This is a genomic window from Pseudomonas salomonii, from assembly GCF_900107155.1.
In the GTDB taxonomy this organism is placed as follows: domain Bacteria; phylum Pseudomonadota; class Gammaproteobacteria; order Pseudomonadales; family Pseudomonadaceae; genus Aquipseudomonas; species Aquipseudomonas salomonii.
On record NZ_FNOX01000005.1, the window covers coordinates 229031 to 344373 of the forward strand.

The following is a 115343-nucleotide window of genomic DNA, read 5'->3' on the forward strand; positions in this document are numbered from 1 at the left end:
ACCATGGACAAGGTCAAGGTCACCGAGCAGGCCAGGATTCCGATGATGATCCAGGGCCAGAGGTGCTTGTACCAAGGGCTTGCGGCAGTAGCTGCGGGCATTGTTGTGCTCTCTTTTAATTAGCGGACTTGTGGGCCGATGAATCGGCTCTTGGCTTCAATGTGGACGCTGTCGTCATCGGCATCCTTGAGGATGAATTTCACCTCGTTGGTGCTCGACGGCAGTTGCTCAGGGGCGCTGGACAGCTCTACCGGCATGCTGAAAATTTCCCCGGCGGCGACCTTGATCTCGCGGCGGCCTTGCAGCTTGAGGTCAGGCAGGCCCGAGGCGTCGAGCACGTAGGTGTGATCGCGCTGGTCCTTGTTCATGATCTTCAGGCTGTAGACGTTTTCGATGCGGCCTTCGGCGTTTTCGCGGTACAGCACGCGGTCCTTGCTGACGTCGAAGCCCACCAGCGAGCGCATGAAAAATGCACCGGCCAACAGGCCGATCATCGCCAGCAACACCAAGGCATAACCGATCAGGCGCGGGCGCAGCTTATGGGTTTTCTGCCCGGACAGGTTGTGCTCGGTGGTGTAGCTGATCAGGCCGCGTGGGTAGTCCATTTTGTCCATGATGTTGTCGCAGGCATCGATACAGGCGGCGCAACCGATGCACTCGATTTGCAGGCCGTCGCGAATGTCGATGCCGGTGGGGCACACCTGCACGCACATCGTGCAGTCGATGCAATCGCCCAGGCCCTGGGCTTTGTAGTCGACCCCTTTTTTACGTGGGCCACGTACTTCGCCACGGCGCGGGTCGTAGGACACGATCAGGGTGTCTTTGTCGAACATCACACTCTGGAAGCGCGCGTACGGGCACATGTAGATGCACACCTGTTCGCGCAACCAGCCGGCGTTTCCGTAGGTGGCCAGGGTGAAGAAACCGACCCAGAAATACGACCAGCCATCGGCCTGGCCGGTGAAGAAGTCGAACACCAGTTCGCGAATGGGCGAGAAGTAGCCGACGAAGGTCATGCCGGTGGCGAAGCCGATCAACAGCCACAGCGTGTGCTTGCTGAACTTGCGCAGGAATTTGCTGGCGCCCATCGGCGCTTTGTCGAGCTTGATGCGCTGGTTGCGGTCGCCTTCGGTGACCTTTTCGCACCACATGAAGATCCACGTCCACACACTTTGCGGGCAGGTATAACCGCACCACACGCGCCCGGCGTACACGGTGATAAAGAACAGGCCGAACGCGGCAACGATCAGGATGCCTGACAGCAGGATGAAATCCTGAGGCCAGAAGGTCGCGCCGAAAATGAAGAATTTGCGTTCCGGCAGGTTCCACCACACGGCCTGGTGGCCACCCCAGTTCAGCCACACGGTGCCGAAGTAGAGCAGGAACAAACCGGCGCCACCGAGCATACGCAAGTTGCGGAACAGGCCGGTGAAGGCGCGGGTGTAGATTTTCTCGCGCGAGGCGTAGAGGTCGACAGTGCTGCTGGCGTTTTTGGCAGGCGGGGTAACGTCATGTACCGGTATCTGGTTGCTCATCATTGCATCCCACGGCGGTGGAGATTTGCCTCGGCCAGTACGTGCCAACCGGGGTCAAAAATAGGCTGTTGCAGTGGCGTAATGATACGCCTGCGATGCTGCTCAACGGGTGCGACCTTTGGTCGCGTTGGGGGAAATCAATTGATGGTATATGTGATCTGGATCAATTGACTTGGCAAGTATGGACGTTTTTTGCCGGTAGGCAGGTCATTCGTCCCATGGGTTAAGCAATGGAACCCCGCTGGACATGAAGTCACTGACGTTGCGCGTCACCACGGTGAGCCCGTGCACCAGAGCCGTTGCGGCAATCAACGCGTCACTCTCGTTGGCCTGGTCCGGCACATGCAGATGGGCGCAACGCAGCGCAACGGCGGCATCAACCGGCAATATTCTGGCATCGAACGCCGGCATCACATGGCGTTTGAGCCATGTCCGTAACACTTTCCCCTGAACCGGGTCTCGGCGTTCCATGCGCAGTACACCGGTTTCCAATTCCTTCAGCGTAATGGCCGAGATGAACATGCGCGCAGCAATAACACTTTTTGCCCAAGCCACTACTCTGGCGTCGGCGTGGGGTTTACGCAGTTCGGAGATAACATTGGTGTCGAGTAGATACATCAAGAGAGGTCCACGGGTCGGTGAGTGATCACGGCACGTTCGGTTTCGAAGTCGATTTCGGCCGCTTCCGGCATCACCAACAGGTCAACGATGTCGACATTCAGACCTGTCAGTTTCTGGTAGTCCTCAATGCTTAGCAGTACATGGGCAGGCTTGCCGCGATCGGTGATAAAAACCGGGCCTTTACTGGCGGCTTTTTTGGCACCACTTGTGTCTTGATTGAATTCACGGCTGGAAATGGTAGTGATGGTCATGGGGCATTCCCTTCGGCAAATTTAATGTAGTAACGTTACTACTTTGCATTGGCGCGCAGCAAGTGCGAGGTGCCGAATGGTCATGCGCTGCAATCGCCTCAGCCCGGCGGGAAACCAGCCCGGCAGAAAAAAAGCCCCGCACTGCGGGGCTTTTTCGTTGCCGGGAGCTTACTGCTCCTCAGCCTGCTTATCCCCATGGGACAGGCTGTAAACATAGGCCGCCAGCAAATGCACCTTGTCATTGCCTTGCAGCAATTCCTGCGCTGGCATCTGGCCTTGACGGCCATAACGAATGGTCTGCTGCAATTGCGCGAAGCTCGAACCGTAGATGAATGCACCCGGGTGGGTCAGGTCCGGCGCGCCCATTGCTGGCGTGCCTTTACCGGCCGGGCCGTGGCAGGCCACGCAGTTGGCGGCGAAGAGTTTCGCGCCGTTGGCCACGTCGGCCTTGGCGCCTTCCGGCAGTTTGCGGCCATCGAGGTTGGTCACCACAAAGCCCGCCACGTCGGCCACGCCTTGCTCGCCAATGACCTCGGCCCAGGCCGGCATCACCGCGTGGCGGCCTTTCATGATGGTTTCCTTGATGGTGGCCGGCTCGCCGCCCCAGCGCCAATCGGCGTCGGTCAGGTTGGGAAAGCCGTAGGCGCCCTTGGCGTCGGAGCCGTGGCACACCGAGCAGTTGGAGGCGAACAAACGGCCGCCCATCTTCAAGGCTTGCGGGTCTTTGGCGACTTCTTCAATCGGCATCGCGGCGAATTTGGCGAAGATCGGACCGAACTTGGCGTCCGACTTGGCCATCTCCTTTTCCCATTCGTGCACGCCGGTCCAGCCGGTCTGGCCGTTGGCGAAGGGGGTTTGCTTGTCATTGTCGAGGTAGTTGTAGCCCGGCAGCAGGCCTTTCCAGTTGCCCAGGCCGGGGTACAGCGCCAGGTAGCCAAGGGCAAAGATGATGGTGCCGACAAACAGCATGAACCACCATTTTGGCAGCGGGTTGTCGTACTCCTCGATGCCGTCGAACGAGTGGCCGACGGTCTCGTCCGTCTGCTCGGTGCGCTGGCCCTTGCGGGTCGACAGCAGCAGCCAGGTCAGGGCGAAAATGGTACCCAGACTGAGGACTGTGACGTACAGACTCCAGAACGTAGTCATTCTTTGTTACTCCTAGAAGCTTGCTCGACGTGCTTGATGGCCTCGGGATCATCTGCAAAGGGCAGCATGGTCGCGTCGTCAAACTCCGACTTGCGGCGCGGGCTGAACACCCACAGCGCCAGGCCGACAAAGGCCACCATCACCACAACGGTGCCCAGGCCACGAATCATCCCGATATCCATGAAGATCACCGTTTGCTTTTGATGATGGTGCCAAGGCCTTGCAGGTAGGCCACCAATGCGTCCATTTCGGTCTTGCCCTTCACGGCAGCGGCGGCACCGGCGATGTCTTCATCGGTGTAGGGCACGCCCAGGGTGCGCAGGACTTCGAGCTTCTTGGCTGTGTCCTTGCCGTCGAGCTTGTTTTCCACCAGGAAGGGGTACGCCGGCATTTTCGACTCAGGCACCACGTTGCGCGGGTTGTACAAGTGCGCGCGCTGCCAGTCATCGGAGTAACGCCCGCCGACACGGGCCAGGTCCGGGCCGGTACGTTTGGAGCCCCACAGGAACGGGTGGTCCCACACGCTTTCACCGGCTACCGAGTAGTGGCCGTAGCGTTCGGTTTCGGCACGGAACGGGCGGATCATCTGCGAGTGGCAGCCTACGCAGCCGTTGGCGATGTAGACGTCGCGGCCTTCGACTTCAAGGGCGGTGCGCGGCTTCATGCCTTCGACCGGCTTGTTGGTCACGTCCTGGAAAAACAGCGGAACGATCTGGGTCAGGCCGCCGATACTCACGGCGATGACCATGAAGAAGGCCAGCAGGCCGATATTCTTCTCGACTACTTCATGCTTCATCAGTGAGCTCCCACAACGGCGATCTTGGCGGCGGCTTCGGCTTCTACCGGGTCGGCGGCACGCACGGTGCGCCAGACGTTGTAGGCCATCAGGAACATGCCGGAGGCAAAGAATGCACCGCCCAGGGCGCGCACGATGTAACCCGGATGGCTGGCTTGCAGCGCTTCGACGAAGGAGTAGGTGAGGGTGCCGTCATCGTTGATGGCACGCCACATCAGGCCCTGGGTGATGCCGTTGACCCACATCGAGGCGATGTAGAGCACGGTACCGATAGTCGCCAGCCAGAAGTGCGCGTTGATCAGGCCAACGCTGTGCATCTGTGGGCGGCCGAACAGTTTGGGGATCATGTGGTACAGCGCGCCGATGGAAATCATCGCCACCCAGCCGAGGGCACCGGCGTGTACGTGGCCGATGGTCCAGTCGGTGTAGTGGGACAGCGAGTTGACCGTCTTGATGGCCATCATCGGGCCTTCGAAGGTCGACATGCCGTAGAACGCCAGCGATACCACCAGAAAGCGCAGGATCGGGTCGGTGCGCAATTTATGCCAGGCGCCCGACAGCGTCATCATGCCGTTGATCATGCCGCCCCAACTTGGCGCCAGCAGGATGATCGACATGGCCATGCCCAACGATTGCGCCCAGTCCGGCAGTGCGGTGTAGTGCAGGTGGTGAGGACCGGCCCAGATGTACAGGGTGATCAGCGCCCAGAAGTGCACGATGGACAGGCGATAGGAGTAGATCGGGCGTTCGGCCTGCTTGGGCACGAAGTAGTACATCATCCCCAGGAAACCGGTGGTGAGGAAGAACCCCACGGCGTTGTGGCCGTACCACCACTGGATCATTGCGTCGGTTGCCCCTGCATAGGCCGAGTAGGACTTGAACCAGCTCACCGGCAAGGAGGCGTGGTTGACGATGTGCAGCATCGCCGTCACCAGGATGAAGGCACCGTAGAACCAGTTGCCCACATAGATGTGCTTGGTCTTGCGCTTGACGATGGTGCCGAAGAACACCACGGCGTAGGTCACCCAGACGATGGCGAGCAAAATCGCGATCGGCCATTCCAGCTCGGCGTATTCCTTGGTGGTGGTGTAGCCCAGCGGCAGGGTGATGATGGCGCCGAGGATCACGGCTTGCCAGCCCCAGAAGGTGAAGGCGGCGAGGCCATCGGAGATCAGTCGCGTCTGGCAGGTTCGCTGCACGACATAGTAGGAAGTGGCAAATAACGCACAACCACCGAAGGCGAAAATCACCAGGTTGGTGTGCAGCGGGCGCAGGCGGCCGAAGGTCGTCCATGGCAAACCGAAATTCAATTCCGGCCACACCAGTTGCGAGGCGATAAACACCCCGAGCCCCATGCCAAGGATCCCCCAGACCACCGTCATGATGGCGAACTGGCGGACGACCTTATAGTTATAAGCAGTCGGACTGATTGCTGTGCTCATTCTAAGGTTCCACGGTTTAGGTTTTTTTATAGGTAAAATCGGCCGCAAGTATGTAGAAAGCGAGGGGCCATTGCAACGCAATGACTGACCTGTATCAATGCGTTCCGAGCCAGATTCTGCGCCCTTTCCATGTTTTGCGTAGGGACAAAATCGGAAATGGAAAGCTGATCGAGTGGACAGGAATTTTCAGGGGCGCAACGAATACCGTCGCGTAGGCCGGGATTGGTCCACTGTGGGAACAAGCGTAGACCCGAAAGTGAGGAGGGGAAAGTTGGACTTGGGAAGGGTGCGACACTTGGCCGCGTAATGTCGAGAACGAACGCTGAACCTATGGCGAGGGAGCAGGCTCCCTCGCCACAGGTCAGTTACTCAGGTTGGCTTTCTGGCGTTGCGCCATCAGCGGTATGGGACAGGCTGTACACATAGGCTGCCAGCAGGTGCACCTTGTCATTGCCTTGCAGTACCTCCTGCGCCGGCATCTGGCCTTGGCGACCGTGGCGGATGGTCTGCTGCAACTGGGCCAGGCTGGTGCCGTAGATGAAACCGGCAGGCTCGGTCAGGTTCGGCGCACCCATGGCTTCCATGCCGTGGCCTTGTGGGCCGTGGCACGCCACGCAGGTGGTGTTGAACGCGGCTTGACCGGCCACCAGGTCGGCGCTGTTGTCGGCCGGCAACGGCAGCTTGGCCAGGTCATGACGCACATAAGCGGCGACATTCTTCACGCCGTCCTCACCGAGGATTTCACCCCAGGCCGGCATCGCCGCATGGCGCCCGCTCATGATCGTCGCCTTGATTGCTTCAGCCGAGCCGCCCCAGCGCCAGAGGTTGTCCGCCAGGTTCGGGAAACCATACGCGCCCTTGGCATCCGAGCCGTGACACACCGCGCAGTTGGAGGCGAACAGGCGCCCACCCATTTTCAGCGCTTGCGGGTCTTTGGCCACTTCTTCCACCGGCATGGCCGAGAATTTGGCGAAGATCGGCCCGAACCTGGCATCAGCCTTGGCCATTTCCTTGTCCCATTCCTTGGTCTGGGTCCAGCCGTCTTCATAGCCCGGCAACACGCCTTTCCAGTTGCCCAGGCCCGGGTAGAGGATCAGGTAGCCGACCGCAAACACCAGGGTGCCGGCGAACAACATGAACCACCACTGGGGCAGCGGGTTGTCGTATTCCTCGATGCCGTCGAAGGCATGGCCCATGGTCTGGTCAACGCTGCCTTTGGTTTCGCCCTTGCGGGTGCCGACCAACAGCCAGGTCAGCCCGATCAGGCTGCCGAGGGTCAATACGCAGATCCATGTACTCCAAAAGGTAGTCATGGCTGGGTGCTCCTTGTTGCAGGCTCTTCTTGAGCGTCGGACGGGGAAGGTTCATCGGCAAACGGCAGCAGGCGGGCCTGCTCGAAGTCCGCGTTGCGCCGGTTGTTGAACACCCACAGCGACAGGCCGATAAAGGCGATGGCGACCACCAGCGTGCCAAGGCCGCGGATGGTGCCCGCATCGAATTCAAATCCCATGGCTCACCTCTTGCTCTTGATGGCAGTGCCGAGCACTTGCAGGTACGAAACCAGCGCGTCCATCTCGGTCTTGCCCTTGAGGCTGGCGACGGCGCCACTGATGTCGTCGTCGGTGTACGGCACGCCGAGGGTGCGCATCACTTTCAACTTGGTCTCGGTGTGGCTGCTGTCGACTTGGGCTGTAACCAGCCACGGGTAGGCCGGCATTTTTGACTCCGGTACCACGTTGCGCGGGTTGTACAAGTGCGCGCGGTGCCAGTCGTCCGAGTAGCGTGCGCCGACGCGTGCCAGGTCCGGCCCGGTGCGCTTGGAGCCCCACAGGAACGGGTGGTCCCACACGCTTTCACCGGCTACCGAGTAGTGGCCGTAGCGCTCGGTTTCGGCGCGGAACGGGCGGATCATCTGCGAGTGGCACTGCACACAGCCTTCGCGGATGTAGATATCGCGACCTTCCAGTTGCAGTGCGGTGTAGGGCTTCATGCCTTCCACCGGTTTGTTGGTGACGTCCTGGAAGAACAGCGGGACGATCTGGGTCAGGCCGCCGATGCTCACGGCAAGCACCATGAGCAGCATCAACAGGCCGACGTTCTTTTCAATCGTTTCGTGTTTCATCATCGACTCCTCAGGCCATCTGCGCCGCAGCGGTGACTTCGGCAGGTTGCGCCGAGCGCACGGTGCGCCAGGTGTTGTAAGCCATCAGCAACATGCCGCTGAGGAAGATCGCACCGCCCACCAACCGCACGATGAAGCCAGGGTGGCTGGCCACCAGGGTTTCGACGAAGGAGTAGGTCAAGGTGCCGTCTTCGTTGACCGCACGCCACATCAGGCCCTGGGCAATGCCGTTGACCCACATCGAAGCGATGTAGAGCACGGTGCCGATGGTGGCCAGCCAGAAGTGCGCGTTGATCAGGCCAAGGCTGTACATCTGCTCGCGGCCGAAGATTTTCGGAATCATGTGGTACAGCGCGCCGATGGAAATCATCGCCACCCAGCCGAGGGCGCCGGCGTGTACGTGGCCGATGGTCCAGTCGGTGTAGTGGGAGAGGGCGTTGACCGTCTTGATGGCCATCATCGGCCCTTCGAAGGTCGACATGCCGTAGAAGGCCAGAGAGACCACGAGGAAGCGCAGAATCGGGTCGCTGCGCAACTTATGCCAGGCGCCCGAGAGGGTCATCATGCCGTTGATCATGCCGCCCCAGCTGGGTGCCAGCAGTACCAGCGACATCACCATGCCCAGCGACTGTGCCCAGTCCGGCAGCGCGGTGTAGTGCAAGTGGTGGGGGCCGGCCCAGATGTACAGGGTGATCAGCGCCCAGAAGTGCACGATGGACAAACGATAGGAATACACCGGACGCTCGGCCTGCTTGGGCACGAAGTAATACATCATCCCCAGGAAGCCTGCGGTGAGGAAAAAGCCCACGGCGTTATGCCCATACCACCACTGCACCATGGCATCCGTCGCACCGCCGTAGAGGGAGTAGGACTTGGTCAGGCTGACCGGGATTTCCAGGTTGTTGACGATATGCAGGATGGCCACGGTGATGATGAACGCACCGAAGAACCAGTTGCCCACGTAGATGTGCTTGGTGTTGCGCTTCATCACCGTGCCGAAGAACACGATGGCGTAGGCCACCCAGACAATGGTGATGAGGATGTCGATCGGCCATTCCAGCTCGGCGTATTCCTTGGAGCTGGTGTAACCCAGCGGCAAGGTGATCGCCGCCAGGAGGATGACCAACTGCCAGCCCCAGAAGCAGAACGCGGCGATTTTCGGCGCGAACAGTTGGGTTTGGCAGGTGCGTTGCACCGAGTAAAACGAGCTGGCGAACAGCGCGCAGCCACCGAAAGCAAAGATCACTGCGTTGGTGTGCAGCGGGCGCAAACGGCCGAAGCTGGTCCAGGGTAAATCGAAGTTGAGCGCAGGCCATACCAATTGGGCGGCGAGAAAAACCCCGAGCCCCATGCCGACGATGCCCCACACCACCGTCATAATGGCGAATTGGCGGACCACCTTGTAGTTATAGGCGGTACTTAAAGTAGTGTTCATGGTTCCCCATCCACGGTTCAACCCAAGCAAGTGCGGCACTTGGGCTGGAGTTATAGGCAGACTAAAAAGCGAGGCAAGCATGGGCAAAGAGCACAAGGCCAGTATTGACGGGGATCAATGGGCGCAGTGTGTGCGCGAGCGCGGCTGGTTGTGGGATGCAGCGACCGTGGCTGGCGCACGCACACCTGTGACGCTGATCCTGGCCCACGGCGCTGGCGCCCCGATGGACTCATCCTTCATGAACGACATGGCTGCACGCCTTGCCGGGCATGGTGTGAACGTGTTGCGCTTCGAGTTCCCCTACATGGCTCAACGCCGCGTCGACGGCGGCAAACGCCCGCCGAACCCGGCGCCGAAACTGCTCGAATGCTGGCGTGAGGTGTATGCCGAGGTGCGACGTCATGTCGCTGGGAAGCTGGCGGTTGGCGGCAAGTCCATGGGCGGGCGCATGGCCAGTTTGTTGGCAGATGAGCTGGGGGCTGAGGGGCTGGTGTGTTTGGGTTATCCGTTTTATGCGGTGGGCAAGCCGGAAAAACCTCGGGTCGAACATCTGGCCGGGTTGAAGGTGCCGACGTTGATTGTGCAGGGCGAGCGCGATGCGCTGGGCAATCGGGCGACGGTGGAAGGGTATGACTTATCGCCGAGTATCGAGGTGATGTGGCTGGTGGCGGGGGATCATGATTTGAAGCCGTTGAAGGCCTCAGGGTTTAGTCATGAGCAGCATCTGGAGGCTGCGGCGGTGAAGGTGGCTGAGTTTTTGGGCGGCTGTTAGGGCCCCATTTGATCGTTCCCACGCTCCGCGTGGGAATGCAGCCCTGGACGCTCTGCGTCCGCTTTTAAAGCCGTGACGCAGAGCGTCACAGGAGGCGTTCCCACGCAGAGCGTGGGAACGATCTGTATAGCGAATTACCGGTTAAAACGCGCTACCAGCGAATACTGGGTATTGGCCGTATGCGTGAGCTCTTCACTCAATTGCGCCGAGTTCATGGCCTGCTCCGAGGTCTGGTCCGCCAACAGCGCAATCGTGCTGATGTTGCGGCTGATCTCTTCGGCCACTGCGCTTTGCTCTTCGGTCGCGGCGGCAATCTGCGTGGTCATGTCAGTGATATTGGCCACCGCCTCACTGATGCCCACCAACGCCTGATCCGCCTCCATCACCCGCGCCACACCTTCTTCAGCCTGGCGATGCCCGGCGTCCATGGTTTGCACGGCCGCCGCTGCGGTGTGTTGCAGCTTGGCGATCAGCGTATGGATCTGCCCGGTGGACTCGGCGGTGCGCTGCGCCAGTTGGCGAACTTCGTCAGCCACCACCGCAAAACCTCGGCCCATCTCACCGGCGCGCGCCGCTTCGATGGCCGCGTTCAGTGCCAGCAGGTTGGTCTGGTCGGCAATGCCTTTGATCACATCGACCACGCCGCCGATTTCATCGCTGTCCTTGGCCAGTTGGGTGACGGTCACACCTGTCTCGCCCACGGCCACCGACAGGCGCTGGATCGCCTCGCGGGTTTCCCCGGCGATGTCGCGGCCGCGACCGGTCAGGCGATTGGCTTCCTGGGTGGCGTCCGCCGTGCGCTGTACATGGCTGGCGACTTCCTGAGTGGTCGCTGCCATCTGGTTGACCGCCGTGGCCACCTGCTCGGTTTCCACGCGCTGGCGTTCCAGGCCGCTGGAGCTGTTATGTGCCAGGGTGTTGGACCGCGCCGCTTGGTCGTTGAGGTGCTCGGCCGTGTCCTGCAAACGTGTCAGACAGGTCTTCAAGCGCGCTTCCTGGCTGAGAATCGACATCTCCAGCCGCGCCTGGGCGCCCCGGCTGTCGGTGTACATCTGCGCGATCAGCGGGTCAGACGTGGTCTGTTCGGCCAAACGCAGCAAGCGCTTGAGGCCGCGCTGCTGCCAACTCAGCCCCAACAGACCCAGTGGCACCGACAGGCCCGCCGCCAGGGCAAAGCCCCAGTGGGAGTTGAGCGATGCACCGATCATGAAGCTCAGCTGGCTGACCAGGATAAACGGCAGCCAGTCCTGCAACACCGGCAGCCACTTGTCGCGCTGCGGCACGGCCGACTTGCCCTGGTTGATGCGTTGATAGAGCGCTTCGGCCCGGCGGATCTGCTCGGCGGTGGGCTTGATGCGCACCGATTCGTAGCCAATCACCTGGTTGCCATCGAAGACCGGTGTCACATAGGCGTTAACCCAGTAGTGATCGCCGGTCTTGCAGCGGTTCTTGACGATGCCCATCCATGGCAAGCCTTGTTTGAGCGTGGACCACATGTGTGCGAACACCGCAGGCGGAACATCCGGGTGACGCACCAGGTTGTGCGGCGCTCGGACCAGTTCGTCGCGGGTGAACCCACTGATTTCGACAAAAGCGTCGTTGCAGTAGGTAATGACCCCTTTGGCATCCGTGGTGGAGATCAACCGTTGCTGAGCGGGGAAGGTACGTTCGCGCTGGGTAACGGGTTGGTTATTACGCATGGTTGTTCAATCCGCAAGGCTTTCAGGGGTTATCGGCGCTTGCGGGCTTTTATTTAACTTATTTTTGCAATAATCAGCCGGCCAGCATCGGGTAGGTAAACAGCCCGAAGTGAAGCAGGTTCAGCCCGAAGTGCGTGGCAATTGCCGCGCCCAACCCGCCAAAGCGATACGCCAGGCCATAACCGACCCCGGCGATGCTGGCCAGCAATACCCAGTGCCAACCTGCGCCCAGGTGCACCAAACCGAATAACAGCGAGGCCAGCAGCAGCGCCACATTCTCGCCGTAAGGCAGATGTTTGAAGCGCTCGCTCAGGCCGCCCTGGATATAGCCACGAAACAGCGCCTCTTCAACCAGGGTCACCAGCAGCAGGTTGTTCAATACCCACAACCACGCCTGTTCCGGCCATTTGGGCGCCCAACTGATCATCCCCAGCAACATTGCGCCGCCCAATGCTGCGACTGCCGTCAGGGTCAAGGCCAGCGCCGTGACGCAGATCGACAGGCGCAATGACCTGCGTGCCACGATCCAGGGGCAGGCCAGCAGCAGCCAGAAGCCGATCAACGGTTTGTCCTGGTTGAGGTACATCGAGAAGGGCACTGAATCAGGCGTAAAGCGTTGAGGCGCGATGCCACGGCCGTTGTAGAAGCCTGGCAGCCAATGCATCGCCAGGCCCAGCGCCAGCACGATAAACAGGCCGTGCCCGACGTAACGCGCCCACGGGTTGCGTTGCTGGCGCACGGCGTAACCTGCGATCAGCAGCATGACCACGGAGACCGCCGCCAGCATGCCCAGTTGCCCGTAGGTCAGGGCCAGTACATAGCCAATGGAAAGCAGCACGAGGTACAGCCAGGGCAGAGCAAACATGTGAAATCCTTGAAAAAAACCGGCCAGCATTATAACGACCGGTTTTCGTTGCCGGCATGAAAACTCTGCCACGCAAAACGCTTGGGTGAAGTGATTGCAAAACCGGTTGGCGGCTGGTTATAGTTCCCGGGTCTTTATCCCTTCAAAAAGATCAGCACATGCCAGCTTCCCAGCGCATAGCGGTAGTCGATTCAGCGGTCAACGCTGTGGTCGTGCCGTGTGGGAACAAGCAGCCTGCGCAGATCAGTCACTATCCCCCGCCTGTCAGTAGCACGCCGGTGTACGCAGTCGTATCACCGCCGGGTGTTGGCATTTCGGGCTGATCAGCGAATCGCTGTTCCCGTCTGCCCGCCTGAAAAAAACCATTGAATCTCAGCGTCTGCTGAATCGGCTTTTTTGCCTGATGACAGGTGGTAACCATGTCTGTTTTTTCGAAACAATCCGTGGCCGCGGCGGCCTCGACGAGCCTGTTTGTCCTGCTGTGGAGCAGCGGGGCGATTTTCTCCAAGTGGGGCCTGGCCCATGCTTCACCCTTTGCCTTCTTATTGATCCGTTTTGCCATCGCCCTGGCGGGCCTGGTGATCCTGGTGCCGATCCTCAAGCTGAAACTGCCGCGCCCCGGCAAACCCATGCTGTACGCGGCGGCGACCGGCCTGGTGTTGTTGGGGGCGTATCAGATTTTCTACCTGCTGGCGCTGGACCTCAAAGTCACGCCAGGGATGATGGCCACCATCATGGGCGTGCAGCCGATCCTTACGGTGGTACTGATGGAGCGTCAGCGCTCGCTAAGCCGGTTGTTCGGCCTGGGGCTGGGGTTGGCGGGGTTGATCATGGTGGTCTATCAGGGCATCGGGCTGTCGCGTATGTCCCTGGCCGGGATGCTGTTCGGCTTGCTGGCGCTGGCCAGCATGACGCTCGGTTCGATCATGCAAAAACGTATCACCGACAACCCGTTGGGCACGCTGCCGGTGCAGTACGTGGCGGGGCTGCTGCTGTGCGCGGTGTTTGTGCCGTTCCAGCCGTTCCACTTTGAGCAAAGCGCCAGCTTTTATCTGCCGGTGCTGTGGATGGGCCTGGTGGTGTCTTTGCTGGCGACGCTGCTGCTGTATCGACTGATCGCGCGTGGCAATCTGGTGAATGTCACCAGCCTGTTTTACCTGGTACCGGCGGTAACGGCAGTGATGGATTACCTGATTTTTGGCAATCGGCTGGCGTTGTTGAGCGTGTTGGGGATGGGGTTGATCGTTGTCGGGTTGGGGTTTGTGTTTCGTAGAAGCTGAACTATACACTGAGCACTGAATGACGAGTTGACTGCAACCGGCCAAGGTGAATGCTCCATCGGAGTACGGCTAATAGAGGTGTTGCACCTAACAGGTGCAACACCTCGTTGTAGAGGGTTTGAGGAGCGCTGAGTGGTCGACCATCGGTCACAAGTAAGATTGCTCTTACAGACCAATGCTGTAATAATTCCGACCTTATTGTGGCCTATATCCTACCTCCCTACAGGATATGTAGTACGCTCGCAAAGGGATATTGTGTCTATATTCGCATCGCGTAGTCTTTCTAATACTCTCCCTAGTGACGTTAGCTTGGCGAACGTTGCGGTGCTGATGTGCTCGTACAATGGTGAGACGTTTCTTGCGGAACAGCTCGACTCCATTGAGCGACAGAGTCATCAGGGCTGGAGGTTATTCATCTCCGATGATGGTTCCAAAGATGGCTCACCAGCGATTTTTCAGCACTACTGTAATCGTTGGGGCAGCGACCGTTTAAGCGTGGTGTCTGGCCCTCAGAAAGGCTTCGTGGCAAATTTCCTCTCGTTGACTTGTCGTTCTGAGATTCAGGCGGATTATTTTGCCTGGTGTGATCAGGACGATATCTGGAACGAGGACAAACTGCAGGTGGCTGTCGACTGGTTGCAAAGCCAGCCTTCGAATGTGCCAGCACTTTATTGCGGCCGGACTAAGTTGGTCGGCGATTCGGGCGCTGCGCTTGGTTTTTCTCCTCTTTTCGCGCTACCTCCACATTTCTCGAATGCATTGGTCCAGAGCATTGCGGGCGGCAATACCATGGTTTTCAACCAGGCCGCGCGCGACCTGATCATCGAGGCAGGTGCGGATGTCATTGTGCCCTCCCATGATTGGTGGGCGTATCAACTCGTTACAGGCGCGGGAGGTGTCGTTCACTACGATGCTGTGCCTAGAATGCAGTACCGCCAGCATGATGAAAATCTGATTGGCAGCAACTCTAGCTGGGCAGCACGTCTGGTTCGGCTACGGATGATCTTTCAAGGACGTTTTTACGAGTGGAACGAACAGAATATTCGAGCACTCGAAGCCATGGAGCATCGTCTTTGCGAAGAGCATCGAACGACCCTCGCACGCTTTAAAATTGCACGCAGTCAAACGTTATTTAGACGAGTGCTGGGGTTCTGGTCCGCCGGTTTATATCGGCAGACGTTCATGGGGAACCTCGGGCTAATTTTTGCAACATTACTGAAAAAGATCTGACTCAATGACTATCTTAGTAACCGGCGGTGCTGGCTTTATCGGTGCAAACTTTGTATTGGACTGGGTAGCTCAGACAGATGAGCCGGTCATTAACCTGGATAAGCTGACGTACGCCGGCAACCTGGAGAACCTCAGCTCGCTCGAGGGTGACAAGCGCCATGTATTCGTACAGGGCGATATCGCCGATAACCAACTGGTCCAGCGCTTGCTCGCAGAGCACCAGCCGCGCGCTATCCTGAACTTCGCTGCCGAGTCGCACGTCGACCGCTCTATTCATGGCCCCGAAGACTTTATCGAGACTAACGTCGTCGGTACCTTCCGTTTGCTGGAAGCAGTGCGTACCTACTGGAAAGGTTTGGACGCCGATGCACAGCAATCCTTCCGCTTCCTGCATGTTTCGACCGACGAAGTCTACGGCTCCCTGGCCAAGGACGATCCGGCGTTCACCGAAACTCACCAGTACGAACCAAACAGCCCTTACTCGGCGAGCAAGGCTGCGAGCGACCATTTGGTCCGCGCCTATCACCATACCTATGGCCTGCCGGTGCTGACGACCAATTGCTCGAACAACTATGGTCCTTACCATTTCCCGGAAAAACTGATTCCGCTGATGATCGTCAACGCACTGGCCGGTAAAGCACTGCCGGTGTACGGCGACGGTCAGCAAATTCGTGACTGGCTGTACGTAAAAGACCACTGCAGCGCTATCCGTCGCGTGCTGGAAGCCGGCACTGTGGGCGAGGTCTATAACGTAGGTGGCTGGAACGAAAAGCCGAACCTGGACATCGTCCACACTGTTTGCGCCTTGCTCGACGAGCTGCGCCCGCAAGTGGACGGCAAGCCTTATAGCGATCAGATCGCTTACGTGACCGACCGCCCAGGCCACGACCGCCGTTATGCCATCGACGCGCGCAAACTGGAGCGTGAGTTGGGCTGGAAGCCGGCTGAAACATTCGAAACCGGTATTCGCAAAACCGTCGAGTGGTACTTGGATAACCAGGATTGGGTCAGCAATATCCAATCCGGCTCGTACCGCGAGTGGGTTGAAAAGAACTACGCCGAGCGCACGGCATGAAGATCCTGCTGCTTGGCAAAAATGGCCAAGTGGGATGGGAACTCCAACGCAGCTTGGCCCCTTTGGGCCAAGTGCTTGCGCTCGACTCCAAAAGCCAGGACTACTGCGGCGACCTCAACGACTTGCAAGGCCTGGCCGCGACCGTGCAGCGCTTTGCGCCTGACGTTATCGTCAACGCCGCCGCCTACACCGCCGTCGACAAAGCCGAAAGCGAGCCTGCCCAAGCCATGCGTGTGAACGCAGAAGCCCCGGCAGTGCTGGCCGCCGAAGCGCTGAAGCTGAATGCGTTGCTGGTGCACTATTCCACCGACTACGTGTTCGCCGGCACTGGCGACACGCCCTGGTTGGAAAGCGACTCGGTCGGCCCGTTGAGCGTCTACGGTTCGACCAAGCTGCAGGGCGAGCAGGCCATCCAGGCCAGCGGCTGTGCGCACCTGATCTTGCGTACCAGCTGGGTCTACGCCGCTCGCGGTAACAACTTCGCCAAGACCATGCTGCGCCTGGCCAGCGAACGCGACAGCCTGAACGTGATCGACGACCAGTTTGGCACGCCGACCGGCGCCGACCTGCTGGCCGACATCACCGCCCACGCTATCCGCACGCTCGGTGTCAACCCGCAATTGAGCGGGGTTTATCACCTTGCAGCAGCGGGCGAGACCACCTGGCACCGTTATGCCCGCTTCGTGCTTGAACAGGCACAAGCGGCCGGCGTGCAGCTCAAGGTCGCCCCGGCAAACGTGGGTGCGATTGCTACGGCGGCTTACCCCACACCCGCCCAGCGCCCCGGCAATTCCCGACTCAACACTCAAAAACTGCAGAATGCCTTCTCACTGCGCTTGCCTCAATGGCAGGACGGCGTGGCACGGATGCTCGTAGAAATTCTAGAGAAATGAACATGCTTAAACGTAAAGGAATTATTTTGGCCGGCGGTTCAGGCACCCGCCTGCACCCAGCAACCCTGGCAATTTCCAAGCAATTGCTGCCGGTCTACGACAAGCCGATGATCTACTACCCGCTGACTACGCTGATGCTGGCGGGTATTCGCGACATCCTCATCATCTCCACGCCGCAGGACACCCCGCGCTTCGAGCAACTGCTGGGTGACGGCAGCAAGTGGGGCTTGAATATTTCGTATGCCGTGCAGGCTTCACCGGATGGCTTGGCGCAGGCGTTCATCATTGGCGAAGATTTCATCGGTAATGATTTGTCTGCCCTGGTGCTGGGTGACAATATTTATCACGGCCATCATTTTGATCAGTTGCTCAAAAGCGCAATGGTCCGCGAGGAAGGCGCGAGCGTCTTTGCTTATCACGTGAACGATCCGGAGCGCTATGGCGTGGTGGAGTTCGATAAGCAGGGCAAGGCAATGAGCCTGGAAGAGAAACCACTCAAGCCGAAATCGAACTACGCGGTCACCGGGCTGTATTTCTATGATCAGCAAGTAGTTGATATTGCCAAAAGCATCAAGCCTTCGCCTCGTGGCGAGTTGGAGATCACAGACCTCAATCGCGTTTACATGGAACGAGGCAGTCTTTCTGTCGAGATCATGGGGCGGGGTTATGCCTGGTTGGACACTGGTACTCACGAGTCTCTTCTTGAAGCAAGTCACTTTATCGCCACTCTGGAGCATCGGCAGGGTCTTAAAGTTGCCTGCCCTGAAGAAATTGCGTTCCGTCAAAAGTGGATCGATGCTGAGCAACTGGAACGTCTGGCGGCACCACTGGCCAAAAACGGTTACGGGCAATACCTCAAGCGGCTGTTGAGCGAGACCATTTACTAATGAAAGCAACACCGTTAGCTATTGCTGAAGTAGTGCTATTCGAACCCAAGGTATTCGGCGACGATCGGGGTTTTTTCTTCGAAAGCTTCAACCACCAACAGTTCGAAAGCGCTATCGGTCGTCCTGTGCAATTTGTCCAGGACAACCATTCGCGATCGGCAAAGGGTGTGTTACGCGGGCTGCATTATCAAATCCAACAGGCCCAAGGGAAGTTGGTACGTGTGGTCCAAGGCGAAGTATTTGATGTGGCTGTGGACCTCCGTCGTAGCTCCGCGACTTTCGGCAAATGGGTAGGGACCTATTTGTCTGCCGAGAACAAACACCAGCTATGGGTGCCGGAAGGCTTCGCGCATGGCTTTGTTGTGCTCTCTGAGACGGCGGAGTTTCTCTATAAAACCACGGATTACTACGCTCCTGAGTATGAGCGTAGTATTCGTTGGAATGATCCCGCGCTGGCTATTGATTGGCCATTTGAGGGAGATGTTATATTGGCTGCAAAGGATGCAAGTGCCAAGTTCATCGCAGATGCTGAGGTGTTTGAATAAGCATAGGAAATTGTCAAAGGAGAGGCGGGTGGGCGTAAACTGCAGTTTTTTAATTCTGTTTTAGAATGAAAAATTAGGTTTTTCCATTCCTCTTTCCGTTCCGACGCTGCACGCCGATTTGCAGTAATCGAGAATTCCGCAGGCCCTTCGTTCTCCCTCCCTAAAGTTTAAAATTATGCTGTCTGGTTATAATTAAGTAGGTGGGATGGCTTTTAAATACGCCTAGAATAAATCTGATACAACATTACTCAGGTTGTTATCCAGGGGTTGCCGCTTTTTGATAGCCTGCCTTGTTACGCAGTAGAGGGGCGGGATGCATACGGTGAAATACTCTTTGTAGGGCTTAGAGGCGGAGTGTACTTGAGTTTAAGTACACCCTCTTTCTTAGCGGAGGTCTGGTCAGCGACCAAGCAGAAGTTAAAAAGCGAAGCCAGGTGCTCGGACTGGATTTTACCGAAGAGACGCTGTTGATATTACTAGCCTTTTCCCTCCCCAATCCGATGGTCCTTCAGCGATCTCATTCAATTTATTTACATCTTGAAAGTTGGCAATGCCAATTGAAGCTGCGTTTTTCAAATCAGCTTCCTTAACAGTTATCGTGTTCATCCATGAAAAACCCTTCGCGTGCGATGTACTAGACCTATCAATCACAATATCCCCTGCCACGGTGATAATGTTTCCCCCTGCATCGTTAAGGTGGATACCCAAGTGACGATTGAGAGAGATATCGTCATGGGTCGTAAAGTAAAACTTAAGAGTGATCAAGCCGTCTTTAGGCGCGGACGAAGTAATGTCGGTCAAGCTAATACCGTTTGCGAAACGGTTAGCAGGAATTACGCTCCCTGCGCCCTCAATGGTATTTTGAGGGCGACTAACGCCGACCACCGTGCTTGGTTGGTAATTAGAGGCCACGGCAGACCCTGCAACGAGAACAATCAGGCTTAGCCACTGCGGGACACGATAAAGTTTTTTGATAGTAATACGTGGCTTTTTGTCCCACCAGTTGACGATCAGGCGTCTGCACGGATCTTCTACAGTCAAGTGTAAGGCGGCAGCGCTTGTAATACAGATAAGCCAGAAGATGGGCATCCCTAGGTTGCCCAGTTCCTTGAATAAGGGGGCGTTCAAGCTTGCCAGGTTAAAGACGATCATGTGTGCGAGATAGAGTGCAAAGCTGATCTCACCCAGAAACACTAGCGGTCGGGTTGATAAAATCCTCGCCACAGGGCCTCGGCTAGAAGCAAAGACGAGAATCAAGGCGCCCCACAGTAGCCAGATACCTTCCTTGTAAATGTAGTAGCCGAGTCCTGCGCCTGTGTATTGAGATATGACGGCTGGTCTGGCGACCACGTAGAGTGCGTAGCCAATAGCGGCGAGAGCAGACAACTCTATTAACAGCCAAGTCCAAGGCGAAATATTATTTGTCGCAGGCGATTTTAATTTATACAGTTTTGCGCAATAAACTCCAAATAAAAACTCCAGCAAACGGGCGAGCGGGTTAGTGTAAAGGGCACCAAACATGCTCACGCCCGGGGCGCCGTCATCTGATGATAACGGGATTGTGGTCGCAGCAAGAATCAGCGCCGCTGTACAAATGGCGCTAAGGGCAAGGCTTATCGGTAGCCGCTTGCTCGGGCTCAGGGCGACAAAGACAAAAATCACATAGAAGAATGCTTCGGTGGAAATGCTCCAGGCCACGCCGTTAAATGAGAGCACGTAAGGCGCGGTGAAGGTCCAAGACTGCAACAATGTCACGTTGGCCAACAGTTTAAGCATTGCCCCCGGGGCAGAAAACTCCATGGAAATTCTAGGCGTTATGAGCAGTATCCATAGCAACAACGCTGCAATATGCAGCGGCCAAATACGAGCAAACCTCGAGACTATGAACCGCTTTGCCGAATTCCAATCCGGCAGGCTCTCGTAGTTGTAGGCTAAGATAAAGCCACTCAACGTGAAAAAAAACGAGACACCTTGAGAAAGGGAGAAGTTATTGGCAATGCCAAAGGAGCCGAATAGCGGATGGCTATGGCCCAATACGATCATCGCCGCCGCGAAAAATCGTAAGGAGGTTAAGGCGTCGAGCTTTTTCATTGTGTTCAATCACATGGCCTATCAATAAAAATGACGAAAATAACTTGGTGCTAGCGCACCGCCCGCTTTTACGTTCTACGAAGCCATTCTTTTAAGAGTCTGCCTGTAGGCGGCTGAAAATTGTATACCATCACCCCGCCCAATTCTGGCCGCATCGCTGATGCCGCGCATTTCCCGCGAGAGTTTTGGCTGACTCAGCAGAGGGCACATTTTTCAGCCGGTTTTAGGTTTATTTTCCATTTGCTTTAGGTACCACTCAATAGTATTGGTCAGGCCGTCTGCCAAATTGTGTTGAGCAGACCAGCCCAATTCCTGTTCGGCTAGGCTGCAGTCCAACACGTTCACGGGTACGTCGAAGGGGCGACCGGGTTTGTACGTGCGCTCAATCGGTTTGTTGACGATTTTCTCAATAACATTAATAAGCTCATTCAACGAAGTGCCTGTGCCGGAACCCAAATTGAAAACTTGATGTTTGCCGGTATAGCGCAATGCTTTGACGAAAGCGTCGGCGAGATCTTTGATATAGATATAATCACGGGTCACGCTGCCGTCACCCCATATCTCGATGGGGTTGTTGGCTACCGCCCGATTGATAAAGGCTGCTACTGCGCCTTGCGCGGTCTCGATACGCTGACGCTCTCCATATGGATTGGCAACCCGTAAGGTAATAGGCTCGATGCCATGAAGTTGGCTATAGAGATATAAATATTTTTCGATAGTCAGCTTGCTGATACCGTAAGACACTTCCGGTTCAGTGGGGTGGGTCTCAGGAATCGGCATCTGATGTGGGCGACCGTAAACAGTTCCGCCCGACGAAATAAACACAATTTTCTTGATGTTTAGCTCAACCATGGAGTCGAGCATATTCAAGGTGCTGACGACGTTGGTTTGAATATCGTAGATGGTATCTTCGTTGGAAGACTTGGGCAGGGTGGTGGATACCAGATGAAGTATCCCGTCGGTACCTTCCATGGCACTGTGAAGATTGTGCTTGCTCTGGAAGTCACCGGTGATCCACTCAACCGATTCGTCGTCCGTAAATTTGCGGTAAGGCTCCACACGGGGGCGCTCAAAAATACGCAGGCTGTGCCCTTCTTTCAGCAGTTGATCCGCGATTGTGGAACCAATAAAACCGCCGCCACCAAAAATTACATATTTCATAAAATCTCCGTTTTTTCATGAGGCCTTTTAATCAGCCCTATATACGCTCTGTCCAGAGCATTGGCGTATATTTTTAAGGTAGAGCCTGCAACTCTTGGCGTTCGATGTAGGCCAGTGGTTCCAGGCTTGAATGCGTTGAGGTGGTTTTTCAATACCTGAGCGAGTGCATGACTGTTACCTGCTGGGAACAATTCAACAGCGTCTTCGCTATTGAGGTACTCCGTGATGCCGGTGACGTCACTGGCGATCACAGGAAGGCCGCTTGCTAAGGCATTCAGGAGTACCAAGGGTGCGTTTTCTCGCCAAATTGATGGGATGACAAGAGCGTCGAGATCGGCCATGACGTCACCGATCAAATCGGGGGCGAAGGTGCCGACAAAATGAACCCGCTCGTCTTCTGCGCACTGTGCCCGTAGTGAAGCTACATAGTCTGGATAATGTTCGGTATCGCCGTAGATTCGGATGTCGATATTTTTGTTGTCGATCATCTTGATGGCGTCCAGCAACACATGGCAACCTTTATGGGTTATTAGCGTGCCTATAAAGCCAATGGTATAGCTGCCTGACTTCGAGTGCTCCCTGAGTATCAGTTCCTGCGTAATGACAGGAGGTTCGACCGCGTACTTGAGCGGTTGTATTTTTCTTCCTGAAATTTGATTGGCTTCGAGTAAGGATTCAATTGACTGCGTCGGCGGCAGGATCAAATCTGTTTTTGATAGATAGTCAGTAATAATTGACTTGCGACTTTTTAGATCGATATACATTCTTCGATATCGAGCCAGCCTTGAAAGCGGGAGATGTGAGAGGATCTGGAAGAGTAAAGCAATCATCTTTGCGGGTACTATTTTTACCGAGTCCACCAATACTCTCTTATTGGTATTCATCAGAAGATGCTTCAGGCAATTTCCCGCGTGGCTGGCCGGGCCATTGCACTCCGGAGTTCCCCAAGGTTTCAGCAGCTGACAGGTCCTGCACGTCAGCCAATAATCGGTAGGCGTAAATACAGTGGGTATATTGCGCTTAAGGCAGGATTGCAAACACGACAAGGTCAGATTTTTAAAATGAAAAAAATGTACCAGGTCTGGTTCAAATGATTCAAGTATCGCCTCAAACTCGGGCACAATATTTTGATTGTCATACTCCTCCACGACCGTCTCGGCTGTGAATTGCCCTTGTCTATAGGGCGTCCAAATGCGATGGACGGTAAAACCTTGAAACTCATAGCTATCGCTGGAATAGAGCTGAGCTTGCGTCAGGGCGCCCGTCACCACATGCACGTCATAGCCAAGGCTACGCAGCGCCTTAGCGGTAGATAGAGTGAGCACTTCGGTGCCAGCACTGAACGTCGGAAAAAACTGATGCACGCAAAGCAGAATGCGTGGGGCGCTGGAGGGCAAGGATAAGCTGCTCATATGGCCTCAGAGGAAATCGCCATTTACGGCCCTTGCCTTGAATACGGGGTCGACGGAAGGAAAAGCATGCTGCGTGATAACGTACTTCATTTTGGCCACAGCCTGCCATCAAACCTTGCGCGGTGTTGATGGCAGTCGTCGGTTCAATAATCAGACGCCATACATGGCAAAGGTTTCCTTGGCCATCGTTTCCGGGGTCCGGTCATAATTTGTGGTAGAGGACATGCCATAGAGCGTGGCCGGCGCCAACACCAGGCTGGACAGTTTTTTATACAAGTCGTCGGCACTTCCTCTGGCAAACGCTAATCCGTTGACGCCTGGTTCGAGGAACTCGGTCATGCCTTGTACATCGGAAACGAGCACAGGGGTGTGCGTCGCCAATGCATTTAGCAATACCAGCGGGCTGTTTTCGTACCATTTTGACGGCACGACGAGCAGGTCAAGATCCTTCAGGATGTCGACCATGTCACCTTTGTCAAAGGTGCCTAGGAATGCGATGTCGCCACCCGCTGCCTTCGCTTTGAGGTCAGCCATGTAGGCAGGGTCCTGATCCGCCGGACCGTATATCTTCAAGCGCGCAGAATTTTTCGGCAGCCGTTGGAAGGCGTCTACCAACAGGTCCGTGCCCTTGTGGGGAGCGATCTGACCGATAAAGCCTATGGTCGGGACATGATCGGACGAACGCGTAGGCTTGGCCGTACGATCAATATCAATGCCGAACCAGAGTGCGTGCATAGGCACTTTTACTTCGTTGGCCAGGTAGGCTTTTTTCAGAAACGCCGTAGGCGCGACGGCCCCTTTGTAGCCCTGGTTATAAAGCGAAATCAGTGTATCGGGGCGGCGTGCAATGTCTTCAATAGTGCCGTCAATTTCACCATTTTTGAGCCCTGGCATTTTGCGCAAGAACGTAGCTGACGTTGCAATGACCTTTGCTGCCATGGCTGATTTGGCATACCCCATCCAGCCCCCAACCTTGCCGCGGGCAGCTTCTTTTATGTAGCAGGCGACACAGTTGGATCGGCTCCGGGACGGACCCGCGCAGAGCGCGCCATCTGCGGCTTCCAGTTTGTTGTTGAGACAAAAGCCAAAGAAGTCGGTGAATGTGGCGTAGGTAGGAATACCCAGCGCCGTTGTCGCTTCGAGCAGCACAGAGGTGTGATTGATCAAGTGCGTGACATGTACGATATCTGGTTGCAACTCAGACAGCAGCGACTTAAGAATTTCGCGCATTTCCGGCTGATAGTACGTCTCTTTGATACGGCTGTGCGGAACCTTGTTCTTGTCCAGGCAGATAACCTTAATGCCCTCATACTCAAAATGAGAGAGAAGATTTTCTGTTGCGGGCTCGCCCTGAAAAATCGCGCTCACGACAGTTACGTCATGGCCCCAGGCAGCATAATTTTTCGCCAGCTCCAGGGTATAAGTTTCCGTCCCATAGAAATGGTCGGGGAAGAAACAATGTACAAAAAAGACGATTTTCATTTTTTCTTTTCAACCATGATGTCGCTGTAAATATTTTGATAACCCTTAATCATTGCTTGAATAGAGAAATTATTCTGGGCTCGTTTTCTGTGGAGTTCAGCGATTTTCAAGCGACGAGTGTCATCTTCAAGTAACGACACGATGATATCGGACAGCGCATCAGAGTTGCCTGGCGGTGCGAGCAGAGAATCGTCTTCAACGATTTCTCCAATAGCGCCGATATCGAAGCCCACCACCGGCACACGCATGTTCATCGCGAATGGGCTGACCTGGCCGAAGCTTTCCTTCCAGACAGGGGCCACGAAAATCTTCATGCGGTCGTAAATGGCAGGCAGGGTGTCGTAAGGCACGTAACCGGTGAACTCAAAGTTTTCCGCAACACCGGCCTCTTCGGTAGCCTTCATAAAAGGCTCCATCAGGCTGCCTCCACCCACTATCAATACTTTGATCGATGGCTTTTTCTGGGCGGCGAGAATGAAAGGCATAATGGATTCGGAGTTGAGTTTGTCGCCCTCAAGGCGGTAAACCATACCGATACAGTCTTCCTTAGGCTTGCGGCTATTACGCGACTGGAACATGGCGAAGTCAGAGCCGGGGTAAACCGTGACGTGGTCGGATTGCTCTTTCCCGAATACACGTCTTACGTAATCGCTGACGTACACGTAGCGTTTGATCGCTTCCGAATAGTAAGGTGCAACTGGGGTGTTGATGTTTTGAATGACAGGGATGCCCATCACCTCGGCTGCCTTTACCGCCTTCGCATACCATGGCTCATCACAGTCACCCCAATAGTGCATGTGTATAAAGTCGGGTTGAATGTCTTTAAAGAGATTTACGAACGGTGTTTCATCGTCGGGGAAGCGAACTTCTTCAACGGGGATTCCAACATATGCCGCTGGTTGAGGAGCGTAGCTGGTGACTATCCTCTGGTCGTACTTTCCGCCCAGATATTCATAAATATCGACTACTAATCGTGATGAGCCGCCGGTCATAAAGTTAGCAATGACATGCACCACAACCGGCCGGGCCGCGGCCAGTTTCTTCGGCTGTTTTACCAGGTAGCCGGTCTCAGGAGTCGTACTGATGGCGGTACCCACTCGTTGATTACGCAACCGTTGTACCGCTGGGAGCAGTGCAACACGCAGTCGGTTTCTCAGTGCGGACGGCATGACCAGACTACCACTCAGGTAGATGATTTTAGCTATACCTCGTAGTGATACGGGGCGTGCCGCGATCGCATCCCGCCAGCGCAGCAATCGAGTTTGGCGCAATTGGTTAAAGCGAGATTTTTCTTGCTCGATCGCATGAGACCAATTTTTTTGTTCTTCCGATAATTGCACCGCGGATCGTTCCAGCTGTTCCTTCAGTGAGTTGATGACATTATCCTTTTCGTTAATCGCCGCGTTGAGACGATTAACTTCCGTGCTCAGCTCATCTAGCTGAGAGTCATTCTGGCGGATTTGCAAATTGGCCTCGAAAATTTCCTGGTGAGTGTTGGCAAGCAATGAGTCTTTTTCCAAGAGCATGAGGTTGAGCTGTTCAACCTCCAGCGCTTGTTCGCTCAATTGGTGTTCCTTATCCTCGCAATGAGCGTTGAGCCGGGATATTTCCCGACCGGTCTCATTAAGTAGCAAGTCTTTTTCGACAATCACCTCATTCAAGCGGTTTAGCTCAAGCGCTAATTCGCTGAGGTGATTGTCTTTTTGCTCATACTGTTCGTTAAGGTGGGAAAGGGTGTCGCCCAGCTCGCTGAGACGCGAATCTTTCTCTGTCATCATCAGTTGCAGACGGTGTACCTCTGCGCCGAGTTCGCCTAGCTGAGTACTTTTTAATTCACTCTGTTCACTGAAACCAACGATTTCGCTGCCCAATTCACTAAGGCGTAAGTCTTTCTCTGTAATCATCAGTTGCAGGCGGTGCACCTCGGTCCCGAGTTCGCCTAGTTGGGTGCTCTTTAATTCATACTGTTCACTGAAGCTGGCAATTTCGTTGCCGAGTTCGTTGAGACGAGAGTCTTTCTCTGTAATCATCAGTTGCAGGCGGTGCACCTCAGTGCCGAGTTCGCCTAGCTGGGTGCTTTTTAATTCATTCTGTTCACTGAAAAGAGCAATCTCACTGCCCAGCTCATTGAGGTAAGCGTCTTTTTCGGTCAACAGCAGGTTCAGTCGATGGATCTCGACGCCCAGCTCATGGAGCTTGGATTCCTTGTGACTGGTTGTTGAGCTTAGCGAGGCAATTTCCTGACCAACTTCATTCAGGCGCAGGTCTTTTTCAACAATTACATGATCCAGGTGGTTGAGTTTTTGACCGATCTCATTCAGCAGGCTGTTTTTAGACTCGATCAATAAATTCAATCTTTGTAGTTCCAGGCCAGACTGGTTGAGTTTCTGGTCTTTTTCTACGGTGTGGCTATAAAACGCATTTACTTCGCGCTTCGCCATTTCAGACACTTCACCGATTAAAATGTCTTTGTTAATCAGAAGTTTATTCAGACGATCAATTTCAACGCGCATCTTATCGAGCTGGCGCAGCTGCGAAATCCTATCGCGTTGTAGTTGGTGCCACCATTGTGGAGTTTTCTGCTCGGCATTTTCTACGTACCTCAAGGCATACGAACAGGAGGTAGCATACTCAACGATAGCGCCTAGTTCATACAGGCCAAAGTCGCTTGGGTTTTCCAGCGATCCGTAGGCCGCTTTCCAATCGAGTTTCAATGCCGCTTCGGCTGCGATTAAGCCTTGTTGCCAGTAGTCTATAGCGGCCTGAGTGTGAGAGCGGCCGGACTCTATCAGCCCGAGATTCAAGAATGCATGAATCTGTTTGGTGATGAGCGTTGGGCTGTAATCGGCACAGTCGAAGGCAGTGCAGGCTACGTAATAAGAGATAGCTTTTTGGCTCTCACCGTATTTTTGCCAGAGCTGCGCAAGCAGATAGCAGAGGGAGACCTGCCATCTTAGTTGCTGAGGCGTTGAAGCGGTCTCATTCAGATAAGGCTGGCACTGCTCTTCAAAGAGCTCAACATCAAGCCAGCCACATTCAGCGCTGTCGTACAGCTGATAACCCGACACGCATAGCGCCGCGCCCTGGTCTGGTGTGGTCGCTGGGGCCTCCAGTGCTACCTGCTTGCTGAGGGCGCTGAGCAGTTGGGCATTACTGATGCGATGCCCGATCGTGACCATACCTTTGACCAACCAAGGGTTGTCGTATTCTTCGAATCGCGTTACGTGCCATTCCGGGTTCTCCGGATAATGGTCATAGGTTGTTTCCGTGTAAGGCACGTCAGCGCCTTCACTCGGTGCCTTCATTCCGACCAGCAAGCACCACTCGCATTCTGGGTCGTCTGTGGCGAGTGTGTCGACGCTGGTTTGGAAAAGTTGGCGTGTGCCCACCGCCCATTGTTTGTTTTTCTTATATTGATCGGCTGTTTGCCCGAACGCAGCCTCCACCAAAAAGTGCTGTTGTGTTTCCTGGAGGATTTTTTCCCATGTGTAGACATGAAAGTGAAAGGGGTTGGGGTCTTCTCCGGTCTCATCGGACCAGTCCCTGGGAACGGACAACACGATGCGCCCAGCGGGCGTAAGCACCCTATGGAACTCTGCCATCAAGGCTTTCGGATCCTGTACGTGCTCCAAGGTCTCAAAAGACGTGACCAGGTCGATCGAGTTGTCAGGGATATCAAAGAGTGCTTCTGGAAGCCACCCTTCTTTGAAACTCAGGTGGGTCGACTGTGCGGCGAAGTTTAGCTTGGCGTATTCAATAGCGTATTCGCTGCCGTCAATACCCAACACGCTAGCGGCATCAGAGCACTTGCGTAAAAGGTAGGAGCCGTAACCCAGCCCACATGCAGCGTCGAGCACGCGATCGCCCGGACGTATATAGCGGCTGGCTAAAACGTAGCGAATGATATGAGCATCAGAGCGACTACCTGGCTCACGGGTCATATCCATGTGCAAGTCGCGTTCTTCGACCAGCGCAGTCAATGGGTACTTAAGTGCGGCCTCGTTGGGGATTTTCTCCAGCGGGATCGCGACCTTGCCTTGTTCCTCTTGAAGCGCCTGGTAGTCGTTTACTCTGTAGTAAGCCGCGTGCTTACGCATCCCAGCTTGAAAAAACTGAGCTTCACAGTCTTTGCGAAACGCTGAAGCCTGCGAGGGTTCCGGATGGTCCAGATACAAAAACACGTTAGCATTGGAGACGCGAATAATCTCTTCTATAAAACGCGTCTCCAGAACGCCCGGTTGAGGGAGTTCGGTGACCAAAACAGTGTTGAACTGGTCGTTGGCGAACGGAAACTGATCACCTTCAAGCTGTTGAAAACGACCGTTTAGCCGGTGTGCACAATAGTCAGTTCGGGCGGGATCCAGTCCCAGGCTGATGACTTGAATACCGCTGGCTAAAAAATACTGAATAAGGGGCAGGTCAGAAAGACCTATATGCAAAAGCGGGCCGTTACCGCAACTTCCAAGCAGCTGCTCGGCAACTTTGGACATTTCATCGGACGACATGAAAATGGGTGCGCGGGTTGAGCTGTATTCAATAAGATCAGCAGAATTCAAAGTCATCTGTTCAACCCTTAATCGAAATGGCTTTCATGCGGAGGTCCATTACACCGCCAAAATGGTATTCACGAGGCTTGGTCGCAATCGAGAAAAAAGCAGCCTCATCGCGCCAGTGAATGATGCGCTGTTCTGCGTAATAAGGTTTACCTTCGTGCGAAATGGCCGCCTGCACCTCATAAAGGTTTACACCAAGGCTGCAGACAAATTCGAAATCTACGGTGAATGTTTCGCCTGCGGAGAAACTCTTACCCCAAAAGTACTCGCCCTCGCAGAGGTTCGCATCAATAGCCATGTCCTGATTCAACGTGCCCCAGGAGTAAATTTTCACGCCTTCTTTGTTGCGCAACCGAATACCGACGTTGAGGTTGCTAAGGTCTGAGTGACTGACGCACTCTACGCGCAGTACTGCGGTCTCGGTAGGGTAGAAAACTTGTTTCTCCGCGCCGTCCGTGTCGAGTACTTTGACCGAAATGACTTCTGCGTCAAAATTGCCGAATGAGAACTTGTCAGGGGCTTTGCCTTTGACGGATGGCGCTGCCTGAGTCTTGTTGGAAACAACTTTCGTCAGGTGCGCAAGGTAGGCACTTTCTTGGGCGTGCAGATCTCTCCGGTAATCCAGAATGACTTCTGCCGAAGGCCCAGCGCTTTGAATTCTGCCATTGGACAGGAAAATTGCGCGCTGGGTGAGTGTGCGTACCGACTCCTCATCATGGGATACAAAAAGCAGAGTAGTGCCACTGCTGGTCAGCATTTCGATGCGTTCGTAACAACGCTTCTGAAAGAGGGCGTCACCGACAGCGAGCGCCTCATCGACGATCAGGATGTCCGGTTTCAGGTTAGCCTGTACGGAGAACGCCAGCCTAACGAACATGCCACTGGAGTACGTTTTTACGGGCTGATCGATAAACGTACCGATATCGGCGAAAGAAAGAATGTCATCCATCAATTCATCGGTTTGTTGGCGGTTCAAACCGTGAATAGCACAATTCAGGTAGACGTTTTCACGACCGCTGAAGTCTGGATTGAAGCCAGACCCGAGTTCCAGCAAGGCGGCAATCCTTCCGTTCACATTTACTGTGCCAGAGGTGGGGGTTAACGTTCCGCAAATAATTTGTAGCAGCGTTGATTTGCCTGAACCGTTCTTGCCAATGATGCCGACCGATTCGCCGCGTGCGATTTCAAAGTTAATATCGTTAAGCGCCCAAAATTCTTTGTGCGTCTTCAACGAGGGTAGAAACATTTGCAACAGACGATCTTGAGCTTTTTCATACATGTTGAAACGCTTGGACAGACCGCTGACACTGATAGCAACATCGTTAGAGTACATCTGCGAAACCTGCACGAGTTTTTTGAAAGAAGGCGTAGCCCAAGGCGCAAGTGATAACTCCAATCCCGAAGCTTATTGCCAAGCTGTGCCAGTCTGGTAGTTGTCCAAATAGCAAGGTCGCTCTTCCGTTTTCAATAATGGCTGTCAGTGGGTTCAGATACAGCCAGCCTTGATACTGTTCAGGCAGTGCCGATATAGGGTAAAAAACCGGCGATAAAAAGAGTAGCGCCGTCACAGCCATGCCGGTAATTTGCCCGATGTCTCTGATATAAGTACCGAGTGCAGCCAATAACCATGAAATGCCCATCATCATAAATACCAGTGGTACTATAATTATCGGGAAGTATAAGGCCGTCAGCGGGACTGTATGATTGAAAAATAGCTGAGTGGCGAGCAGTACGCTTAGGCTAACGGTAAAGTGAAACAAGGCATTCAGTACTGAGGTCATAGTCAGCACTTCAATAGGGAATACTACTTTTTTGACGTAGTTGACGTTGCTCAGAATCAGCTTGGGTGCCGAGTTGATGCATTCTGCACAGAAGCCATGGATGATCAGTCCGGCGAATAGCACGAGCGCGAAGTCGACTTTTGACTCAGAACCCAAGCCAGCGCCCCAGCGTGCCTTGAAGACTGTCGAAAATACAAATGTATAAATGGTGAGTAGCAGAAGCGGGTTGATAAATGACCACGCCACGCCCATGACGGAGCCACGATAGCGCGAGGAAATTTCTCGTTGGGTCAATTGGAATATCAACTGACGATGTCTAAAACCACTTTTCAGCATCTGCCAAGGGGAAAGTGGTTGAGCGGTATGCATTTCCATTAGTTGATTCTAACCTGATGTAAATTTAGAGCGTATTGCTGAATACGGTCATTGATAGAATAGGATTGACCATCGTCCACTACTACTTGTTCAATAAAAACGGTATCGGGTATTTGAATGGACGGTGCTTTCATAGCAGATGCTTTCTCTTCATCCGGGAAAATTGGGTTTGGGCAGGTATTCAGCAATTAAGAATGAAAAGCGGGTGCAGAGCAGCGTGCGTCCCATAAACGGACCTTTGTCGAGTGCCAAAGGGAGGGACGATGATTTCTGCAGGCGTCTGATTGGGCCTTTTGACGCTGCCTCTCCAGATCTTGACGTTATGGTGTTCATCGAGATTTTTTTGCTTTGGCGGACTCATTCAGACGTTGCTCGGTCGTGTCAAAAAGCGGTACCGATGTCGGCTAAAGCTTCAAAGCGTAGAGTTTAGCTTTATTGGCATTTTGGGACTAGCGATAATTTCTTGTGGCCATTCGTCTGGTCCATGGGCCAGTAAGCAGAAGCGCTCGTGCTGAATTTTGCAACGCTAAGCATCGCGGCACACGCAAATCTCAGTCGAGATGAGGCTCTGCACCCTCCGATCGATTTCATCCGCAGGCAGTCTTTAGGTCGCTCCTTCCTTGAATCGACTTGCAGCAGTGATCCGACAAATGGCTGTCCTGGCGAAGGATAAACTGAGGCTGTTGTGTGTCAAAGGCCGGTAATAAAGCTTCCCAGGTCTCGAGATCAACGGGGCGGTGGAAATTTAATCCGACGAAGGGTGGGCAAGGAGATGCAGGCGAGAGTGTGTGGCCTTGGGGATGAGCGCGCAGGCGTTTTCGTTGCTCACTTGCTCTACCAAAGCTGGTTGTACGAAGTTATGATACCGGCCCGTCAAAATGCCGGCCTATAGAGTGTAGAAAAGGCTTTGCAAATGATGCTTTCGAATTCATAGGGCCTCTGTCCTTCAAGCGGCCGATAGTGACTTCGGTGTTCATGCTCGGGTCAGGCTGTTGATAGGCGGTAATAGCCGCGTCAGTTGTCCGTATGGTAGGTCGTAAAGTCATCAAGCAATGGTAGCCAACTCGGTCAAATCTTTTTATTTAAGACCCGTATTTGTTGCTATCACACTGCCTTTCCTCGGGGGGCTGTAATGCCCCGCTGGGTTAGTCGCAGCGTGTCTCCTCTATAACGTGTGTTTGTGTCTACTGAATTGTTGTACCCAACTGAATTGAAAAGGAACGTAGCATGAGCAAATTTTGGATTATTCCTGCGGTAGCGGTTGCTGCAATCGTAGCTGGCATCATTTACACGTCGACCGCTACGCAAAGTCCGGTGGCGTCCAAAACAACTGTATTCGCCGATGGTACGACCATCTCGGATCTGCGTTTCGACTCAACCGATTCGTTGGATAAGCATAAGCTTGCTGTGATGAAGGTGGCCCGCGGCAAGGAGAGCGGTCTGTCGTTTGCGGTTCACTTGAATGATGACAAGCAAGCTATCGCGGAAAATGTGGGTGATTTTGAGTTGGCTAAATTTTGTACGGGTACCGACGTATTGACCTGTTCCATTCCGCTCTCCCTGAGTGGTTTCGAGCACTCCAAATCGCTGGGCATTGTCGCCTACAGTACGCCAGGCGTTCAATTGGTAGTGAAGGAAGGCCGTTCGGACTGGGATGGTCACCGCGCAATCTTCCCAACGAACTGAGATATGGCTTGCTCGGGATACCAAGCCTGAGCATTCTACATTAGCTCAAAAGCATCTATTTTGAAGCCTTGGTCCAGTTTCGTTGCTGCTTAGGCCGCGATTAAAGGTGATTAGGCGGATACTCATCCGCCTCTGAACTGTTCGCGGGTAGCGATTCATTACCGCCACCTTGATTCATTGGGTAGACGTTTCAGATCTAAAGCAAGCGGCAATCGCTGTATTGATTCGCCCGAACCTTTACCCGAACCGTTATAGGTCAGCTGCGATTAAATGTGTGGAGGCTAGCTTTTTTCTCCCTTGCGTTTTCCAGTTTCCCCACCCGTAACACCAACCACAACGCCCCCCCAATCAACACCCCGCCATACAGATGTGCCATCGACAACGGTTCATCGAGCAACAACGCCCCCCACAACACCCCAAACGGCGGAATCATAAACGTCACCGTCATCGACTTCACCGGCCCAATCGACGACAGCAAGCGGAAGTACAGGATGTAGGCAAACGCTGTACACACCAGCCCCAACCCCAGCAACGAAGACCATACCTGCCAGCCACCCCAGCTCGCCGGTGGATGGCTGATGGCGCTGTAGGCAAAGAACGGCAGCAAGAACAGGGTAGCGCCGAGCATGCTGCCCAATGCCGCAAGTCGGCTGTCCAGGCCGCCACGTTGATCGAGCCAGCGCCGCGCAAGAAACCCGGCAAAGCCGTAGCACGTGGTGGCCAGCAGACAGGCCAGTGCGCCCATCAACAAGTCCCTATCAAAGGCTACCGGCCCGGCACGGGTCAGGATTCCTACGCCGAACAGGCCCAAGCACACACCTGCGATTTTCGAAGGCGTCAGGCGCTCGCTGAAGAACAACCCGCCGATCAACACGCCCATCAACGGCGTGGTGGCGTTGAAGATCGCCGAGTAACCCGCCGGCAGCACCTGAGCGGCCACGGAATACATAGTCGCGGGTATCCCGGAGTTGATCACGCCGAGCAGCAGCACGGTCTTGAACTTGCCCTGGAAGTCCCAGTTCACGCGCATCACCGTGAGGATCACCAGCAAGCCGGCGGCGGCGATCGACACGCGAAAAAACGCAGTCGGTACCGTGCCGATTTCCGGCGCGATAATGCGCATGAACAGGAAACTGGCGCCCCAAATGGCAGCCAGCCCCAACAGGTACAGGGTGTCGACAGGTCTCACGGAACACTCCTACATCAATAAGGCGGCGAGTGTTGCCCAGTGGCCTGCGCGACACAATCGCTAATTACAGGACAAACCGCGTCACCATACCGTTGAGGTCCACCGCCAGGCGTGACAGTTCCTGGCTGGCCGCCGAGGTCTGGGTGGCGCCGGCGGCGGTCTGGGTCGACAGGTCGCGGATGTTCACCAGGCTGCGGTCGACGTCACGGGCTACCAGGGCCTGTTGCTCGGCGGCGCTGGCGATCACCAGGTTGCGTTCGCTGATCTGCGAGATGGCCGCAGTGATTTTTTCCAGGGCGCTGCCGGCGCTGTTGGCCCGCTGCAAGGTCTGGCCGGCGTGCTCGGCGCTGCTGTTGAGCGCTTCGACAGTGCCTTGGGTGCCTTGCTGAATGCCGTTGATCATCTGCTCGATTTCTTCGGTGGAGTCCTGGGTGCGTTGCGCCAGTGAGCGCACCTCGTCGGCCACCACGGCAAACCCGCGCCCAGCCTCGCCTGCGCGGGCGGCTTCGATGGCGGCATTCAGCGCCAGCAGGTTGGTTTGCCCGGCGATGCCGCGGATCACTTCCAGCACTTTACTGATGTCCTGGGCCTGCACCGCCAGGCCTTCGGCCTTGTTGGACGCACCGAGTACTTCGTCCACCAGGCTCTGGATCGCGCTGATGGTTGCGCTGATCTGGTAATGACCGTGCTTGCTGTCTTCGTCGGAGGCCGTGGACGCCTCGGCGCTGGACACTGCATTGGCCGCGACTTCGTCCACCGCCGCGCTCATCTCGTTGACGGCGGTGGCGGCCTGTTCGATCTCATCGTTCTGCGCTTGCAGGCCACGGGTGCTCTGCTCCATCACCGAACTCATCTCTTCGGCTGCGGAGGCCAGTTGCTGCGCCGACTCGCTGATGCCATGAATGGTGGTGCGCAACTGATCCTGCATGGTGGCCAGGGCCGTCAGCAATTGCGCCGGTTCGTCGCTGCCTTTGACCACGATGGGCTGGCTCAAATCGCCACCGGCAATGGTGCGCGCCACGGCCAGCGCCTGGCCCAGCGGGGCGGTGATGCTGCGGGTCAGCAGCCAGGCGAGCAACAAGGTCGTGATCAGTGCGCACAGGATGATCAGGCCGACCACCCACTGCGCGCGGGTGTACATCTGCGCCGCCGCGTCCGCGGCGGCTTCCACGCCTTGCTGATTGAAGGTAATCATGTCCTCCAGGCTTTTATTCAAGACCGTGCCCTGTGGGCCGATGCGTGTGTTGAGCAGGTCGATGGCGTCTTGCTGCTGGTCCTTGTCGACCAGCTCCATCATCTGGCTGACGATGCTGTTGTAGGTGTTCACATCGCTGTTGAGTTGCTTGAGCATGGCGCGCTCTTCGTCGCTGCTGAGCAGGTCGGTGTGGTGCTCGAGCAGGGTGTTGAGTTCGTTGCGCTGGCGGGCGATCAGGCTTTTGCTGTTGTCGCGGATCCTTGATTCGTCGGTGGTCACCATGCGCATCGACTCCAGGCGGATGTTGGCGATGCAGGCTGCAGCGTCGTGGATATTCTCGATGCTCGGCATCCACGACTCTTCCATCACCAGCGCGCTTTCGCGCAGCTTGGCCATCTGCCCCAGGCCAAACATTCCGACGATCACCAGCATGCTGGCCAACACCCCAAAACTCAGGCTGGCGCGCAGACCGATCGGCATATTCCTCAATGACATCTTATTGCTCCTTAGGCGATTTGAACCGGTTCCCGGGTCGGTCTTCAGACCTTGTAAGGGTGGGAAAGGGCGCGCTGTATATCAAAGTGCCATTAAGGTAGTAATCGGGGTTTCCCCTAAGCGGTGCCGAGGTCGTTACATCAGTTATGAACTCACCGGTGGGTACGTTTTGCGCTCGACGAGGGCAGGGCCACGCAGTTCAAAGCCTGTAGCGGTGAGTCGGGTGACTTTTTGGTGCTTTTATTGACCGAGTGGTCTACTTATTAAAACTGAAACTAAATGTACAAAATGCATGATGTTGTACAGTCAGGCCGTGCAAATCATCCTTCTCCTGCCTCGATTCACTGGCTAAGCTCAGGCATCCAGATACCCGTTCGAGGTTTCCCGCATGTCGCCATCCGCCCCTGCCATTGCCCGCATGATCCTCGATGGCTTCGACGATTACCGTGAGCACTTTCGCCAGATCACCGACGGTGCCCGCGAGCGTTTCGAAACGGCTCAGTGGCAACAAGGGCAGGCGGCATCGGCGGCGCGGATCAATTTGTATGAAGAGAAGGTCGCTGAAGTCACGGCACGTCTGCGTGCCCACTTCGATGAGGCGGCGTTGCTGGCGGTGGACGAGTGGCCATTGGTCAAAAACGCGTACATCGGCCTGATCGATCTGCGTTTTGACGATGAGCTGTCCGAGACCTGGTACAACTCGATCTTCTGCGGGTTGTTCAGCCATGACCTGATCAGTGACGGCTGTATGTTCATCCACACCACGCGGCCGAGCCTGCGCCGGGCGCGTGCGGCGCAAACCCGCACCTATCAACCTGCGGGCGACCTGGCGGCGACGCTGGCGCAGATCTTCGCCGATTACCGCTTCAGCGAAGCCTATGCCGACCTCGACGGCGACCTGCGCCGCCTCCAGGCGCAGCTGCGCGAAAATCTGCCGGATTGGGTGTGCAAAGACCCTGAGCTGAGTATCGAGCTGTTTTCGTCGGTGCTTTACCGTAATAAAGGTGCCTACCTCGTGGGCCGCATTTACACCCGCGACGAGCAGTGGCCACTGGTGATCCCGTTGCTGCACCGCGAAGGGCGCGGCATCCAGATCGATGCGCTGATCACCGACGAAGCCGATGTGTCGATCATCTTTTCCTTCACACGCTCTTACTTCATGGTCGATGTGCCGGTGCCGGCGGAGTTTATCGGCTTTCTCAAGCGCATCCTGCCCGGCAAGCATATTGCCGAGGTGTACACCTCGATCGGTTTCTACAAGCACGGTAAATCGGAGTTCTACCGCGCGTTGATCAACCACCTGGCCACCACCGATGATCAATTCATCATGGCGCCCGGCGTGCGCGGCATGGTCATGAGTGTGTTCACGCTGCCGGGTTTCAACACCGTATTCAAGATCATCAAGGACCGCTTTTCGCCGTCGAAAAACGTCAACCGTGCCACGGTGATCGAGAAGTACCGGCTGGTTAAAAGCGTTGATCGGGTGGGGCGCATGGCCGACACCCAGGAGTTTGCCGACTTCCGTTTTCCCCTAAGCAAATTCGAGCCCGAATGCCTGGCCGAGTTACTGGAAGTCGCCGCCGGCACGGTGCAGGTGGAGGGCGATACGGTGCTGATTCGCCACTGCTGGACCGAGCGGCGCATGACCCCGCTCAACCTCTACCTGGACAACGCCAACCCCGCCCAGGTGCGCGAAGCCCTGGAAGACTATGGCCTGGCGATCAAGCAACTGGCGGCGGCGAACATCTTCCCCGGCGACATGCTGCTCAAGAACTTCGGCGTCACCCGCCACGGTCGTGTGGTGTTCTATGACTATGATGAAATCTGCTTTCTCACCGAAGCCAACTTCCGCCACATCCCCGCACCGCGCACGCCCGAAGATGAAATGGCCTCGGAGCCCTGGTACTCCATCGGCCCGCTGGACGTGTTCCCGGAAGAGTTCCCGCCGTTCCTGTTCGCCGATGCCGGCCAGCGCAAACTGTTCGACGAGTTGCATGGCGAGTTGTACAACGCCGACTACTGGAAAGGCCTGCAGGAAGCGATTCGCGCCGGCAAGGTGATTGATGTGTTTCCGTATCGGCGCAAAGACCCGCTGTAAACGCATACTCCTGTGGGAGCGGGCTTGCTCGCGAATGCGGTGTGCCAGTCACCTTAATGGTCAACTGATGCACCGCTTTCGCGAGCAAGCCCGCTCCCACATTTAGAGAGGCGTCTGCCAGATCAGCCGCTTTTCTGCCACACTTGCCGGCCGTGCATAAATAGACGACCTGCAAAGTACCTGATGACTGACCAAGCGCCCGCTATCGACCAACTGCTCAAGAACCTCGATCACGCCATGCTCGCCGACCGCCACCGCTTGCGGCGCCAGTTGCTTGAGCTGCGCAAGAAGCCTGACGAGGAGAAGCTGGCGCAGTGGGTCACGCGTATGCAAGCGTCCTGCGCCCAGGTCACCGCGCGGCGCGCCAGCCTGCCGGTGATTCGCTATGACGACAGCCTGCCGATTGCCGCCAAGCGCGACGAGATCAAAGAAGCGTTGCTCAAGCATCAGGTGCTGATCATTGCCGGCGAAACCGGCTCGGGTAAAACCACCCAGTTGCCGAAGATCTGCCTGGAAATCGGTCGCGGCCAATACGGCCTGATCGGCCACACCCAGCCGCGCCGGATTGCTGCGCGCAGCGTCGCCAGCCGGGTTGCCGAAGAGCTTGCTACGCCCTTGGGCGCGCTGGTCGGCTATCAGGTGCGTTTCGAAGATCAGAGTGACTCCAACACCCTGATCAAGCTGATGACCGACGGTATTTTGCTGGCGGAAACCCAGAACGACCGTTATCTGGAGCGCTACGACACCATCATCGTCGACGAAGCCCACGAACGCAGCCTGAACATCGACTTCCTGCTCGGTTACCTGAAAACCCTGTTGCCGCGTCGCCCGGACCTCAAGGTCATCATTACTTCGGCGACCATCGACCTGGAGCGCTTTTCCAAGCACTTCGACGATGCGCCGATTGTCGAGGTCTCGGGCCGCACCTTCCCGGTCGACACCTGGTACCGCCCGCTGACGCTGGAGCAGGACGAGGAGGGCAACCGCGTCGAGGACGACTTGACCGTCGACCAGGCGATTCTCGCCACCCTCGACGAAATTGCCGCCTATGAGCGCAGCGAACGCCGCAGCCCCGGCGATGTGCTGGTGTTTTTGCCCGGCGAACGCGAGATTCGCGACGCCGCCGACATGCTGCGCAAGGCCCAGCTCAAACACACTGAAATTCTGCCGTTGTATGCGCGCCTGTCACCGGCCGAACAGCAGCGGATTTTCCAGTCTCACCCAGGCCGCCGCGTGGTGCTGGCGACCAACGTTGCGGAAACCTCGCTGACCGTACCGGGCATCCGTTATGTGATCGACAGCGGCACTGCGCGCATCAGCCGTTACAGCTACCGCGCCAAGGTGCAGCGGTTGCCGATCGAAGCGATTTCCCAGGCCAGTGCCAACCAGCGCAAAGGCCGCTGCGGCCGGGTCGAGCCGGGCATTTGCATTCGCTTGTACAGCGAAGAAGATTTTATCGGCCGCCCGGAATTTACCGACCCGGAGATCCTGCGCACCAACCTCGCCGCGGTGATCCTGCAGATGCTGCACCTGCGTCTGGGCGAAATCACCGACTTCCCGTTTATCGAGCCGCCGGATGGTAAGGCGATCAGCGACGGTTTCAACCTGCTGCAAGAACTCTCGGCGGTGGACCGCAACAGCCAGCTCACGCCGCTGGGCCGCCAGTTGGCGCGCCTGCCGGTGGACCCGCGCATGGGCCGCATGTTGCTCGAAGCGGCCAGGCTCGGCAGTTTGCAGGAAGTGTTGATTGTGGCCAGCGCCATGTCGATCCAGGACCCACGCGAGCGTCCGCCGGAGCGCCAGCAAGCTGCCGACCAGGCCCACGCGCAGTGGAAGGATGCCGATTCGGACTTCGCCGGGCTGGTCAATCTGTGGCGTGGCTTTGAAGAACAGCGCCAGGCACTGACCGCCAGCCCGTTGCGTAACTGGTGCCGCAAGAACTTCCTGAATTACCTGCGCCTGCGCGAGTGGCGTGACTCCCATCGCCAGTTGAGCCTGATCTGCCGCGATATGCAGCTGACGGTCAACAAGGAACCGGCCGACTTTGCGAAACTGCACAAGGCGGTGCTGTCCGGCCTGCTCAGCCAGATCGGGCAGAAGACCGAAGACGGCGATTACCTCGGCGCACGGCAGCGGCGCTTCTGGATTCACCCGTCTTCGGGTATCGGCAAAAAGCGTCCGCAATGGCTGATGGCCGCCGAACTGGTGGAAACCACCAAACTGTATGCGCGCATGGTCGCCAAGATCGATGCCGACTGGATCGAGCCGCTGGCCGGGCACCTGATCAAGAAAAACCACTTCGAACCGCACTGGGAAAAGAAGCGCGGCCAAGTGGTGGCGTTTGAGCAGATCACCCTGTTCGGGCTGATTGTGGTCGGGCGTCGGCCGGTGCATTACGGGCCGATTGACCCGGTGGTGTCCCGCGAGTTGTTTATTCGTGAAGGGTTGGTACGCGGCGAGATTCAATCCCGCGCCAAGTGCCTCACGGCCAACCAGCAACTGCTGGAACAGCTCGATGAGCTGGAGGCCAAGGCCCGTCGTCGTGACATTCTGGCGGATGAAGAAACCCTGTACGCCTTCTATGACGCGCGCTTGCCGGCAGAGATCCACCAGACCGCCACGTTCGACAGCTGGTACAAGGTCAACAGCCAGAAAGACCCGCAACTGCTGATCATGCGTGAAGAAGACGTGCTGGCCCGCGAGGCCAGTGAAGTCACCGCCGCGCATTACCCGGACACGCTGCATTTGGGCGACCTGGAACTGGCCCTGAGTTACCACTTTGAACCCAACCACCCCCGCGACGGCGTAACCCTGCGCGTACCGGCGCCATTGTTGCCGGCATTGCCGCCCGAGCGTCTGGAGTGGCTGGTGCCGGGTGTGATCGAAGCCAAGTGCATTGCGCTGGTGCGCAACCTGCCCAAGGCGCTGCGCAAGAACTTTGTGCCGGTGCCGGACTTCGTCAAGGCCGCCCTGCAACGTATCGAATTTGGTCAGGGCTCGCTGCCTCAGGCACTGGGCCGCGAATTGCTGCGCATGACCGGCGCGCGGGTCAGTGATGAGGCCTGGGCCGAGGCGGCGCAGCAGGTGGAAAGCCACCTGAAGATGAACCTTGAAGTGGTTGACGGCCAGGGCAAGTTCCTGGGCGAAGGCCGCGATCTGGCCGAGCTGACCGCACGTTTCGCCGAGGCCAGCCAGGCCGCATTGGCGGTGCCGCAGACTGCGAAAAGCCAGCAGCCGGTGGAAGCCAAGGTGTTTGCCGCCGTGGCGGAAAAGACCCAGCAAAAGATTGCCGGCCTGTCGATGACGGTGTATCCGGCCCTGGTCGAAGAAAACGGCACGGTCAAGGAAGGGCGTTTTTCCACCGCCGCCGAAGCCGAGTTCCAGCACCGTCGCGCCTTGCAGCGCCTCCTTATGCAGCAACTGGCGGAACCGGCAAAATTCCTGCGGGGCAAACTGCCCGGTTTGACCGAACTGGGCCTGATGTACCGCGAGCTGGGGCGCATTGATGCACTGGTGGAAGACATTCTATTGGCCAGCCTCGACACCTGCGTGCTCGAAGGCGAAGCCAGCCTGCCGCGTGACGGTGCCGGTCTGGCTGCGTTGGCCGAACGCAAGCGCGGCAGTTGGGCCGAGCACGCCGAGCGCCTGGCGCGTTTGACCCTGGACGTGCTGAAACTCTGGCATGGTTTGCAGAAGCGCTTCAAAGGCAAAATCGACCTGGCCCAGGCCGTGGCGTTGAACGACATCAAACAGCAACTCGGCAACCTGGTGTATCAGGGTTTTGTGCGCGAAACCCCGGCGCACTGGTTCAAGGAATTGCCGCGCTTTCTCAAAGCCATCGAACTGCGCCTGGAGAAACTGCCGAGCCAGGTGCAAAAAGATCGCGTGTGGAGCACTGAGCTGGGCGGCTTGTGGGCGCAGTACCAGAACCGCCTGAACAAACACGCCCAGGAAGGCAAACGCGACCCGCAGCTGGAGCTGTACCGCTGGTGGCTGGAGGAATACCGGGTGTCGCTGTTTGCTCAGCAGTTGGGCACCAAGGTGCCGATTTCCGATAAGCGTTTGAGCAAACAATGGAGCCAGGTCGAAGCCTGAGTTCTTCCTCGATCCTCCAGCCAGCTCCCAGTGAATTGCGGGGGGTTAATCCCGGGGATGGCGCCAAATCCGCGAGGTTGTGGCAAACTTCGCAGTCATAAAGACCGGTAACGCCGCGAGACGCTGTGGCGCGATGGGATAAAGCGTTGCCAGTTTGATGCCCGCTGGAGGGCATTGAACGACTTAAAGTTTGGTACGACGGTACCAATTTCTTCTCTGCCTGACAGATTTAGAGGAACGACCGTGCATAACGTCGTCATCAGCGGCACTGGCCTGTACACCCCGGCCAACAGCATCTCCAACGAAGAGCTGGTGCAGTCTTTCAATGCTTACGTGCAACAGTTCAACAGCGATAACGCCGCGGCCATCGAGCGCGGTGAGGTGCAGGCGCTGACCGAGTCCAGCGCGGCCTTTATCGAGAAGGCATCGGGCATCAAGAGCCGCTTTGTGATGGACAAGGACGGCATCCTTGACCCGCAACGCATGGCTCCGCGCTTGCCCGAGCGCAGCAACGACGAGTGGTCGGTACTCTGCCAGATGGCCATCGGCGCCGCCGAACAAGCCCTGCAGCGCGCCGGCAAGACCGCCGCCGACATTGATGGCGTGATCGTCGCCTGCTCCAACCTGCAGCGCGCCTACCCGGCCATCGCCATTGAAGTCCAGGAAGCCCTGGGCATCCAGGGTTTCGGCTTCGACATGAACGTGGCGTGTTCCTCGGCGACCTTCGGCATCCAGAACGCCGCCAACAGCATTCAGTTGGGCCAGGCCCGGGCGATCCTGATGGTCAACCCGGAAGTCTGCACCGGCCACTTGAATTTCCGCGATCGCGACAGCCATTTCATCTTCGGTGATGCGGCCACGGCGGTGATCCTCGAGCGCGCTGATCTGGCGACCTCCGAGCACCAGTTCGACGTGGTCAGCACCAAGCTGCTGACCAAGTTCTCCAATAACATCCGCAACAACTTCGGTTTCCTCAACCGTACCGCCGAAGAAGGCATCGGCGCGCCGGACAAACTGTTCGTGCAGGAAGGCCGCAAAGTCTTCCGGGATGTCTGCCCGATGGTTGCCGAGTTGATCGGTGTACATCTTGAAGAAAACCAGCTGAACGTGACCGACGTGAAGCGTTTCTGGCTGCACCAGGCCAACCTGAGCATGAACCACCTGATTGTGAAGAAACTGCTGGGCCGCGAGGCCTCGGTGGAGGAAGCGCCGGTGATCCTTGATACTTACGCCAATACCAGCTCGGCAGGTTCGGTGATTGCGTTTCACACCTACCAGGACGATCTGCCCAAGGGCTCGGTTGCGGTGCTCAGCTCGTTCGGCGCGGGTTACTCGATTGGCAGCGTGATCCTGCGCAAGCGCTGATCCTGTGGGCGCAGGCTTGCCTGCGATGGCATCACTGTGGTGTGACTGATCCACCGGGGTGCCTGCATCGCAGGCAAGCCAGCTCCCACACCGACCGTATTCCAAGGTAATTTGAGGTAAACAATGGCAGCAGCGGACGACGCGCACCTGCTTGAACGGCTGCTCAAGGGCGAGCAGCGGGCCTACAAGGAACTGGTCACCACCTACCAGAGCGCCATGCGCGCGGTCGCCTATGCCATTGTCGGCCAGCGCCACGCCGATGAGGTGGTGCAAGACGCCTGGCTGTCGGTGGTGCGTAACCTGGCCAAGTTCGAAGGGCGCTCCAGCCTCAAGACCTGGCTGTTGACCATCACCGCCAACTCCGCCAAGGGCCGCTACAAACAGAACCGTCGGGAAGTATTGCTCGATGATTTGCCTTCGCCCCACGGCACCCTTGGTGATGACCGCTTCGTCCCCGACGACGGCCACTGGGCTGTTGCGCCTTACGCCTGGCACCAGGACACCCCGGAAGCCTTGCTGACCGAGGATGAGCTGCGCAAGTGCCTGGAGCATACAATCCTGAGTTTGTCGGAGCTGCAAAGCAGCGTGCTGGTGCTGCGAGAACGCCAAGGCCTGGAGTTGGAGGAGATTTGTAATCTTCTGACCCTCTCGCTCTCCAATGTTCGTGTGCTGTTGCATCGAGCACGGCTTAAAGTCTTCGCCACGGTGGAGCATTTTGAGGAAACGGGTGAATGTTGACCTGTAAGGAACAAGTGGCGCGATCCAGTGACTACCTCGATGGGCAATTGACCTTTCGAGAGCGTTTGCTGGTGCGTCATCACTTGATGTTCTGCCCCAACTGCCGGAGATTTATTCGTCAGATGCGCCTGATGCAGGCGACGTTGAAGATCATGCCGCAGGAGCCGGTAAAGGATGTTGATGCACTGGCTGATCGGCTGGTGGCCGAAAGGCTCAAGGATCAGTAACGGCGGGGAAGAGCCAGGCTCGCGTGGGTGAGTCGAACGGATGATGGGGATCGGCCCACCCACGCAAGGCTGTTGAAACCCCTCGGGCCGTCCTGGCCCAAGGGTTATTGCACACTCAGTTAGAACTTGGCTTCAGCATCCAGCTGCAGGGTGTTGGTGTTGGCATCACGCTGCGTGCGGCTGGCGTAGTCAGCCTTGGTCAGGAAGTACGTGGCGCCGAGGGCGAAGTTCTTGTCGATGTCGTAGCTGACTTTGAGCTTGTGGCCGCGCGAACCGGTGGTGCCGTTGGCGAAGTCCGAATCGGTGAAGGCGCCAACCACTGCATCACGCTGAGTATCGCGGTAGTTGTAGTCCAGGTTGAAACCGAACACCTTGGATTTGGCGCCGATCAACCAGGCGGTGTCCTGGTCGGTCACCGCATCGTTGTTTTTCACGTACTGGCCGTATAACGCCAAAGGCACGGCCAGGCCGCCGATGTCGGCTTGGGCAAAGCCTTCATAAAGGCGGAATTCGTTGTTGGCCGAGTTGCCGTTGACCGCCAGCGCGCATGGCGTGGTGGTGGTTGTGCAGCGGCTGTCCTTGTCGTTCTGGTAGGCGTAGACGCTGCCGCCCAGGGTCATTTTCAGGTTGTCGGTGAGCGAGAAGCGCGTGCCCAACTGGCCGGACGTCAGGCGCAGGTCATGGCGAAATTGCACGCCGTCGCCGTCCACGTTGTCCTTGAGGTTGTAGTTACCCAGGCTGCCGAACAGCTCGGCGCTGCCGCCCAATGGGTATTTGTAGGTGACGGCCAGGCCTTCAGGGTTGATGTCGCTATCCCAGATCACGTCGCCCATGTTCACCCACGGTTGCAGCATTTTGCCGCCGATCACGTGCAGGTTCTTGATCTGGTCCGGGTGGTAGTCGATGTAGCCCAGGTCCAGCCAGATCGACTTCTTGTCGAAGTAGTTGTCCTGGTCCTGGTTGGTGGAGCGCGCATCGTCGCTGCTGCCGGTGGCCACGCGGATGCCGGTGTCGACCTGGGAGTTGATCTCGGTGTAGGCGCCCAGGCGGGCACGGATGCGCTGACGGTCTTTGTCGCGGCCGCCGTTGTTGGATTCGCCCTGGATCTTCACGGTTTCCTGACGGAAGCGCACATCACCCTTGAGCTGGGTGCGCGCGGCCCAGGCCAGCTTCTGATCGAAGACGCTGAGGTCGTTGGTTTTTTTCGCGGTGGCCGCGATCTGCTCGTTGGTCTCTTGTTGAGCTTGCTGTGCGATCTGCTTTTCTTTCTGGTCCTTGGCTAATTCCGTTTGCAGTTCGGTGTACTGCGCAGCGGTGATCTGGCCGTTGGCCTTGAGCATGTCGAGCAATTTAGCGTCGACTGCAGCGCTGGCCGGAACGCTCAGGGCCAGCAACAGGCCGCCACACAGGGCCGCCGCAGTTTTAGTGGAAGCAAGACGCATATCAATCTCCGAAAGTGAGGAGGGATGGCAAACCATCCAGGACACAACCGACCGATGACGGACGGAAAATAGCCGCCTGGTAGAACCAGGCGCTCTAAAAACAGGCGTCAGTATCGCGACCGTTTATGACGGAGTAGTGGCTAAGTGATTTCACCTAGATGACAAATTATTTAATCTGGAACTAATTGTTTCGAGGTTTGTCCCGCTCGTTTCGAGGTGTGCCTGGCGCCGCGATAGGCGATACTCGCCAGGCTTTCACGCCAAGAAACAGAGAGGATGCCGATGCCGCTGCAACGCCTGGACAAGCTGTCTGCAATCGCCCCGCACGTCTGGGATGCCCTGGTGCCGCAGGCCCAACCCTTTGTGCGGCATGCCTTTCTGAGTGCGCTGGAAGACAGCGCCAGCCTGGGCCCGCAGTCCGGTTGGCAGCCCGAGCATTTGCTGCATTGGGAAGGCGAACGGCTGGTGGCGGCCCTGCCCAGCTACCGCAAGTGGCACTCCTATGGCGAGTACGTGTTTGATCACGGCTGGGCGGACGCTTGCGCGCGCGCGGGCATCGAGTACTACCCCAAGTTGCTGACGGCGGTGCCGTTCAGTCCGGTGAGCGGCCCGCGCTTGCTGGCCAGGAATGCCGAGGACGGGGTTGAACTGCTGGGTAGCCTGCCCGGTTATCTGGAAATCGAAGGGCTCTCCAGTGCCCATATCAACTTCACCGACCCGTTGGCCGATGCCGCACTGGCTGGGCAGGCGGGTTGGTTGCAGCGCCTGGGCTGCCAGTTTCACTGGCAAAACCGCGGTTATCGCGACTTCCAGGACTTTCTCGATGCCTTGAGTTCACGCAAGCGCAAACAGATGCGCAAAGAACGCGAGCAAGTGGCCGGGCAGGGCATCGATTTTGAATGGTTGCAAGGCCATGAGTTAAGCGAGGCGCAGTGGGATTTTGTCTACGCCTGCTACGCCAACACCTACGCGGTGCGTCGCCAGGCACCCTACCTGACCCGCGCCTTTTTCAGCCTGCTGGCCGAGCGCATGCCCGAGGCAATTCGCGTGGTGCTGGCCAAACAAGGCACACGCCCGGTGGCCATGGCCTTCAGCCTGATCGGTGGCGACAGTTTCTACGGCCGCTATTGGGGCTGCCTGGCCGAGTTCGACCGCCTGCATTTTGAAACCTGCTTTTACCAGGGCATGGACTACGCCATCGCCCACGGCCTGCAACGTTTCGACGCCGGCGCCCAGGGCGAACACAAGTTGATTCGCGGGTTTGAGCCAGTGATCACACGGTCGTGGCACTACCTGCGCCATCCCGGTTTGAAGAGCGCCGTCGAAGACTTCCTGGAACGCGAGCGGGTTGGGATTTTGGCGTATGCCGAAGAAGCGAGGGCAGCCCTGCCTTATCGGCAGGGCTGAACCCGTTTGCCTCAGGCCGGCTGCTCCTTGCCCAGCCATCGATAGGTCACTCCACCGATTACAGCGCCGAGGATCGGCGCCAGCCAGAACATCCACAACTGCTGGATCGCCCACCCGCCGACGATCAATGCCGGGCCGGTACTGCGGGCCGGGTTGACCGAAGTGTTGGTCACAGGAATGGAGATCAAGTGGATCAAGGTCAAGGCCAGGCCGATGGCGATAGGTGCAAGACCCGGCGGGGCACGCCGGTCGGTGGCGCCGAGGATGATCAGCACGAACATCGCCGTCATCACCAGCTCACAGACAAACCCCGCAGCCATCGAGTAGCCCCCTGGCGAGTGCTCGCCGTAGCCGTTGGAAGCCAGGCCGCCGGCCAGCTCAAAGCCCGGTTTGCCGCTGGCAATGAAGTACAACAGTGCAGCAGCGACGGTGGCGCCGATTACCTGCGCGACGATGTAAGCCGGTAACTCCCTGGCCGGAAACCGCCCGCCCACGACCAGCCCCACTGACACTGCCGGGTTGAGGTGGCACCCGCTGATATGCCCGATGGCAAATGCCATGGTCAGCACCGTCAGCCCGAAGGCCAGGGCCACACCCAGTAACCCGATCCCGACTGCGGGAAACGCTGCGGCCAACACCGCACTCCCGCAACCGCCCAACACTAGCCAAAACGTACCTAACCCCTCTGTGACTGAACGTTTGAACAAAGACATGCGACACGTCCTTGATAGATCGCTCTACCGTGTCAGTAAATCAGTGATGCTCCCTGCAGATTTACTTCAGCGCCCCTCTGGGCACTGCACTGATTACAGCACGCTTTTGATACAAATCCAGGCCATAAAAAAGCGCCAGGGCCCCGTGAATGAGGGCCTGGCGCCGATTAAAGGTGGGAGCTGGCTTGCCTGCGATTGCGGTGCGCCAGATAACCGATTCGGTACTGACGGTGCGTTATCGCAGGCAAGCCAGCTCCCACACTGTTTCGCAGTGGACTTTTAATCGATGCCGACAAACCCGCCGGTCTGGTGCTGCCACAACCTGGCATACAAACCACCATGGGCCAGCAATTCGGCATGGCTGCCGGTCTCGGCGATCTGGCCTTTCTCCAGCACCACCAAGCGGTCCATGCGTGCAATGGTCGACAAGCGGTGCGCAATCGCGATCACGGTCTTGCCTTGCATCAGTGTTTCCAGGCTTTCCTGGATCGCCGCTTCCACTTCCGAATCCAGCGCCGACGTCGCTTCGTCCATGATCAGAATCGGCGCGTCCTTGAGCAGCACTCGCGCAATGGCAATGCGCTGGCGTTGCCCGCCCGAGAGTTTCACCCCGCGCTCGCCCACGTGTGCATCCAGCCCGGTGCGGCCTTCGGCATCCGACAGCAGCGGGATGAACTCATCGGCGCGGGCTTTGTGGATGGCGGCGTTGAGCTCTTCATCGCTGGCATCCGGCTTGCCGTACAGCAAGTTGTCACGGATCGAGCGGTGCAGCAGCGAGGTGTCCTGGGTGATCATGCCGATCTGTGCCCGCAAGGACTCCTGTGCCACTTCGGCGATGTTCTGGCCGTCGATCAGGATGCGCCCGCCTTGCAGGTCATACAGGCGCAGCAGCAGGTTGACCAGGGTAGATTTACCCGCACCGGAGGGGCCGATCAGGCCGATTTTCTCACCGGCCTTGATCTGAAGGTTCAAGCCGCCAATGATCCCGCTCTTTTTGCCATAGTGGAAATCCACCTGCTCGAAACGGACTTCGCCGTGGGGCACTTGCAGGCGCGGCGCGTTTTCGCGGTCGGTCACCGCCAGTGGCGCCGCGATGGTTTTCAGACCGTCCTGCACCATGCCGATGTTTTCGAAGATGCCATTGACCACCCACATAATCCAGCCGGACATGTTGACGATACGGATCACCAGGCCGGTGGCGAGGGCGATGGCGCCCACTGAAATCAGCGACTGCGTCCACAGCCACAAGGCCAGGCCAGTGGTGGTGACGATCAGCACGCCGTTCAAGGTGCAGATCACCACATCCATGCTGGTGAGCACGCGCGCGGCCAACTGGGTTTTTTCGGTTTGCTCGATGATCGCTTCCTTGGCGTACTCCTGCTCATTTTGGGTATGGGCGAACAGCTTCAAGGTGGTGATGTTGGTGTAGCCGTCGACAATGCGGCCCATCAGTTTGGAGCGCGCCTCGGAGGAGATCACCGAGCGTTCTTTTACGCGGGGCACGAAGTAACGTAGCGTCAGGCTGTACAGAATGATCCAGGTGATCAGCGGGATCATCAGGCGCCAGTCCGCCTCGGCAAACAGCACCAGCGCGCTGATGGCATAGATCGACACGTGCCAGATGGCCTCCGCCGTCGCCACTGCCGAATCGCGCAGGGAGTTGCCGGTTTGCATGATGCGCTGGGCGATACGCCCGGCGAAATCGTTCTGGAAAAAATTCAGGCTCTGCTTGAGTACGTAGCTATGGTTCTGCCAGCGGATCAGGCTGGTCATGCCGGGGTTGATGGTCTGGTGCACCAGCAAGTCATGCAGGCCATTGAAGACCGGACGCAGCAGCAGGGCCACCACGGCCATCCAGATCAGTTCGGCACTGTGAATCTGGAAAAAATTCGCGGGCGGTGTGCCTTGGGCCAAATCGATAATGCGGCTCAGGTAGCTGAACAGCGCCACTTCGATCAACGCACCGATCAGGCCGACCACCAGCAAGGCGGCAAAGCTTGGCCATACCTGGCGCAGGTAGTAGAGGTAGAAAGGCAGGACTTTATCAGGAGGGGCGGCGCTGGGGGCGTCGCGGAAGATGTCGATCAGTTGTTCAAAGCGACGATAGAGCATTCAGTCTGACGCCCGCGTTGCGGGCTCTCCTTTCAAATGCGCACGCGGCGTTGTGGGCTGCGTGCGGAGCTTGCTGCGGACCTCAGTCGATGCGCTTGGCCGACTTGATCACAACAGGATCGATTGGCACGTTTTGCATGCCTTGCTTGGTAGTGGTTTGCGAGTTGACGATAACGTCGACGACGTCCATGCCCTTGACCACTTTGGCGAACACGGCATACCCCGCATCGCGGCCCGGGTCGAGGAAGGCATTGTCGGCCACGTTGATGAAGAATTGGCTGGTGGCCGAATTTGGATCATTGGTGCGTGCCATCGACAAGGTGCCGCGCACGTTATGCAGGCCGTTGCTGGCTTCGTTCTTGATCGGCGCTTCGGTCGGCTTCTGCGACATCTGCGCGGTGAAACCGCCGCCCTGGACCATGAAGCCCGGGATCACACGGTGGAAAATCGTGTTGGTGTAGAAGCCTTTGTCGACATAGGCCAGGAAGTTCTTGGTGCTGATCGGCGCCTTGACCGGGTCCAGTTCGATTTCGATGTCGCCGTTGGTGGTGGTGATCAGGACGTGAGGGGCCTTGGCAGGCTCAGCAGCCATCAGGTTGGCTGCGAACAATACGGAGCCGGCAAAGAAGGCGATTTTTTTCAGCATGGGTCAGTGATCCTGGGTAGTGGTTTCGACTGTCTTTAGAAAATCGAGCAAGGTAGCGTTAAAGACTTCGGGTTGGTCCAAGGGCGTGGCATGGCGGGAATCCTTGATCACCACCAGCCGCGCATCGGGCAGCAGTTTTACATAGTTTTCTTTCTGCGCCACGGGGGTGTAGTCGTGGTCGGCGCTGATGACCAGCGTAGGACAGGTAATTCCGGAAAGTTGTTCCTGTACGCCCCAGCCGACAATCGCATCGAAGCTGGCGAGATAAGCACGTTTGTCGTTTTTTGCCCAGCGTTCGGCCATTTTGCGCCGCAGGTCGGCTTGCTCGGGCTTGGGGAACAGCCGATCGCCCAGGGCCTTGCCAATGGTGGCCAGGCTGAGCACGCGCGCCAGGCTCCAGCGCTTGGCCCATTGCCAGTAATCATCGGCGCTGCGCACCTTGACCTCCGGCGCGCTGTTGACGATGCACAGGCTCTTGACCCGCGCGGGCTCGTCCACGGCCAGCTGGAACGCGATCATGCCGCCCATGGACAAGCCGACGACATGGGCGGGCGGCAGGTTCAGGTGTTCGATCAACGCCAGCAGATCGAAGGTAAAGCCCTGGATGCTGTAGCGCTCGCGGGGTTTGTCGGAGCGACCGTGACCGCGTACATCCACCACGATCAGGCGGTAATACCGAGCCAGCACCGGAATCTGCAATTCCCAATCCTGGCTGCTGGAACCCAGGCCGTGGATCAGGAGCAGCGGGGTGCCGTGACCGTATTCCTCGTAATGCAGGCTGCAGCCTTCGTGGTCGAACCAGGCCATGGGTGAACTCCGTTTCAGGCTTGCTGGGGCGCGGCGAAAGGTGCGTCCAGGGGAGCGGTGTCAAAGGTGCGCAACAAATCGATAAGAATCTGCGTGGCCGGCCCCAGGGGTTTGTCTTTGTTCGAGTACAGGTAGAACGTCGGGTTGCGGCTGCCACCCTTTTCCAATGGCAGCTGCTTGAGCAGGCCATCCTTGAGTTCGCGCTCGATCAAGTGCCGGGGCAACCAGGCGAAGCCCAGGCCGCTGCTGACGAAGGTGGCGGCGGTGGGCAAGCTGCCGACGGTCCAGCGCTGTTCGGCGCCCAGCCAGCCGACATCGCGCGGCTGTTGGCGGCCGGAGTCACGGATCACCACTTGCATCTGGCTTTCCAGGTCCTGGAAGCTCAGCTCGCGGTTCAGGCGATGCAGCGAGTGGTCGGGGTGGGCCACAGCGATAAATTCCACGTCACTCATTTCGGTGCCCAGGTAGCCCGGAATGATGAAACTGCTGATGGCCAGGTCAGCCATGCCATCTATCAACAGCTCTTCAACCCCCGACAGCACTTCTTCACGCAGGCGCACGCGGCAGCCACGGCTTTGCGGCATAAAGGCGGTGAGGGCGCGCACCAGCCGCGCATTCGGGTAGGCGGCGTCCACCACCAGGCGTACTTCGGCTTCCCAGCCCTGTTCCATATGGTGGGCGAGGTCTTCCAGCTGGCTGGCGTTTTTGACCAGTTGCCGCGAGCGGCGCAACAGTACTTCACCGGCCTCGGTGAGCACGGCCTTGCGCCCGTCGATGCGCAGCAATGGCACGCCGAGCTGGTCTTGCATGCGGGCCACGGTATAGCTCACCGAGGACTGCGAACGGTGCAGCGCTTCAGCCGCCTGGGCGAAGCCACCGTGGTCGACCACGGCCTGCAGCGTGCGCCATTGATCGAGGGTAACGCGGGGCGCTTTCAAGATGAGCTCCTCTTGTCCTAAGCTGGCGGTCCTTATTGGAGACTGCCGAATGAGAAAATTCTGTTGTGTGTTGCTGGCGCTGCTGCCGATGAGCGCGTTTGCCTATCCCACCGACGTGACTAAAAAGATCGAGGGCGTGAGCATTGACTACACGGCGTCCGACGTCGACAACGACATCAGTTCGATACAGCTGAATAATTACGGCACCAATGACGCGGTGTGCTCGGTAACCTTCACCAACGGCCCGGAATCACCGCGTCGCCGCACGGTCACGGTGCCGGCAGGTAAAAGCACCAACACCACGGTCAAATTCACCCGCTCGATTATCAAGATGCGTATCGCCCTGGCGTGCGCTCCAAAATAACGCGGCAGCGGAGCATGCCCACAGCAGTACTCCGCTTATAAACAAATTTATAGATGGGTTATAGCAGTTTTTTACGCTTTTTTATCGAATTAGCTCTGTTTAATCTTCACTCCATCGCCTTACAGCATTTACAGATGGAGCCTACCCAGCCATGTCCAATGTTCTGATCATCGAAAGCAGCGCTCGCCAGCAGGATTCGATCTCCCGCCAGCTGACTCAACAGTTCATCAGCCAATGGCAGGCCGCCCACCCGGCGGATCAGATCACTGTGCGTGATGTGGCCCTCAACCCGGTCCCGCACCTGGACGCCAACCTGCTCGGCGGCTGGATGAAACCCGCCGACCAGCGCAGCGGCGTCGAACAGGCGTCCCTGGACCGCTCCAACGAACTGACCGACGAATTGCTCGCCGCCGATGTGCTGGTGATGGCTGCGCCGATGTACAACTTTGCCATTCCCAGCACGCTTAAAGCCTGGCTGGACCACGTGCTGCGCGCCGGTGTGACCTTCAAGTACACCGCCACCGGCCCGCAGGGTCTGCTGACCGGCAAGCGCGCCATTGTGTTGACCGCCCGCGGTGGCATCCACACCGGCGCCACCTCCGATCACCAGGAACCGTACCTGCGCCAGGTCATGGCGTTTATTGGGATTCATGACGTCACGTTCATTCATGCCGAAGGCGTGAACCTGAGCGGTGACTTCCAGGAGAAGGGCATCAACCACGCCAAAGCGCTGCTGGCACAGGTCGCATAACGCTTTAATCGTCACATAATCGCGCGGTGTTTATATCGCTCCACGCAAACCCTTCAAGTACGCGTATCGAACCTCCCTTTGCACTTGTTGCTCCTGAGTGCTCCTGCCCGACTGCCGCTATAGCGAGGTCGGGTTTTTTTTGCCTTGAGTTTCAGTAAACGCCGAAAACCTTTAATGTCCCGCCCATTCGAAACGAGGCGCGCATGGGCTATTTACTGGTTGTCACCCTGATTCAGGCATTTTCCTTCAGCTTGATCGGCGAATACCTCGCCGGTCACGTCGACAGCTACTTCGCCGTGCTGGTGCGTGTGGTATTGGCCGGGCTGATTTTCATCCCGCTGACCCGTTGGCGTTCGGTGGCACCGCCCTTCATGCGCGGCATGTTGCTGATCGGCGCGCTGCAGTTCGGCGTGACGTATGTGTGCCTGTATTTGAGCTTTCGCGTACTCACGGTGCCGGAAGTATTGCTGTTCACCATCCTCACACCGTTGCACGTGACCCTGATTGAAGACGCGCTTAACCGCCGTTTCAACCCGTGGGCATTGATTGCTGCGCTGGTGGCCGTGGGCGGCGCGGCCGTGATTCGCTTCGACCAGATCACGCCGAACTTCCTGATGGGCTTCTTGCTGCTGCAACTGGCCAACTTCACTTACGCCGCCGGGCAGGTGATGTACAAGCATTTGGTGGCGCGTTATCCGAGTGATTTGCCGCACTACCGGCGCTTTGGCTACTTCTACGTGGGCGCCTTGATCGTGGTGCTGCCGGCGTTCCTGCTGTTCGGCAAAACCAACTTCCTGCCCGAAGCGCCGCTGCAGTGGGGTGTGCTGGTGTTTCTCGGGCTGGTCAGCACGGCGCTGGGCATGTACTGGTGGAACAAAGGCGCCTGCCTGGTCAACGGCGGCACATTGGCAGTGATGAACAACCTGCATGTGCCGGTGGGGTTGCTGTTGAACCTGCTGATCTGGAATCAGCACGAGCCGCTGGGGCGCTTGGCGTTGGGTGGGTTGGTGATTCTGGGGGCGGTGTGGGTCAGTCGCTTGGGTGTGCGTACGGACGCGATCCACCGCTGAGGCTAGTGTGGGAGCGGGCAAGCCCGCTCCCACAGGGAATGGATGGCGTTAGGCAGATTCGTTTTCCAGGGCTGGCAAATGGCTGGCCCCCAACACCGCCGGCACCATCCCCGCGCGCAAATCATTGCCACTCGGCTGCTGATACAGGCTCAAGCCAAACTCCGGCAGCACCGCCAGCAAATAATCAAAGATATCGCCCTGGATGCGCTCGTAATCGGCCCACGCCGTGGTGCGCGTGAAGCAGTAGATTTCCAGTGGCACGCCTTGGGCGGTGGTTTGCATCTGGCGCACCATGCAGGTCATGTTCGGCTGAATATCCGGGTGGCTTTTCAAGTAGGCCAGGGCGTAGGCGCGGAAGGTACCGAGGTTGGTCATGCGGCGGCGGTTGGCCGACAGTTGCGCGCTATGGCCCTGGGCTTCGTTCCAGGCCTTGAGTTCGGCCTGCTTGCGGCTGATGTAGTCGGTGAGCAGGTGCACCTGGGTCATGCGCACTTCTTCGTCGTCGCGTAAAAAGCGCACGCCGCTGGCGTCGATATACAGGCTGCGCTTGATACGGCGCCCGCCGGACGCCTGCATGCCGCGCCAGTTCTTGAACGACTCCGACATCAGGCGCCAGGTCGGGATCGAGACGATGGTTTTGTCGAAGTTCTGCACCTTGACCGTGTGCAGGGTGATATCCACCACGTCACCGTCGGCGCCGACCTGGGGCATCTCGATCCAGTCGCCGACCCGCAGCATGTCGTTGCTGGTCAGCTGCACGCTGGCCACAAACGACAGCAGCGTGTCCTTGTACACCAACAAAATCACGGCCGACATGGCACCCAGGCCCGAGAGCAACAACAGCGGCGAACGGTCGATCAAGGTGGCGACGATGATGATCGCGGCAAACACGAACAGCACCATCTTCGCCAACTGCACATAGCCCTTGATCGAGCGGGTGCGGGCATGTTCGGTGCGTGCGTAGATATCCAGCAAGGCGTTGAGCAGGGCGCTTACGGCCAGCGTCATGAACAGGATGGTGAACGCCAGCGCCACATTGCCGATAAACACGGTGGCGGTCTTGCTCAGTTCGGGTACCAGGTACAGGCCGAACTGGATCACCAGGGAGGGCGTCATCTGCGCCAGGCGGTGAAAGACTTTGTTATGCCGCAGGTCATTGAGCCAGTGCAGCGCCGGTTGCCGGCCGAGCAGTTTGATGGCGTGGAGGATGAGGTAGCGCGCTACCCGTCCGACCAGTAAGGCGACTACCAGCAATATCAGCAAACCCAGGCCGGAATGCAGCAGTGGGTGTTCATCGAGGGCGCCCCAAAGGTCTTGGACGTTGAGCCAGAGCTGTTTGATATCCATGGGTAAAACCGATTCTTCTGTAAGACAACACGGGCCGATTAGAGCATTTATGTGCAACAAAGTTGGTTTTGTGGACAAATCTGCTGACAAAAAAGCAGCTGATTAGCGCCATTCGCGTAAAGAAACTCGGTTTGAGCGCCCGAAACCGTTACCCTATGCAGCTGATATTTTGTATTTCTTCGAGGTAGCACCCGTGTTTTCCCAATTCGCCCTGCACGAACGCCTGCTCAAAGCCGTGGCCGAGCTTAAATTTGTCGAGCCTACGCCTGTGCAAGCAGCGGCCATCCCGCTCGCGCTCCAAGGGCGTGACCTGCGGGTGACGGCGCAAACCGGCAGCGGTAAAACCGCCGCTTTCGTCTTGCCGGTGCTGAACCGCCTGATTGGCCCGGCCAAAGTCCGCGTGAGCATCAAGACCCTGATCCTGCTGCCGACCCGCGAGCTGGCCCAGCAGACCTTGAAGGAAGTGGAGCGCTTTTCGCAGTTCACCTTCATCAAGTCCGGCATCATCACCGGCGGTGAAGACTTCAAGGTCCAGGCCGCCATGCTGCGCAAGGTGCCCGACATCCTGATCGGCACTCCAGGCCGCATGATCGAGCAGCTCAACGCCGGCAACCTCGACCTCAAGGAAGTCGAAGTGCTGGTGCTCGACGAAGCCGACCGCATGCTCGACATGGGGTTTGCCGACGATGTGCAGCGCCTTGTGGCCGAGTGCGTCAATCGCCAGCAGACCATGCTGTTCTCCGCCACCACCGGCGGTTCGACCTTGCGCGACATGGTTGCCAAGGTGCTCAACAACCCAGAGCACCTGCAGGTCAACAACGTCAGCGACCTGAACGCGACCACGCGTCAGCAGATCGTGATGGCCGACCACAACGTACACAAAGAACAGATCCTGAACTGGCTGCTGGCCAACGAGACCTATCAGAAGGCCATCGTCTTCACCAATACCCGTGCAGCAGCCGACCGCATCTACGGTCGTCTGGTGGCTCAGGAATACAAGGCGTTCGTGCTGCACGGCGAGAAAGACCAGAAGGACCGCAAACTGGCCATCGACCGCCTCAAGGCCGGCGGCGTGAAGATCCTGGTCGCCACTGACGTTGCCGCCCGAGGCCTGGACGTGGATGGCCTGGACATGGTCATCAACTTCGACATGCCCCGCAGCGGCGACGAGTACGTACACCGTATCGGCCGTACCGGGCGTGCCGGCAACGATGGCCTGGCCATCTCGCTGATCTGCCACGGCGACTGGAACCTGATGTCGAGTATCGAGCGCTACCTCAAGCAGTCGTTCGAGCGCCGCTCCATCAAGGAAGTCAAAGGCACCTACACCGGGCCGAAGAAGGTCAAGGCGTCGGGCAAAGCCGTTGGCGTGAAGAAGAAAAAGACCGACGCCAAGGGCGATAAGAAGAAAACCGGTGCCAAGTCGCCGACCAAGCGCAAGATCGCCAACCGGCCGAAGACCGACAACCTGTCGCTCGTCAGCAAGGACGGCATGGCGCCGCTCAAGCGCCGCAAGCCAGAAGCGCCAGCTGCCGAATAAGGCCGCTGATACAAAAAAACCGGACGCTGTCCGGTTTTTTTATGACCTCAGTTAATCGTTCCTACGCTCTGCGCGTGAATGCCGCCAGGGGCGCTCCGCGTCCCTTTGTGGTGGTTAATTTTTCGCTTTGTCGGCCGCATCTTTCAGCTCCTTGAGGCGCTGGTCGATCAGTTGGCACTTGTCCGGCAGGTCCGCGCTGGCGGTTTCCAGGTTCATGTGCTGCAACTCATCGTTGATTTCCTTGGCCTTGGCCGGGTTTTGCTGGGTCAGCCGGGTCACTTCCTTGGCCAGTTGTTCGCGTTTGGCCGTGGCCTCTTCCGGCGTGCAGGCCCAGGCAGGCAGGGCGCTCAGCAGCGTGGCGGCGATGGCCAGGTTCATCAGGGTTTTCATGGTCGGACCTCCTTGGCAGTAATGTGCAGTTGAGGGGGCGAACGTCTGGAAAGTTCAGAGAAATGACGCTTGTCTATTCGGGTGAACGGCCAGAGCACGGTCGTGTCATTACTTCTAACGGGCCACCTTTTAATCTGCCCGCAGGAGGAATCAGGATGACGACTTATAACTGGGATCTGATCGAGCGACTGCTGCATGAAGTGCAGAATGGGGAAGGCAGCTTTGCGCCGCGCAAATACGCCGAGCAGGAAGCGGCCGAGAAGGCCACGGCGGGCGAATCCACCGGTAACCTGGACGCGTTGAAAAAGACCGCCGCCGATTACGAAGCGCTGTTGTTCAAGCGTGGTTTCATTGAATCGCGCCCGGAAGAAGAGGGCGGCAATGGTGAGAACTTCATTCTCACGGCGCTGGGCGCGCAGCTGCTGGCCCTGATCGACAGCTCAATTCCGGGCAACGACCACCCGCGCCAAGTGCTGGACGAGCAGGCCGACGCGCTGGACCCGGCGACGTTTGCCGAAGTGGCTTCCAAGGCGCAGATTGCCTGAAAAAGCACACTCTAACTAAACATGTGGGAGCGGGCTTGCTCGCGAATACAGTGTGTCAGTCAATAGATTCATCGACTGATTCACCGCATTCGCGAGCAAGCTCGCTCCCACATTTTAAATCGAGGCGGCCTTGAGGCATTTGAGGGCCTGAAAGTCACTGCGAACCTTGCCGATTTTTTGTGTGAGTGTCTGGCGCTGCTGCGCCGTGCTTTCGGCCATCAAGTCGATGATGAGGCCGCGGGCAGCGGCTTCGGTCTGTGCATAGGCGGTGCGGTATTGCGGGGTCCACAGGCTCTCGCGGTCGACCAGCAACTGTTGGATTTTCTGTGGGAAGTCAGCGCTGTGACGCTGCTGCAAGGCGTCGATAAATTGCGCCTGCCAATGGGCGCGATTACCGATCCACTCCCGATTCTGTTCACCCAGCGCGATTGACCATGCCGTCACTCGGTTCTGCTGGCTGGCACTCAGCGGCCCCATCCACGCATCCAGGCGTTTGCTCATGCGCTCGGCGCGCTCTTTGATCTGCTGAGCCAGCGGCGGTTTGAGGTATTCGTCCTGGCGCTTGCGCAGGTCTTTGGCCAGCGCATCACCCATGTCTTTGACTTGTTGATCATCCAGGCCCTGCAGCAACTGGACGGCTGACGGCGTGATCTCGCGGGCAACCTCGGCGATGGCTTGTTTGGCTTCGACGGTGCGCGCTTGCAGCGCGGCGTCGGTGATCTGGTTGTTGTCGACCATTTGTTGCAGGCGATCAAGCCAGTCCAGGTAGCCCGGCAGTTGAGTGGTGCAGTGCCAGGCCAGGTGTTCCTTGAGGGTGTCATTGAACCAGCTCTTTTGCCCGGCGTTCATGTCCAAGTAGTCGTTGAGGGTCCAGGGGATGATCACATCAAGGTTGCGGTAGGCCAGGCCTACGCGATTGCAGCCGGCGAGCACCAGGCTCAACGTCAGTAATACCACCAGTAATTTGAGCCGACGCAGCATGGGCGTGTCCTTGCGCAGGAAGGGTTCATGCATGTGAACCTGCGCGGGGCGCGACAGTTCAGCCCATCAATAAAACGACCGTGCGGCCTTCAAGGTCAACAGGCCGTCGCATTGCGAATTGTGTCCGGAGTAGGCCGAGCAGTCGCCGCCACTGAGGCTGGAACCGCTGTAGATCAGGTCCAGGTCCACGCCTTTCCAGGCGCGGGAGAACTGCACCGACCAGTCGCTGAAGCTGCTGATGGTGCCGCCTTCTACCACCGCCGGCGTGCCGAGTTGGTGGGTGGTGTATTTCATGCTGACGCCGATGCCGAACGGCTGCGTACCGCCGAGGTCGGCAAACAGCGTGCTGTCCTGGCGATCCGGGTCGTTGCTGAAGGACACGCCGAAGCGATTGCCCAGCAGGTTCAGGCCGCCGTAGAACTCCTGGCTGTCGAGCGGGCTGAGCTTGGGGTAGCTGTAGTGGATCATGCCCACTTCATAGCCCAGGGTCTGGTCGAAGGGGCGCTTGAAGCCCATGTAGGAGTCAAGTTCGAGGTTGTTGGCTGAGGACAGGCCCATATTGGGCGAAAACTGGCCGAAATACAGGCCGCTGTCGTGGCTCAGGTCCAGGCCGCCGTGGAAGGAATCGCTGCCCGGCGAGGTGGGCTTGACCAAGCCCTGGGCCATGCTGCGGCTGGGCGTGGTGCCCAATTTGAGGTCGAAATCACCCAGTTCACGCTGAAAAATCTGCGCGTGTGCGAGGGGGCTTGCCGCAAGGGCAGCGATGAGAAACAAGCAGGGCTTGAGCATGCTTCACTCCATGAAAAGCGAGGAGCAGTTACGAAAAAATCGGACAGATGCCCGTGCTAGACGGGTGCAAGCATACCGGCGAATGCCTCGCGGTGAGCCCCGTTCGTCGATTGGTGCATCAGGAGATGTAGCAGAAGGGTGTTTCAGACTCTAGTCCTGGCGCCTTGAAAGGCAAGGCGCTTAGGAGCTAGATGCGACGCGCGGGTATTACTTTTTGCCCAGGCTGATCTGCTTGGACGGGCCGAAAGTCTGGCCGCTCACGCCCTTGGCAATTTGCTGGATTTCGCCACCGGACTTGAGGAAAGCAGCAATTTGGCTGTTGATCGATTCGCTGGTTTCAACGGCGGGAGCTGGCTTTGCTTTGCTATTGGATGCTTTTACGCGCATGGCGGCCACTAACCTGTAGAAAATTAACTTGGCCAGGCATCGTACAGGAAATACTTGACAATTGCTTGGCAAATATCCCCTGGGAATTACGCGAGCCGCTGTAATCGGCCAAAGTTTGACCTTTAAATAAACCGCTAACTTACTGTTTTAACTCGAAACCACAGGGTTTGTTCGGCTGCTGGCCACCGGCAAAATTCGATCGATTGATCAGACGAGCGGGGCGGTGCCATTACCCGGCCACGCTGGCCCGCGATTTTTCAGGCGCACGCGCGTGGCGGCCGCAACTCGGGTAGAATGCCGCCCACGTAACGAAGGTATCTGGAAATGGCTTTAGTCGGGCGCTACAACAGCTTGCAAGTGGTTAAACACACTAACTTTGGTTTGTACCTGGATGGTGCGCAAGATGGCGAAATCCTCTTGCCTAATCGGTATATCCCCAAGGATATTCCCAGTGAAGATGAAGACTGGCTTAACGTTTTCATTTATCTGGACAGCGATGACAAACTTATCGCGACGACTGAAAAACCGAAAGTTCAAGTCGGCGAATTCGCCAGTTTGAAAGTCGTCGAAGTCAACAGCATCGGCGTCTTCCTCGACTGGGGTTTGCCAAAAGACCTGTTGCTGCCGTATTCGGAAGAGAAACGCCAGTTGACCGCCGGTGAATACTGCGTGGTGCACGTCTACCTCGACAAGCACACCAAACGCATCACCGCCACCGCGCGACTTGACCGCTACCTGGATAAGACGCCTGCCAACTACCAGGTGGGCCAGGAAGTCGACCTGCTGGTGGCCGAAGCCACCGACATGGGCTTCAAGGCGATCATCAACAACAAGCACTGGGGCCTGATCCACAAGAACGAAGTGTTCAAGTTCCTGCGCCCGGGCAAGGAAGAGAAAGGTTTTATCAAAGAGATCCGCGCCGATGGCAACATCAGCCTGAGCCTGCAGCCGGTCGGCCAGGAAGCGGCCTCCAGCCTCAACTCGAAGATCCTCGCCAAGTTGCGTGAAAACAACGGCAGCCTGCCGGTCAGCGACAAGAGCGACCCGGCGGTGATCAGTAATTTGTTCGGTGTCAGCAAAGGCAACTTCAAGAAGGCCATTGGTGCGCTCTACAAGCAGGGCCAGATTGTGATTCACGCCGATCGCATTGAACTAAGCTGATCGCGTTTTGCTCTTCTGTAGGTGCCGCTCGGCGCCTACAGAGGCTGCAACCATGACCCGCAAACTATGCTTCGCTTACCTCGGCACCTTACTCGCGTTTCTGGTGCTCGACGGCCTCTGGCTCGGCGTCTTCATGGGCCCGACCTACAAATCCCTGCTCGGCGCGCTGATGCTTGATCAGCCCCGCTGGCTGCCCGCCGTGCTGTTTTATCTGCTGTATGCCCTCGGCTGCGTGGTGTTCGTGGTCCTGCAAAGCGGCAGTTGGCAACGAGCAGCACGCCTTGGCGCTCTGCTCGGCCTGGTGGCCTACGGCACCTATGACCTGAGCAACTGGGCCACGCTGCAAGGCTGGTCAGCCGGGTTGGCGCTGATGGACATGGCCTGGGGCACCTTCCTGACGGCGGTCTGCTGCAGTGTCGGCTATCTGTGTGCACATCGGGTGCAGCGTTGATTGTGTACAGGATTGACCTGCACCGTTGCTGAGCACAACCCCCGCCTATAGGCGCTCGCAAACCTCTTTGGAACGCCGTTTTAGAGAGATTGTGTGCCATTGGCACGCATTCTGCTGACTACCTCGTATACAAACCATGCCGCCTCCCGTATGCACACCGTTACGGCAGCGCAGGCCGGTATTTCGAGGAGCCAAGCGATGACCGAACAATTGCCCAAAGGCTACAGCCCGCGCCTGTACAACCAGGACCTCGGGCCGCTGCCGCAAAAGTGGACCTGGTACAACATTCTCGCCTTCTGGATGAGCGACGTGCACAGCGTCGGCGGCTACGTGTTCGCCGCCAGCCTGTTTGCCCTTGGGCTGGCCAGTTGGCAGGTGTTGATCGCCTTGCTCGCCGGCATTTGCATCGTGCAGTTGATTGCCAACCTGGTGGCCAAGCCGAGCCAGCAAGCGGCGGTGCCATATCCGGTCATCTGCCGGCTGGCATTTGGCGTGTTTGGGGCGAATATTCCGGCGGTGATTCGTGGTTTGATCGCCGTGGCCTGGTACGGCATCCAGACGTACCTGGCGTCGAGTGCCTTGATTATCGTAGTGCTGCGCTTTTTTCCACAGATGGCGGTGTATGCAGAGCCGCACTTTGCGGGCCTGTCTTACCTGGGCTGGTTTGGTTTCCTCAGCTTATGGGCGTTGCAGGCAGCCGTATTCTGGGCGGGCATGGAGTCCATCCGCCGCTTTATCGACTGGGCGGGGCCAGTGGTCTATGCGGTGATGTTTGCCCTGGCCGGCTGGATTGTGTGGAAGGCAGGTTGGTCGAATATCAGTTTCACTCTGGCGGAAAAATCCCTGTCAGGCTGGCAGGCGTTTGGCCAAGTGATTGTGGCGACGGCGCTGGTGGTGTCGTACTTCTCCGGGCCTACGCTCAATTTCGGTGATTTCAGCCGCTACTGCCGCAGCATGCACGACGTGCGACGTGGCAATTTCTGGGGGCTGCCGGTTAACTTCCTGGCGTTCTCGCTGGTGACCGTCGTCATCGTGTCGGGCACCTTGCCGGTGTTTGGCGAAATGTTGCATGACCCCATCGCCACGGTTTCGCGCATCGACAACAGCATGGCCGTGCTGCTCGGCGCCTTTGCCTTCGTGACCGCCACAATCGGCATCAACATTGTCGCCAACTTCGTGTCACCGGCGTTTGATTTCGCCAACGTCGCGCCGAGCAAGATCAGTTGGCGCGCGGGTGGCATGATCGCGGCCGTGGCCTCGATCTTTATCACGCCGTGGAACCTGTTCAACAACCCGCTGATGATCCACTACACCCTGGATATCCTCGCCGCGTTTATCGGGCCGCTGTTCGGGATTTTGATCGTGGACTTCTACCTGATCAAGAAGCAGAAAATCGACGTGGATGCCCTGTTCGACGACAGCCCGAGCGGCCGTTATTACTTCGACGGCGGCGTGAACTGGACAGCCGTCAAAGCCTTGGTGCCGGCGACGCTGGTGGGCGTCGCGATCACCTTCACGCCCGCGTTGCAGGGCATGGCCAATTTCGCCTGGTTTACCGGGTGTTTCCTGGGAGGGCTGTTTTTCCTGGTGCTGGCACGGCGTGAACAGGTTCGTGCGCCAAGGTCGCTGGTTGCCGGTTGACCAACACCGCACCTGCCACCACCAAGCCGCAACCGGCAAAGATCAAGGCCGGTTGCAGGCCGCCGCTCACGTGGCTGCTCACCGAGGCCAGTAATGGGCCGCACAATTGGCCGATAGCAAAACTGGCGGTGAGCAGCCCGGTGCTGCGCTGGTAGCCGTGGGGCGCCACCTCGCGCAAACGCGCCATCACCAGTTGCATGCACGCCAGGAACGGCGCACCACACAGCAGCACACCCAGCGCCAGGCCCCAGCCATTGCCCAGCAGGCAGGCGAATACGCCGGCCGCTTGCAGCCACAAGGTCGTCATCAACCAGCGGCGGGTGGTGTTCGGGTCCTTGCGCCGCAGGCTCGCCACCACTACACCCAGCGCCGCCGCCAGGCCAAAGCACGGCCAGAACAGGTCGGCTTGCCAGGCGCCTTTGAACTGCGCGCTGGCCATCTGCGACAAGAAGGTCGCGGGGATGATGTAGCCCAGGCCATACAAGAAGTAGATCCAGCACAGGTGTGCAATGCTGGCGTTGCTGCCCGCGCGGGTGGCATGGGCCACCGTCACGGTCGGCTTCGGTAAAAAGGGCAGGATGGCCAGCAACATCACCAATGCCACCACGCCATAGACCAGCCACAAGGTCGCAGAGTCTTCGCCCAACAGATTGGAGCCCAGTGCCAGCAACCCGGTCAGCAGAATCCCCAAGCCCGGTCCGGCAAACACTAAGGCCCCCAAACGTGGACGCCCGGCGGCAATCGCCAGCGGCTGGCTCAGACTGGTGATCATCACCAGCGCCCAGGCGCTCGCCACGCCAGTGCCAAAGCGCAGCAGTAAATGCGGCCAGAACCCATGCGCCCAATATGACCCCAGAGTCAGCAGCACGCACAGCCACAGCCCGCCATACAAACGCGCTTTTATGTGGTGATGGCTGCGGGCGAAGATCGAGTCCACCGCGCCGACGAAATAGCCCAGGTAGTTGGCGGCCGCAATCAGGCCGGCGCCGGTCAGGTCAATCTGCCCCTCGCTGAGCAAATGTGGCATCTGCGGGGTGAGGGCGAAGCGCCCAATGCCCATGGCCATCATCAGGGCGATAAAGCTGGCCGTTAAGCGAATCAGCGGTGACATGTGCAGGTGTCCTAAGGGGTAGCGAATGACCGTAGGCTAAAGCGGATTGACTTTCTGTAAAAATGAATAATAGTGAGTAACTTGTTCAGTTGTGGAGAAAGATATGGAGTTCAGTCAATTGCGCATCTTCCAGGCCGTGGCGGAAGAGGGCTCCATCACCCGCGCGGCTGAGCGCCTGCATCGCGTGCCCTCGAATCTGTCGACACGGCTCAAGCAAATGGAGGAGCAATTGGGCGTCGAGTTGTTCGTGCGCGAACGCCAGCGCTTGCAGCTTTCTCCCGCAGGCAAAGTGTTGCTGGACTACAGCACCCGTCTGCTGGCGCTGCATGATGAAGCCCACGGCGCGGTGCAAGGAGGGCAACCGGCGGGCGATTTTGTGCTGGGCAGCATGTACAGCACGGCCGCCGTGCATTTACCCAAGTTGCTGGCGCGCTATCACAAGGCGTATCCGATGGTGAACCTCCAGGTGCAATCGGCGCCCAGCGGCGAGTTGCTAGAGGGCTTGATCACCGGGCGTCTGGACGCGGCCTTCGTGGATGGCCCGATAACGATCGCGACGCTGGACGGCGTGCCCCTGTGCGAAGAGCGCCTGGTGATCATCTGCGAGGCGGATCACCCGCCCGTGCGTGGCCCCCAGGATGTCGCCGGCCGTTCGGTGTTCACCTTCCGACGCAGCTGCGCCTACCGTGCGCGCCTGGAAACCTGGTTTTCCCACGAGCGTGTGGCCATGGGGCGTGCCATCGAGATCGAGTCTTACCAAGGCATGCTCGCCTGCGTGATCGCCGGCTCCGGCGTGGCATTGATGTCAGAATCAATGCTCGACAGCCTGCCAGGCAAGGACAGCGTGTCCGTTCATCCGTTGACCGGGCCTTTTGCCACTGCCACCACCTGGTTGATGTGGCGCAAGGGCATGCTCGGCGCTAACCTCAATGCATGGATCGATCTGCAACAAGAGGGCAAGGCCGATTTCCTGCAAGACACGCGCGCGATTGCTTGAACGATCCGTCAGGATTCGGATCAATCCTGTAATAGTTCGTTGTGGTTTCGTTCAAGCATTACGTAAGACTTAGAGCTACTATCACTGTAGGAAAAGGCGACAGAACTCCCGCCTAGCCGCATTACCCTCAAAGGGGGCAACCATGAAAGAGAAAATTCAAAACTGGCTCCACGACCTCGGCGTTGCGCTGGGCCTGATTGAACCGCCGCTGCAGCCTATTCCGATTCGCACGGATGACGAGCAGCGTCGTCCGCGTCGCCGCTAAGCTCAGGTAGCAACAGGTTTAGAATGTGGGAGTGGGCTTGCCCGCGATACTGGTGTATGAGTCGATAAAAACTTGACTGACACAGCGCTATCGCGGGCAAGCCCGCTCCCACAGTTGTTTTGTGCAAGGTAAAAAAACGGGCGCGACATGCGACGTTTCTTTCGCGACAACAGCTCTCATAACTCTAAGTGTCGGAACCGGACTACCTGTTCTTCAGAATCGGCTGGCTTATTTCAATCCAAATTATGCGCTTAGGTTGCAACCAAGCACGTAGCTTTCCTCGGATTAAAAGTAAGTCAGCGTTCCTGGAGACAAGCAATGAAGCTCTCTTGCGTTCCCCCAGTTGCCGCGTCATTGATCGCCACCACCGGAAATGTTCTGCACATCGCCCCAGTGTCCAGAGGCTGGAAGGCTGATGCGCCCGCCAACGTCGTATTTTTCCCACCTACACTGACCAAGCAAGCGCTGCTCATGCAGATAGGGCTTTTGCGGCCTTCAACCCTCATTGTCGGGGACCAGATTATCGATGCGGACGTCATCGACCAATGGCGCATATCCCACCCATTTGGAACCCTCCATTTAGTCCGCAGGGGAACGAGTCTGGATAAGGTGGCACTTGAACTGTGTGCGCTGAACGATATACGAGTGGTCAATACGCCTGGGGTCAATGCTGCGCATGTCGCAGCCTATATCGCCTATTGGTTGACACTGGCCGATGGTTCCATGCCCCGCGATGTTTGCGTGATGGGATATGGCAATGTGGGAAAAGAACTTGTCCGGTTGTTACTTGATCGAGATCCGGATGTTCGGATCAAGGTTATCAACAGACAAGGGCGAGCGCCGGATAGCAGCGGCAACACCCTGTGCCATTCCAGAGTGTCATTTGTCGCAGACTGGCGCGGGGCATTGCATGACGCTTATGCCGTGGCCATTTGCCTGTCCCTGAACGATGAATCCGCTCATCGCATTGATCGGTCTCTCATCCAGGGTTTACATAAAAACGCTCGCCTCGTCTGCGTCGCCAAGCCGGACGTCTTCAGCGATGACGCTTTGCAGAGCCTGGCAACGGCTGAAGATATGCAGCTGGTATTGGACTACGGCCCTAAGACACTGGACGCGTTTCGAATACGCACCCAAACACTCGGCTGCAATGTCTGCACGTGGCGCAAACCGGCGACGCTGACGACCCAGGCGGCAACCACCGAAGCCTGCAAATGCGACCTGGATTACGCGGTCTCTGTTCAGTTGAGCTTGATGGCCCTGCGCGGCGTGGTCAGCCGCAGATTGACGCATTCGATGACGATCCCCGCTGAGCAGGCAGATACAGGTGCGCCGCGCGTATCGATCATCGGCCGAGGAGTCAACGGCCTTTTCCAAGCCCTGATGTTCCGCCTGGCCAATTATGAAGTTATGGTTTACGGAGGAAATCAGTCTAGTGATGGCGCCAGTCATAAGCCTGTGAACATGCGTCATCTGTCAGCAACCGAGACGACGGCAAAGCCGCTGCACAACGCTTATCTGACGCCCGCTAATCAGCATTTAGCCGTTGAGTGCAATCGCGCAGGCATCGAGCTATTCGAAAAGTTCCTGGCCGACAACCCCTCGCTGGCGCAATTCGCGCGGCCAGGGATTGTGCGCGCCTACGGTGATAAGGCCAGTGATGTAGAGGCCGCAATCCGCGAGCAAAAGGCGATCGAACATAGGTGCTGGCCAAGCGGCAAGCGGGGAGGTGAAGCTGTCGAGATCAGTCAACGTCAATTTCAGACAAATTATGGAATCCCAGGGATCGGTCGAGCTATTCAGGTATCGGGCTACGAGCTGGAATTTACCCGGCTAATGGATGAGTTAGTAACGCTGTTGCAGCGCTCTGGGGTTCAGTTTCGACCCGAGTACCTAAACCCTGTCCAAATTGCTGATCTGAGCAGAGAACACTTTGTCGTCACGGCTATGGGCATAGAAGAACCGGAAGCTATCGCAATCATCGGCTGGTTTTTCAAGCTGCGTGCTGTCGGCGGTGAAGGTGCCGAAATGCATGGACTCAAGCTGCAATACGATCTGCCAATTGGCGTCATGAATTGCCGTCTGGACGAGGGCTGCATTCTTGTCTCTGGCGGGCAAGTTCCTCCCGATTCGACGCCGGAATGCAAGGCGCAGATATTGACGGCATGCCTGGACGTTGTTTCTCGGCACTTTCCAGTGTCTTATCGCAGGGCAATCGAAAGAGGCGATTTGCAAATCATCGAATGCGCCAGGCCCGGCACCGCAGACGGTCTCTCAATCGTCCACTGGTCCGCCTACAACCAAATCGTGGCCGGGGCAACGTATGCCGGGGGCACCACGCAGGGATTGTTATGGGCCTCCCTGGTCCAGGAAATCATTCAGGCGAAAGCGCCTGATAATTGAAGAATAAAAAAACGGGCGCGACATCCGACGTCGCGCCCGCTGAAGAAACCGCTTTAAATTCCGTTACCTGTCAAATGGCCCGAGCTACCGAAGCCTCTGGCCGGCGCGACAACAAGCTCACCAGCACAAAACTCACCAGCCCAATCGCCAGGCTGTAGTAGATCGGCGTGTTCGCGTCCAGGCCGTCTTTGAACATAAACACCAGCGCCGTCACAAAGCCCAAGGTCATGGAAGCAATGGCGCCGGAGGTGGTGGCGCGTTTCCAGAAAATCGCGCCCATCAGCGGGATCAGCATGCCGCCCACCAACAGGTTGTAGGCCAGGGTCAGGGCGCTGATCACGTCGTTGACCACCAGCGCGATACCCAGCACGGCGATACCGGTCAGCATCGTAAACAGACGGTTGATGTTCAGGCTCGATTGCTTGCCGCCGCGCAGGCGTGGCAGCAAGTCCTCGGTCAATACAGTGGACGCGGCGAGCAGGCCGGCGCTGGCGGTGGACATCATCGCGGCCAGTGCGGCGGCGATCACCAGGCCGCGAATACCGTCGGGCAGCGAGGCTTTGACGATGGCGGCGAAGGCGTTGTTGACGTTGTCCAGGTTCGGCAGCAGCACATGCGCGGCCATGCCGATCAGGGCGCAGGCCAGGCCGTAGAGGATGCAGTAGAAACCGGCGAACGTGCCTGCGTATTGGGCGACCTTTTCGTCACGGGCGGTGAACACACGTTGCCAGATGTCCTGGCCGATCAGGATGCCGAAGAAGTAGATCATGAAGTAGGTGATGATCGTGTCCCAGCCGATTTCGGTGAAGCTGAAGTTCGACGCTGGCAGCTTGGCCACCAGTTGATCCCAGCCGCCGACGCGGTACAGGCAGATCGGCAGCAGGATAAACATCAGGCCGACGGTCTTGATCACGAACTGCACGATATCGGTCAGGGTCAGCGACCACATGCCGCCGATGGTCGAATACACCACCACCACGCCACCGCCAAGCAGCACCGAGACCCAGAACGGCAGGCCGAACAGCACTTGCAGCACGGTGCCGATGGCCAGGATCGAGGTCACGCCGATCATCAGCGCGTAGGCCAGCATGATCACCGCACTCGCTTGGCGGGCCATGGGGTTGTAGCGTTTTTCCAGCACCTGGGTGACGGTGAAAATCTTTAACTTGAGCAGCGGCTTGGCCAGGAACAGGTTCAGCGCGATGATCCCCGCGCCCAGTGCGGCGCACAGCCAGAAGCCGGAAATGCCATGTACATAACCCAGGCGCACGGTGCCGACGGTGGACGCGCCGCCCAATACCGTAGCGGCCATGGTGCCCATGTACAGCGACGGGCCAAGGTTGCGGCCGGCCACCAGGTAGTCTTCGTGGGTCTTGGCGCGACGCATGCCGTAATAGCCGAGCACAAGCATGCCGGCGGCGTAGATGAGTACGACGAATAAATCCAAAGCCATGACGGCGAGTCTCCGATTATGGTTTTTATGGGCGATCAGGCGGCTTGTTGCAGCGCCGGGTTAACGTGCGAATCCGTGCGCCGGCTGCGAGGGTCGGCCGGGCCATAAACCGAAGCCGGTTCCGGAAACACACGAAGCAAGCTCAGGTACACCACCGACGCCAGCCCCAGGGTCACTGGCAGGCTGATATCGATGCCATCGGCCAGGTTGCCCAGCGGCCCGACAAATTGCCCCGGCAGGTTGACGAAGCACAGGCCCACCACTGCGCTCGGGATCCAGGCGCCCAGGCCGCGCCAGTTCCAGCCGTGGCTGAACCAGTAGCGCCCGCCGGTTTCACCGCGAGTGAACACTTGCAAGTCGTCCGGGCAGTAGAAGCCCCGGCGCACGATCAGGCCGATGATCATCATCACCATCCACGGCGTGGTGCAGGTGATGATCAGCACAGCGAAGGTCGACACGCTTTGCACCAGGTTGGCGGCGAAACGTCCGATAAAGATGAAGGCAATCGACATTACCCCGATCAGCAACGTGGCCTTGACCCGCGACAGCAAGCGCGGGAACACACTGGACATGTCCAGCCCGGTGCCATACAGCGAGGTGGTGCCGGTGGACATGCCGCCGATCACCGCGATCAGGCACACCGGCAGGAAGAACCAGCTCGGTGATACGGCCAGCAAACCGCCGACATAGTTGTTGGCCGCGATGTAGTCCGGCGCCTTGATCGCCACGATGGTCGCGGTGGCCAGGCCGAACAGGAATGGAATCAAGGTGGCGATCTGCGCCAGCACCACCGCCAGCATGATGCGCATTTTCGGCGTCTCACGCGGGATGTAGCGCGACCAGTCTCCCAAAAACGCCCCGAAGGAAATCGGGTTGCTCATGGCCACCAGTGCCGAGCCGATGAAGGCAGCCCAGAAGCCAGCCTGGCCCAAGGCGACGGTGCCGGCGAAGTGGCTGTCGAACGCTGGCGCGAAGGCGAAGATGCCCAGCAGGAACAGCAGGCTCGCCGCCCACACCGCAATGCGGTTGACCCACAGCATGAAGCGAAAGCCGTAGATGCACACGGTCAGTACCAGCAGGGCAAACAGGCCATAAGCCAAGCCCAGGGTCAGGTCGGTTTCCGGCAGGCCAATCAGACGTTTCGCACCACCGACCAGCGCATCACCCGAACTCCACACCGACAGTGAGAAGAAGGCAATCGCCGTCAGCAGCGACAGAAACGAGCCGACAATTCGCCCGTGCACACCAAAATGCGCACCGGAAGACACGGCGTTGTTGGTGCCGTTGATCGGCCCGAACAGGCCCATCGGCGCCAGGATCAGCGCGCCCACCAGCACCCCCAGCACAATCGCCCAGACACCGGCCTGGAACGACAAGCCGAACAGCACCGGAAACGAGCCCAGCACGGCGGTGGCAAAGGTGTTGGCACCGCCGAAGATCAGGCGAAACAGATCCTTGGGCCCGGCGCTGCGTTCGTGGTCCGGGATCTGTTCGACCCCGTTGGTTTCTATTTTGCGAATACTGTTTTCGTTGTTTTTATTATTCATGATCAGCTCCGATCACATTGGCTAAGGGGGCGGCAGCCCTTCCGGCATAGCGGACAAATGTTCGTGACAGGCCAGCCACAGGCCTTGTTGTTCTAGGTGAGACGCTTGCCGTTTGAAGACAATGGTCTCGCGCTTCTGGCTAAAAAATTGCTCCCCGTTCATGCGCAGCTCGGTGGCCACGTCATGAATAAAAATCGCCACGTCACCTTGCAGGCTGACCACGGCATTGCTTGAGCTGCAGGACAGCACCTCAAACTCCTCGTCCGCGCGCCAGCTGTCCCACAACGCCTGGTAGGCATCGCGGCTCAGCAGCGGTTGGGGCAGGGTGTAGAACACGAAGCTGGCATCGGCGCTGAACGCGCCAAAGTAAGCCTCGCGGTCATTCGCGGCGAAGGCCGCCACCAGATCGGCGGCGGCTTTCAACACCTCATGGGCGCTCATCAGCGGTGCGCCACGCCGGGCAGTACGCAGAGCATCTCGTACAACAGGTTGGCACCGAGCAGCGAGGTGTTGCCGGTGGTGTCGTAAGGCGGCGAGACTTCTACCAGGTCGCAACCAACCAGGTCGAGGCCCTGGCAACCACGGATGATCTCGATCGCCTGGATGGTGGTCAGCCCGCCGATTTCCGGGGTGCCGGTGCCAGGTGCCCAGGCCGGGTCGATGCCGTCGATATCAAAGCTCAGGTACACCGGGCCGCCACCGACTTTTTCCCGCACTTCGGCCATCAGCGGCGCGAGGGAGTGGTGCCAGCATTCTTCGGCCTGGACCACACGGAAGCCCTGTTTGCGGCTCCAGTTGAAGTCTTCGGCGGTGTAGCCCTGGGCGCGCAAGCCGATTTGCACGACGCGGTCGCAATCGAGCAGGCCTTCCTCCACGGCGCGGCGGAAGGTGGTGCCGTGGGCGATTTTCTCACCGAACATATGGTCGTTGACGTCAGCGTGGGCATCGATGTGCACCAGCCCGACCTTGCCGTGTTTTTTGTGGATAGCGCGCAGGATCGGCAGGGTGATGGTGTGGTCGCCGCCCAGGGTCATGGGGATTACGTCGTGCTCAAGGATCTCGTCGTAGGCTTCTTCGATGATGCGCACGGCGTCGAGCAGGTTGAAGGTGTTGATCGCCACGTCGCCAATGTCGGCGACCGACAGTGAGTCGAACGGTGCGGCGCCGGTGGCCATGTTGTAAGGACGGATCATCACCGATTCGGCGCGGATTTCACGCGGCCCGAAGCGGGTGCCGGCGCGCAGCGAGGTACCGATATCCAGGGGCACGCCGACAAATGCGGCGTCCAGGCCCTTGGCCGTCTGCAGGTGGGGAAGTCGCATCATGGTGGCGATGCCGGCGAAGCGCGGCATTTCGTTGCCGCCCAGTGGTTGGTGAAAAATCTTGTCCACGGGAGTGCCTCATCGTTGTTTTGTTTATTAGTGGCCGATTCTGCGAAAAGCCCGTGGCGGGAAGAATCGGCAGAGGCAAATACTTAGTTCAGATTTTTCTAAACTAATGGCTCAGGTAAACTCTGTGGCCCAGCAGGTCTTTCCTGCCGAACGCGGTTCAAAAATGTGGGAGCGGGCTTGCTCGCGAATGCGCTTTATCAGTCTCAGATGTATTAACTGAACCACCGCATTCGCGAGCAAGCCCGCTCCCACAGGTTTTTGTGTGTCCTCTGGAGACCCTATGGCCAACGCCTTGCCCGACCTGAAACTCCTGCGCATCTTCGTCAGCGTCGTGCGGCACCAGGGGTTCGCCAATGCTCAGCACGAACTCAACCTGTCGACGTCGGCCATCAGCACCTACATGAGCCAACTCGAATCGGCCCTGGGCCTGGTGCTGTGCCATCGCGGCCGGGGCGGTTTCAGCCTGACCAGCAAGGGCGAGCTGTTTCATCAGGAAACCTTGCGTCTTTTAGGTGAGCTCGAAGGCTTCGAACAATACGCCGCCGCTCTCAAGGGCGAACTGCGCGGCACCCTCAAGCTGGGCGTGCTCGACTCCACCGTCAGCGACAAGGCTTTGCCGTTCGCCGAAGTGATCGGTGCCTACAGCCTCGAACACCCGGCCGTGCACCTGCATCTGTCGGTGATGAGCCCTTACGAGCTGCAACTGGGCGTGCAGGACAACCGCCTGGATTTGGCCATCGGCGCCTTTTCCAACCGCATGAGCGGGCTGGTCTACATGCCGCTGTACCGTGAACAGCATTGGTTGTATTGCAGCACGCGTCACCCTTTGTTCAACGAACGGCGTATCCCCGAGCAGGTGATCACCCAGCAGCGCATGGTCGGCCGAGGCTATTGGAGCCAGGCCGAGCTGGCGCGGCATGGTTTCAAACACAGTGCGGCCACCGTGGAAAGTATGGAAGCTCAGTTGATTCTGGTGCTGTCCGGCGCCTACATCGGTTACCTGCCCGAGCACTACGCCCAGGCCTGGGCCGACAAGGGCGACCTGCGCGTCTTGCTGCCGGCAACCTTCGGCTACCAGGCGCCGTTCTCGATGATCATGCGCCGAGGCCGCAGCCGCGAACCGCTGATCCAGACTTTCCGCGATCTACTCAAAGCCCAGCTCAACCAGGCCTGATAAACCATGTCCAGACCCCAATGCCCTCGCTGCCTCAGGCCGGTTACTCACTGTCTGTGCGCGCTGATCCCCAGCCTCGACAGCCGCACCCGCATCTTGCTCTTGCAGCACCCGAGTGAGGTCAATCACGCGCTCAATACCGCGCGGTTGGCGGCACTGGGCTTGAACAATGCGCAGTTGGTGGTGGGCGAGGTGTTTGACGACCTGGCCACGCTACTGAGCCCGCCGGGTTATCAGGCACGTCTGCTGTTCCCGGCGGACAATGCTGAGCCGTTGCAAACCTGCACGCCGAGCGATCAACCGCTGTTACTGGTGGTGCCCGATGGCACTTGGCGCAAGGCGCGCAAACTGCTGCACCTCAACCCGCTGTTGGCGGCTTTGCCGCGCGTGACCCTGGCGGGTGAACGCGTCTCGCGTTATCGGTTGCGCAAGGCACCCGGCCCGGGCGCGTTGTCGACGGTGGAAGCGATCGTGCAAGCGTTGCAGGTACTCGAAGCCCCGGCTTCATTCGATGCATTGCTCAAGCCGTTCGATGCACTGATCGAAGGTCAGATTGCGGCGATGGGGGAGGCGGTCTACCAGCGTAATCACGTAGAGCCTACATAGCTACCGCCCGGCGTAAGCACCGTTGGATAGGCTCGTCATTTATCACACCCCCCGAGGGAAAAATGACAGAGCCTGACGTGACACCCCCAGCCCCGGATACGTTATCTGCGTATATCGAGGAACAACAAGCGCTAGGGCCGTTGATGTCTGGCGCCGAGTGGTCCATGACGCGCGTCCTGATGCCTTTGCGCAAGTCTCTCGAGCGCTTTTACGGCTGCCTCGATGTGCAGCAGCAGCAAGACTACGTCCGTTTGCAAAAGGCCTGCATCCGCGCGCAAACCGCTTTCGAAGCGGCCATTGATCAACTCGGTGCCGACCTGGAAGCCACCTCGTTGTCGACGCTGAGGGCAGCACTGAAAAAACTCGCCGGTAAAGAGGTCGATCCCAAGGTCGCCCGTATCCATACCCGCTACGTGAAACCGGCTGTTACATCGACGCCAAACAACCCGGCTCTGAGGGTTCCCCGCGTTGCGGATGACCGCGTAGACAGCCCGGGGCTGTCCAGCGTCACGCTGTGGGAGGCCGCGTGCATGAACTACGGCGGTTTGTCGGGATGGGGGTTTGCGGGGCATGTCAGCCTGGAGGAGGCCAGTTACCTGGATTCGAATGTCGGAATCAGCGCGGCGGATTTTATCAAATTGGTGCGCGACCTCAATCTTGGCACGCTGTTGCGCAAGCGCCTGGATAGCGCGCTGCAGAGCTCCACGCAATTGGGCGCGCAGGTAATGGCGCTGGCAACCGCAGAGCTTGAATTTGCGCTGATAGAGGCCTTGAGGACCAGCGACCGAAGCCGCGTTGACCGGGAAAAATACCAGGCTGTGGTGAGTGCGTTGTCAGACAAGTCGCTTTGGGGGGTTACCCAGGAAGTGAAAATGTTCATTCCCCATGGCCCGGACAATACCAATGGGACCGAACGCTATGGCCTGCTCGGCGTCTACACGGACCTGCCAAGAGGCGACTACCTGAGCATTCCCTATGTGATTTTTTCCGTCAAAGACTGCAAAGGTGTGTTCAGCTATTTTCCCGACCGGCCGGGTGGCGCCCTCAGGCACTACGACAAATTTTCGGAGGCGTCCAAAGAGTTTTACGTCGGCTTCAAGGCGTTCCATACGCGTAAAGAAATGGGGTGGTTGTATCAGTCCATGTCGCTGCCGGATTATGCGCGCTTGAGCGCCAGGTCAGCCAAAGAAAGCATGCCGGAGGGGCTAGATGCCTTTGCCCGGTTCTTGTACCGGTTGTTCGGGCGTGCACGCAAGCTTACTCAGGTCGACCACCTCGGCTACAAGCCCGAGAGCGTTTACAACGCACCAACAGTCAGCCTGTATCGTTTTTACATCGAGCGTTGCCGAGCCAACCTCAAGGTATTGGCGCATGAAACGCCGGGCATCATGGCCACCTTGCTGGAGTTTTCCCAGACACTGTTCGGTGAAATCATCAGCCTGCTGTTGATCCCGGTGCCAGGGCCTTTGAAAGGTCTGGGGCGGTTGAGAGCGTTCGCCATGTTCACTTCAATAGGGCAGGCACTTTTCCAGGGGCTGCAGAAGGATGGTCGTGGCGACTTGGTGCAAGCGGCGATGGATGTCGCTGACTTGCTCAGCAGCAGGTTCCTGCACGCACGTTTGGCCCCGACTGTCAGGCGCCGGCATCAAGCGTTGTATGAGCGGTTGGCCCAGCAAAGCAAACCGCTGACCGCCGCCGAGCGCGAGAGCCAGACTGACGGTCAACTGCTGGAAAAAATGCTGGGCGCCAGCGATGTGCCGCCACAAGAGCTGGAACGGATCGTTACCCTCAGCAACAGCTCGAGAGCCGACCTGGACCAGGTCTGGGAGGGAGCACCGCCCTCGGCATCGCTGGTTGAGGCAGTGCGTCGGTTTAACGTCGACCGGCTGATCGACTGGGCAGTCGAGGGGGCCGACGCCAGACGTCCCGAGGCAATGGGGGCGGTTGAGATTCTCGCTCCGCTGCTCACCCAGCATAAGGATTGGCCGAAAAGCACTGCCTTGAGCATTCAAAATCCGCATGGTGTGGAAGTGCGGCGCTATAGCAAACGTGCGGACCATAAGACCACGGCGGTGGTCACGGTAACCGCGTTGGAAGGCGATCTGTTTGCTCATTCAACGCCACGGCGGATTACCCTGAGTTTGCCCCAGGCCATTGTCGATTTGCTCCCCGAGGTTTTTTTATCGGGCGAGACGACGTTGGCCGAACAACTGGCCGGCAAGGCCGACGCGTTGCGATTGGATCTGTTTGAGGCGCTCACGGAATATGCCAATGCCAGTCGCTCTGCGGCCCCGACCGTGTCTGAGGCAGTGCTTCGATTACTGCCTGACAGTGTGGCCGACGATACCCCTGCGCACGCGGTGATCGAGCAGTTACACACATTGCACCCGCTGTTGAGCCGGGCACGCTTGCTGGAGGTAGTGCGCCAACACCCGTTGTCGGAACATCAGCAGACACAACTCCTGCACTCGCAATTTCAACCCGAAGCGCTTTACACCGCGCTGCGCGCTGCTCGTCAGATAGCACGCGCAGAAGCCATGGTTGACGGCGTACTCCATCCTCGGCGCTTCAATCAAGACACTCAGGGCTGGGCCACAGAGTTTGCCGCCGGGGCACTGCGTGACCTGACCGGCCAGGTACTGATCATCAGCCCTCAAGCGCAAGCGATACCTTATGTTTCGCGAGGGCCGCTGGACAAAACCATTGTCGTGATCGACCACGGGGGCGGACAGTTCTCACTGTATGACGCTCAATCGCCCACCCCACGGGCGACCGAAACCGATGATTTGTACCAAACGGTCGTGAGCCAAATCTCTGAACACGACCTGCTACGGTTGAAGTGGGACGCGCAGAGCGCCGCCTCTCAGTTCCGTTACGCAGTGGCCCGGACCTTGCTCGACAACCTTACGTCCGATGGCAGGTTTTATCCGTCACGCCGGGAGATCGGGCAGTACGCCAGCGTGGTCGAGACGTCAAATATTGTGCCCGAGCCTGACGCGCTCGGCCTCTACAGCCTGGGTGCCGATCGCTACCTGTTTATCGACGGCGAGTATTTCAAGGTCGTCCAGGGCCAAGGGCTTGAGCCCTGGCGTATTCAACACCCGTCCCTGGAGCAGGCTTATGCACCCGTGCTGACCCACAACGGTGCCGGCGCCTGGCGTCACGAATGGGAAAACCCACTGACCTGGGACGGGCAGAAACCGTTTCAGCGTCTCGGGCCTTGGGTGCGTGAATTGACGCCGGATGCCATTGTGCAGATCCAGCAGATCAGTGGCGTGACGCCGGCTATCCTGCGCCGGGTGCATGTACGTAACGAGCGCCCCCCGCTCATCTTGCGCGAGACGGTTGAGCGTTTCACGATTCATCAGCGGGTCAAATCGGGTGTGGAGGTCGGGCGGGACTTTTACGACGAGCTGCTCGGTGAGGTCGGGCCTGAGGCTGCCGACGCATTGGCCGGGGTGACGGCGGCGTCTCGCGCCGATCAAGTCGCGCTGCTGGAATCCAGGGTGGTCGAGGACAAGCCACAGATGGAGCGGCTTTTTTTCAAGGCGCTGTGTCATAAGGCAGAGCAGTCATCCGAGCCTTTGGCGCAGGTGCTGCAACGTGATTTTCCCAGCTTGTCTGCGACAGTTGCCGAGAGCCTGGCGCGTCAAGCCTCGGCTGATGAGAGGCAGAGCCTGGAGGCCGGCCGCGTTCCCTTGACCCTTACGCCTTATATCCGCTGGTACCTCAAAGCGTTGCGCAGAGCCAGGGCTGTGGAGGGGGTGTATCTGCCTGCGGCGATGAATGAAGACAGTGCGAAGTTAATCCTGCACACATTGCCGGATATATCCGGGTGGCCATCCCATTTGCGGGTTGAGGTGTGGGAGCGCGCAGTGCTGATCGACAGTATCGGCCCCACCGATGGGCCTCTCAAACGCGTACTGGAGTCAGTGGCTGGTCATTACCAGGCGTATATCCCCCACACAGATGGCAGTCGGCAATCAGTGGGAGTTCCTGGGCATCTCCTGCCTGTTCTGTTAGGCGCGCTGCCGGCCCTGGAACGTCAGGCATTTGGCTACACCCATGCGTCCGGCGTCGAAGAGCTGGTGCAGGAGATTGGTCAGCGCTTGGGACGCAAAGAGGTATTGGCGGACAACGTGCTCAACATCGGCTGGCCCACTTGGCACAACCCACCCAGGCGCGTGGCCGACGGGCGAGTGGGTTATCCGCTGAGCGGCGAGGGCAGGTCAGGCGGCGTGAACCGTGGACAAGTAGCCCGATTTCGCCAGTTGTTTCCGACAAAGTCCGATACCGAGGCCGCCGAGATACTCCAGAACGTGAGTGATTCCTTCCAGGATCGCGAGGACATAATCAATTATTTGTTCAAGGAACAAGACACCTTGAAGGCCAGCCTTGAGCGTTGGTGTTTGTTGGGCGAACCCGCGAACCTTAAGGCCCAACTTGAAGCTTCCGAGCGCATTCTGAAGTGCTGGCGCAAAGAAGACTCTCCTCGAGGTGTGCCATTCGAGTTGTACCTCGACGGCTTGTCTCTCAACGGCCTGCCGGAGTTGAGTGCGCATTTTGGCCATGTGGTGAAATTGAGTGTCAGAAACAATCAGTTGCAAGATTTGCCGGCTAAATTCCTGAGGTGTTTCCCCGCGTTGCGTGTGCTTCAGCTAGACGGTAACCGGTTGAAAAATTTGCCGCGAGGTTTGGGGCAACTGATGTATCTGCATCGACTTACGTTGTCCCATAACCGCATCAAACCCACTATTTCGGATGTCATGAGTCTTCAGGAATTGACCGGCTTGACGGTACTCGATCTGTCCTGCAATCCGATCGGGTTTGGCCAAAGGTTAAAGTTGTATCCCCTCAAACGGCTCAGACAACTGATGCTTAGAGATGCCAGGCTTGATGTGCTGCCCTTGGGGGCAGTGACGCTCGAACAACTGCGCACCTTCGACCTGCGCGATAACCGGTTCGGGGTCCTGACCGATTCTGATCTCTACATCAATGAAAACGTGCTGCGCGCAATGAACCTGCATGGCAATGCTCTTTCTCAGGCCAGCTTGCGGCTGCTCAGCCAATATCGGACGCGGCCGGGTTATCAGAATATTGATTTTGGCCTGTGGCGCGACGGTGCCTTGCCGCTCCCTTCGATTGAGCGTTGGCTGACGTCGGTCCCTTTGAACCAAGTGGCGTTGTGGCGGGCTGAGTGGGCGTTGTTGGTGGGTGAGCAGATGGCAGATCGTTTTTTTAACCTGTTGTGGAACCTGTCTTCTCATCCGCTGTTGATTTCGCCGGAGCATCAAGCCTTGCGCCAGGACGTTACGCAGCGAGTCTGGCAGGTGATTGAAGGTGCAAATCACAACCGGGACTTGCAACAGATCCTTTTTCGCACGCCCTTGAATTACATGAGCGGTGGTATTGATGGCTGGTTGTTGTGCCTCAATGACATCGAACTGGCGATGCTGCCGGTGAAGATGCTGGCTGGAAACGTTGACGTCGCAGGCGCGGATTTTGTGAATTATTTTCGGGCTCTGCGCAGGATAAGTTCCATCGCCTATCACCTGTCACGGGAATTTGCGCAGTTATCCGCTCCAGAGCTGTGCGTGCAGATCCTGGCGTATCGAATCGCATTGGCCCCCAGCCTGGACTTGCCTCTGGCATTGCCCGGGCGGTTTGACGCGGCTACGGCAGTACCCAGTGCCAGGTCCGTGAATGAACTGCGTCAACGTATTATGCGTGAGGAGCTGCACCTCAATGAGCCTGAGCGACTCGCAAGTGAGGAGTATTGGGTGGGGTTTCTGAAGCTTAAGTACCCGCAGCGTTTTGACGCAGCGCTCAAGCCATATCAGCTTGCGTTGGAGGAGGCGAACGAAAAAGTGGCAACTGGCATCATGAGCGAAGATGCGTACAACAACTACGCAAAAAGCCTGGTTGTGCCAGCGAACAACGCTGAGGCTGACGTGATTAGCGAATTGACCCTTGAGCAATGGAACGCTTTCGGGATCGGGTAACTCACTGCTTATGCCTTTAAGCCATAAGCACCACACTTTGCGTGATATGGCCCGCCGGCCTTTCCCGGTATGATGTTCGCCCCCGCAGTCTGGATTGCGAATACGCCATGACCTTGCAGTACCCTACAATCGCCGATTGCGTCGGCAACACACCCCTGGTCCGCTTGCAACGCATGGCGGGTGAAACCAGCAATACCCTGTTGCTCAAGCTCGAAGGCAACAACCCGGCCGGTTCCGTCAAGGACCGCCCGGCGTTGTCGATGATCACCCGCGCCGAGTTGCGCGGGCAGATCAAGCCCGGTGACACCCTGATCGAAGCCACCTCGGGTAACACCGGTATCGCCCTGGCCATGGCCGCGGCGATCAAGGGTTACAAGATGGTGCTGATCATGCCCGACAACGGCAGCGCCGAGCGCAAGGCAGCGATGACCGCCTACGGCGCCCAACTTATCCTGGTCACCCAGGAAGAGGGCATGGAAGGTGCGCGCGACCTCGCCGAGCGCATGGCCGCCGAAGGCCGTGGCGTGGTGCTGGACCAGTTCGCCAACGGCGATAACCCCGAGGCGCATTACACCAGTACCGGCCCGGAAATCTGGCGCCAGACCAACGGTTCCATCACCCATTTCGTCAGTTCCATGGGCACCACCGGCACCATCATGGGTAATTCGCGCTACCTCAAGGAGCAGAACCCGGCGATCCAGATCGTCGGCCTGCAACCGATGGAAGGCGCGGCCATTCCCGGTATCCGTCGTTGGCCTGAAGAGTACCTGCCGAAGATCTACAACGCGGCGCGTGTAGACCGCATCATCGACATGGCCCAGCGTGAAGCCGAAGACACCACCCGCCGCCTGGCGCGCGAAGAAGGCATCTTCTGCGGCGTGTCCTCCGGTGGCGCTGTGGCCGGTATGTTGCGCTTGTCCAAAGAAGTTGAAAACGCGGTGATCGTCGCGATCATCTGTGACCGAGGCGACCGCTACCTGTCGACCGGCATCTTCGACGAACCCAACTGATGGCCAAGCACGAGAGAGGCCTGCGCTTTCAGCCGACGGGCGGCAGTCGCGCCCCGCAGATTCCGGTGGGCAAGAAACAACGCCTGACTATCGAGCGCCTGGCCAACGATGGCCGCGGTATTGTGTTTTTCGAAGGCCGCACCTGGTTCGTCAATGGCGCGCTCGCCGGCGAAGAAGTCGAAGCGCGGGTGCTGGGCGCCCACGGCAAAATCGTCGAGGCCCGCACCGAGCGTGTGTTCAAGGCCAGCGAGTTGCGTCGCCCGGCACCGTGCGCGCACTTCGGCCGCTGCGGCGGTTGCAGCGTGCAGCACTTGCCCCATGACGAACAACTTGCCCTGAAACAGCGCATGCTCGCCGAGCAACTGTCCCGTGTGGCCGGTGTCGAACCGCAAGCGTGGGCCGCACCCTTGAGCGGGCCGGAATTCGGCTACCGTCGCCGCGCCCGTGTGGCGGTGCGCTGGGATGCCAGGGCCAAACAGCTTGAGGTGGGTTTTCGCGCCGTGGCCAGCCAGGATATCGTCGCCATTGATGATTGCCCGGTGCTGGTACAAGCCTTGCAACCGATCATGCAGCGTTTGCCGAACATGCTGCGCCGCCTGAGCAAGCCTCAGGCGTTGGGGCATGTGGAGTTGTTCAGTGGTTCGGCGATTGCCGTGTTGCTGCGGCATATGGCGCCATTGTCCGAGGCGGACCTGCAGGTATTGAACGAATTTTGCACCTTCCATCAAGCCCAGTTGTGGCTGCATGGCGAGGGCCAGCCGGAGCCGGTAGAACCGGGTCAGGCGCTGGGTTTTAGACTGGCGGCGTGGGATCTGGAACTGGCTTACCGTCCGGGAGATTTTGTCCAGGTCAACGCAGGCGTCAACGATGCGATGGTTGCCCAGGCCTTGGAATGGCTGGCGCCACAGCCCGAAGACCGGGTGTTGGACCTGTTTTGCGGGCTGGGCAACTTTGCCCTGCCGCTGGCCAAACAGGTGCGCGAAGTGGTGGCGGTGGAGGGTGTGCAGACCATGGTCGAGCGAGCGGCGCTGAACGCCCTCAGCAATAATTTGCATAATGTGCAGTTTTTTCAGGCCGATCTGTCCCAGCCTTTGAGCGACGCACAATGGGCCAAACAGGGCTTTTCTGCGGTACTCTTGGACCCACCCCGTGACGGTGCCCTGGAGGTTGTGCGCAAGCTTGCCACTCTGGGAGCCAAGCGTCTGGTGTATGTGTCCTGCAACCCGGCCACGCTGGCGCGGGACACGGTTGAGTTGGTCAAGCAAGGCTACCGGCTAAAACGTGCCGGGATCCTCGACATGTTTCCGCAGACAGCGCATGTCGAGGCCATGGCGTTATTTGAAGCGGGCTAGGATGCCCGTTTAATCCGACTGGCCTGTCGTCTCCTGGGCCGTGACCTGTCAGGGAGTGGGACCTAGCCTAATGGTTGCACCGCTAGGGTTACGCAGCAGGTCAGCGATGATTTTTGGCGCATCCAAGGTGCGTCGTAGGGAAGGTAAGCAAGATGGTACAGGTGAGAGCACACCAGCCGATCAACACCGACGGCAGTATCAATCTCGAGGCATGGCTGGATCATGCCGTCAGTGTCGACCCGGCACTGGACCGTGAAGCCTTGAAAGCAGCCTGCGAGTTCGCTCGTGAGTCTGAACAGCAAGACAATGCGGCCAAGAACCTGTGGGCCGAAGGCACTTCAAGCTTTCGCACCGGGTTGGAAATCGCCGAGATCCTCGCCGATCTCAAGCTGGACCAGGATTCGCTGATCGCCGCCGTGCTTTATCGCGGCGTGCGTGAAGGGCATATCCCGTTGCCGACGGTCAGCCAGCGTTTCGGCGCGGTGGTGGCCAAGCTGATCGACGGCGTGCTGCGCATGGCCGCCATCAGCGCCAGCCTCAGCCCGCGCCAGTCCATGGTGCTGGGTACTCAGGGCCAGGTCGAAAACCTGCGCAAAATGCTGGTGGCCATGGTCGACGACGTGCGCGTCGCGCTGATCAAGCTGGCCGAACGTACCTGCGCGATCCGTGCGGTGAAGACCGCCGACGACGAAAAGCGCAACCGCGTGGCCCGCGAGGTGTTCGACATCTATGCGCCGCTGGCGCACCGCCTGGGCATCGGCCATATCAAGTGGGAGCTGGAGGATTTGTCCTTCCGCTACCTCGAACCCGATCAATACAAACAGATTGCCACGCTGCTGCACGAGCGGCGGCTCGACCGCGAGCGCTTTATCACCGACGTGATGGGCCAGTTGCGCTCCGAGTTGCAGGCCACCGGCGTTGACGCCGACATCAGCGGCCGCGCCAAGCACATCTATTCCATCTGGCGCAAAATGCAGCGCAAGGGCCTTGCCTTCAGCCAGATCTACGACGTGCGCGCCGTGCGCGTGCTGGTGCCGGAAATGCGCGACTGCTACACCGCGCTGGGCATCGTGCACACCCTGTGGCGGCACATTCCCAAGGAGTTCGACGACTACATCGCCAACCCCAAGGAAAACGGCTATCGCTCGCTGCACACTGCGGTGATCGGCCCCGAGGGCAAGGTGCTGGAAGTGCAGATCCGCACCCATGCCATGCACGAAGAGGCCGAGCTTGGGGTTTGCGCGCACTGGCGTTACAAGGGCACCGACGTCAAGGCCGGTTCCAACCAGTACGAAGAGAAGATCTCCTGGCTGCGCCAAGTGCTGGAATGGCACGAAGAACTGGGCGATATCGGCGGCCTGGCCGAACAGCTGCGGGTGGATATCGAACCCGACCGGGTCTATATCTTCACCCCCGACGGCCACGCCATCGACTTGCCCAAGGGCGCCACGCCTTTGGACTTTGCCTACCGTGTACACACCGAAATCGGCCATAACTGCCGGGGCGCCAAGATCAACGGGCGCATCGTGCCGCTCAACTACAGTCTGCAAACCGGTGAACAGGTCGAGATCATCACCAGCAAGCACGGCACGCCGAGCCGCGACTGGCTGAACCCGAACCTGGGCTACATCACCACGTCGCGGGCGCGGGCGAAGATCGTTCACTGGTTCAAATTGCAGGCGCGCGACCAGAACGTTGCAGCCGGCAAGACCTTGCTTGAACGCGAATTGGCGCGCCTGGGCCTGCCACAGGTGGACTTCGACAAGCTGGCCGAAAAAGCCAACATGAAGATCGCCGAAGACATGTTCGCCGCCCTCGGTGCTGGCGACTTGCGCCTGGCGCAATTGGTCAATCTGGCCCAGCAACTGGTCGAGCCGGAGCGCGGCAGCGAGCAGCTGGAACTGATCCCACGCAAAGCCACCGGCTACAAGCCCGGCAAGCGCGGCGATATTCAGATCCAGGGCGTGGGCAACCTGATGACGCAAATGGCCGGCTGCTGCCAGCCATTGCCGGGCGATGCCATCGTCGGCTACATCACCCAGGGGCGTGGCGTGAGCATTCACCGCCAGGATTGCGCCTCGGTGCTGCAACTGGGCGGGCGCGAACCCGAGCGCATCATCCAGGTCAGCTGGGGCCCGGTGCCGGTGCTCACGTATCCGGTGGACATCATCATCCGTGCCTACGACCGTTCCGGTTTGCTGCGTGACGTGTCGCAAGTGCTGCTCAACGAGCGTATCAACGTGCTGGCGGTCAACACCCGCTCGAACAAAGAGGACAACACCGCGTTGATGTCCCTGACCATCGAGATCCCGGGGTTGGACGCGTTGGGGCGGTTGCTGGGGCGCATATCCCAGTTGCCGAACATCATCGAGACCCGGCGTAATCGCACGCCATGATGTATTCACTTGAAGACCTGCTGTACCTGATGAACCGCCTGCGCGACCCGCAATACGGGTGCCCGTGGGACATCAAGCAAACCTACGCGACCATCGTGCCGCACACCCTCGAGGAAGCCTACGAAGTCGCCGACGCTATCGAGCGCGGCGACTTCGATCATCTGCAAGGCGAGCTGGGCGACCTGTTGTTCCAGGTGGTGTATTACAGCCAGTTGGCGCGGGAAGAAGGGCGCTTTGAGTTTGCCGGCGTGATCGACAGCATCACGCGCAAGCTGATCCGTCGCCATCCCCACGTGTTCCCCACTGGCGACCTGTATGCGCCGCTGGATATTCCCCGGTTGAGCGAAGAACAGGTCAAGGAACGTTGGGAGCAGATCAAGGCCGAGGAGCGCGCAGAAAAATCCGACGCACCCGAGCAATTGTCGCTGCTCGATGACGTACCCACGGCCTTGCCCGCATTATCCCGCGCCGCCAAATTGCAAAAGCGTGCCGGGCAGGTCGGTTTCGACTGGCCGTCTGCCTTGCCGGTGGTCGATAACGTGCGTGAAGAGCTGGATGAAGTGCTCGAAGCCATGGCCGATAACGACTCGGTGGCCATCGCCGATGAAGTCGGTGACCTGTTGTTTGCGGCGGTCAACCTGGCCCGTCACCTCAAGGTCGACCCAGAAACCGCGCTGCGTGGTGCCAACGCCAAGTTCGAGCGACGTTTCCGATTTATCGAACAGGCATTGCGCGACACGCACAAACCCATAGAAGATTGCACCCTCGAAGAGTTGGACGCCCTGTGGGGCGAAGCCAAACGCCAGGAAAAGAATGTGTCCAGCTGCGGTTGAGCAGTTGCCTAAGTGAGTAAGCACCATGAGCCTTTCCCTTCGCGACCAGTTGCTCAAAGCAGGTCTGGTCAACCAAAAGCAGGCCAAGCAGGTCGGCAAAGACAAACAGAAACAGCAGCGTCTGGTCCACAAAGGCCAGATCGAGGCCGATGACACTCAGGCGCGTTTGGCCGCCGAAGCGCACGCCGAAAAGGTCAAGCGCGACCAGGAACTGAACCGCCAACAGCAGGAAAAAGCCGAGGCCAAGGCGCGCACGGCCCAGGTCAAACAGTTGATCGAGACCTCGCGCCTGCCCAAGTTGACCACCGAGGACTACTACAACTTCGTGGATGACAAGAAGGTCAAGCGCCTGTCGGTCAACACGCTGATGCGCAACAAGCTGAGCAACGGCTCCCTGGCGATCGTGCACCACGGTGGCGGCTACGAAGTGATTCCGCGTGAAGCGGCGCTGAAGATCCAGGAGCGCGCACCGGAGCGTATCGTGCAGCTCAATATCCTCACCGAAAGCCAGGTTCCGGATGAGGATGATCCTTACGCCGCCTACCAGATCCCGGATGATCTGATGTGGTAAGGCGTTAAAAACAACAAACCCCGCTCAAAAGGCGGGGTTTGTGTTTTTAACCTGCAGCTTCAACCGATCACCAATCCACGGCATAACTCACGCTGAAGGTACGCCCTTCAGCGTTCGGGTACGGCGCACGGGCGTTGGCCTGGGCAAACATGTTCTGGTAATTGCGGTTACTCAGGTTGTAGATCGCGCCTTCCAGGCGACCGACTGGCAACCTGACCGAACCGAGCAGATCGACCAGCGTATAACCTTTGATATCGCGGCCGTTGTTGTCTTTGGCTGCGGCGTCATAGTCGGCCAGTTGCATGCCTTGCAGGCGCAGGCTGTAGTCGCCACGGTCATAGCCGACAAAGGCGGTGGTCTTGGCAGGCGAGATACGTGTGGCGGGCAGGTCGATCCATTTGCCGTTTTGCTGGGTCTCGCCTTTGGCGTAGGCGTAAGTGCCGCCTACCGACCATTGATCGGTGACGTTGTAGGTCAGGCTGGTTTCGATGCCGCGCACGCGCTCTTTCTGGTTGATCAGGCGCAACACACGGTCATTGGCATCATAGAACTGAGTGACGTCCGAGGTGTTTTCATAGGCGGTGACGTTGGCCTGCCACTTGTCCCAGTTGCCACGCCAGCCCAGCTCGTAGCTGTCGACCTTGAGGGCTTGGGCGTTCAGGTCCTGGATGTCGTACTTGCTGTTGACGTCACGCAGGAAGCGCTGGATATCCGGCAGGGAAAACCCCTGGCTGAAATTGACGAACACATCCTGGTTTTCATTCAGGTGGTACACCGCACCCAGGTTGTAGAGCGTGTCATCGTATTTGAGGGTGCCGCCCGGCAGTGTGGCGCGGTTGCCGGTCTGCACGATCTCGCCGTAGGCAATACTGTCGGACACTTCGCTTTCGATCCACTCACGACGTATGCCGCCACGTAAGGTCCAGTCATCGATATCGTAGGACAGCTGACCAAAAATGGCTTTGGTGCTGGTTGCGATGTCCGGGCCCATCTCGAAGGTGGTGCCGGTCTTGGTATAGCTCAGGCCATTGACCCGGTATTGGTCGCCGCGTTGGCGCGAGGTTTCATGGTCATAGTCGGCGCCCCAGACCAGGTTGCCGGTCGCCGGGCCGATGTCCGGCATTTGTGTATCGATCGCCGCCCGCACACCATAGACGTCTTGCACACTGTTGTTGTCGGACACCCCGGCACGGCCGCGAGACAGGTCGGGGAAGAACAGTGCATCGGCCCGCCGCCAGTAACTTTCGACCTGCAAGCCCTGGCCATAGAAGTCCTTGTCGGCGTAATTGAGGTTGACCGCCTGGTTGTGGGTGAAGGGTTGGTCATCCAGGTCCAGGCCTTTTACCGCGACCGCAGTGCTGGTGATGCGTGGGTTCTTGGTGTAGCGGGTGTCCTGTTCATCTTTATAGTCTTGCAGCGACAGGCTGATCTTCTTGTCGTCATCCAGCTCGTAGCCGAAGCGACCTTGCAGGTCGTAGGTGTCGGTGTCCATGTTGCTGCCCTGGGACGTGTCCTGGGGAATGCGTTTGCCGTTACCGTCGAACTGGTCGTTGCGTTGCACCGTATTGCCCGACACGTACCAGTCCACCGGGCCCTTGCGGCCGGTGGCACTTTGGAAGGCTTCGTAGGAGAACCCTTTATGGCTGAAGTTGTTGCCGGCGGTCATGCCTATCTTGCTGCTGAAGGCCAGGTCTTCGCCTTTGTTGCGCTTGGTGATGATGTTGATGATGCCGCCTGACGCGCCGGCGCCGTAGACGCTGCTGGCGCCGGATATCACTTCGATGCGCTCGATGCTTTCCGGTGCCACGCTGTTGAGCTGGCGGAAGTTGTCACGCGTGGCGTTCTGGGACACGCCATCAATCAGGATCAGCGTGTTGCGCCCGCGCAGCGTCTGGCCGAAGTTGCTCATGCCACCGCTGGAGGGCGCTATGCCCGGGACCAGTTGCCCGAGGATATCGGCAACCCGGCGTCCTGCCGCTGTCTGCTGGCGGATCTGTGCTTCGTCGATAACCTGCACCGAGCCTGGGATCGCGGCAATGCTGGTTTCACTGCGAGTGGCTGAAACGACCGTCGCCTGCAATTGCAGGTTGGTAGCCGCCGCTGGCGCGTCTTCAGGTTGATCGGCCCAGACAGGCACGCTTATCGAACCGAGCAGGGGCAGCAGGACGGCCCATTGTGATTTGTTCATGATCTTGCCTTTGAGTTATTAGAAGTATTGACAGAAAAATCGGAAGTCTCAGGTGTTCGGGTGAACGAACGGATGGCGCGGATACCCAGGGCCGCCAGGGCATAGGTCAGTGCCACCAGCCAAAAGCTGTGCGCCAGGCCTACCATTGCCATGCCGACGCCACCCAACAGCGCACCGCACAACGCGCCACCTTTTGCGGCGCTATTGCCCAGGCCCAAGGCAAACCCCTGCTGGCTGGGTGCAACGGTGTTGGCGATCAACGTGTAGGCGACCGGCAGCAGCGCGCCTTGCCACACGCCCCACAGCAGCCGGCTGGCGAGGAACCCCAGCCATTCGCCGGCCATCGCCGTGAAGGCCAGCGTCAAGGCGCAAAGCCAGGTGACCCATTCGATGATGCGCAGCGTGTGCGCCGCCGGGTGTCGGTCAAACAGCCGGCCCCACAGCGGCGCGGACAGCGCGAGCGTCAGTGCGCTGGCGGCGTAGCTGGCGCCGATCAGCCAGGCAGGGGCGTTTAGAACATCGGCGACGTACAGGGCATAAAACGGTTGGGGCATCATCTTGGCGGCCTGGATCAGCACGATGATGGCGAGCATTGCGCCGAGCCAGCCTTTGGGCAGTGCCGTAGGCGTTGAGGCGCGTGCAGGTCTTGAGCGCGGCGCATCGCTGGGTAGAAACAGGCTGATCAGCGCGCACAGCAGGCAAACCGCCGTGGCGCTGTAGCACAGCAATGCAAAGCCGGAAATGTCCATCAGCCAGCCACCCAGCACCGGCCCGGCCAGCGAACCCACGGCGGTGGCCGATTGCAGCCGCGCCAGAACGTGCCCGCGTCCACCTTCGGCGCAGTACGCCAGCGCGTAGGCTTGGGCCGCTGCAATAAAGCCCGCCAGCGCACCTTGCGCCACGCGAATGACCACCAGCAGCCACGGATCGGTGGTGACGGCGGCCAGCGCCTGGCATACCGCCAGGGCCAGCAGCGCGCGAATGATCATCGGCTTGTGGCCGGTACGATCACCCAGGCGCCCCCACATCGGCGTGAGGATCATCGCCGCCATCATCGGCCCGGCATACACCAGCGATGACAGCAGGCCGGTGTACTGGGCGTCGGCAACGCCCAGCAGCTTCTGGATCTGCAACGGCCAGAAGGGGCCGCTCATTTCCATGGCGCCCATCGACACCAGCTGAATCACCACCAACAGGCGCAGTGCCGTGTTGTTAGCCGACATTGGCGGCAGTGCTCAGCGGGTTCGGCAGGCGGCCGACGATATCGGCGTGGCTTTCCATCAGGCGCATGCGCATAAACGACTTGGCCGGCCAGTCCTGCTCCAGCAGCGCGGCACGTTCGGTCTGCCAACGTTGGGGCTCGACCTGGCTGCGCAAATCATCGAAACACTCGCGGACCTGGGCCGACAGTTCGTCCCACAGCAGCCCCTCCGGAATATCGAAGTGGCGCGCACTGAGCAATACCAGTTCGCCCAAGTGGCACATGAACACCGTGTGCAGCAACTTGTCGCGCACGAAACCGGCATCGTCGTACAAGGTCATCTTCGGGTCGTGCAGTTCGATGTCCAGGCCGTGGGCGTGCAAGGTCTTGCGGTCGATGCGGATATCACCGAAATCACGCAGCAACAGACGGCTTGCTTGCCCGTCGGTGCCCATGACCATAAATGAGTTCTGCTGATGGGCCTCGAAGGCCACGCCATAACGCAGGTACATGCCCAACAGCGCCGGCACTGCGATGGATGCATAGTCTTTAAAAAACGCCTGCATGGCCTGCGCGTCGTCGGTGCCTTTGCTCAGGCGTACCCACTGCTTGAGCAGGGGCTGCCCATGCTGATCGATGGCAAACAGGCTGCCTACCGGAACGGCCATTTCGCCCGGTTCAAGCAGGCTCTGCGGGTTGTCCCGGTAGAGGACGGCCAGGTGCCGGGAGTGTTCGTCATTGGCAGGTTGTGGTTGGAAATGCACGCCGAGTCGTTCGGGCACGATGCTCAGAATTTTTTGAATGTGTGGCTCGCGTGCCAGGATGGTTTGCAGCAAATGGCTGATCCGTGGGCCCATGCGCGCGGAGCGTGGCGACACGGTGCGCTGCACGCTGGTCAAGCGCAGCGACACTGGAAGTTTAACCATTGGCGCGTCGCACCGGCCTTCGGGCAACACGGTCCTGAACGACATGGTGGGGTGGGCGGTGAACGCGACGATGTCGGTCAGCACCAGCAGCCGGTCGCCGATTTCATTGGCGAACAGTTGCGGCAGCTCTTGGCGAGCCTGCCAAGGGTGAGCGGGCATCGGCAGGTAGTCGCCGGCCTCAAGGCCCTGAGCGGTCAGCTGCGCCGTCAATTGGCGGGCGGCCTGCGGGAAGTGGTTTTGCCACCACTGCCAGTAATCTGCAGTACCGGCCAGGCTTTCGACATGGGCGAACTGGCGGTGCAGCGCGCAGAGTAATACCGGGAAGCGCGCCTCGAACTCCGGCGAGAATTCAATAACCTGCTCTGTTCCCAGGCCCAGCTTTGTCTTGTAGTTGGGGTGCCATGGATGGCCCAGCGTGCCCCACTGCTCAAGTACCGATGTCGGGTTGGAAACGCCTGGGTTGTTCCTGAGGTAGCTGAGCAAGTTGTTTTGATGCGCGGGGGCCATTGCCGCGTGCAGCTCGAGAGTCCACTGCTCGTGGAAAGCGAGGCACAGCGTATCGTTGACAACGCTGTCATCGATCTCGCTGTTGAGGCGGCTTAGCACGTCGGGGGCGGCAGGCGACTCGAGGCTGCTGTTGAGTAATGTCAGCAACTGCGAGGGGAACCGGATTTTCTGTTCTGGCTGGCCGGCGCGCAGGACACTCACCGAGCCGCGCAAATCCCAACTGGCCATGCGGCCCGGGCGCAGGTGATCAAAGCGCAGGCGGGTGTGGTCGGGTAGCTCCAGCCAGCAACGATCGTGATCGTCATAGGTGCGCGTGGCGGGGTTGAGCAGACCCTCACGGAACAAGGCCTGGATCAAGCGCTGGAAGCTGCGTTCGGCGGCGGGTGCAAGGGTATCGATCAGGGCATCAAGCGTGACGTGCTTAGCCTGGAATTGGCGAGTGGAGAGTGCTTCACCCCAGCGTTCAAGCAGTAGTTTTTCCGGTGTGGCGATGTGTCCGTGCATCAATTCGAACTCCTTATCCGTGGCGCTGAGTGAAAAGCGAACGGATACTATCGAGAATCATTACCAAATGTCTATTTGTTGTTACGCTTTTTGCAGAAACGATTATTCAGGGAGTGAAAGGAGGGCGGGTCGAAGACGGACAGAGCAACCATGCAGGTCTGCAGTCAGGGCTTGAAGCGTCTAAGTCAGGCTAGTTCAGTGTCTTTGAGAGGACTTGTAATACGCGGCCTGAGGTTTTGTAGGATGTGTCTGTTTTCATGCGGTCGTGGCAGAACACAGGAAAACGACGGAAGTGAGAAACGAAAAACCCCGCTCAAAGGCGGGGTTTTGTGTGCAGGCACACCAGCTGCTGTGTGGGGCTGGGTGGCTACCGGATTTCAGCGTTTCAGGAGCCTTGCGCCTGGCGTTTCATTTCTAGAGATTCGAGCTCGTTTTTATAATTTTGGGCTTCGTTCTCATTGTGGAACATGCCGACCAGTTGGTCTTGTTGATGTACATCCCAGATGTGAATCCCATGACCCAGTGCTTCGTGAGACATGTGTGCATCGTCGCGTTCAGTTACTTTTACAGTCATCTGCTTGCTCCAATCTCTGGTTGATCTGCGGCAAGTCGTCGCAGGCCTCTTTTATATGTTTTGTTAGCTTGCTAAGTAAACCGATTTTGCGCGCAACTATTTATTGCAGGAAACGCAACAGTGCTGCAGGCCACGCAAATCGCGACATTGCGTCGCAGGGTGCTGAGTTTTATGACAAAAGTTTCATGTTTGGGTGGGCTTAAAGTCTTGTGGTGACCGTGCTGGCCCCATCGCAGGCAAGCCAGCTCCCACCTTGAAATGCGTTTTCCTGTGGGAGCTGGCTTGCCTGCGATAGCGGTAGTGGGTTCAACACAAAACCTCCAGGCGAAAAAAAGCCCCGCATTTCAGCGAGGCTCTTTTAAATCACATCACGGTATCAGCTACCTTTGATAGCCTGGCCATCAACGGTACCGTCCAACAGCATGATGTTGTATTCCTTGCCGTCGGTTTCCACCTGGCGCAAGGCTACCAAAATACCGCCCAGGTCCTTGGCAAACCACATCTGGGTGATGCGCTTGCTTTGAGTCGGGTCGCGTACACGTTCAACCTTGATCGCATCGATGGAGCCGACCTTGGTCTGGACCTTTTCCGGGCCGATCACGCGGAAGTCGTAGGTGTCGGTGTCGGTGCCTTCAACGACGATGTAGCTCATGCTCTTCTTGCCGGCCGCCACATCGCGTTGCAACGCCAACTGATAGGTCGACTTGTCGAGCATGCCGCTTTGCAGGGGGACATTGACCGGGTCTTTGTTTTCAAAGCCGGTGACTTTCTTGGCCGTCTGGTCAAAGTCCAGGTTGATCTTCTTCGACTTGCCCAGGCCGCCACGCTCGAAGCTGTAGCTCACGGGCTGCAGGGCATCTTTGTCGAGACGGATCACACTGGTCTCGGTGAGGCTGGCGATCATCATGGACGCCTTGAAATTCAGGGTCCACGAGCCGTTGTCATTCTTGACCAGGCTGCGTTCGGCCGAACCGCTCATGGGCAACTGTTTCCAGTCGGCGGTGTAGCTGGCGGAGAAAGGGTGAAGGTCTGCTGCTTGCACGGCGGGCAAGGCGAACAGCGCAAAAGCGAAGAGCAGGGCGCGACGCATAAAATCTCCTAGGTTCGAATCAAGTGGCCGCTGGCCGCGAGTAACTGACCGTCCAATAATGCACCCTGTTCGCCGAGAATCAATCGTCCCTCGGCAAACCAGCGAACAGCCAGCGGGTAAATCCTGTGTTCCTGGGTGTGAACCCGTTGCGCAAGTGTCTGCGCCGAATCTGCAGACTCTACCGGAACCACTGCCTGTACGACCAGAGGCCCGCCATCGAGTTCCTCGGTGACAAAGTGCACGCTGCAGCCATGCTCCGTGTCGCCGGCCTCGAGAGCGCGTTGGTGCGTGTGTAACCCTTTGTATTTGGGTAGCAGGGACGGGTGGATATTGAGCAGGCGCCCTTGGTAGTGCCGCACGAAATCGGCGCTGAGGATGCGCATGAAACCGGCAAGTACCACGAGTTTGGGGTTGAAGGCGTCGATCAGTTCGATCAAGGCGCTGTCGAAGGCCTCGCGACCTTCGAACGCCTTGTGATCCAGCGAGCGGGTATCGATACCCGCGTCCCTGGCGCGTTGCAGGCCGTAGGCGTCGCTGCGGTTGGAGATCACCGCAGCGATGCGCACCGGGCTGTCGCCGGCGCGCGTGCTGTCGATCAGGGCCTGCAAGTTACTGCCGGTGCCGGAGAGCAGCACCACGACATCACAGGTCTCAGGCATCAGTGAGCCTTGAGGTTCTTCAGTTCAACCTGGGCCGCGCCTTCCGGGGCGGTCGCGATCTGGCCGATAACCCAAGGCTGCTCGCCCGCTTCGCGCAGTACGTTCAGTGCGGTTTCAACGTGCTCTTGCGCCACGCAGATGACCATGCCCACGCCGCAGTTCAGTACGCGGTGCATTTCGGTTTCGTTGACATTGCCTTGCGCTTGCAGCCAGTCGAACACGGCAGGACGGGTCCAGCTTGCCACGTCGACAATCGCCTGTGCGCCTTTTGGCAGCACGCGCGGGATGTTGTCCAGCAGGCCACCGCCGGTGATGTGGGCCATGGCTTTGACGGCGCCGGTGTCTTTGATCAGCTTGAGCAAAGGCTTCACGTAGATCCGGGTCGGGGCCATCAGCAGGTCGGTCAGCGGCTGGCCGTCGAGTTGGGTGTTCTCGATGTCGGCGCCGGACACTTCGATGATCTTGCGGATCAGCGAGTAGCCGTTGGAATGCGGGCCGGACGATGGCAGGGCGAGCAGGGCGTCACCGGCTGCGACTTTGGAACCGTCGATGATTTCAGCTTTTTCGACAACACCGACGCAGAAACCGGCCAGGTCGTAGTCTTCGCCTTCGTACATGCCCGGCATTTCAGCGGTTTCGCCGCCGACCAGGGAGCAACCCGACAGTTCGCAGCCGGCGCCGATGCCGGTGACCACTTGAGCGGCGGTGTCCACGTTCAGCTTGCCGGTGGCGTAGTAGTCGAGGAAGAACAGCGGCTCCGCGCCACACACCACCAGGTCGTTGACGCACATGGCAACCAGGTCGATACCGATGGTGTCGTGCTTGTTCAGGTTCAGTGCCAGGCGCAGCTTGGTGCCCACGCCGTCGGTGCCGGACACCAGCACAGGCTGCTTGTAGCCGGCCGGGATTTCGCAGAGGGCGCCAAAACCGCCCAGGCCGCCCATGACTTCGGGGCGCGCAGTGCGCTTGGCGACGCTCTTGATGCGTTCGACCAATGCTTCACCGGCGTCGATGTCTACACCGGCGTCCTTGTAGCTCAGGGAGGGTTGCTTGCTCATGATCCAGGCCTTTAGGGGGGATTTCTGGGTAACGACCGAGCCGGCAGGCGCTTTTGATAAAAGGCCCAGCCGCTGACGGTCTGCGAAGGCGCGCGATTTTATCAGGCTTGAGGGGCAGCGGCCATCCTCGGGCCGACGGGCAGGGCCATATAGCTTAAAAAAGCCGGTTAAAAAAATGCTAATCGAGCCGGTAATGGCGTGTATTAAGGTATAGCCTTTAACCCGCTATCGTTATGACAGTACAAAAACTGCCATGACCCTGTGAATGTTTTACCGGCTGCTGTGGTCACAGCCTTGCCAAGCCGAGTTCACGCGGTCTGTTCCAGCCGCTAAATTTGTCGTTCGGGAATCTTCCATGCGTCTGTGTAATGTCTTCTTTGTAGGCTGCTTGTCGTTGGTCAGCCTGGCGAGTCATGCCGAAACCCTCAATGGCCTTTATCAAGTACTTGAACCGGTTGCCAGCCAGTCGCCCCAAGAGCGTGACCAGGCCACCCAACGCGCCGTGCAAACCCTGGTGATCCGCCTGACCGGCGATGCCAAGGCCGCCGAAGGCCAAGGCCTGGCGGCGATCCGCAAAGACCCGCAGCAAATCATCAGCCAATACGGCTACGACGCCGGCCCGCCGGAAAGCCTGCAAGTAGACTTCGACCCCGTGAGCACCGATCGCGCCCTGCGCGAAGCGGGCCTGTCGATCTGGGGCAGCAATCGGCCGTCGATCCTCGGCTGGTGGCTCAACGATTCCACTGACGGCAGCAGCCTGGTCGGTGATGGCCAGGCGATAGCCGGTGCACTGCGCCGTGCCGCGCAACACCGCGGCTTGCCGTTGCGTTTGCCGCTGGGTGATCTGGATGAGCAAGTCGTCGCCACTGCACCGAATCTGGAAAGTGCCGACGCCACGCCCTTGCGCGCCGCCTCCGAACGCTACGGCGCCGACGCCTTGCTGGCCGTGCACGCGCGCCAGGAAGGCAGCCAGTGGCAGGCCAAATGGCGCCTGTGGTTGGGCGACAAGAGCGAGCAGGGCACCGCCCAAGGCGCTGACACTGGCGCGGTGGCCGATGCCGTGATGTTGGCGGTCAGTCAAAAACTGGCCCCACGCTTTGCCGTCAAGCCAGGTGTGAGCACTGAACAGCTGCTCGAAGTGCAGGGCATGAACCTGGAGCGCTATGCCGCTTTGGGCCATCTGCTTGAACCCTTTGGCGCTCAGCCGCAGTGGGTGGACGGCAATCGCATTGTGTATCGGGTCAACGGCAGTGCTGATCAGTTGCGCACGCAGTTGAGCCTGGCCAAGTTGCAGGAAGTGCCTGCGGGCGAAGCGCCGGTTCAACCGCCGGTCGCCGATGGCACGCAGCCGCCGGCGGCCCCGGAGCCGCAGGCGCAGTTACGTTTTCGTTGGTAGGTGATCTTCCTTCTATATAGATAGAAGGAAGCAAATGAGAGATGGAGTGGTTTATGGCGGATACGCGTCGTTGGGTGTGGCTTGGTGGGGTTGTCCTGCTGTGCGTTTTTGTGTTCTTGCTGCATTCGATCCTGACGCCGTTCCTGGTCGCGTTGCTGCTCGCCTATCTGTTCGATCCCGTCGTGGATCGCCTGGAGAAAGCCGGTTTGTCGCGAACCTTGGGCGTGGTTGCGGTGTTTGCACTGTTCACGCTGATTATCACCGCCCTGGTGCTGGTGTTGGTGCCGATGCTGGCCAAGCAGCTGTTTCGCCTCTATGAGCTGGCGCCGCAAATGCTCGACTGGTTGCAGCACACGGCCATGCCGTGGGCCCAGGCCAAGCTGGGGCTGGCGGATGGCTTCTGGAAGTTCGACAAGGTCAAGGCGGCGATCAGTGAGCATATGGGCCAGACCACCGATATTGTCGGTGTGGTGCTCAGCCAGGCCACGGCCTCCAGCCTTGCCTTGATCGGCTGGTTGACCAATCTGGTGTTGATCCCGGTGGTGGCGTTCTACCTGCTGCGGGACTGGGACATCATGATGGCCAAGATCCGCAGCCTGCTGCCACGCAACAACGAAGAGCGCATCGTTTCCCTGGCGCAAGAATGCCATGAGGTGCTCGGCGCGTTCGTACGCGGCCAGCTGCTGGTGATGCTGGCACTGGGGATCATCTATGCCGCGGGCCTGATGGCAATTGGTTTGGAGCTGGGGCTGTTGATCGGTTTGATCGCAGGCTTGGCGGCCATCGTGCCGTACATGGGCTTTGTGATTGGTATCGGTGCGGCGCTGGTGGCCGGGTTGTTCCAGTTTGGCGGCGACCTGTACCCGATGCTTGGGATTGTCGCGGTGTTCATGGTCGGCCAGGCCCTGGAAGGCATGGTGCTGACGCCGCTGCTGGTGGGTGACCGCATTGGCCTGCACCCGGTGGCGGTGATCTTTGCGATCCTCGCGGGCGGTGAGCTGTTTGGTTTTACCGGCATCTTGCTGGCACTGCCGGTGGCAGCGGTGATCATGGTGTTGGTGCGCCACGTGCATGATCTGTATAAGGATTCGGACGCGTATACCGGGGTTGAAGACCCGGATCTGTAACCGCTTCGCAACAAACCCGGCCCAAGCCGGGTTTGTTGTTTCTGGGGCGGGGTGTCAAACAATTTGCGCAAATCGCCCCAAGTTAACGCAAACCTTTGATTTTGCTTGTGGTCTGCTGCATTGTGCGCCCGGCTTCACGGGTATAAACTTTGCAAACTTTACACAGAGGCCACTAACGGTTCGTTTGGAGCCGTTCAGTCAGCATGAAACCGATTCAGCTGCCCTTGGGTGTGCGTTTGCGTGACGACGCCACCTTTATCAATTACTACCCAGGCGCCAATGCCGCTGCACTCGGCTATGTCGAGCGGCTCTGCGAAGCCGACGCCGGGTGGACTGAAAGCCTGATCTATCTGTGGGGCAAACACGGCGTGGGGCGTACCCACCTGTTGCAGGCGGCCTGCCTGCGCTTCGAGCAGATGGGCGAGCCGGCAGTTTATTTGCCGCTGGCTGAGTTGATGGACCGTGGCATCGGCATCTTCGACCACCTTGAGCAATACGAACTGGTGTGCCTGGATGACCTGCAGGCCATCGCCGGCAAGGCAGAGTGGGAAGAGGCGCTGTTTCACCTGTTCAACCGCCTGCGTGACAGCGGCCGGCGCTTGTTGATTGCTGCGTCCACCTCGCCGCGTGAGCTGCCGGTGAAGCTGGCTGACCTCAAGTCACGCCTGACCCTGGCGCTGATCTTCCAGATGCGCCCGCTCTCCGATGAAGACAAGTTGCGTGCCCTGCAACTGCGCGCATCGCGTCGCGGTCTGCACCTCACCGACGAAGTCGGGCACTTTATCCTCACCCGTGGCACCCGCAGCATGAGCGCGTTGTTCGAGTTGCTCGAACAGCTCGATCAAGCCTCCTTGCAGGCGCAACGCAAGCTGACCATTCCGTTTCTCAAGGAAACCCTCGGCTGGTAGCCAGCCCTTGTCCAGCAAGGTTTTCGGCAACTTACAGGCGCCAGAAAACCTGCGTTTGGGCCGGTTTGGCCACGCAACAGGCATAAATAGGGTGTTAAGGGCTTAGATGTCATCGTCCAAACAAGAAGTCACATAGAGCACGATTGAATTTGCAAATCGATGTGATAGAGGGCATAGTCTCGACTTCTTTACACATCAGCCACGGTCGTGCCCATGCTAAATCGCTTCGCACCCCTCGTGCCCCTCGCACTCGTTACCCTGTTGTTTGGTTGCGCCACCCACACTCAAAACGTGGCTGAGCAGCAAAAACCGGCACAACAGTCCCAGGCCAAATTTGTTGCAGCGCAGTCTTCCACTGTTTATGAGGAAGCTCTTTATAAAGAAGAGCAGGCAACCGAAAAAGAACTCGCCGCCTTTGCTGGCAGCAAGCCTTACCAGCTCCCGGTCCTGGCCGACAGCATCCTCGAGCGCGGCATGTCCCTGATCGGTACCCGTTACCGTTTCGGCGGTACCTCCGAAGCCGGTTTCGACTGCAGCGGCTTTATCGGCTACCTGTTCCGTGAAGAAGCCGGCATGAATTTGCCACGCTCGACACGCGAAATGATCAACGTGGATGCACCGTTGGTCGCACGCAACAACCTCAAGCCGGGTGATCTGCTTTTCTTTAGTACGGCAGGCCGTGGTCGTGTAAGCCACGCCGGTATCTACCTGGGCGATAACCAGTTTATCCACTCCAGCAGTCGTCGCAGTGGCGGTGTTCGAGTCGACAACCTGGGCGACAGCTACTGGAGCAAGACCTTCATCGAAGCCAAGCGCGCACTCGCCATGGCCCCGACTACGGTTACCGCTAGTAAGTAAAGTTAAAGTGATACTTGAAGTTTGACGTGTAAGCGCTAGAATCCCTGGACATTGTTGTAATCCGTTCGCGCGAGCTTTGCTTGCGCGTTCTGGTTTTCAGCGTTCGGCAGCCAAAGCCGCATCCAGATCAGGATTGTTCTGCCCATGTCGACCTCAGCACGCCTCATTCTTCTTGTTTGCGCCGCGCTCCTCAGCGCCTGCGCAAGCCGTCCACCGCCGCCTGCGCCTGTTGTGGTCAAGCCCAAGCCGGTGTTCAACTATTCCACCCAGAATTTCTCGCCGGCTGCTGAAGACGTGCTCTTCCGTGCGCTGGGCCTGGTCGGCACGCCTTATCGTTGGGGCGGCAACACGCCGGACTCCGGGTTCGATTGCAGTGGCCTGATCGGCTTTGTCTACCGTGACGCCGCCGGCATCAGCCTGCCGCGCACTACCCGCGAACTGATCGTGATGCGCGCTCAGGATGTGAGCGAAAACAACCTGCAAACCGGCGACCTGATCTTCTTCGCCACCGGCGGCGGCTCCCGAGTAAGCCACGCAGGTATCTACGTGGGTGAAGGCCGATTCGTACACGCGCCGCAAACGGGCGGTACGGTGAAGTTGGACACCTTGTCCAAGGCCTATTGGCAGAATGCCTACCTGAGCGCCAAGCGCGTGCTGCCGGCGAGCCTGGCGCGTAATCCGTAACTTGGGCAATTCCAAGTGTGAGAGCTGGTTGTGTGGGAGCTGGCTTGCCTGCGATACAGGCGACTCGGTCTGTCATTAAACCGAGGCGATACCATCGCAGGCAACCCAGCTCCCACATGAGCCCCATACAAGGCAGTTACTTAGCTGCCGACACCCGCCACACCTTATTCCCCACATCATCGGCCACCAGCAAATCCCCCTGCTGATCAATCACCACGCCCACCGGCCGGCCCATGGCTTTCTCGTCTTTATTGAGAAAACCGGTCAGCACATCCACCGGCTGCCCCTTGGGTTGCCCCCCTTCGAACGGCACGAAAATCACCTTGTAGCCACTGTGCGGCTTGCGGTTCCACGAACCATGCTGGCCGATGAATGCGCCGTTGCTGAATTGCGCCGGGAGTTTGCTACCCTCCGCAAAGGTCAGTCCCAGGGACGCGGTGTGCGGCCCCACGGCATAGTCCGGCGCAATGGCCTTGGCGACCAGGTCGAGGTTTTGCGGCGAGACGCGCACGTCCACATGCTGGCCGTAATAGCTGAAGGGCCAGCCATAAAACGCGCCATCTTTGACCGAGGTGATGTAGTCCGGCACCAGGTCGCTGCCGATCTCATCGCGCTCGTTGACTGCCGTCCACAGCTTGCCGCTCTGCGGTTCCCACGCCATGCCATTGGGGTTGCGCAGGCCGGAAGCGAAAATTCGGTGCTCGCCCGTGGCGCGGTCCACCTCCCAGATCGCCGCGCGGCCTTGTTCCGCTTCCAGGCCGTTTTCGCCGACGTTGCTGTTGGAGCCGACACTCACATACAGCTTGCTGCCGTCCTTGCTGGCCACCACGTTTTTGGTCCAGTGGTGGTTGATGCTGCCGCCGGGCAGGTCCACGACTTTGGTGCCGGCTGCCTTGATCGCGGTTTCGCCCGGCTGATAAGGGAAGCGCAGCAGCTTGTCCGAGTCGGCGACGTACAGGTCGTTACCCACCAGTGTCATGCCAAACGGCGAATTGAGGTTCTCCAGAAACACTGTGCGCGTCTCCGCCACGCCATCATGGTCGGCATCGCGCAGCAGTGTGATGCGGTTCGGGCTTGGCACGCCCGCGCCGGCGCGGCCCATGACCTTCTCCATCACCCAGCCGCGAATGCCGGTGGCGTCGTCCGGCTTGGGCGGCGAGTTCGTTTCGGCGACCAGCACATCACCATTGGGCAACACGTAGAGCCAGCGCGGGTGATCCAGGCCTTCGGCAAACGCCGCCACTTGTGTACCGGCGGCGGCTGTCGGCTTGGCGCCGTCCGGCCATCCGATCGCCGGGGCGATGTTGACGGTGGGGATCAGGGTTTTGTTCGGCTCCGGCAGTTTGGGCGATGGCCCGGTGCCGTCCGAGACCTGCAAGGTAGAGCTTTCACCGCAGGCGGCGAGGGTGCCTGCCAGCATGATCAGTAAGGCGAGTCTGGTTTTGTGCATGGTTTTCTCCTTAATACCTGTAACGGTAGAGAAGCACGGCAGTCGGATGGTTCAAGTGCAAGGCCAGCTTTAATTGACGCTCCACCCCCAACCCACTAACCTTCGCCGCTTGTTCCAGGTGCTCTGTGGCCGATGTGCCGACAGAGTGAAACAGGGAAGCCGGTGAGTGAGCGCGCTTGTACACAGCGCAGCCGCAATTCCGGCGCTGCCCCCGCAACGGTAAATGAGTCAAAACGGTGCCTTTTGCCACTGTATCCGCGTGATATGGGAAGGCGCGCCGTTGGCCTGCTCGCGCTATAAGCAGAGCGCCACTTATGAGCCCGGAGACCGGCCTGGATCATCCAACAGCATCACGGTGGGCGATGCTTGGCTGTCTGTTTTTCTTTTTTCCTGCCCGCCGTTTTTGTCCAGCCCCAACGGAGAGCTGCCATGACTGATTCCCCCGACCGCGACGAACGCCACCTGGCGCGCATGCTGCGCAAAAAAGCCGTGATCGACGAGCGTATCGCCAATTCCCCAAACGAGTGCGGCTTGCTGCTGGTGCTGACCGGTAACGGCAAAGGCAAAAGCAGCTCGGCGTTCGGCATGCTCGCCCGCGCCATGGGCCACGGCATGCAATGCGGCGTGGTGCAGTTCATCAAGGGGCGCAACAGCACCGGCGAGGAACTGTTTTTCCGGCGCTTCCCCGAGCAGGTGCGTTTCCATGTGATGGGTGAAGGCTTCACCTGGGAAACCCAGGACCGTCAGCGCGATATCGCCGCCGCCGAAGCCGCCTGGGCGGTTTCCCGCGAATTGCTGCAAGACCCGTCCATCGGCCTGGTGGTGCTGGACGAGCTGAACATTGCGCTCAAGCACGGCTACCTCGATCTGGACCAGGTACTCAGCGACCTGCAGGCCCGCCCACCCATGCAGCACGTTGTGGTGACGGGCCGTGGCGCCAAGCCCGAGCTGATTGAAATGGGCGACACCGTCACCGAAATGGGCATGCTCAAGCACGCGTTCCAGGCCGGTATCAAGGCACAGAAGGGCGTCGAACTTTGAACCAGCCCCGTCATTGCCCAGCCGTATTGATCGCCGCACCGGCGTCCGGCCAGGGCAAAACCACCGTCACCGCCGCGCTCGCCCGCTTGCACCGCAACCTGGGGCGCAAAGTGCGCGTGTTCAAATGCGGGCCGGACTTTCTCGACCCTATGATCCACGAGCGTGCCAGCGGTGCGCCGGTGTATCAGTTGGACATGTGGATGGTGGGCGAGCAGGAAAGCCGCCGGTTGTTGTGGGAAGCGGCGGGCGAGGCTGACCTGATCCTCATCGAAGGCGTAATGGGGCTGTTTGACGGCACGCCCTCGAGCGCCGACCTGGCGCGGCACTTTGGTGTGCCGGTGCTCGGTGTGATTGACGGCACCGCCATGGCCCAGACCTTCGGTGCCCTGGCGCTGGGCCTGGCGCGTTATCAGCCGGACTTGCCATTCGCCGGTGTGCTGGCCAATCGCGTCGGCACCTTGCGTCATGCGCAGTTGCTCGAAGGCAGCCTCACCGAAGGCCTGCGCTGGTATGGCGCGTTGTCCCGTGAAACGGGGATTGAATTACCGAGTCGTCACCTGGGCCTGGTGCAAGCCAGTGAACTCAATGACCTTGATGCCCGTCTGGACGCCGCAGCCCAGGCGTTGGGCAGCAGCTGCGAAGTGGCGTTGCCGCCGCCGGTGACCTTCGCCGCGCCGCAACGGATTGAAGCTGAGCCGCTGTTGGCCGGTGTGCGCATTGCCGTGGCCCGTGATGAAGCCTTCGCGTTCACCTACGGCGCCGGCCTGGATCTGTTGCGGGCAATGGGCGCAGAGCTGATGTTTTTCTCGCCGATCCACGATCGCCAATTGCCCGACGCCGACAGCCTCTACCTGCCCGGTGGCTATCCCGAATTGCATCACCAGGCACTGTCTGAAAACACCCCGATGCTTGCGGCTATCCGCGCCCATCATGCGGTTGGCAAACCGCTGCTGGCTGAATGTGGCGGCATGCTCTACCTGTTGGATTCGCTCACCGACGTGCACGGCACCCGTGCCGAACTGGTCGGCCTGTTGCAAGGCGATGCGGTGATGCAAAAGAAACTCGCGGCCCTGGCCCTGCAAAGTGTCGATTTGCCCGAAGGCGTGCTGCGCGGTCACACCTATCACCATTCCCTGACCAGCACCGAATGGCAGCCGATTGCCCGTGGCCTGAGCCCCAATGGCGGGCGCGGGGCGGAAGCGGTGTATCGGCAGGGGCGGATGACGGCTTCTTATGTGCACTTTTACTTTCCGTCCAATCCGACGGCGGTGGCCGCGCTCTTTGCGCCGAGCATTGAGACCGCTATCGCAGCGATGCGGCGACCCGACAAGCCAGCTCCCACAGGGGAATGCATTGCAAATGTGGGAGCGGGCTTGCCCGCGATAGGGCCATGACCAACAACGCCTATCCCCACGCCGACCGCCAAGCCGTCTACCGCGCCATCGCCGAACGCCGCGACATGCGCCACTTCACCGGCGGCACGGTCGCGCCCGAATTGCTGCACCGCCTGCTCCAGGCCGCACACCAGGCGCCCAGCGTGGGCTTGATGCAACCCTGGCGGTTTATCCGCATCAGCGACCGTCAACTGCGTGGGAAAATCCAGCAATTGGTGGAGGAAGAACGCGTGCGCACCGCCGAAGCCTTGGGCGAGCGCTCCGACGAATTCATGAAGCTCAAGGTCGAAGGCATCCACGACTGCGCCGAAGTCTTGGTGGCCGCGTTGATGGATGACCGCGAGCGCCATATTTTTGGCCGGCGCACCTTGCCGGAGATGGACATGGCGTCGTTGTCCTGCGCGATTCAGAATCTCTGGCTGGCCGCCCGTGTCGAGGGCCTCGGCATGGGCTGGGTCTCGCTGTTCGAGCCACAGGCGCTGGCCGACCTGCTGGGCCTGCCGCCCGGCGCCAAACCCCTGGCCGTGTTGTGCCTGGGCCCGGTCGCCGAGTTCTACCCGGCACCGATGTTGCAACTCGAAGGCTGGACCGAACCACGGCCGCTGAGTGACATGTTGTATGAAAATGTGTGGGGAGTGAGTCAATGAGTGTGGCCTTGCTGTGTGTCGCTGCGGTGGCGCTGGATGCGCTGCTGGGCGAACCCAGGCGCTGGCATCCGCTGGTGGCGTTCGGCAATTTCGCCGGGCGCATCGAGCAACGTTTCAACACCGGTGGCCGTGGCTGGCGCAGCCACGGCGTGACCGCATGGTTTATCGCCGTGGTGCCGCTGACGCTGCTGGCCACTGCGTTGTCATGGGCGCCCTATATTGGCTGGGTCCTGGAAATCCTGGCGCTGTACCTGGCGCTCGGCATGCGCAGCCTGGGTGAGCATGTGATGCCGGTTGCGCAGGCGTTGCGCAGCGGTGATCTGGATGAAGCGCGCAAACGCGTGAGTTATCTGGTCAGTCGCCAGACCAGCGAGCTGGACAGCACCGAAGTCGCCCGCGCCGCCACCGAGTCAGTGCTGGAGAACGGCAGCGACGCGGTGTTTGCCGCGTTGTTCTGGTTTGTGGTCGCCGGTGTGCCGGGCGTGGTGTTGTACCGCCTGAGCAATACCCTCGACGCCATGTGGGGCTATCGCAATGAACGCTTCGAGCGCTTCGGCTGGGCAGCGGCGAAGATCGACGATGTGCTCAACTATATTCCTGCACGGCTGGTGGCGCTGACCTACGCCGTGTTGGGCAAAACTCGCCTGGCGCTCAGATGCTGGCGCACCCAGGGCCCAACCTGGGACAGCCCCAACGCGGGTCCGGTGATGGCGGCCGGGGCGGGCGCCTTGGGCGTGGAACTGGGTGGCGCGGCGATCTATCACGGCGAGCTGCATCAACGCCCGCAATTGGGCGAAGGCCCGGCCGCCGATGCCGACGCCATCGACCGTGGCTGGCAACTGGTGCAGCGTGGCGTTTGGTTATGGCTGTTGATCCTCTGCGCGGGGGCGCAATGGTATGCTTGAGCACGGTGGGCGACTGCGTAAGGCGGTGATTGAGTACGGGATTGCCGAGGCCGATTGGCTCGACCTGTCCAGCGGCCTCGCGCCCTGGCCCTGGCCGATCCCCGAGATCCCGTTGCGCGCCTGGGCGCGTTTGCCGGAAGCCGATGACGGCCTGGAAAAGGCCGCCTGCGACTATTACGGCGCCGCCCACCTGCTGCCGGTGCCGGGCTCCCAGGCGGCGATCCAGTTGCTGCCGCGCCTGCGCCGCTCCGGCAAGGTTGGCGTGTTGTCGCCCTGTTACGCCGAACACGCCGAAGCCTGGCGCCGCGCCGGGTATGTGGTGCGCGAAGTGCAGGAGCAGGAAGTCGACTTCTTTCTCGACAGCCTCGACGTGCTGGTGGTGGTCAACCCCAACAACCCCACCGGCCTGAGCCTGAGCCCGCAACGCCTGCTGGACTGGCACGCGCGGCTGGCCCAGCGCGGCGGTTGGCTGGTGGTGGACGAGGCGTTCATGGACGTCACTCCAGAGCTGAGCCTGGCCGGCCATACCCATCATGTCGGCCTGATCGTGTTGCGCTCGTTCGGCAAATTTTTCGGCCTGGCCGGTGTGCGCCTGGGCTTCGTGCTGGCCGAGCGCAGGTTGCTGCGGCTGTTGGCCGAGCAGGTTGGGCCGTGGGCCGTCAGCGGCCCGACCCGTGTACTCGGCCAAGTGTGCCTGGGTGATACCGCCGGGCAGGTTCGTCAGCGTGAGCGCTGTATCGAAGCGGGCCGGCGCTTGTTTGACCTGCTCGAACGCCACGGTTTTCAACCCCACGGCGGCTGCGCCTTGTTCCAGTGGTTGATCACCCCACACGCCGAACGCATGCATGAATTCATGGCCCAGCGCGGCATTCTGCTGCGCCTGTTTATCCACGACAGCAGCCTGCGCTTTGGCTTGCCCGATACTGAGGCAGATTGGCTGCGACTCGACGAAGCCCTGGCCGTCTACAAGGACGCCCCATGAGTACGCTGATGGTGCAAGGCACCACCTCCGACGCGGGCAAAAGTACTCTGGTGACCGCGCTGTGCCGCTGGCTGGTGCGCCAGGGCATCGCGGTGGCGCCGTTCAAGCCGCAGAACATGGCGCTCAACAGTGCCGTGACCGCTGAAGGCGGCGAGATCGGTCGCGCCCAGGCGGTGCAAGCCCAGGCCGCCAACCTCGCACCGCACACCGACATGAACCCGGTGCTGCTCAAACCCAACAGTGACACCGGTTCCCAAGTGATCATTCACGGTCGCGCCGTGACCAGCATGAACGCCGTGGCTTATCACGACTATAAAGCCATCGCGATGCAGGCGGTGCTGGCCTCCCACACACGCCTGAGCGCGGCCTACCCGGTGGTGATGGTGGAAGGCGCGGGGTCGCCTGCGGAAATCAATCTGCGCGCCAATGACATTGCCAACATGGGGTTTGCCGAAGCGGTGGACTGCCCGGTGCTGTTGATTGCCGACATCAATCGCGGCGGCGTGTTCGCCCATCTGGTCGGCACCCTGGAATTGCTTGCGCCGACTGAACAGGCGCGGGTCAAGGGCTTTATCATCAACCGGTTTCGCGGCGATATCGCCTTGCTGCAGCCTGGCCTCGACTGGCTGGAAGCGCGCACCGGCAAGCCCGTGGTGGGCGTGCTGCCTTACGTGATGGACCTGCACCTGGAAGCCGAAGATGGCATCGACCAGCGCCAGATCGACAAGGCCGCGCAAGTGCTCAAGGTGGTGGTGCCGGTATTGCCGCGCATCAGCAACCACACCGATTTCGACCCGCTGCGCCTTCACCCGCAGGTGGATTTGCAGTTTGTCGGGCCGGGCCAGCCGATTCCGCCGGCCGACCTGATTATCCTGCCGGGCTCCAAAAGCGTGCGCAGTGACCTGGCCTATCTGCGTGCCAACGGCTGGGACACTGCTGTGGCTCGGCACTTGCGCTACGGTGGCAAGGTGCTGGGGATTTGCGGCGGTTTGCAGATGCTCGGCGAGCAGCTGCATGACCCGCTCGGGCTGGAAGGGCCGGCTGGTTCCAGTGAAGGCTTGGGGCTGCTGGCGTTCAGTACGACGCTGGAGGAGGAGAAGCAACTGCGCAATGTGCGTGGGCGTTTGTTGCTGGAAGATGCCGAGGTCAGTGGCTATGAGATTCACGCCGGCGTGACGTGCGGTGAAGCGCTGGCGAACGCCGCCGTGCAGCTGGATGATGGCCGCAGTGACGGCGCCCAGAGTGCCGACGGGCAGATCCTCGGCACCTACCTGCACGGCCTGTTCGAAAGCCCCGCCGCGTGCAGCGCCTTGTTGCGCTGGGCTGGGTTACAGGACGTGCAGGAGGTGGATTATCACGCCTTGCGCGAGCGCGATATCGAGCGTTTGGCGGACCTGGTGGAAAACCACCTGGATACCGCGTTGTTGCGCAAGCTATGCGGGCTTTAACCGTGCACACACAATCCAACTGTGGGAGCTGGCTTGCCTGCGATGGCGGTTTGTCGGTGTACATATCCGTAAGCTGGGTAACGGCCACTTATGGTTCCGCTCTTACAGCGGGTCACTTTTGTAAAGACACAAAAGTAACCAAAAAGTCTTCGCCCCACCACTCGGCACCTCGCCTGGGCTCGGTGTGCCCGAACGCAGGCTTGAATCCGTGGGCCGCCGCGATGGGCCATCCTTGGCCCAGCGCGGCTAACCCGGCGTCCTGCCGGGTTACCCACGGCTTCAAACCTGCGTTCGGCCAGCGTGGTTTAACGGGGCGACTGAGATCAACATCAAAAGCCAGATCAAAAGCAGATCTGCCTTCCTGTGGGAGCTGGCTTGCCTGCGATGGCGATGGCTCGGCTACTGCATGCCCATCTGGTTCACCCCATACGCCGCTGCACACCCCAACCTCTCCACCCGCCGAACAAGGCGCTATCCCATGCATCAACTAATCCTCGGCGGCGCCCGCTCCGGCAAAAGCCGCCTGGCCGAAAAACTTGCCAGCGACAGCACCTTGCCCGTCATCTACATCGCCACCAGCCAACCGCTGGACGGCGAGATGAGCGCACGCGTCGCGCATCACCGTGAGCGGCGTCCCGATCATTGGGGCCTGATTGAAGAGCCCATCGAACTGGCTCGCGTACTGCGCGAAAACGCCGCTGCCGGGCGTTGCCTGCTGGTGGATTGCCTGACGCTGTGGCTCACCAATCTGCTGATGCTCGAAGACCCGGCGCGCCTGGCGCTGGAGCGCGATCAATTGCTGCACGCACTGGCAGCGCTGCCGGGAGAAATCATTTTTGTCAGCAACGAGACCGGAATGGGTGTCGTGCCGCTGGGCGAATTGACTCGCCGCTATGTGGATGAAGCCGGTTGGCTGCATCAAGCCTTGGCCGAGCGGTGTCAGCGTGTTGTCCTGACGGTCGCCGGCCTGCCCCTGACTTTGAAAGGTACTGCGTTATGACTGACACCTGGTGGCTCAACCCCTGCAAGGCCGTCGACACGGCGGCGCACGAACAAGCGCTGGCGCGCCAGCAGCAGCTGACCAAACCGGCCGGTTCGCTCGGCCAGCTCGAAGCTGTAGCGGTGCAACTGGCCGGCCTGCAAGGCCAGGTCAAACCGTTGGTGGACCACGTATGGATCGCCATTTTTGCCGGTGACCATGGCGTGGTCGCCGAGGGCGTGTCGGCGTTTCCCCAGGAAGTGACCGGGCAAATGCTGCACAACTTCGTGACCGGCGGTGCGGCCATCAGTGTGTTGGCACGCCAGCTGGATGCGCAGCTGGAAGTGGTCGACCTCGGCACAGTGACGCCGTCCCTGAACCTGCCCGGTGTGCGTCACCTGAACATTGGTGCGGGCACTGCCAATTTCGTCAACGGTCCGGCCATGACCGAAGCTCAGGGGCGCCTGGCACTGCAAGCCGGTCGTGACAGCGCACGTCGCGCCTTGGAAAGCGGCGCCCAGCTGTTTATCGGTGGCGAAATGGGCATCGGTAATACCACCGCCGCCAGTGCCTTGGCGTGCGCGCTGCTCGATTGCAAGGTCAGCGACCTCACAGGCCCGGGCACCGGTTTGAACGCCCAGGGCGTCAGCCACAAGGTAGCGGTCATCGAGCGCGCACTGGCCCTGCATGCCGAACAGCGCGATGACGCATTGCATACCTTGTTCAACCTCGGTGGGTTTGAAATCGCCGCCTTGGTCGGTGCTTACCTGGCCTGCGCACAAGCAGGTATCGTCGTGCTGGTGGACGGGTTTATCTGCACCGTCGCCGCACTGGTTGCCTCGCGCCTGAACCCGGCGTGTCGCGAATGGCTGGTGTTCGGCCACGGTGGCGCCGAGCCGGGCCATCGTCATGTGCTGCAACACCTTAGCGCCGAACCCTTGCTGCAACTCGGCCTGCGCCTGGGTGAGGGCAGTGGTGCCGCGCTGGCGGTGCCGTTGTTGCGCCTGGCGTGTGCGCTGCACGGGCAAATGGCGACATTCGCCGAAGCGGCCGTGGCAGACCGCCCGGCATGACCTTGCACCTGGACCTCTTGCGCCACGGCGAAACCGAGCTGGGTGGCGGTCTGCGCGGCAGCCTCGACGACGCCCTGACCGACAAGGGGTGGGCACAGATGCGCGCCGCCGTGGCAGAGCAAGGGCCGTGGGATCGCGTGATCAGTTCGCCGTTGCAACGTTGCGCGCTGTTCGCCCAAGAGTTGGGCGCACGCCTCGATGTGCCGGTGAGCCTGGAAAAAGACCTGCAGGAATTGCACTTCGGCACCTGGGAAGGGCACAGCGCAGCGGCGCTGATGCAAACCGACGCCGAAGGGCTGGGCCTGTTCTGGGCCGACCCCTACAGCTTCACACCGCCTGAGGGCGAGCCGGTCAGCGACTTTTCCCGCCGTGTCCTGGGCGCCGTCTCACGCTTGCATCAGGCCTATGCCGGTGAGCGTGTGTTGCTGATCAGCCACGGTGGCGTGATGCGTCTGCTTTTGGCGCAGGCGCGAGGTTTGCCACGTGAGCAGTTATTGAATGTCGAGGTCGGCCACGGTGGGCTGTTCAGCCTGCAAGTCGCCGCCGATGGCGTGTTGAAGGAAGGAACCTGACGATGCTGCCGTTCTGGATCGCCCTGCAATTTCTCAGCAGCCTGCCGATTCGTTTGCCGGGCATGCCGCAGCCTCAGGAATTGGGGCGTTCGCTGCTGTTTTATCCCGTGGTCGGGCTGTTGTTCGGCGTGCTGTTATGGGCGCTGAACAGCGTATTGATGGGCGCGCCGTTGTTGCTGCATGCCGCCTTATTGCTGACGGCGTGGGTGTTGCTGAGCGGTGGCCTGCACCTGGACGGCCTGGCGGACAGCGCCGATGCCTGGCTCGGTGGCTTCGGCGACCGCGAGCGCACCCTGTCCATCATGAAAGACCCGCGCAGCGGGCCGATTGCCGTGGTCACCCTGGGTTTGGTGCTGTTGCTCAAGTTCACCGCGCTGGTGGCGCTGATCGAGCAACACAATGGCGCGGCATTGATCCTGGCGCCGTTGATCGGGCGTGCTTCGATGTTGGCGCTGTTCCTGACGACACGCTACGTGCGTGCAGGCGGTCTGGGTCAGGCGCTGTCGGACCATTTACCGCGAGTTGTCGGCCAACAGGTGCTGATCCTCAGTGGCCTGGCCTGCATCCTGATCGGCGGTTTCAGCGGTGGCCTGGCGGTTTTGCTGGCGGCGCTGTGTTTTATCGGCCTGCGCCACTTGATGGTCAACCGGTTGGGCGGCACCACTGGCGACACAGCCGGTGCGTTGCTGGAGCTGCTGGAAGTCGCGGTATTGATCGGTTTGGCCCTGTAACACTTTCTTGCATTTCCTTAATCGCGGGTATATACACGTTCCATGCTTGCCTCCCAATGTTTATGCACCAACCTGCGACGTGCCGCCCGTGGCGTCAGCAGGCATTACGACGGCGCTCTCGACGGCTTCGGGATCAACGTCGCCCAGTATTCTTTGCTGTGCAACTTGCAGCGTCTCGACCAACCGAGCATCTCCAGCCTGGCCGACGCCATGGGCCTGGATCGCAGCACCCTGGGGCGCAACTTGCGCGTGCTGGAAGGCGAAGGCCTGGTGCAGTTGGTCGAGGGTGATGACTTGCGCAACCGCCTGGTGCTGCTGACGCAAGCCGGCGAAGAGCGGCTGGCAGCGGCGTTACCGGCGTGGGAAGCGGCGCAGCAAAAATTGATTGATCAGTTAGGCGCCGAAAAGCGCGAAACCTTGTTGGCCTTGCTGGATGAACTCGCCTGAGCGCGGGTTTGTTCAAATACAAGCGGGTATATACCCGCGAGCGGAGAATAAGAACATGACCTCGATGTGGCGCACCAGTGGTTGGATCCTTGTGGGGAGTGCGCTGATCCTGGCGTTGTCCTTGGGCGTGCGGCATGGTTTTGGGCTGTTCCTGGCGCCGATGAGCAACGAGTTTGGCTGGGGGCGCGAGACGTTTGCCTTCGCCATCGCCTTGCAGAACTTGATCTGGGGCCTGGCGCAGCCGTTTACCGGCGCCCTGGCCGATCGTTTTGGCGCGACCAAAGCGGTGTTTGTCGGCGGCGTGCTGTACGCCGTGGGCCTGGTGCTGATGGGCATGTCCGATTCGGCGTGGTCATTGTCGTTGAGTGCCGGCCTGCTGATTGGTATCGGCCTGTCGGGCACCTCGTTTTCGGTGATTCTCGGCGTGGTCGGCCGCGCCGTACCGCCGGAAAAACGCAGCATGGCCATGGGCATCGCCAGCGCCGCAGGCTCGTTCGGCCAGTTCGCCATGGTGCCCGGCACCTTGGGTTTGATCGGCTGGCTGGGCTGGTCGGCCGCCCTGTTGGCACTGGGCCTGATGGTGGCGCTGATTCTGCCGCTGGTGGCGATGCTCAAGGACAAGCCGCTGCCGGTGGTGACCGGCCAGCAAACCTTGCGTGAAGCCTTGAAGGAAGCCTGTTCCCATTCCGGTTTCTGGCTGCTGGCATTCGGTTTCTTTGTTTGCGGTTTCCAGGTGGTGTTTATCGGTGTGCACCTGCCGGCGTATCTGGTCGACCAGCACTTGCCCGCCACGGTGGGCACCACGGTGCTGGCCTTGATTGGTCTGTTTAATGTGTTCGGCACCTACACTGCCGGCTGGCTCGGCGGGCGCATGTCCAAGCCGCGCTTGCTCACCGGCCTGTACCTGCTGCGTGCGGTGGTCATCGTGTTGTTCCTGTGGGCGCCGGTCACCGAAGTCTCGGCCTACCTGTTTGGCATGGCCATGGGCTTTTTGTGGCTGTCCACGGTGCCGCTGACCAACGGCACCGTCGCAACCTTGTTTGGTGTACGAAACCTCTCGATGCTCGGTGGGATTGTGTTTCTGTTCCACCAACTCGGCTCGTTCCTCGGCGGCTGGTTGGGCGGGGTGGTCTATGATCGAACCGGCAACTACGATTTGATCTGGCAGGTGGCGATTCTGCTCAGCCTGCTCGCCGCCGCGCTGAACTGGCCGGTGCGCGAGCGCCCGGTGGCGCGCTTGCGGGCGCAGATGGAGGCGGCATGAGTGTGACGGCACGGTGTTTGACGGTAGCGGCGCTGGTCGTGCTGATGCTGCTGGCCTGGTGGGGCTGGCAGCGTGGTGGGCTGGCGTTGATGCAACTGGGTATGTCGATCTGTTAAGTTCGTGGTCTGGAAATGTTAAGGACTCACGACATGCAGATGCGCTGGCTTGCAGTACCCGTCCTGATGGCCATTGGCAGTGTTGCCATGGCCGCCAATTGCCCGCCGTTGCTTGAGGGCCAATTGCCCAAGCTGCGCGCCAAGGAATCCATTGATCTGTGCCAGCGCTTTGCCGGCAAACCCCTGGTGATCGTCAACACCGCCAGCTTCTGCGGCTTCGCGCCGCAGTTCAAAGGCCTCGAAGCCTTGTACCAGCGCTACAAGGGCCAGGGCCTGGAAGTGATTGGCGTGCCGTCCGATGACTTCAAGCAGGAAGCCAAGACCGGTGAAGAGACCGCCAAAGTCTGTTACGTGAATTACGGCGTGACCTTCACCATGACCGAGCCGCAAAAAGTCAAAGGGCCGGACGCGGTGCACCTGTTCAAGGTCCTGGCACAGCAGACCAGCGCGCCAAAGTGGAATTTCTACAAGTACGTGGTCGATCGCCAGGGCAAGGTGATTGCCAACTTCTCCAGTTTGACCAAGCCGGACAGCCCGGACCTGATCAAGGCAGTGGAAGCGGCATTGGCTTCCAAGCCCTGATCGTCGGGCATTAAAAAGCCCCGCCTCCTGTGCAGGAGGGCGGGGCTGTTTATACAGCGTGAATCAGAACTTGTACGTCATGCCCAGGCCGAAGCCGTTGGCGCTGTTTTCGTACTTGGACGCGTAGGTCTGGCCCAGCGCGTTCTGCTTGTTGACCTTGACCGGCTCTTCCTTGAGGTAGGAGTACGCCAGGTCGATGGTCATATTGTCCATCACAGCGTAGCCAAGGCCGACGCTGAAGATGGTCCGGTCACCGGTCGGAATACGCGGCGAACGGTCGGTGTTGTTGGTGGGCGACTGGTCAAAGGTCAGACCGGTGCGCAGTACCACTTGTTTGGTGACCTGGTACGAAGTACCGATAGCATAGGCCCAGGTGTCGTGCCAGTTTTGCGGCTCTTTGATCTGGCCGACGATCTGAGGTGCGAGCGCACCGCCTGCACGGGTCACGCCTTCGTTGTTGACGGTAATGTCTTTCAGGCGGCTCCAGCGTGTCCAGGTTGCGCCGCCGTATAATTTCCAGTCGCTGCTCAAGTCTTGAGTGACCGAGGCGTCCCAGGATTCAGGGGTGTCAACTTTCAGCGACGCGTCGTAACGACCGGCACCCAGGTAGGCCGCTGGAACGCCGGTGCCTGGAGTGACCTCTGTATGGCCCTCAAGCTTGTACTTCACTTTCGAGTGATACGTCAGGCCCACGCGGGTGGTGTCGGTGGCTTGCACCAGGATACCGGCGTTGAAGCCCAGGGCAGTGTCGTCGCCTTTGACTTTGACTTTGCTGTCACCCGTGCCTGCGAGGCCAGGCAATGGCAGCAAACCAAGGTTTGGCTGCGACTCAAGCGTGCCGGAGATGCGGTTGATGGTCGGACCAAAACCGATCGACACTTTGTCGTTGAAGGCGTAGCTC

99 protein-coding genes and 1 riboswitch (2 of these 100 running past the window's edge) are annotated in these 115343 nt (G+C 59.0%); of the genes, 51 read left to right on the forward strand and 48 right to left on the reverse strand.

Annotated features, from left to right (window positions below; all coding sequences use genetic code 11):
• The 12 genes from BLV67_RS13500 to ccoN (BLV67_RS13555) all read right to left on the reverse strand — a co-directional run.
• On the reverse strand, positions 1-101 hold the start of the coding sequence (locus tag BLV67_RS13500) for a FixH family protein (protein ID WP_056861526.1). The gene continues 439 nt to the left of window position 1, outside the view; the window shows 101 of its 540 coding nt (coding positions 1-101); it begins with the start codon at positions 99-101; the stop codon falls past the left edge of the window.
• 18 nt (positions 102-119) lie between these two features.
• Entirely contained in the window at positions 120-1535 is a 1416-nt protein-coding gene (gene ccoG, locus BLV67_RS13505) for a cytochrome c oxidase accessory protein CcoG (protein WP_065929844.1), read from the reverse strand.
• Positions 1536-1742: 207 nt separating this feature from the next.
• The gene (locus BLV67_RS13510; RefSeq protein WP_065929843.1) at positions 1743-2153 is read right to left on the reverse strand and encodes a type II toxin-antitoxin system VapC family toxin; all 411 of its coding nucleotides are present in this window, start codon (positions 2151-2153) and stop codon (positions 1743-1745) included.
• Entirely contained in the window at positions 2153-2407 is a 255-nt protein-coding gene (locus BLV67_RS13515) for a type II toxin-antitoxin system Phd/YefM family antitoxin (RefSeq protein WP_017134811.1), read from the reverse strand. Before BLV67_RS13515 ends, BLV67_RS13510 begins: the two co-directional genes overlap by 1 nt.
• A gap of 168 nt (positions 2408-2575) precedes the next feature.
• Positions 2576-3553: a cytochrome-c oxidase, cbb3-type subunit III gene (gene ccoP / locus BLV67_RS13520; protein WP_069788030.1), complete on the reverse strand. Its 978-nt coding sequence runs from the start codon at positions 3551-3553 to the stop codon at positions 2576-2578.
• A complete protein-coding gene (locus tag BLV67_RS13525; protein WP_005790274.1) occupies positions 3550-3735 on the reverse strand; it encodes a CcoQ/FixQ family Cbb3-type cytochrome c oxidase assembly chaperone in 186 nt (61 codons plus the stop codon). The genes ccoP (BLV67_RS13520) and BLV67_RS13525 overlap by 4 nt, the downstream gene beginning before the upstream one ends.
• Before the next feature lie 5 nt (positions 3736-3740).
• Positions 3741-4349: a cytochrome-c oxidase, cbb3-type subunit II gene (gene ccoO, locus BLV67_RS13530; protein WP_056861521.1), complete on the reverse strand. Its 609-nt coding sequence runs from the start codon at positions 4347-4349 to the stop codon at positions 3741-3743.
• Entirely contained in the window at positions 4349-5791 is a 1443-nt protein-coding gene (gene ccoN, locus BLV67_RS13535) for a cytochrome-c oxidase, cbb3-type subunit I (RefSeq protein ID WP_056861520.1), read from the reverse strand. Before ccoN (BLV67_RS13535) ends, ccoO (BLV67_RS13530) begins: the two co-directional genes overlap by 1 nt.
• A gap of 365 nt (positions 5792-6156) precedes the next feature.
• Positions 6157-7104, reverse strand: a complete 948-nt coding sequence (gene ccoP / locus BLV67_RS13540; RefSeq protein WP_069788031.1) for a cytochrome-c oxidase, cbb3-type subunit III — start codon at positions 7102-7104, stop codon at positions 6157-6159.
• A complete protein-coding gene (locus BLV67_RS13545; RefSeq protein WP_056861518.1) occupies positions 7101-7301 on the reverse strand; it encodes a cbb3-type cytochrome oxidase subunit 3 in 201 nt (66 codons plus the stop codon). The genes ccoP (BLV67_RS13540) and BLV67_RS13545 overlap by 4 nt, the downstream gene beginning before the upstream one ends.
• 3 nt (positions 7302-7304) lie before the next feature.
• Positions 7305-7913: a cytochrome-c oxidase, cbb3-type subunit II gene (ccoO, locus tag BLV67_RS13550; RefSeq protein WP_034108140.1), complete on the reverse strand. Its 609-nt coding sequence runs from the start codon at positions 7911-7913 to the stop codon at positions 7305-7307.
• Positions 7914-7923: 10 nt separating this feature from the next.
• On the reverse strand, positions 7924-9348 hold the full coding sequence (gene ccoN / locus BLV67_RS13555; protein WP_065929839.1) for a cytochrome-c oxidase, cbb3-type subunit I: 1425 nt from the start codon (positions 9346-9348) through the stop codon (positions 7924-7926).
• Positions 9349-9427: 79 nt separating this feature from the next.
• Between ccoN (BLV67_RS13555) and BLV67_RS13560 the strand changes: the two genes are divergently transcribed.
• Positions 9428-10120: an alpha/beta family hydrolase gene (locus tag BLV67_RS13560; protein ID WP_069788032.1), complete on the forward strand. Its 693-nt coding sequence runs from the start codon at positions 9428-9430 to the stop codon at positions 10118-10120.
• Positions 10121-10254: 134 nt separating this feature from the next.
• Here BLV67_RS13560 and BLV67_RS13565 read toward each other — a convergent pair whose 3' ends face one another.
• Together BLV67_RS13565 and BLV67_RS13570 are read right to left on the reverse strand one after the other, a co-directional pair.
• Positions 10255-11820 (reverse strand): methyl-accepting chemotaxis protein, encoded by a 1566-nt coding sequence (locus BLV67_RS13565; RefSeq protein WP_065929837.1) that lies wholly within the window; start codon positions 11818-11820, stop codon positions 10255-10257.
• Between the two features lie 73 nt (positions 11821-11893).
• Positions 11894-12685 (reverse strand): CPBP family intramembrane glutamic endopeptidase, encoded by a 792-nt coding sequence (locus tag BLV67_RS13570; protein ID WP_069788033.1) that lies wholly within the window; start codon positions 12683-12685, stop codon positions 11894-11896.
• Between the two features lie 419 nt (positions 12686-13104).
• Between BLV67_RS13570 and BLV67_RS13575 the strand changes: the two genes are divergently transcribed.
• The 6 genes from BLV67_RS13575 to rfbC all read left to right on the forward strand — a co-directional run bounded on the left by BLV67_RS13575 (position 13105) and on the right by rfbC (position 18595).
• Positions 13105-13965 carry a DMT family transporter gene (locus tag BLV67_RS13575; RefSeq protein ID WP_065929835.1) on the forward strand — a complete coding sequence of 287 codons (861 nt, stop codon included), beginning with the start codon at positions 13105-13107 and terminating at the stop codon, positions 13963-13965.
• A gap of 255 nt (positions 13966-14220) precedes the next feature.
• Positions 14221-15195, forward strand: a complete 975-nt coding sequence (locus BLV67_RS13580) for a glycosyltransferase family 2 protein (RefSeq protein WP_083269429.1) — start codon at positions 14221-14223, stop codon at positions 15193-15195.
• A gap of 4 nt (positions 15196-15199) precedes the next feature.
• Positions 15200-16270: a dTDP-glucose 4,6-dehydratase gene (rfbB, locus tag BLV67_RS13585; RefSeq protein WP_069788035.1), complete on the forward strand. Its 1071-nt coding sequence runs from the start codon at positions 15200-15202 to the stop codon at positions 16268-16270.
• Entirely contained in the window at positions 16267-17163 is an 897-nt protein-coding gene (gene rfbD, locus BLV67_RS13590; RefSeq protein ID WP_069788036.1) for a dTDP-4-dehydrorhamnose reductase, read from the forward strand. The genes rfbB and rfbD overlap by 4 nt, the downstream gene beginning before the upstream one ends.
• Before the next feature lie 2 nt (positions 17164-17165).
• Positions 17166-18050, forward strand: a complete 885-nt coding sequence (rfbA, locus tag BLV67_RS13595) for a glucose-1-phosphate thymidylyltransferase RfbA (RefSeq protein ID WP_056861509.1) — start codon at positions 17166-17168, stop codon at positions 18048-18050.
• Positions 18050-18595, forward strand: coding sequence for a dTDP-4-dehydrorhamnose 3,5-epimerase (gene rfbC / locus BLV67_RS13600; protein ID WP_069788037.1), 546 nt, complete (start codon positions 18050-18052; stop codon positions 18593-18595). The genes rfbA and rfbC overlap by 1 nt, the downstream gene beginning before the upstream one ends.
• 450 nt (positions 18596-19045) lie before the next feature.
• Here rfbC and BLV67_RS13605 read toward each other — a convergent pair whose 3' ends face one another.
• The 7 genes from BLV67_RS13605 to BLV67_RS13635 all read right to left on the reverse strand — a co-directional run bounded on the left by BLV67_RS13605 (position 19046) and on the right by BLV67_RS13635 (position 31450).
• Positions 19046-20686 (reverse strand): acyltransferase family protein, encoded by a 1641-nt coding sequence (locus BLV67_RS13605; RefSeq protein ID WP_069788038.1) that lies wholly within the window; start codon positions 20684-20686, stop codon positions 19046-19048.
• Positions 20687-20899: 213 nt separating this feature from the next.
• Positions 20900-21847, reverse strand: coding sequence for an NAD-dependent epimerase/dehydratase family protein (locus tag BLV67_RS13610; protein ID WP_069788039.1), 948 nt, complete (start codon positions 21845-21847; stop codon positions 20900-20902).
• Positions 21844-23259 (reverse strand): glycosyltransferase, encoded by a 1416-nt coding sequence (locus tag BLV67_RS13615; protein WP_069788040.1) that lies wholly within the window; start codon positions 23257-23259, stop codon positions 21844-21846. Before BLV67_RS13615 ends, BLV67_RS13610 begins: the two co-directional genes overlap by 4 nt.
• A gap of 150 nt (positions 23260-23409) precedes the next feature.
• Positions 23410-24741, reverse strand: coding sequence for a glycosyltransferase family 4 protein (locus BLV67_RS13620; RefSeq protein WP_069788041.1), 1332 nt, complete (start codon positions 24739-24741; stop codon positions 23410-23412).
• A complete protein-coding gene (locus BLV67_RS13625; RefSeq protein WP_069788042.1) occupies positions 24738-29303 on the reverse strand; it encodes a glycosyltransferase in 4566 nt (1521 codons plus the stop codon). Before BLV67_RS13625 ends, BLV67_RS13620 begins: the two co-directional genes overlap by 4 nt.
• Positions 29304-29307: 4 nt before the next feature.
• Positions 29308-30627, reverse strand: a complete 1320-nt coding sequence (locus tag BLV67_RS13630; protein WP_056861502.1) for an ABC transporter ATP-binding protein — start codon at positions 30625-30627, stop codon at positions 29308-29310.
• Positions 30617-31450: an ABC transporter permease gene (locus tag BLV67_RS13635; RefSeq protein ID WP_056861501.1), complete on the reverse strand. Its 834-nt coding sequence runs from the start codon at positions 31448-31450 to the stop codon at positions 30617-30619. The genes BLV67_RS13630 and BLV67_RS13635 overlap by 11 nt, the downstream gene beginning before the upstream one ends.
• Before the next feature lie 1227 nt (positions 31451-32677).
• On the opposite strand from BLV67_RS13635, the gene BLV67_RS13640 reads away from it, so the two are divergent.
• On the forward strand, positions 32678-33136 hold the full coding sequence (locus BLV67_RS13640) for a hypothetical protein (protein ID WP_069788043.1): 459 nt from the start codon (positions 32678-32680) through the stop codon (positions 33134-33136).
• Between the two features lie 256 nt (positions 33137-33392).
• Here the strand turns inward: BLV67_RS13640 and BLV67_RS13645 are convergent, their stop codons facing one another.
• Together BLV67_RS13645 and BLV67_RS13650 are read right to left on the reverse strand one after the other, a co-directional pair.
• On the reverse strand, positions 33393-34325 hold the full coding sequence (locus tag BLV67_RS13645; protein ID WP_069788044.1) for a DMT family transporter: 933 nt from the start codon (positions 34323-34325) through the stop codon (positions 33393-33395).
• A gap of 64 nt (positions 34326-34389) precedes the next feature.
• Complete coding sequence (locus BLV67_RS13650) at positions 34390-36015, reverse strand: methyl-accepting chemotaxis protein (protein WP_069788045.1); 1626 nt, start codon at positions 36013-36015, stop codon at positions 34390-34392.
• Between the two features lie 388 nt (positions 36016-36403).
• On the opposite strand from BLV67_RS13650, the gene aceK reads away from it, so the two are divergent.
• From aceK to BLV67_RS13675, 5 genes are all read left to right on the forward strand, one after another.
• A complete protein-coding gene (gene aceK / locus BLV67_RS13655; protein WP_069788046.1) occupies positions 36404-38113 on the forward strand; it encodes a bifunctional isocitrate dehydrogenase kinase/phosphatase in 1710 nt (569 codons plus the stop codon).
• A gap of 183 nt (positions 38114-38296) precedes the next feature.
• Entirely contained in the window at positions 38297-42208 is a 3912-nt protein-coding gene (gene hrpA, locus BLV67_RS13660; protein ID WP_069788047.1) for an ATP-dependent RNA helicase HrpA, read from the forward strand.
• A 243-nt stretch (positions 42209-42451) separates the two neighbouring features.
• The gene (locus tag BLV67_RS13665; protein WP_056861495.1) at positions 42452-43573 is read left to right on the forward strand and encodes a beta-ketoacyl-ACP synthase III; all 1122 of its coding nucleotides are present in this window, start codon (positions 42452-42454) and stop codon (positions 43571-43573) included.
• Between the two features lie 123 nt (positions 43574-43696).
• Positions 43697-44311 carry an RNA polymerase sigma factor gene (locus BLV67_RS13670; protein WP_065929816.1) on the forward strand — a complete coding sequence of 205 codons (615 nt, stop codon included), beginning with the start codon at positions 43697-43699 and terminating at the stop codon, positions 44309-44311.
• Positions 44305-44538 carry an anti-sigma factor family protein gene (locus BLV67_RS13675; protein WP_056861494.1) on the forward strand — a complete coding sequence of 78 codons (234 nt, stop codon included), beginning with the start codon at positions 44305-44307 and terminating at the stop codon, positions 44536-44538. The genes BLV67_RS13670 and BLV67_RS13675 overlap by 7 nt, the downstream gene beginning before the upstream one ends.
• A 119-nt stretch (positions 44539-44657) precedes the next feature.
• Here the strand turns inward: BLV67_RS13675 and BLV67_RS13680 are convergent, their stop codons facing one another.
• Entirely contained in the window at positions 44658-45980 is a 1323-nt protein-coding gene (locus BLV67_RS13680) for a putative porin (RefSeq protein WP_065929815.1), read from the reverse strand.
• A 282-nt stretch (positions 45981-46262) separates the two neighbouring features.
• On the opposite strand from BLV67_RS13680, the gene BLV67_RS13685 reads away from it, so the two are divergent.
• Positions 46263-47387 (forward strand): GNAT family N-acetyltransferase, encoded by a 1125-nt coding sequence (locus BLV67_RS13685; RefSeq protein ID WP_069788085.1) that lies wholly within the window; start codon positions 46263-46265, stop codon positions 47385-47387.
• Positions 47388-47398: 11 nt separating this feature from the next.
• Here the strand turns inward: BLV67_RS13685 and aqpZ are convergent, their stop codons facing one another.
• The 5 genes from aqpZ to BLV67_RS13710 form a co-directional block, all read right to left on the reverse strand.
• Positions 47399-48100 (reverse strand): aquaporin Z, encoded by a 702-nt coding sequence (gene aqpZ / locus BLV67_RS13690; protein ID WP_065929814.1) that lies wholly within the window; start codon positions 48098-48100, stop codon positions 47399-47401.
• Between the two features lie 279 nt (positions 48101-48379).
• Positions 48380-50212 carry an ABC transporter ATP-binding protein gene (locus BLV67_RS13695; RefSeq protein WP_069788048.1) on the reverse strand — a complete coding sequence of 611 codons (1833 nt, stop codon included), beginning with the start codon at positions 50210-50212 and terminating at the stop codon, positions 48380-48382.
• 82 nt (positions 50213-50294) lie between these two features.
• Positions 50295-50858: a peptidylprolyl isomerase A gene (locus BLV67_RS13700; protein ID WP_016979352.1), complete on the reverse strand. Its 564-nt coding sequence runs from the start codon at positions 50856-50858 to the stop codon at positions 50295-50297.
• Positions 50859-50861: 3 nt separating this feature from the next.
• Positions 50862-51665, reverse strand: coding sequence for an alpha/beta fold hydrolase (locus tag BLV67_RS13705; RefSeq protein WP_069788049.1), 804 nt, complete (start codon positions 51663-51665; stop codon positions 50862-50864).
• Between the two features lie 14 nt (positions 51666-51679).
• Entirely contained in the window at positions 51680-52603 is a 924-nt protein-coding gene (locus BLV67_RS13710) for a PA3225 family LysR-type transcriptional regulator (protein WP_065929812.1), read from the reverse strand.
• Positions 52604-52652: 49 nt separating this feature from the next.
• Here BLV67_RS13710 and BLV67_RS13715 point away from each other — a divergent pair, with 49 nt between their 5' ends.
• The 3 genes from BLV67_RS13715 to BLV67_RS13725 all read left to right on the forward strand — a co-directional run bounded on the left by BLV67_RS13715 (position 52653) and on the right by BLV67_RS13725 (position 54788).
• Complete coding sequence (locus BLV67_RS13715) at positions 52653-52967, forward strand: 3-phosphoglycerate kinase (RefSeq protein WP_065929811.1); 315 nt, start codon at positions 52653-52655, stop codon at positions 52965-52967.
• A gap of 151 nt (positions 52968-53118) precedes the next feature.
• The gene (locus BLV67_RS13720) at positions 53119-53718 is read left to right on the forward strand and encodes an FMN-dependent NADH-azoreductase (protein ID WP_065929810.1); all 600 of its coding nucleotides are present in this window, start codon (positions 53119-53121) and stop codon (positions 53716-53718) included.
• A 203-nt stretch (positions 53719-53921) separates the two neighbouring features.
• On the forward strand, positions 53922-54788 hold the full coding sequence (locus tag BLV67_RS13725; protein WP_069788050.1) for a carboxylate/amino acid/amine transporter: 867 nt from the start codon (positions 53922-53924) through the stop codon (positions 54786-54788).
• A 48-nt stretch (positions 54789-54836) separates the two neighbouring features.
• On the opposite strand, the gene BLV67_RS13730 is transcribed toward BLV67_RS13725, so the two are convergent.
• Complete coding sequence (locus BLV67_RS13730; RefSeq protein ID WP_069788051.1) at positions 54837-56135, reverse strand: mechanosensitive ion channel family protein; 1299 nt, start codon at positions 56133-56135, stop codon at positions 54837-54839.
• A 193-nt stretch (positions 56136-56328) separates the two neighbouring features.
• Here BLV67_RS13730 and BLV67_RS13735 point away from each other — a divergent pair, with 193 nt between their 5' ends.
• A complete protein-coding gene (locus tag BLV67_RS13735) occupies positions 56329-57675 on the forward strand; it encodes a DEAD/DEAH box helicase (protein WP_065929933.1) in 1347 nt (448 codons plus the stop codon).
• A 114-nt stretch (positions 57676-57789) separates the two neighbouring features.
• On the opposite strand, the gene BLV67_RS13740 is transcribed toward BLV67_RS13735, so the two are convergent.
• Positions 57790-58065, reverse strand: coding sequence for a hypothetical protein (locus BLV67_RS13740; protein ID WP_065929807.1), 276 nt, complete (start codon positions 58063-58065; stop codon positions 57790-57792).
• 155 nt (positions 58066-58220) lie between these two features.
• On the opposite strand from BLV67_RS13740, the gene BLV67_RS13745 reads away from it, so the two are divergent.
• Entirely contained in the window at positions 58221-58610 is a 390-nt protein-coding gene (locus BLV67_RS13745; protein ID WP_017134854.1) for a hypothetical protein, read from the forward strand.
• 114 nt (positions 58611-58724) lie between these two features.
• Here the strand turns inward: BLV67_RS13745 and BLV67_RS13750 are convergent, their stop codons facing one another.
• From BLV67_RS13750 to BLV67_RS13760, 3 genes are all read right to left on the reverse strand, one after another.
• Positions 58725-59591 (reverse strand): DUF6279 family lipoprotein, encoded by an 867-nt coding sequence (locus tag BLV67_RS13750; protein WP_069788086.1) that lies wholly within the window; start codon positions 59589-59591, stop codon positions 58725-58727.
• Positions 59592-59657: 66 nt separating this feature from the next.
• A complete protein-coding gene (locus BLV67_RS13755) occupies positions 59658-60380 on the reverse strand; it encodes a TorF family putative porin (protein WP_069788052.1) in 723 nt (240 codons plus the stop codon).
• Between the two features lie 207 nt (positions 60381-60587).
• Complete coding sequence (locus BLV67_RS13760) at positions 60588-60767, reverse strand: hypothetical protein (protein ID WP_003193095.1); 180 nt, start codon at positions 60765-60767, stop codon at positions 60588-60590.
• 324 nt (positions 60768-61091) lie between these two features.
• Here BLV67_RS13760 and BLV67_RS13765 point away from each other — a divergent pair, with 324 nt between their 5' ends.
• From BLV67_RS13765 to BLV67_RS13775, 3 genes are all read left to right on the forward strand, one after another.
• Positions 61092-61928, forward strand: a complete 837-nt coding sequence (locus BLV67_RS13765; protein ID WP_028617391.1) for a CvfB family protein — start codon at positions 61092-61094, stop codon at positions 61926-61928.
• Positions 61929-61980: 52 nt separating this feature from the next.
• Complete coding sequence (locus BLV67_RS13770; protein WP_058422121.1) at positions 61981-62379, forward strand: DUF2177 family protein; 399 nt, start codon at positions 61981-61983, stop codon at positions 62377-62379.
• 198 nt (positions 62380-62577) lie between these two features.
• On the forward strand, positions 62578-64020 hold the full coding sequence (locus tag BLV67_RS13775; RefSeq protein ID WP_069788053.1) for an NCS1 family nucleobase:cation symporter-1: 1443 nt from the start codon (positions 62578-62580) through the stop codon (positions 64018-64020).
• Here the strand turns inward: BLV67_RS13775 and BLV67_RS13780 are convergent.
• Positions 63932-65131, reverse strand: coding sequence for an MFS transporter (locus tag BLV67_RS13780; protein WP_065929804.1), 1200 nt, complete (start codon positions 65129-65131; stop codon positions 63932-63934). The genes BLV67_RS13775 and BLV67_RS13780 overlap by 89 nt on opposite strands.
• Before the next feature lie 103 nt (positions 65132-65234).
• Between BLV67_RS13780 and ptrR the strand changes: the two genes are divergently transcribed.
• The 3 genes from ptrR to BLV67_RS13790 all read left to right on the forward strand — a co-directional run bounded on the left by ptrR (position 65235) and on the right by BLV67_RS13790 (position 68796).
• Positions 65235-66128 (forward strand): putrescine utilization regulator PtrR, encoded by an 894-nt coding sequence (gene ptrR / locus BLV67_RS13785; RefSeq protein WP_056861481.1) that lies wholly within the window; start codon positions 65235-65237, stop codon positions 66126-66128.
• 142 nt (positions 66129-66270) lie between these two features.
• Positions 66271-66393, forward strand: a complete 123-nt coding sequence (locus BLV67_RS33495; protein WP_017134862.1) for a PA1414 family protein — start codon at positions 66271-66273, stop codon at positions 66391-66393.
• A 318-nt stretch (positions 66394-66711) separates the two neighbouring features.
• Complete coding sequence (locus BLV67_RS13790) at positions 66712-68796, forward strand: FAD-dependent oxidoreductase (protein ID WP_069788054.1); 2085 nt, start codon at positions 66712-66714, stop codon at positions 68794-68796.
• A gap of 70 nt (positions 68797-68866) precedes the next feature.
• Here the strand turns inward: BLV67_RS13790 and BLV67_RS13795 are convergent, their stop codons facing one another.
• Genes BLV67_RS13795 through speB form a run of 4 tightly spaced genes read right to left on the reverse strand, consistent with a single transcriptional unit; the run spans position 68867 to position 73187 of the window.
• Positions 68867-70249: a sodium:solute symporter family protein gene (locus BLV67_RS13795; protein WP_056861480.1), complete on the reverse strand. Its 1383-nt coding sequence runs from the start codon at positions 70247-70249 to the stop codon at positions 68867-68869.
• Positions 70250-70284: 35 nt separating this feature from the next.
• Positions 70285-71796: a purine-cytosine permease family protein gene (locus tag BLV67_RS13800; protein WP_069788055.1), complete on the reverse strand. Its 1512-nt coding sequence runs from the start codon at positions 71794-71796 to the stop codon at positions 70285-70287.
• A gap of 21 nt (positions 71797-71817) precedes the next feature.
• Positions 71818-72237 (reverse strand): YybH family protein, encoded by a 420-nt coding sequence (locus BLV67_RS13805; protein WP_069788056.1) that lies wholly within the window; start codon positions 72235-72237, stop codon positions 71818-71820.
• Positions 72237-73187 carry an agmatinase gene (gene speB / locus BLV67_RS13810; protein WP_056861477.1) on the reverse strand — a complete coding sequence of 317 codons (951 nt, stop codon included), beginning with the start codon at positions 73185-73187 and terminating at the stop codon, positions 72237-72239. Before speB ends, BLV67_RS13805 begins: the two co-directional genes overlap by 1 nt.
• A 280-nt stretch (positions 73188-73467) precedes the next feature.
• Between speB and BLV67_RS13815 the strand changes: the two genes are divergently transcribed.
• The 8 genes from BLV67_RS13815 (at position 73468) to BLV67_RS13850 (ending at position 87131) form a co-directional block, all read left to right on the forward strand.
• Positions 73468-74361 carry a LysR family transcriptional regulator gene (locus BLV67_RS13815; RefSeq protein ID WP_024076785.1) on the forward strand — a complete coding sequence of 298 codons (894 nt, stop codon included), beginning with the start codon at positions 73468-73470 and terminating at the stop codon, positions 74359-74361.
• Positions 74362-74367: 6 nt separating this feature from the next.
• On the forward strand, positions 74368-74967 hold the full coding sequence (locus BLV67_RS13820) for a tRNA-uridine aminocarboxypropyltransferase (protein ID WP_065929799.1): 600 nt from the start codon (positions 74368-74370) through the stop codon (positions 74965-74967).
• A 164-nt stretch (positions 74968-75131) separates the two neighbouring features.
• Positions 75132-80969 (forward strand): NEL-type E3 ubiquitin ligase domain-containing protein, encoded by a 5838-nt coding sequence (locus tag BLV67_RS13825; protein WP_244160716.1) that lies wholly within the window; start codon positions 75132-75134, stop codon positions 80967-80969.
• A gap of 107 nt (positions 80970-81076) precedes the next feature.
• A complete protein-coding gene (cysM, locus tag BLV67_RS13830) occupies positions 81077-81979 on the forward strand; it encodes a cysteine synthase CysM (RefSeq protein ID WP_056861474.1) in 903 nt (300 codons plus the stop codon).
• A complete protein-coding gene (gene rlmD / locus BLV67_RS13835) occupies positions 81979-83331 on the forward strand; it encodes a 23S rRNA (uracil(1939)-C(5))-methyltransferase RlmD (RefSeq protein ID WP_065929797.1) in 1353 nt (450 codons plus the stop codon). Before cysM ends, rlmD begins: the two co-directional genes overlap by 1 nt.
• A gap of 152 nt (positions 83332-83483) precedes the next feature.
• Complete coding sequence (gene relA, locus BLV67_RS13840; protein WP_017134872.1) at positions 83484-85727, forward strand: GTP diphosphokinase; 2244 nt, start codon at positions 83484-83486, stop codon at positions 85725-85727.
• Positions 85727-86560 carry a nucleoside triphosphate pyrophosphohydrolase gene (gene mazG, locus BLV67_RS13845; protein WP_069788058.1) on the forward strand — a complete coding sequence of 278 codons (834 nt, stop codon included), beginning with the start codon at positions 85727-85729 and terminating at the stop codon, positions 86558-86560. Before relA ends, mazG begins: the two co-directional genes overlap by 1 nt.
• 25 nt (positions 86561-86585) lie before the next feature.
• Positions 86586-87131 (forward strand): DUF2058 domain-containing protein, encoded by a 546-nt coding sequence (locus BLV67_RS13850; protein WP_017134874.1) that lies wholly within the window; start codon positions 86586-86588, stop codon positions 87129-87131.
• Positions 87132-87198: 67 nt separating this feature from the next.
• On the opposite strand, the gene BLV67_RS13855 is transcribed toward BLV67_RS13850, so the two are convergent.
• The 7 genes from BLV67_RS13855 to purM all read right to left on the reverse strand — a co-directional run bounded on the left by BLV67_RS13855 (position 87199) and on the right by purM (position 95838).
• Positions 87199-89319 carry a TonB-dependent receptor gene (locus BLV67_RS13855; protein ID WP_069788059.1) on the reverse strand — a complete coding sequence of 707 codons (2121 nt, stop codon included), beginning with the start codon at positions 89317-89319 and terminating at the stop codon, positions 87199-87201.
• Positions 89316-90542: an MFS transporter gene (locus tag BLV67_RS13860; protein WP_065929794.1), complete on the reverse strand. Its 1227-nt coding sequence runs from the start codon at positions 90540-90542 to the stop codon at positions 89316-89318. Before BLV67_RS13860 ends, BLV67_RS13855 begins: the two co-directional genes overlap by 4 nt.
• On the reverse strand, positions 90532-92457 hold the full coding sequence (locus BLV67_RS13865; RefSeq protein WP_065929793.1) for an IucA/IucC family protein: 1926 nt from the start codon (positions 92455-92457) through the stop codon (positions 90532-90534). Before BLV67_RS13865 ends, BLV67_RS13860 begins: the two co-directional genes overlap by 11 nt.
• Before the next feature lie 385 nt (positions 92458-92842).
• On the reverse strand, positions 92843-93031 hold the full coding sequence (locus BLV67_RS13870; RefSeq protein WP_065929792.1) for a hypothetical protein: 189 nt from the start codon (positions 93029-93031) through the stop codon (positions 92843-92845).
• Between the two features lie 376 nt (positions 93032-93407).
• Positions 93408-94121, reverse strand: coding sequence for a DUF3108 domain-containing protein (locus BLV67_RS13875; RefSeq protein WP_065929791.1), 714 nt, complete (start codon positions 94119-94121; stop codon positions 93408-93410).
• A gap of 8 nt (positions 94122-94129) precedes the next feature.
• Complete coding sequence (gene purN / locus BLV67_RS13880; protein ID WP_069788060.1) at positions 94130-94780, reverse strand: phosphoribosylglycinamide formyltransferase; 651 nt, start codon at positions 94778-94780, stop codon at positions 94130-94132.
• Positions 94780-95838 carry a phosphoribosylformylglycinamidine cyclo-ligase gene (gene purM / locus BLV67_RS13885; protein WP_017134881.1) on the reverse strand — a complete coding sequence of 353 codons (1059 nt, stop codon included), beginning with the start codon at positions 95836-95838 and terminating at the stop codon, positions 94780-94782. Before purM ends, purN begins: the two co-directional genes overlap by 1 nt.
• A gap of 355 nt (positions 95839-96193) precedes the next feature.
• Between purM and BLV67_RS13890 the strand changes: the two genes are divergently transcribed.
• From BLV67_RS13890 to BLV67_RS13910, 5 genes are all read left to right on the forward strand, one after another.
• On the forward strand, positions 96194-97234 hold the full coding sequence (locus BLV67_RS13890) for a DUF2066 domain-containing protein (RefSeq protein WP_069788061.1): 1041 nt from the start codon (positions 96194-96196) through the stop codon (positions 97232-97234).
• 53 nt (positions 97235-97287) lie between these two features.
• Positions 97288-98361, forward strand: a complete 1074-nt coding sequence (locus BLV67_RS13895) for an AI-2E family transporter (protein ID WP_056861686.1) — start codon at positions 97288-97290, stop codon at positions 98359-98361.
• Between the two features lie 203 nt (positions 98362-98564).
• Complete coding sequence (gene hda, locus BLV67_RS13900) at positions 98565-99269, forward strand: DnaA regulatory inactivator Hda (protein WP_065929787.1); 705 nt, start codon at positions 98565-98567, stop codon at positions 99267-99269.
• A 213-nt stretch (positions 99270-99482) separates the two neighbouring features.
• Complete coding sequence (locus BLV67_RS13905) at positions 99483-100127, forward strand: C40 family peptidase (RefSeq protein ID WP_065929786.1); 645 nt, start codon at positions 99483-99485, stop codon at positions 100125-100127.
• 144 nt (positions 100128-100271) lie between these two features.
• Entirely contained in the window at positions 100272-100811 is a 540-nt protein-coding gene (locus BLV67_RS13910; protein ID WP_065929785.1) for a C40 family peptidase, read from the forward strand.
• 136 nt (positions 100812-100947) lie between these two features.
• Here the strand turns inward: BLV67_RS13910 and BLV67_RS13915 are convergent, their stop codons facing one another.
• Positions 100948-102261, reverse strand: coding sequence for a PQQ-dependent sugar dehydrogenase (locus BLV67_RS13915; RefSeq protein ID WP_065929784.1), 1314 nt, complete (start codon positions 102259-102261; stop codon positions 100948-100950).
• Positions 102262-102360: 99 nt separating this feature from the next.
• Positions 102361-102611: riboswitch (cobalamin riboswitch) on the forward strand.
• Positions 102612-102690: 79 nt separating this feature from the next.
• Here BLV67_RS13915 and cobO point away from each other — a divergent pair.
• The 13 genes from cobO to BLV67_RS13985 all read left to right on the forward strand — a co-directional run bounded on the left by cobO (position 102691) and on the right by BLV67_RS13985 (position 114442).
• Positions 102691-103302, forward strand: coding sequence for a cob(I)yrinic acid a,c-diamide adenosyltransferase (gene cobO, locus BLV67_RS13920; protein ID WP_010208674.1), 612 nt, complete (start codon positions 102691-102693; stop codon positions 103300-103302).
• Positions 103299-104696, forward strand: a complete 1398-nt coding sequence (locus BLV67_RS13925; RefSeq protein ID WP_069788062.1) for a cobyrinic acid a,c-diamide synthase CobB — start codon at positions 103299-103301, stop codon at positions 104694-104696. The genes cobO and BLV67_RS13925 overlap by 4 nt, the downstream gene beginning before the upstream one ends.
• Positions 104693-105343 carry a 5,6-dimethylbenzimidazole synthase gene (bluB, locus tag BLV67_RS13930; protein WP_069788063.1) on the forward strand — a complete coding sequence of 217 codons (651 nt, stop codon included), beginning with the start codon at positions 104693-104695 and terminating at the stop codon, positions 105341-105343. Before BLV67_RS13925 ends, bluB begins: the two co-directional genes overlap by 4 nt.
• Positions 105340-106248 carry an adenosylcobinamide-phosphate synthase CbiB gene (gene cbiB, locus BLV67_RS13935; RefSeq protein WP_065929781.1) on the forward strand — a complete coding sequence of 303 codons (909 nt, stop codon included), beginning with the start codon at positions 105340-105342 and terminating at the stop codon, positions 106246-106248. The genes bluB and cbiB overlap by 4 nt, the downstream gene beginning before the upstream one ends.
• Positions 106241-107230, forward strand: coding sequence for a threonine-phosphate decarboxylase CobD (gene cobD / locus BLV67_RS13940; protein ID WP_069788064.1), 990 nt, complete (start codon positions 106241-106243; stop codon positions 107228-107230). The genes cbiB and cobD overlap by 8 nt, the downstream gene beginning before the upstream one ends.
• Complete coding sequence (locus BLV67_RS13945) at positions 107227-108678, forward strand: cobyric acid synthase (RefSeq protein WP_069788065.1); 1452 nt, start codon at positions 107227-107229, stop codon at positions 108676-108678. The genes cobD and BLV67_RS13945 overlap by 4 nt, the downstream gene beginning before the upstream one ends.
• 478 nt (positions 108679-109156) lie before the next feature.
• Positions 109157-109678, forward strand: a complete 522-nt coding sequence (cobU, locus tag BLV67_RS13955; protein ID WP_065929778.1) for a bifunctional adenosylcobinamide kinase/adenosylcobinamide-phosphate guanylyltransferase — start codon at positions 109157-109159, stop codon at positions 109676-109678.
• The gene (cobT, locus tag BLV67_RS13960; RefSeq protein WP_069788066.1) at positions 109675-110730 is read left to right on the forward strand and encodes a nicotinate-nucleotide--dimethylbenzimidazole phosphoribosyltransferase; all 1056 of its coding nucleotides are present in this window, start codon (positions 109675-109677) and stop codon (positions 110728-110730) included. The genes cobU and cobT overlap by 4 nt, the downstream gene beginning before the upstream one ends.
• A complete protein-coding gene (cobC, locus tag BLV67_RS13965) occupies positions 110727-111302 on the forward strand; it encodes an alpha-ribazole phosphatase family protein (RefSeq protein WP_069788067.1) in 576 nt (191 codons plus the stop codon). Before cobT ends, cobC begins: the two co-directional genes overlap by 4 nt.
• Before the next feature lie 2 nt (positions 111303-111304).
• Entirely contained in the window at positions 111305-112033 is a 729-nt protein-coding gene (locus BLV67_RS13970; protein WP_069788068.1) for an adenosylcobinamide-GDP ribazoletransferase, read from the forward strand.
• Between the two features lie 42 nt (positions 112034-112075).
• Positions 112076-112480, forward strand: a complete 405-nt coding sequence (locus tag BLV67_RS13975; RefSeq protein ID WP_017134898.1) for a MarR family winged helix-turn-helix transcriptional regulator — start codon at positions 112076-112078, stop codon at positions 112478-112480.
• Positions 112481-112544: 64 nt separating this feature from the next.
• Positions 112545-113744, forward strand: a complete 1200-nt coding sequence (locus BLV67_RS13980) for an MFS transporter (RefSeq protein ID WP_167365881.1) — start codon at positions 112545-112547, stop codon at positions 113742-113744.
• A 149-nt stretch (positions 113745-113893) separates the two neighbouring features.
• A complete protein-coding gene (locus tag BLV67_RS13985; protein ID WP_065929773.1) occupies positions 113894-114442 on the forward strand; it encodes a glutathione peroxidase in 549 nt (182 codons plus the stop codon).
• Positions 114443-114505: 63 nt separating this feature from the next.
• On the opposite strand, the gene BLV67_RS13990 is transcribed toward BLV67_RS13985, so the two are convergent.
• A protein-coding gene (locus tag BLV67_RS13990) for an OmpP1/FadL family transporter (RefSeq protein WP_056861448.1) crosses the window boundary here: on the reverse strand, positions 114506-115343 show its 3' portion. 464 nt of this gene lie beyond the right edge of the window; 838 of the gene's 1302 nt are visible here — the last part of the coding sequence; its start codon lies beyond the right edge, outside the window; it ends in the stop codon at positions 114506-114508.

Excerpts from the sequence above, each read along its gene's own strand:
- BLV67_RS13640 (WP_069788043.1), top strand. The coding sequence starts at position 32,678 with ATGAGCAAATTTTGGATTATTCCTGCGGTAGCGGTTGCTGCAATCGTA.
- BLV67_RS13805 (WP_069788056.1), bottom strand. The coding sequence starts at position 72,237 with ATGAGCGCCCATGAGGTGTTGAAAGCCGCCGCCGATCTGGTGGCGGCC.
- rfbD (WP_069788036.1), top strand. The coding sequence starts at position 16,267 with ATGAAGATCCTGCTGCTTGGCAAAAATGGCCAAGTGGGATGGGAACTC.
- ccoO (WP_034108140.1), bottom strand. The coding sequence starts at position 7,913 with ATGAAACACGAAACGATTGAAAAGAACGTCGGCCTGTTGATGCTGCTC.
- BLV67_RS13795 (WP_056861480.1), bottom strand. The coding sequence starts at position 70,249 with ATGGCTTTGGATTTATTCGTCGTACTCATCTACGCCGCCGGCATGCTT.
- rlmD (WP_065929797.1), top strand. The coding sequence starts at position 81,979 with ATGGCCAAGCACGAGAGAGGCCTGCGCTTTCAGCCGACGGGCGGCAGT.
- BLV67_RS13570 (WP_069788033.1), bottom strand. The coding sequence starts at position 12,685 with ATGTTTGCTCTGCCCTGGCTGTACCTCGTGCTGCTTTCCATTGGCTAT.
- hrpA (WP_069788047.1), top strand. The coding sequence starts at position 38,297 with ATGACTGACCAAGCGCCCGCTATCGACCAACTGCTCAAGAACCTCGAT.
- BLV67_RS13635 (WP_056861501.1), bottom strand. The coding sequence starts at position 31,450 with ATGGAAATGCATACCGCTCAACCACTTTCCCCTTGGCAGATGCTGAAA.
- BLV67_RS13740 (WP_065929807.1), bottom strand. The coding sequence starts at position 58,065 with ATGAAAACCCTGATGAACCTGGCCATCGCCGCCACGCTGCTGAGCGCC.
- BLV67_RS13705 (WP_069788049.1), bottom strand. The coding sequence starts at position 51,665 with ATGGCCTGGTTCGACCACGAAGGCTGCAGCCTGCATTACGAGGAATAC.
- BLV67_RS13770 (WP_058422121.1), top strand. The coding sequence starts at position 61,981 with ATGACCCGCAAACTATGCTTCGCTTACCTCGGCACCTTACTCGCGTTT.
- BLV67_RS13890 (WP_069788061.1), top strand. The coding sequence starts at position 96,194 with ATGCGTCTGTGTAATGTCTTCTTTGTAGGCTGCTTGTCGTTGGTCAGC.
- cysM (WP_056861474.1), top strand. The coding sequence starts at position 81,077 with ATGACCTTGCAGTACCCTACAATCGCCGATTGCGTCGGCAACACACCC.
- rfbC (WP_069788037.1), top strand. The coding sequence starts at position 18,050 with ATGAAAGCAACACCGTTAGCTATTGCTGAAGTAGTGCTATTCGAACCC.
- BLV67_RS13560 (WP_069788032.1), top strand. The coding sequence starts at position 9,428 with ATGGGCAAAGAGCACAAGGCCAGTATTGACGGGGATCAATGGGCGCAG.
- BLV67_RS33495 (WP_017134862.1), top strand. The coding sequence starts at position 66,271 with ATGAAAGAGAAAATTCAAAACTGGCTCCACGACCTCGGCGTTGCGCTG.
- BLV67_RS13910 (WP_065929785.1), top strand. The coding sequence starts at position 100,272 with ATGTCGACCTCAGCACGCCTCATTCTTCTTGTTTGCGCCGCGCTCCTC.
- BLV67_RS13850 (WP_017134874.1), top strand. The coding sequence starts at position 86,586 with ATGAGCCTTTCCCTTCGCGACCAGTTGCTCAAAGCAGGTCTGGTCAAC.
- hda (WP_065929787.1), top strand. The coding sequence starts at position 98,565 with ATGAAACCGATTCAGCTGCCCTTGGGTGTGCGTTTGCGTGACGACGCC.
- BLV67_RS13745 (WP_017134854.1), top strand. The coding sequence starts at position 58,221 with ATGACGACTTATAACTGGGATCTGATCGAGCGACTGCTGCATGAAGTG.
- rfbA (WP_056861509.1), top strand. The coding sequence starts at position 17,166 with ATGCTTAAACGTAAAGGAATTATTTTGGCCGGCGGTTCAGGCACCCGC.
- BLV67_RS13825 (WP_244160716.1), top strand. The coding sequence starts at position 75,132 with ATGACGCGCGTCCTGATGCCTTTGCGCAAGTCTCTCGAGCGCTTTTAC.
- BLV67_RS13855 (WP_069788059.1), bottom strand. The coding sequence starts at position 89,319 with ATGAACAAATCACAATGGGCCGTCCTGCTGCCCCTGCTCGGTTCGATA.
- ptrR (WP_056861481.1), top strand. The coding sequence starts at position 65,235 with ATGGAGTTCAGTCAATTGCGCATCTTCCAGGCCGTGGCGGAAGAGGGC.
- BLV67_RS13695 (WP_069788048.1), bottom strand. The coding sequence starts at position 50,212 with ATGCTCTATCGTCGCTTTGAACAACTGATCGACATCTTCCGCGACGCC.
- BLV67_RS13985 (WP_065929773.1), top strand. The coding sequence starts at position 113,894 with ATGCAGATGCGCTGGCTTGCAGTACCCGTCCTGATGGCCATTGGCAGT.
- BLV67_RS13815 (WP_024076785.1), top strand. The coding sequence starts at position 73,468 with ATGGCCAACGCCTTGCCCGACCTGAAACTCCTGCGCATCTTCGTCAGC.
- BLV67_RS13670 (WP_065929816.1), top strand. The coding sequence starts at position 43,697 with ATGGCAGCAGCGGACGACGCGCACCTGCTTGAACGGCTGCTCAAGGGC.
- BLV67_RS13700 (WP_016979352.1), bottom strand. The coding sequence starts at position 50,858 with ATGCTGAAAAAAATCGCCTTCTTTGCCGGCTCCGTATTGTTCGCAGCC.
- BLV67_RS13905 (WP_065929786.1), top strand. The coding sequence starts at position 99,483 with ATGCTAAATCGCTTCGCACCCCTCGTGCCCCTCGCACTCGTTACCCTG.
- bluB (WP_069788063.1), top strand. The coding sequence starts at position 104,693 with ATGACCAACAACGCCTATCCCCACGCCGACCGCCAAGCCGTCTACCGC.
- BLV67_RS13775 (WP_069788053.1), top strand. The coding sequence starts at position 62,578 with ATGACCGAACAATTGCCCAAAGGCTACAGCCCGCGCCTGTACAACCAG.
- BLV67_RS13685 (WP_069788085.1), top strand. The coding sequence starts at position 46,263 with ATGCCGCTGCAACGCCTGGACAAGCTGTCTGCAATCGCCCCGCACGTC.
- cbiB (WP_065929781.1), top strand. The coding sequence starts at position 105,340 with ATGAGTGTGGCCTTGCTGTGTGTCGCTGCGGTGGCGCTGGATGCGCTG.
- relA (WP_017134872.1), top strand. The coding sequence starts at position 83,484 with ATGGTACAGGTGAGAGCACACCAGCCGATCAACACCGACGGCAGTATC.
- BLV67_RS13895 (WP_056861686.1), top strand. The coding sequence starts at position 97,288 with ATGGCGGATACGCGTCGTTGGGTGTGGCTTGGTGGGGTTGTCCTGCTG.
- BLV67_RS13545 (WP_056861518.1), bottom strand. The coding sequence starts at position 7,301 with ATGGGATTTGAATTCGATGCGGGCACCATCCGCGGCCTTGGCACGCTG.
- BLV67_RS13715 (WP_065929811.1), top strand. The coding sequence starts at position 52,653 with ATGAGAAAATTCTGTTGTGTGTTGCTGGCGCTGCTGCCGATGAGCGCG.
- BLV67_RS13875 (WP_065929791.1), bottom strand. The coding sequence starts at position 94,121 with ATGCGTCGCGCCCTGCTCTTCGCTTTTGCGCTGTTCGCCTTGCCCGCC.
- purN (WP_069788060.1), bottom strand. The coding sequence starts at position 94,780 with ATGCCTGAGACCTGTGATGTCGTGGTGCTGCTCTCCGGCACCGGCAGT.
- BLV67_RS13510 (WP_065929843.1), bottom strand. The coding sequence starts at position 2,153 with ATGTATCTACTCGACACCAATGTTATCTCCGAACTGCGTAAACCCCAC.
- BLV67_RS13980 (WP_167365881.1), top strand. The coding sequence starts at position 112,545 with ATGTGGCGCACCAGTGGTTGGATCCTTGTGGGGAGTGCGCTGATCCTG.
- BLV67_RS13630 (WP_056861502.1), bottom strand. The coding sequence starts at position 30,627 with ATGTACTCTAACGATGTTGCTATCAGTGTCAGCGGTCTGTCCAAGCGT.
- BLV67_RS13725 (WP_069788050.1), top strand. The coding sequence starts at position 53,922 with ATGGGCTATTTACTGGTTGTCACCCTGATTCAGGCATTTTCCTTCAGC.
- BLV67_RS13680 (WP_065929815.1), bottom strand. The coding sequence starts at position 45,980 with ATGCGTCTTGCTTCCACTAAAACTGCGGCGGCCCTGTGTGGCGGCCTG.
- BLV67_RS13790 (WP_069788054.1), top strand. The coding sequence starts at position 66,712 with ATGAAGCTCTCTTGCGTTCCCCCAGTTGCCGCGTCATTGATCGCCACC.
- ccoP (WP_069788030.1), bottom strand. The coding sequence starts at position 3,553 with ATGACTACGTTCTGGAGTCTGTACGTCACAGTCCTCAGTCTGGGTACC.
- BLV67_RS13720 (WP_065929810.1), top strand. The coding sequence starts at position 53,119 with ATGTCCAATGTTCTGATCATCGAAAGCAGCGCTCGCCAGCAGGATTCG.
- BLV67_RS13865 (WP_065929793.1), bottom strand. The coding sequence starts at position 92,457 with ATGCACGGACACATCGCCACACCGGAAAAACTACTGCTTGAACGCTGG.
- aqpZ (WP_065929814.1), bottom strand. The coding sequence starts at position 48,100 with ATGTCTTTGTTCAAACGTTCAGTCACAGAGGGGTTAGGTACGTTTTGG.
- BLV67_RS13620 (WP_069788041.1), bottom strand. The coding sequence starts at position 24,741 with ATGAAAATCGTCTTTTTTGTACATTGTTTCTTCCCCGACCATTTCTAT.
- BLV67_RS13675 (WP_056861494.1), top strand. The coding sequence starts at position 44,305 with ATGTTGACCTGTAAGGAACAAGTGGCGCGATCCAGTGACTACCTCGAT.
- BLV67_RS13750 (WP_069788086.1), bottom strand. The coding sequence starts at position 59,591 with ATGCTGCGTCGGCTCAAATTACTGGTGGTATTACTGACGTTGAGCCTG.
- cobO (WP_010208674.1), top strand. The coding sequence starts at position 102,691 with ATGACTGATTCCCCCGACCGCGACGAACGCCACCTGGCGCGCATGCTG.
- BLV67_RS13565 (WP_065929837.1), bottom strand. The coding sequence starts at position 11,820 with ATGCGTAATAACCAACCCGTTACCCAGCGCGAACGTACCTTCCCCGCT.
- mazG (WP_069788058.1), top strand. The coding sequence starts at position 85,727 with ATGTATTCACTTGAAGACCTGCTGTACCTGATGAACCGCCTGCGCGAC.
- purM (WP_017134881.1), bottom strand. The coding sequence starts at position 95,838 with ATGAGCAAGCAACCCTCCCTGAGCTACAAGGACGCCGGTGTAGACATC.
- BLV67_RS13800 (WP_069788055.1), bottom strand. The coding sequence starts at position 71,796 with ATGAATAATAAAAACAACGAAAACAGTATTCGCAAAATAGAAACCAAC.
- cobU (WP_065929778.1), top strand. The coding sequence starts at position 109,157 with ATGCATCAACTAATCCTCGGCGGCGCCCGCTCCGGCAAAAGCCGCCTG.
- rfbB (WP_069788035.1), top strand. The coding sequence starts at position 15,200 with ATGACTATCTTAGTAACCGGCGGTGCTGGCTTTATCGGTGCAAACTTT.
- BLV67_RS13575 (WP_065929835.1), top strand. The coding sequence starts at position 13,105 with ATGTCTGTTTTTTCGAAACAATCCGTGGCCGCGGCGGCCTCGACGAGC.
- BLV67_RS13625 (WP_069788042.1), bottom strand. The coding sequence starts at position 29,303 with ATGACTTTGAATTCTGCTGATCTTATTGAATACAGCTCAACCCGCGCA.
- BLV67_RS13870 (WP_065929792.1), bottom strand. The coding sequence starts at position 93,031 with ATGACTGTAAAAGTAACTGAACGCGACGATGCACACATGTCTCACGAA.
- BLV67_RS13615 (WP_069788040.1), bottom strand. The coding sequence starts at position 23,259 with ATGAGCAGCTTATCCTTGCCCTCCAGCGCCCCACGCATTCTGCTTTGC.
- BLV67_RS13650 (WP_069788045.1), bottom strand. The coding sequence starts at position 36,015 with ATGTCATTGAGGAATATGCCGATCGGTCTGCGCGCCAGCCTGAGTTTT.
- BLV67_RS13525 (WP_005790274.1), bottom strand. The coding sequence starts at position 3,735 with ATGGATATCGGGATGATTCGTGGCCTGGGCACCGTTGTGGTGATGGTG.
- BLV67_RS13610 (WP_069788039.1), bottom strand. The coding sequence starts at position 21,847 with ATGAAATATGTAATTTTTGGTGGCGGCGGTTTTATTGGTTCCACAATC.
- BLV67_RS13970 (WP_069788068.1), top strand. The coding sequence starts at position 111,305 with ATGCTGCCGTTCTGGATCGCCCTGCAATTTCTCAGCAGCCTGCCGATT.
- BLV67_RS13975 (WP_017134898.1), top strand. The coding sequence starts at position 112,076 with ATGCTTGCCTCCCAATGTTTATGCACCAACCTGCGACGTGCCGCCCGT.
- ccoG (WP_065929844.1), bottom strand. The coding sequence starts at position 1,535 with ATGAGCAACCAGATACCGGTACATGACGTTACCCCGCCTGCCAAAAAC.
- BLV67_RS13730 (WP_069788051.1), bottom strand. The coding sequence starts at position 56,135 with ATGGATATCAAACAGCTCTGGCTCAACGTCCAAGACCTTTGGGGCGCC.
- aceK (WP_069788046.1), top strand. The coding sequence starts at position 36,404 with ATGTCGCCATCCGCCCCTGCCATTGCCCGCATGATCCTCGATGGCTTC.
- cobT (WP_069788066.1), top strand. The coding sequence starts at position 109,675 with ATGACTGACACCTGGTGGCTCAACCCCTGCAAGGCCGTCGACACGGCG.
- cobC (WP_069788067.1), top strand. The coding sequence starts at position 110,727 with ATGACCTTGCACCTGGACCTCTTGCGCCACGGCGAAACCGAGCTGGGT.
- BLV67_RS13780 (WP_065929804.1), bottom strand. The coding sequence starts at position 65,131 with ATGTCACCGCTGATTCGCTTAACGGCCAGCTTTATCGCCCTGATGATG.
- BLV67_RS13605 (WP_069788038.1), bottom strand. The coding sequence starts at position 20,686 with ATGAAAAAGCTCGACGCCTTAACCTCCTTACGATTTTTCGCGGCGGCG.
- ccoN (WP_056861520.1), bottom strand. The coding sequence starts at position 5,791 with ATGAGCACAGCAATCAGTCCGACTGCTTATAACTATAAGGTCGTCCGC.
- BLV67_RS13820 (WP_065929799.1), top strand. The coding sequence starts at position 74,368 with ATGTCCAGACCCCAATGCCCTCGCTGCCTCAGGCCGGTTACTCACTGT.
- BLV67_RS13860 (WP_065929794.1), bottom strand. The coding sequence starts at position 90,542 with ATGTCGGCTAACAACACGGCACTGCGCCTGTTGGTGGTGATTCAGCTG.
- BLV67_RS13915 (WP_065929784.1), bottom strand. The coding sequence starts at position 102,261 with ATGCACAAAACCAGACTCGCCTTACTGATCATGCTGGCAGGCACCCTC.
- BLV67_RS13945 (WP_069788065.1), top strand. The coding sequence starts at position 107,227 with ATGAGTACGCTGATGGTGCAAGGCACCACCTCCGACGCGGGCAAAAGT.
- cobD (WP_069788064.1), top strand. The coding sequence starts at position 106,241 with ATGCTTGAGCACGGTGGGCGACTGCGTAAGGCGGTGATTGAGTACGGG.
- BLV67_RS13760 (WP_003193095.1), bottom strand. The coding sequence starts at position 60,767 with ATGCGCGTAAAAGCATCCAATAGCAAAGCAAAGCCAGCTCCCGCCGTT.
- ccoP (WP_069788031.1), bottom strand. The coding sequence starts at position 7,104 with ATGACTACCTTTTGGAGTACATGGATCTGCGTATTGACCCTCGGCAGC.
- BLV67_RS13765 (WP_028617391.1), top strand. The coding sequence starts at position 61,092 with ATGGCTTTAGTCGGGCGCTACAACAGCTTGCAAGTGGTTAAACACACT.
- BLV67_RS13515 (WP_017134811.1), bottom strand. The coding sequence starts at position 2,407 with ATGACCATCACTACCATTTCCAGCCGTGAATTCAATCAAGACACAAGT.
- ccoO (WP_056861521.1), bottom strand. The coding sequence starts at position 4,349 with ATGAAGCATGAAGTAGTCGAGAAGAATATCGGCCTGCTGGCCTTCTTC.
- BLV67_RS13755 (WP_069788052.1), bottom strand. The coding sequence starts at position 60,380 with ATGCTCAAGCCCTGCTTGTTTCTCATCGCTGCCCTTGCGGCAAGCCCC.
- ccoN (WP_065929839.1), bottom strand. The coding sequence starts at position 9,348 with ATGAACACTACTTTAAGTACCGCCTATAACTACAAGGTGGTCCGCCAA.